Genomic DNA, 115,343 nt, shown 5'->3' on the forward strand with positions numbered 1-115,343 from the left:
AGACTGGGAATTTGTAAAAAAGGGAAACAAGAGAAATTATTGATTATATAAAGGAGCGACATATTTAAATGACTATAAATATAAAAAAGTGTACTCTTGAAGATTTACGCAAACTTCAAGAAATTAGTTATGAAACATTCAATGAGACATTTAAACATCAGAATTCACTCGAAAATATGAAAGCATATTTGGAAAGGGCGTTCAACCTAAAACAATTAGAAAAAGAATTATCTAATATTTCATCACAATTCTTTTTTATTTGTTTTAATAATGAAGTCGCTGGATATTTAAAGGTCAATACCAATAATGCTCAGTCTGAAGAAATGGGTGATGAATCACTTGAAGTCGAGAGGATTTATATAAAGAACAAATTCCAAAAACATGGGCTTGGCAAATATCTGCTAAATAAAGCTGTGGAAATTGCGATGGAACGTAATAAAAAGAAAATCTGGTTAGGCGTATGGGAAAAAAATAAAAATGCTATTGCTTTTTATAAGAAAATGGGGTTTATCCAAACTGGAGCTCACTCTTTTTATATGGGTGATGAAGAACAAATGGACTTTATCATGACTAAAACACTCATATAACTTTTTTGAAAGGTGGGTTATTATGTATATTCCAAAATATTTTAAGATCACAAACGTTGAAGAAATTTGGGATTTTGTTCAAAAAAACTCTTTTGGCACGATTATTACAACAGAACAAGGGAAACCAATTGCCACTCATTTGCCTTTGGGGTTAAATAAAAAAGGTGATGATTATTATATTACTGGACATATGGCTTACGGAAACCCCCAGTGGAGAACATTTGAAAACTGTGAAACCTGTGAAGATATGCTTGTTATGTTTCAGGGGCCGCACGCTTACATTTCTTCTTCTTGGTATGGGCATGAAGAAGTTCCAACATGGAATTATCAAGCCGTCCATATATATGGTAAAGGAAGCATTTTAGAGAAAGATGAATTAATAGAAGAATTAACAATAGTACTGGAAAAATATGAGAGAAATCGAAAAAATCCAGTTTTATGGGATAAACTTTCTCCTAATCTTTTAGAAAGAGAATTGAAAGGTATAGTTGGATTTAAGATTAAGGTGGGAGAAATTCAGGCTGCATATAAATTGAGTCAGAACCGCAATGAAACGGATTATATTAACATCATTAATAAATTACAAAACGAAGGAAATCCAAATTCTAATCAAATGGCAGAACTGATGAGAAGGAGATTTAAGAATCACATATAAGCCTATGTTCTTCAACTAAAGCACTCGTTAACTTAAGTACATTTCTTCACAAATTTTTTATGAAAAGTCGCTATTATTACAGAAGATGCCAAAAGTAATCAGCTTCGTTTAAGCGCCTTTAAAGATGTCATGCAAGAAGAGGGAATAATTGTACCCAGCGATTATGTAGTGAAAAAGCAGTTGCGATTGGAAATGCACACGGTATGTACAATGGAGATCCTACTGTGGTTAACAATGCCGTTGGAAATGCTCCTTATTCAGATTACTTTACAGATCATCAAGATGTGATTGATGCCGCATACGAAAACGCTAAACATCCTAATAATAAAAGGAAAATAATCGTAAGAAACGAAGAAGTTTAAGGTGAGCTTGCTGATATATGAGCTTTCTTCTATTACATTCATTAAAGGGGGATTATAAAATGTCTGATTTGTATTCTCGTCTTTCCAAAAATGATGCCGCTGTTCTTTTAGTGGACCACCAAACAGGTCTTATTTCCAGCCTAGTGCGTGACTATGGTATTGATGAATTCAAGAACAATGTTATGGCTCTGGCTAATACCGCTAATTTTTTTGATTTACCAGTTATTTTAACAACAAGCTTTGAAAACGGACCGAACGGCCCACTAATGCATGAATTGGTTGAGCTCTTTCCTGGTGCGCCCAAAATAGCTCGTCCTGGACAAATTAATGCATGGGACAATGAAGAATTTGTTAAAGCCATTGAAGAAACAGGTAAAAAGCAACTAATAATTGCAGGGGTTGTTACTGATGTTTGTGTTACGTTCCCAGCACTATCTGCTGTAAACGCAGGATATGAGGTATTTGTTGTAACTGATGCATCAGGGACTTTTAGTAAACAAGTTGCAGATGCTGCTCTTATGCGTATGGCTCATGGAGGGGTCCAACTAATGAACTGGTTTAGCGTTGCAGCAGAATTACAGCGTGACTGGCGAAATGATGTTGAAGGCTTTGGATCTTTACTTGCTAAACATCTTCCTAGTTATCAAAATATCATGGAAAGCTATATGAGAGCTCAAAGAGAGCTTAGCAAGTAAAATTACTTAATTAATAGTAGTACTGTTTCATTTTTTCTTTTGTATTTCTATACTTATTTTTTTATGTGATTCCGTCTAACTGTGGCTTTGAGATAAAGTTCTATAATATAAGACATCACAACAAACGTTTGGTGATGTCTTATTTGTTTTATGTGATTACTGTATAGAAATTAATATTTTACATAAATGATTGTCAATTATTTATGAAGTATATCTTTCTACCATTTTAGGTTTCTCATCTTTCATGTACAAAATGTAAATAGGATCATGAGTGAGATCTATTGGCTGACCCGGGATTTTTTCAATGCGCATCGCACCTTTTGTTTTCACCATCGTATAGTAAGGATTGAGGGGAATTTCTTCAACTGGGAGCGTTTTGACGAATTGAAAACCCAGGGAATGCAAGTATTCTTGACTTTTTTCAGACCCTGCTAGATAATCTTCTTTCGAAACTATCTGAAGAGCACCACTAGGATCGGCACCTACCAAAGGATCAATCACATGAGGAGCAAGAAGTTCTGGCTCAAATATATAATTGAAAATTTAACTATTTTTTAAGTACTATGAAAAACCCCCTCGTTTTATATACGAGAGGGTTTTTCATAGTGTCCACTTTGTATGTGTGAATATTAATTTACTTTTTTTATAAATCCTTTGTAATGACGTTTTACAAGCTGACTTTCTAATGTTTTCATTGTTTCTAATGCTACCCCTACAATGATGAGTAAGCTTGTGCCACCAATTTGAGCGGAAGGCGGTAAAGTAGCAACCTTCGTGAATACAAGTGGTAAAATTGAGATAGCACCTAAGAAGATGGCACCGATAAATGTTAAGCGATACAAAATTTTTGTTACATATTGTTCCGTTAATTTCCCTGGTCGGATACCTGGAACATATCCGTTTTGCTTTTTTAAGTTTTCTGCCATTTGTTCAGGATTTACTTGGATAAATGAATAGAAATATGTGAAAGCAATAATAAGACCTACATAAAGTGTCATACCGACTGGATGTGCAAAATCTAGATTTGTACTTAACCATTTAGAAACACTTGAGTTCGGGAAAAGCTGTGCAATTGTCCGCGGCGTCATAAGAAATGCGGAAGCAAAGATTACCGGAATTACACCCGCACTATTTACTTTAAGTGGTAAATGAGTATTTTTTGCTCCTTGGTATTGATTGTTTCCTGTTGCAGCTTTTGCATATTGAATCGGTATTTTTCGAACCGCTTGTTGGATATAAATAACACCGATAACGATTGCTAAAATAACTAATCCAATCAAGATGATTTTTACGATATGCATAAAGAGTTGATCTCCAGCATTTTGGAATTGTTGTAAATAAATTTGATTTACGACATTCGGAATTGCCGCAACAAGCCCTGCAAAGATAAGCATTGAAATTCCATTCCCTACGCCATTTGCAGTAATTTGTTCACCTAACCAAAGTAAAAATGCAGTACCAGCAGTTAGTACTGTAGCGATAAATAAATAAGTAGTCCATCCTGGATTAGAAATTAATTGCCCGCCTGCTATATTGTTAAAGCCGATAGACATCCCTATGGCTTGAATGAATGCGAGAATGATTGTAAAGTATCGGGTAAATTGAGCTGACTTTTTGCGGCCCATTTCTCCTTGCTTTGCCCACTCTGTAAATTTTGGTACAACATCCATCTGTAACAACTGTACAATGATGGAAGCCGTAATGTATGGTGTAATACCTACAGCAAAGATTGAGAAGTTTTGCAATGCTCCTCCGCCAAATACATTAAGCATACCTAAAACATTGGCTTGATCTTGTACTTTTAATACCTCTGCATTAGTATGAGGAACTGGTATAAACGTACCAATTCGAAAAACAATTAACATCGCAAGTGTAAAAAGGATTTTCCTTCTTATCTCAGCTGCTCTCATAAAATTTGAAATCGTACGAAACATCATGTCGCCTCCTGTATTTTTTATCAGCTACCTAAAAGGAAAAACTGAATATTATATCCTGATGAATAAACCACAAACCTCCTTCCGTGTAGAATTCATTTGACAAATGGATTTTCATACATTTTGTAGTTTTGTCACGGATATAAGAAATACAAGTATGTATATGAGCGATAGATGGATAATCGCAATCATTCAATAACCATAATATACCTAATAAATAAAAGAATGTACATAGATAAGACTGAAAAGAATGAAAAAACACATGAGAAGGATTAGGATTTGCCTGTTTTTCATAAATATTGCTTATACGAAATTTTAATTGCTATAATTTTTTTAATAATGAAAAGGAGGTGAGTAGATTCCATGATATATGTAATAAGTAAATGTGTAGAAATACATCTGAATCGTTCTCACTCATATGGATGCTGTAATAGTTTGTTTTCTAAAATATAATCCTGAGATTCATATATTTCCACATCGTTTATGTAAAAAATAAAATGAGGTGGATCGTATGATGAAATTGAGTTCTATGCTGAAGATAGTAGAAACTGTTGATGATAAATGGAGAAGTTCGTTAGCAGAGCAAATTCTCGAAAGTTGGGAATATGACAAGAAGTCATTATATTATTTTCGTTCAAGTGCAAATTTCATATTTGTATTCAAAAAGGATGGAGAATGGCATTTTCTTAGATTTATAGAAAAACAGGAAAGAAATATAGATGCACTTAAAGATGAAATAGATATTTTGTTTTATTTATCTCGCCATTCCATACGTGTTGCAGAACCAGTTCAATCAAAAAATAAACGTTATATTGAAGCGGTTGAGACTGAATTAGGAATTTTTTATGCAGTTGTTTTTAAAGGACTTGACGGTAAGCAATACGAGGTTGAGCAATTAAGAGAAGAGCAATTTTTATTATGGGGAAGAACTTTAGGTAAGCTTCATCAAGTTTTGAAAAAAATGCCCAAAGATTTTCATCAAAATCGTGCAACCTGGAAAGATCATCTTAATTTTGTAACAAAGACATTGCCTGAAAGTGAGTGGGCTGCCTATAAAGAATTAGAGAAAATTTCTACTTGGGCGAGTAATTTATCTATTACCAGTGATAACTTTGGAATCGTACATTATGATTTTGAATTAGATAATCTCTGTATAAATAAAGACGAAGTTGGAATTATTGATTTTGATGATTGTGCTAACTATTGGTACGTTGCGGATATTGCATATGCTTTACGAGACATATTTCATGAGGGAGTAGATATGGATCATCCATTCTATCAAGTATTTCTCAAAGGGTATACACTTGAAACAACAGTTGATAAAGATATTTTAAGGGATTTACCATTGTTTATGAGGATGCATCAATTAATTATATTTGCGAAAATGCTACGAACGGTTGATATTCCAGAATCAAAGAATCATCCAGAATGGTTACAGAATTTACGAAAAAAACTTATGAAGCAGTTCATTGAAGACACTCGTGAAAGGTTGGAAAAACTACATTCCTAAACTGTAGTAAAAAGCATACTGCATCTGTTAGTATGCTTTTGCTTTGTATTGATTTATAAGTGTTTTTTATTATAGGGAAGATATGGACAATCAATCCTTTATGGTTATGGAGGCGAAATAAAAATCAAAAAACGAAGGGAGATTAGTATCAAAAAATACTAGTATCCCTTCGTTTTTGTGACTAAAAATAAAACTGATGTAAATGTAGTTTTCCTATATTATTTGTTTGGCATTGCAGATATATATTTTTTAACTACTTCATAAACATATTCTTGATTTGCCGATGCTGTATTTGGATTGTATTTACCATTATTTGTTTTATTATTAGATAGTACTCGAATGCCTAAGAATGGTACGTCATAAGCTTTTGCGATTTGTGCTGCGGCAGCACCTTCCATTTCTTCTACAGATGTACCGTACTTAGTATGGAACCATTTAATGCGATCAACTTCATTATTCCAAAGATCTGCTGAGCCTATAGTACCTTCAACTACTTTACCCTTCGTGTACTTATCTTTTACTGCATTAGCAGCTTCAAGCAAATCTTTATCGCCTTCGTAGTAGCGGGCCTTTTCGGCATTCGGGTCTTCTCCTGCACTTCCTTCAGAAGCCATTAAGTCCATAGATATCCATTTTGTTGGATCCATTCCTTGATTTTCATCCATATTTGCTGTTTTTAATGAACCTATGTTTGTAACTCTTTTTCCTAATACAATATCAAATACGTTTAAATTCGGATCATGTCCACCTGATGTCCCTTGATTGATGATTGCGATAGGTTTATATTTTTCGATTGCAATTGCTGTAGCTGCTGCTGTATTTTCCATTCCTTTACCTGTTTTCGCAACGATTACAGGATAGTTATCTACTGTTCCTTTATAAAATACAAAAGTTCCTGATTTTTCTTCTTTCACATCTTTTCACCTTTTTGCAAATTTTTCAGCCTCTATTGGCATTGGCCCTTGGATTAAAATAGGCTTTTGAATTGTTTTCGATTTCGCTTCGTTTTGTGAAGATGAACTACATCCTGCAAGTGCAGATAAGGCTAGTACACTAGTAGTCATTAAGACAGCACATTTTTTAACGATTTTGTTCTTCATAAATAATCTCTCCCTTTTTCTTGTTGTGTTGTATACTCGGCGTTTTAATCAAAGAAAAAAGTTCTAGAAAATGTAGAATGATTTCTACTTTCTAGAACTACGGAAGTCAAAGTATAGTTAATTCAGCAAAAATAGACTAATGCTAAATTATCAAACGGAAGCGGCTAAATACGCCGAACAACCGAGCACTTTAACCCGTAGTCCAGTTCTTTTATTGGGAACTAGGTAGAAACGCTCGGACCATATTACCGAGTATATACGAGTGATGGTATTTAAGATGATTATATTGATAATATAGCAAACTTATAATGGATATCCAACAGAAAAGTGAACTTTGTTTTTTATAATTTGTTTTAATGTTCGGTTTTATCGAGGTGAGAATGAAAGATAGGCCTGATTTTTAGGGATTCAAAACTAAAATAGCGGTATCAAATTTTTAATACAGTACCATTAAAGTATATATCTGGGAATTTTGTACCGGTACAGTTTGATTTAATTCACATTGTTTGTAAGCCACTTGACCTTTAGAATGAGCATATAGTGAAGAAGGCTATTAGTAATAATTCTATTTTAATCAATGCACCTTTTAAAGGATACTCTCGCTGTTTCTAGATAATTATCAAGTTTTAAAAAGATATATTTATATTACAAGAAAATAGTAGAGGAAGTGTTTTATATGACAGAATTTCAAAAAATGTTCTTTTCAAGATTGAACCTTGAAAAACAAAACACTATCGCATTTGAAGACTTAAATAAAATAATTAGAACGATGGCTTATGAAATACCTTTTGAAAATTTGGATATTGTGACTGGGACTACAAAAGAAATTTCTAAAGGAAATCTACAAGAAAAAATATTAATGAGTTCACGTGGTGGACTTTGTTATGAGTTGAATTCAATTATGTATTATTTTTTAAAAGATTGTGGTTTCGATGTTCAATTAGTATTAGGTACTGTTTATGATAGAGAAACAGAAGTTTGGGCCCTTGAGGAAGGACACGTTACAATCATTTTAAATTATAATCATGCAGTATATCTAATTGAGGTAGGGCTTGCTTCAGTGGTGCCTTTGATGCTTGTTCCATTTACTGGTGAGGTTGTTAAGTCGATAAATGGTGAATATCGTATTAGAAGAGAAAATTCAGATAAAGGGTCTTACGTTTTAGAGAGGCGAGATGTTAATCTATTACCTAAATCAAAAGAGCAGATAGAATGGAAATTATGTCATGCTTTTCATACAGATGTTATTGATGAAATAATCTTAAATCGAGTGCAAAAGAAAGTGATAGAAGATGAAAATTCCCGCTTTAATAAAGGACCAATTGTTGTGAAACTTATGGATTCTGGGTACGTTTCTTTAACGAAAGAAAGCCTAACTCAAACAATAAATGGTCAAAAAGATAAAAAGTTACTTACAGAACAACAATATACAGAGATATTAGAGGATAAATTTAATATTAAAATGTAAAAACAATGTAATTTATATTTCATTTTGAGAACAAAGAAATGCTTAAGTTGATGGTATGACGCTATTAAAGCGTAGTTTTTCGATTTACCGCCGATATCGCTTATAGTAATATTGTACTATAAAAACAACAATGAATTAAAAAAGAAGGAGCTATCAATGACAATTATCGCTAAATTAAACCTTAATAAGTATACAAATATGGTGGTAGTCAACCAACCAGAAGATTACGACGTTTTTACTGAACAAGCAACTACGCTTTCTAAAGATCATGATGCTATTTTCATTTTTGTAGAAACAATTGATGAGATGATTAAGCACACACAACTTATTCTTACTAAACAACTATTACTTGAAAAAGGCTATTTATTTTTTGCTTATCCGAAAAAAGGAAATACTCGTTATGAAACTTTTGTTCACAGAGATGAAATATTTCCAGCAATGAACGTTGGAGAAGATGGATATGTGGGTAATAGTGATATCAAATTTGCACGGATGGTAAGTATGGATGATATCTTTACTGTCGTTGGTTTGAAACGTGAAAAAAAGAAAGTTAAGAAAACATCTGCGGCTAGTCAATGTGTTGCTGATTATGTAGAGAATATTAAAGATGTAGAAGCATTATTAACCAATCATCCAAATGAACTTCAGTTTTATCAAAGTTTAACACCAGGATATCAAAAAGATTGGGCACGCCACATATTCTCAGCAAAACAGCAACAGACACGTGACAAGCGTGTACAGCAAATGATTGAAATCCTTTCACAAGGTTATAAATCAATTGATTTATTCCGTAGAAAGAAGAAATAAAGAAAACTTAATAGTAGAACGTGGACAGTTTAAAATTAGGGACTGAATGTTAAATACTAAGATATAAAAAACACATTCTTGATTTCATGCTATAAATAGGGAATCAAGAATGTGTTTTTTTGTGAACTTCAGTTTTTTATATCAAAGTACATAATGATGACACAATTAATAGAATGAAAAAGTTGAAAAAACATCTCCTTCCAGTATACTGAATATGGTTCAAGATTTATAAGAGTTGCTTTTTATAGCACATAAAATGTGTAGAGCTCTTGTGCAGTAAATAGAATTTAAAAGAATGAATAAGAAAAGGTGTTTGAAATGAAATCGTATATTGTAGTTGGAGCTGGAATTTTAGGAGCGTCTACTGCTTATCATCTCGCTAAAGAGGGAGCTAATGTTACTATAGTTGATCGCCAGGATTTAGGGCAAGCAACGGATGCAGCAGCAGGCATTGTATGTCCATGGCTTTCGCAACGACGTAATCAAGCTTGGTATAAAATCGCAAAAGGTGGAGCCCGCTATTACGCTTCTTTAATTAAGCAATTAGAAGAAGATGGCGAAACAGATACAGGTTATAACCGAGTAGGTGCTATTAGCTTACATACAGATGATAAAAAGTTAGATCAAATGGAGCAGCGAGCATATAAAAGGCGCGAGGATGCACCAGAAATTGGTGAAATTACTCGTCTATCGCCAGAGGAAACAAAAGAATTATTCCCGCCGTTATCGGAGAAATATGGAGCTGTACATATAAGTGGTGCCGCTCGTGTAAATGGAAGAGCACTGCGTCAATCTCTTGTAAATGCTGCAAAAAAACATGGTGCTACTTATATAAAAGGAGATGCTGTTTTAATTCATGAAAACAATTATGTTAAAGGTGTTCATGTGAATGGTGAAATATTAACGGCAGATCAAGTAATTGTCACTGCAGGAGCGTGGGCAAATGAATTGTTAAAACCACTTGGTGTTAACTTTCTTGTGACTTTCCAAAAAGCACAGATTGTTCATTTACATATGCCAAACACGGATACTGAAAATTGGCCAGTTGTAATGCCGCCAAATGATCAGTACATTTTAACTTTTGAAGATGGCCGTATAGTTGTAGGAGCAACGCATGAAAATGATACTGGTCTTGATTATCGTGTTACAGCCGGTGGTTTACATGAAGTCTTTGATAAAGCATTGTTTGTGGCACCAGGGTTAGAAAATAGTACGATGTTAGAAACAAGAGTTGGTTTTAGACCATTCACACCAGGTTTCCTTCCAGTTATCGGTCCACTACCTAATTTTAAAGGTATACTCGTTGCGAATGGTTTAGGTGCTTCTGGATTAACAGCAGGTCCATACTTAGGTTCTGAACTTGCGAAACTTGCTTTAGGACAGCCAATAGAATTAGATTTAAGTCATTATGATGTAGCCGGTGCAATTGAATAGTTATTACAAAAAAAGATTAGGAGCAATTACCTAATCTTTTTTGTTTCTTTTTTCATTACCCGAAGTAAATTTTATGTGTGCAGAGGGAATTTTGAGTATTTTAGAGAAAAGCTATATGAATTGTAAGTTTGAAATTTAGGAGATTAAGGAGTTGCCTTAGGTGGATAATATTGAAATAAGAAGACCCATTCTCAGTGATTATGAAGAGTTAAAACAACTTTTTCATACAGTTATTATCGATACGTTTGCTAGAGAAGGTTTATCAGATTGGGCTGATGACATAGAAAATGAAATTGAAGCTAAAAAGCAGTACTTAAAATGTGACTTTGATAGCGATGGGGAAAATCGATATTTTTTAATCGCTGTAGATAAACGTTGTAATAAAATTATCGGTACAATTGAGTTTGGGCCATCTAGCAAACTGATTCATGAGTGTACAGATGGCGTATTAAAAGACTTGTATGAGGTGGGGACTGTATTTGTACTGCCGAATTATCAAAGACGCGGCATAGGAAATTTGCTTTTAAATGTGGTACTCCTTACCTTATTAGGGAGAGGGATTACAGAATTCTGTTTGGATAGTGGGTATACGAACGCACAGAAGATATGGAAGAACAAATTTGGAGAGCCTAACTTTTTGCTACAGGATTATTGGGGCGAGGCGTGTGATCATATGATTTGGAAAAAACGTATCAATGATATACCTATAATATTTAGTAGATAGCAAAAAACGGTATTTTCACTCAGCACGAATAGCTTTTCTTACATACATGTGCTATTATTTACCTTTACAATAAAAGAGGACGTGAAGCAACTTGATTAAAATTGATTTACCTACAGTTGATGTTTCAATCACAGAAAGAAAACAAGTAATAAAAGGCGATGAGCCAAGAATCACTCCAATTCATGGATTCATTGATTTCCACCTGTTCCCAAGAGATAAAAGCGGCATTTTTATGTTTTATAACATTAATGACGAACTTCTTTTTGTTGGGAAAGCACGTAAAATAAGACAGCGTATTAAAAAGCATTTTGAAGACAACGTTTCACCAATTAAAGCACATCGTGATGAAGTATACCGCATTGATGTATGTATTGTAGAAGATGCAATGGAAAGAGAAATTTACGAAACATATATTATTAACGAGTTTCAAGCGAAGTACAATGTGGATAAGGTATTTTATAAATAAAATAAGAGCAATTTAAAACATGATCTTAGTACTATATTAAGGTCATGTTTTTTTATTTAATAAAAAATATCGGATCCCCTTAGACTATTCGACAAAATATAACAATACAAAAGATTGTTTTTTGCTATGATAAGTAAAAAATTTATATATTGTGTTATTGGGGGATGAAAAGGATGTTGAAAAAATTTACTACATGTATTTTAGGTGGCGCTTTAGTATTCAATTTATCTGGTTGCGGAAGTACATCTGACAAAACTTCTTCAGAATCTAAAGAAACTACTTCTAAACAAGAAGAAAAGAAAGTGCAAACAACTGAAGAGACGAAAACGAAAGAGAATACAAAGCCGAAAAATACAGAGCAAACAAAAGAGAAATCAAAAATAAAAGAAAAAGAGTATACTTTAAACAAGAATTTTCAAACACCTAAATTTGATGTAACTGTAAAAAGAGTTGTAGAAAGAGATAAGGTTGGTAAAGAAAGTATAGGGATCCAAGAACCTGAAAATGGACATGTCTTTATTGTTTTAGAAGCGGAAGGAAAAAACATTACAAACGAACCGATGAAATTAGCCGTTTTACCATCAGTTGATTTAGTGGATGAAAATGATAATGCTTACCAAAGTGATGTGTGGGCAACTAGTAGTTATGAGGTTGAAAAAGGTGAGACCTCTACTATTACTAAGGAATTAAAACCTGGGGATGTCAAGAGAGAAAATAAAGTTTATGTGATTAATAAAGAAAAATTTGATACAGGAAAATGGTATGTACTTGTGAATCATGAGTATAAAGAACAAATTAAATAGTGTTTATATGTTAAGAGGAGATGTCTCCTCTTTTTTTGGTGTCTAAAAAATCTTTTAACCTTTGAATTCCTAGCTCTTTCCTTCATAACAACTAAAAACAAACATATACTGGTACAAGCAAACAAGAAAGGAGATCACCATGAACTGGTTAGAAGCTTTTATATTAGGAATTATCCAAGGGCTAACCGAATTTTTACCTATAAGCAGCACGGGTCATTTGTATTTAGGAAGACATTTATTTAACTTAGATGAAGCAGGTCTTTTCTTGGACACGATGCTTCATATCGGTACCCTGCTAGCAGTGTTTATTTATTATAAAAAAGAGTTTATTTATTTAATTAAAAATCCATTTTCAAAGCTTACGTTTTTACTCATTGTTGGAACAATCCCCGCTGTTATAATCGGTCTATTATTTAAAGATTTCTTTGAAGAGATTTCAAAGACAGGTGTCACAATCGGATGGGAGTTTTTAGTGACAGGTTTGTTTTTATATATGGCAGAGAAGCAAAAAAATGGACGTAAGAAAATGGATGACATTACATATCAAGATGCTTTCATTATTGGTTCGTTTCAAGCATTTGCTATTTTTCCAGCAATCTCTCGTTCTGGTATGACAATTGTCGCTGCGCTTTGGAGAAAATTAGATCGTGAAACAGCAGCATATTTTTCATTTTTGTTATCTACACCTGCTATCGTAGGCGCTATCGTTTTACAATCTGTGGACGTGTTTCAAGGGAAAGCTGAAACGATTTCAAGCACGTCGTTAATCGTTGGTACTTTATCCGCAGCATTTTTCGGATATATTGCAGTATCTTGGATGATTCAATACTTAAAACAGCATTCTCTTAAAGTGTTCGCGTATTATGTATGGGCTTTAGGTGTTTTAATTTTAACTTTACAGTTCACTGACGTATTTTAAGTTAGGTCTTGTTTGATGGAACATTATTAGCATTTTTATCGAAATTGCATGCGAATTATTTGTTCACGAAGTACTTATAATGAAAGGAGAAGATGAATACATGTTGATAAAAAAATCCTGTTGCGCAATGTTATAGCAGGATTTTTTATTTTATGATTCTATTAATATGCCAGGGGAATACAAAAGAAAATGAAAAATTATATTTTAGTGTCATGAAAGTAGCGGAAATATCTTTTGGGAGGTAAAAAATGTTAGGAAAAGCAATCGTTATTGGCGGAAGTATAGCTGGGAAACTAGCAGCAAAAGCTCTATCAGATTTTTTTCAAGAAGTAGTTATTTTAGAAGCAGGCGAAGAGTGGAATGAAAAAAGTCCTCGAAAAAAAGTGCCACAAAGTTATCATCCTCATGTGTTATTAAAAGGTGGTGAAGTAGCAATTGAGAAATTATTCCCTGCAATTATGACCCAATTAAAAGAAGATGGGGGTATCGTAAATAATTTTACTGGAGATTTGAGATGGCATCATTTTGGTTTATGGAAACAACCATTTATTGGAGAATTGAATGCGATTCAACAGAGTCGTCCTATGCTTGAGTGGCATATACAAAAAAGAATGCGTCAAGTAAATAATATTACAACGAAATATGAAACAATGGTGGAACAATTGTTAATTGATACGCACCGTAACAAAATCTCTGGTGTGAAAACAAAGTGTTTAAAAACAGGAATGAAAAAAGATCTTCACGCAGACCTAGTTGTTGATACGAGCGGATTTGGTTCAAAAAATATAGAGTGGTTAAAAACACATGGCATAGAAGTAAAAGAAGAAAAAGTATGGATTCAATTGTTTTACGCAACTAGGGTATTCCGTCTAAAACAGAATGAACGTCCTGATTGGTGTAATTTACTTATTTCTCCTAGCTTTCCTGAAAATCCTTATGGTGCCTTTATTCAAACAATTGAAGACAATCGATATTTCGTAACTTTTAGCGGATACGCCAATGAGAATGCACCAAAAACAGATGAAGAGTTCCTTGCATTTGCTCATAAGTTACCTGCACCAGATGTCATTCATTTCTTTGAACAAGCAGAACCGATTACAGATATAAAAATACATAAAATTCCATATCAAGTACGTCGCCGATTCGATTTAGTGAAAAATATGCCAGAAGGGTTCTTAGTAATGGGAGATGCTCATTGTCGTTTTGATCCGGTTTTTGGACAAGGGATTTCTGTTGCTGCTATGGAGGCTGAAGAATTACACATGTGTTTAAAGAATCGAAAAAGGTTAGAAAAAGGGTTTACTCGTAACTTTTATAAACGGATTTCGAAAATTATTGCAACGCCGTGGGAAATGGTTACTACAGAAGCATTTCGTCATCCTAAGATAAAAGGAGAGAAGTCTTTTATACAACCACTTCAACAATGGTATACGAAGAAAATATACCAGCTTTCTGCGAATAATCCAGACATTTATATTCGTTTAGTCAAGGTAATGAATCTTATGCGTAGTCCTCTACATCTTTTTCACCCTAAGGTATGGTTTGCTATTCTTACAACTCGACAAAAATAAAGAAGGTTAATGCTATTACTTTATAGTAGGGAATTAACTACTAAATGGCGAATTTATAATAGTTAATTGAATAAAAAAGGAATGAATTATGAATGGAAATATACATAGAAAAATTAAAGGAACAAGATGCAGAAGAATTGTTTGCTTTTGAGTGTTATAATAGAGCCTTTTTTGAAAAGATGGTACCAAATCGTGGAGAGGACTACTATGTTTATGAAACATTTCAGCACAAACATGATGAATTGTTAAAAGAACAAAAAGAGGGCATTTCCTACTTTTATCTCATCAGGAATATGGAAAAAACAATTGTAGGTCGAATAAATTTAGTAGATATAGAGAAAGATAGACAGTTAGGATATCTTGGTTATCGTGTAGGAAAAAATTTTGTTGGAAAAGGAATCGCAACTAAGGCTGTCCAATTACTCCTAATTCAAGCAGCAAAAAATCAAATTACTGAAATTCATGCAAAGACAACAAATAATAACATTGCTTCACAAATAGTATTGAAAAAAAGCGGCTTTTCACAAACCGCAATTGATAAAAAAGTTATAGAATTAAATGATCAAAAGGTTAATTTCATTCATTACGTTTGGAAACATACTAAAATATTACAAAAGAAATTTTAAAACAAAAGGGGATCAATGCAATGAAGGACTTACGTTATCCAATTGGGAAGTTTACTTATGAAGGAAATATTACGGAGGAAATGATAGAAAAGTGGATTCAAGAAATTGAAAATCTCCCTAAAGAACTGACAAAAGCAATTAAAGATTTAGATAAAGATCAGCTAGATACACCGTATCGAAAGGGTGGGTGGACAGTACGGCAAGTTGTTCATCATGTGGTTGATAGTCATATGAATAGCTATATTCGTTTTAAGTTAGCTCTTACAGAAAATAACCCAACAATTAAGCCATATATGGAAGAGAAATGGGCAGAACTCCCTGATTCAAAATTACCTGTAGATGTTTCTCTTGTATTATTAGATTCCTTACATAAAAGATGGGTAAATTTATTAAATTCTTTAGAACAGGAAGATCTTGAAAAAACTTTTAATCATCCAGAATCAGGTGAAACAAAACTAGAGGTTGCAATTGGATTATATGCTTGGCACGGGCGTCATCACACTGCACATATTACTTCTTTACGGGAAAAATCAGGGTGGTAAGTACCATGGAAGTCATATTAGAAAGAGCAATCGAGTTTGATGCAGAATCTATTTTTAATATTCAAGTACAAGCATTTAAACCGTTATTAGAAAAATATAAGGACTATAAAACGAATCCTGCTAATGAAACGATTGATAAAGTAATTACAAGAATAAATCATCCTAATGGTAGATTTTATAAAATATTAGCTAATCATACTCTTGTCGGAGCTATTTGTGTATTTTGGAAAGAGAAGACGACACAGTTTTGGATTAGCCCTATGTTTATTCTGCCTAATTATCAAGGGAAAGGGATCGCTCAGAAAACACTCACTTTAATAGAGAAGATGTTTCCACAAGCAACGAGTTGGGAATTAGCTACAATCTTAGAAGAAGAACGTAATTGTTATCTATATGAAAAAGTAGGTTACATTCAGACAGGGTTAAGAAAGAAATTGAATGATCATACAACACTTGTTTACTATAAAAAGATATTATAAAAATAGATTTTAAAAGGATAGATAAAGCAGAGTATATCTGTTTTATCTATCCTTTTATTTTGGCCTTATATAAACGTTTTTGTATTTTTAAAAGGAATCAGTGCATGTTGTTCCAAAATATACGGGGTTAATACTTTTATTTATGCATAAAAATACAAAAAATTATTTCGTTGTGTATTTTACTAATGCTTTTTGAACGCTTAAAATACTGTCATCACTTTTAAATTCTTTTGTGATTGGTTCATGCATACTAGATAGCCAAATTTTAAGTTCTGCATCTAAATCAAAATGACCTGCTGTTTCGATACTAAACTGTGTGATACTTTTATATGGAATAGAATGATATTCTGTTTTCTTACCAGTTACTCCTTGTTTATCTACTAAAATCATTCGTCGATTTGTAAACACAATTAAATCTCGAATCAATTTATACGCATACTCAACTTGTTCATCATCAAGCATAATCTTTTGTAAGTCACGCTCTACATTTTCTGTACTCGTATCAGATGCATTTCCTAAAATACCGCTAAATAAACCCATTTGAAATTCCTCCTTCTTTATGATCTTTGGAATGAGTTTCTTTTATTGTAGCACGTTATAGACTAAGAGATTCTTACAATGCAGCAATAGTTTTTTTAAGTGAATACAACGAATTTATTGGTATTTCATCATAATATCTTGTGCTAAAATATAAGTGTTTATAAAATTAAGAAACAAACGCAGAGGGAGTATACATGAAAAATATCGGTTTAGTATTAGAAGGCGGAGGCATGAAAGGATTATATACAGCTGGTGTACTCGAGTACTTTATGGAAAATGATTTATTTTTCCCATATGTAGTTGGAGTATCAGCAGGAGCATGCATGGGGGCAACTTATGTATCTCGCCAAAAGGGAAGAAATAAAAAAGTAAATACAGAGTTAGTTTCTGATCATCGTTACATATCTTATCGAAATTTCATACGAAAACGAGAATTGTTTGGGATGGATTTTCTTTTTGATGAAGTGCCTACTAAAATTGTACCGTTTGATTTTCAAACTTTTTTACATACAAATGAGCAATTTGTTATCGGAACAACGGATTGTGAGACAGGAGGAGCTGTCTATTATAATAAGCAAGAGCACGGGAATGATATATTAAAAATTATTCGTGCATCAAGTTCTGTACCATTTATTGCTCCAGCTGTAGACTATGATGGTAAAAAGCTTTTGGATGGGGGAATTATTGATCCTATTCCTGTTCGAAAGGCGCAAATAGACGGATATCAAAAGAATGTTGTTATTATGACGAAACCGGAAGGGTATGTGAAAAAGCGTAATAAGTTTTCATCTATGGCGAAATATTTATATAGACGATACCCGAAAGTCTCTGAACTGTTAGTAGAACATTATCGGTTCTATAATGAAACCATTTCCTATATGTCTTCAGATCCACAAAACGAGAATTTCTTTGTCATTCAACCAAGTGTACAACTTCCTGTTAGTGGGATTGAAAGAAATAAGGATAAGCTTGTTAATTTATATAATCTTGGATATCAGGATGCAAAGGATCAGTATGAGCGGTTATTAGAATGGATAGAGAAATGAACAAAAAAACACACAGACTATATTGTTTGTGTGTTTTTTTGTTCATAAATTATACAACATTAGTACCATGTCTATATAGGGATTTATTTATAAAGAAAGAAGTATTAATTATATAATGCGATATTGGAGGGAAGAGGAATGAAGTCAATACTAAGTTCTAAGATAGCAGAACTTACAGATCAATTGATTAACGGAGATATACGAGCTTATCACACATTTTTAAATGAACTCAAAACAAATAGGACGCCATTTATAGAAACTTGTCCAATGAATAGTCAGTATCATCTTATTACTTACATATGGCTAGGCGATCAAGACACAGAAAATGTTTATGTATTTGGTAGTTATCCTGGTTGGGACCTTGATGCCAATCAACTCGAACAGCTTTTAGATACGAATGTTTGGTACAAAACATTTAGAACGAATAAAAAGTTTATTTCTACCTATCACTTTTCAGTTAATGATTATTTTGAAAACAATTGGGTAGCGCGTAGTAAACAGTATCAATTAGATCCATTTAACAGTCATATATTCGGAGGAGGAACAGATAAAGCAGCTATTTTAGAAATAGGAATGGAAACGCAGTACGATAAAAGATTCCCTAAAAATTATTATCCTCAGGGAAAAGTTGAAACATATTCTTTTTACAGTTTTATTTTAGGCAATACACAAAAAATCCATATTTACACACCTCATCGTTATTCTCTTACATCAAGCCTTCAAGATCTTATCATCACATTTGATGGAAACTCATTTATGCAAAATCTTTCAGCGCCAGCAACACTTGATCATTTCATTCATAATCAAGAAATACCTTCGTGTATTATTGTTGGAATTGAGCACGTAGATCGATTGCAGGAACTTACTTATAACGATAAAATGAACACGTTTTTAATAGAAGAGCTACTTCCTTGGATTCAAGCGAAATATTATGTGTATAAGGATCCTTCGCACATAACAATTGCAGGATTAAGCCTCGGTGGCCTAGCGGCATTTTATGCAGCACTTAAGAATCCTCATATTTTCGGGAATGTACTATCATTGTCAGGTTCTGTATATTGGAAAAAGGATGGTCACGAAGAAGAAATCCCTTGGATGGAGAAACAATTTTTATCAATTAGTAATACGCTGAGATTACGTATGTATATGGCGGCTGGAACACTTGAGAACGAACCGCTTTTAAAAGCTAATAGAAGCCTATCTAAGACACTTAGAGAAAAAGAATACCAAATTATCTATAGTGAGTTTCAAGGCGGTCACGACGAAATCTGGTGGCGAGAGCAACTTGCTGAGGGGATAGTATCGTTAAAACATTCAAGGACGTTATCTTAAAAAGAAAGGGAGAGGGAAAATATGAATGAATTGGGATTGTTGCTAATGTCTAAAAATCGCTTTTGAATGTATTAAATGAATATATAGTCTTAATATAGGTGGAAAATAGAGAAGAGGCGCTATATTTATCAATGCAATGTACATGTAAAAATACAAAAAATAATTATAAGTAATCATAGATTACTAAGATTAAGAATCAAAGCAAACAAATAAGATTGTATAGAAAACCCTAAATTTAACCATATTTAATAAACGGGATATAAATATGAAAAACTGTAGAAATACTGGAGAAAAACTTACATGTACGAATTTTAAATAGTTTTAATAACAAAATGAAAATTATTTAATTGATCGTGTCGTAATTTTATGGCCATCTGGAACATTTATAATTCAACTGATTTTTAACTTGAAAATTGCTGTGAGAAATTTCATCGTAAATTAGCAATGAAAACTGAGGAATTTTAAAAGAAAAATATTTAAAGCGAATTTCATTAAAAATCTCCGTTTCATCTCAATTTGTATAGTTTACTTGCATTTAGAGACAGAGAAATACTATTTTTCTATAACTACCTATAATATATATTATGTTAACTGTAAAAATGAAAGTAACTTATCTTTATTGTATTTACCCCTCTTTTTGTCTGGCGACACAAACTTGGGGACTTTTATGTATATGATACTTCAACTAAATTAGTACCCAAGTTTGTGCTGTCCTATAATTTGTTATTGGTAAGTATGCCGGTATCATTTCACCAACCCCTAAGTTCTTATTATCTATAGTCCAAGAAATCTTTTTCCAGTCTAGAATACCTTCTTCTGTTTTTTTTTAGGATTATTATATAAATATGTATCAGATAATTCAGCGAGAAAAACAAATAAACCACCTGATGTAGCTTTGAAAGAAAGATTGATCAAAAGTGAGCTACAAACGTTGATTTTACAATAGTAGAAACCCACTCATTTTGAAAAAAGGTTGATCAAAATGAGTGGGTTAACTTTTTACACACGATTAATTTCTATAAAAAAGATTGATCATTTTAGTCTTCGATTTTTAGAAAATTCTCATGGTTGTATCGTATAAAATCACTTATTCTCTTAATAGTAAGACGAGCTGTTTCATTAAACTTGATATGCAAAGGATTAATTGATTCAGAGAGTTCCCTAGTACTGTCAAGATTCTCACGTGTAACAGCAAACTTTTCTAAAGTATTGGGACAATTATATTTTTTAAGAACTAATTCAGTTTCTTCTAGGAGCAGATACATGGGCTCTTCCCCAAAATACTGTAATCCAGTTTTGATTGCTGACCAAATTTTAGGTTGGGCCCTAAAATAGGCACTCCACCAATAGAACTCACACTTTGATTCAATTGCATGATCATAATATACATGAAATACAAACAACGCTTTCTGTCCAGCGGTTAGCTCTTTATAAAAAAGTTCTTTTGAAATGTAACTATTTTCTGGTTGTTTAGCCATTCTTTTTTTATACTCCAGAATCAACGGTTTAAAACAAGCATTAAGCAAGGCTTCATCAGCTAAGGAATCGAACTCCTGTCTTTTCATTTGTACTATCATTCAATCACTCCCTATTGAATATTATACAATGATTGAAATAAATGATTACATAATATTCTAGAATAAATTCCACTGTTGCTTAATGATGCAAATCGATTGTTTTTTCTCAACATGAACCGTCTTTTTCATATAAGTCCCAACTAAATTGCTACGATTGTTGCAATATCAATGATTCATTGATTGGTAGTTTTGTGTCGCCAAACATCTTTTGATCGTTACCTAATAAAAAAGATTAGTGTCAGAACGCAACACACTAATCTTTGAAAGGATTTTAATTTGAATGAATTTGTTCAAATTGATTTTTGAATTCTAAATCGTTTTTTAACCAACTTTTAAATGTCGATTTGCTAATGCTGAGGTATTCGCAAGACTTATTTATAGATTTGTACTTCTGATATTGTATAAGAAAATCATTTTTTCTTTGAGCGACAGCCGATTTTGTTCTCTTTAATTTTCTATCATGTAATTGTTCCGAATCTGAGGTTTCCATTTGAAATATATCATATTTTCTTTGCAAAAATAATTCTTTATCTTTATAGATCCAATCAGAGAAAAGTTTAATTGTTTTTCGCCCGCTGAGAATTACACGATAATGAGTTTTTTTATTTATGAAGTTTGGTTTGAAGTTTCGCTCTTGTAAGATTTGGATTAAGGAATGCATAAAGCTATATGATCCCCCGACAAAACTTACTGTATACGTTGGGTAATTTACATAGCCATCTCCATCAAAATATCCTCTAACGAAATGATGTAGATGCTCTTGTGGGACAAATGTGAATTGTACGTTGTTTGATTTACAAGGCGTGATTCCATGTAAGTTCATTAAATCGCTTTTCATTATTTTGCTATTTAAATTTAACATGTAAACACCAGTTTTTTTGTTTTGATACAGTGGCTGGTCTGAATTGAGTTCTATTTTTATATCTTCTAAGATACTGGATTCTTTTTGAGAAATACTTACAGTTTGGTTATCCTTTAAAATGACACCATCTGCAATGAAGAAACCTAAAATGTACGCCATGTTGTTAGACCAATACTTAAAGTAATCTTCCTTTACATTATATTTGCGTTTCCAGCTCCCTCTTGCTCGCTTTTCAACATTGTTATCTGTTAAAACCATCCGAACATATCTAGGTGAGACATTAGCTAATTTTGCGATATTTGACGTGCTCTCCCCTTTTAAATAAAGCTTAATCATTTCATCTTTTTCCAGTGTACATTTAGACTTCTTTTTGCTCCTGTCAACCATTTTGATTCTCTCTTTTCAATAGATTTAAATTAGGTGTGCACCTTCTTCTATATCATATAAAAGAACTGATGTTCTGTCTATTTTAACTAGTGGAATTGGAGTAACATTTTTATTCACTGTAGATCTTCATACCCTCCCTCTTTTCTGCTGCTATCTGCTCTATTTTTGTAGTAACTATATAGCGTATTTCCTCGAGTTCTCTTCTGAGAATTATTTTTAGATCATTTAATTTATAGAATTTTTAAATTAAACAGAAATATCCCCTTTTTCTTCTTGATTTGTATAAAATATATCCTTTAGTATAGATGTATAAATCTAATTGTATCTATTTTGTTTACATGAATCCTAGATGATTAGATTTATGTAATAAAGGTTATAAAAATTTAGGAGGGGTATGTGTGTTTTCGAAATGGAAAAAAGGTTTCGTAACTACTTTATTCGCATTAACAACGTTTTCGACAATGGCATCTGCTGAAGAATTACCTGCTGATCAACAAAAATGGCAGAAATGGGTTAGTGAACATGCAGCTAAATTACAGGAACCAACTACTGCTAGTTCTAATGAGGATTTATCTTTTTTAAAGAAAAACTTACAAGACAAACGTATTGTCTTATTAGGTGAATCTACTCATGGTTCAACCGAAATGAATCAATCTAAGGTTCGGATGATTAAGTATTTGCATGAAGAAATGGGTTATGATGTGATTGCATTTGAATCAGGCTTTGCAGAAGCGAATGCTGTGTATCAAAATATAGATGATTTAACAGCTGAACAAGCTATGAAGAAAGCTATTTCTGGAGTATGGCATACAGAAGATGTGGAAGAATTATTTCAATACATAAAAGAACAAAAAGAAAAAGGAACGCCCCTTATTTTAACGGGATTCGATATACAAATACCGTGGAATGCCTCTACTGCTACATTTACAACAACTGCAAATGAATGGATTAGTAAATTGAATCCTGAAATAGGGAAACTTCTCGTAGAAGCGGAAGATGAAATAGTAAAATACCGTTCCGTTTCTTCTTATGAAGAATTCCAAACGATGCAGTCTTCTCTTTTGCTTAAATACGAAAAAGTAAAAGAATTCATTCAACAGCATTCAAATGATTTAAAACAAGTAGCGCCTAAAGCATCCTATGATGTAAAACTTCTAGAAAAATCAGTCAGTATTCGAATTGATACGCTGAAAACGCATATTCCAAATGAAGTAAAACCGAGATTTGGAATCCCATTTGATTACGCTAACTATAATAATTATTCGTTATACTCACGTGATCAAAAAATGGCGCAAAATTTAGCGTGGCTTAGTGAGCTGCAATTTAAAGGTGAAAAAACAATAGTTTGGGGGCATAATTATCATATTCGAAATCAAAATTCTAAAATGATTCAAGATTGGACTGAAACCTACAAATATGGATTCGTAGGACCAAACATGATGGATTATCTGCCAAAGCGTATAAAAGACCAAATGTATACTATAGGTTTGTTTGCATATAGCGGAAGTAGCCTAGACTCTACAGATAATAAAACTATTATCTATGTAAAGGAAAAACATGAAGCCAATAGCATTGAGCAAATTTTAAAAGCTGCGCACCATCCGCAAGTATTTGTAAATTTAAAAGGTGAGGAAAATCGCCCTGAAACTTCTTGGATGTATACGCCGATTATAGGACAGTATTGGGGAGCAACAGATGAAATTATGATACCTAATCAACAATATGATGGGATTCTCTGGTTAGAGCATATCACGCCTTCTCAGATTAAATAAAACGAAAAGCGCACCATATATTTCATTGGTGCGCTTTTTATGTATACCTCTTTATAAAAGATATAGTGATTTTCTATAAAGCTCTTCTCTCCTTTAATGTCTAAGGAAAGACCCTTTATATAGGTGTTTAAGAATCTTATGTATTATACAAATCAGATGGGATTATTCCTTTTTCTCCTCATTTGTATTTCCGTAAGCAAATACCTCAAAAACGAATTCACATAGACCAACAACTACTTCCCCAATTACTTCGTGCATTTTCCCACACTCCTCTTTTTGTAAATCTATCTTAAGTATATAAGCAGGATGTTTTTAAGTGCTATTGGAGAAGGTGACATGAACATTACAAATTTGTAATGTTTCGTTTCATTCTGCTGCTTTTTAATTCTCTTTCGAATTAAAGTGGCGTGTACTATATATTGTTTATACGTGAGTTGTCTAACCTGTTAAATTCTTTGCAGTCATATTCTACTAATGTATTATTTATAATGACACATTTATGTTCTAATACATGAGGTTCATTGAGCATTTTAGGTAGAAAGTGAGGTATCATCTTCCCTACCCCATAATTGTATTCACTAAGTATCCATGATACGTCTTTCCAGTCTAAAATTCCTTCGGTTGTCTTTTTAGGAGTCTCATAGTAAAAATTATTAAACACATCTACTACATACGCATACATGCCACCTGAATATGTATGATCTACTTCCCATGTAATGATACCTTTGAAATGAATTTGATTGTTTTTAACGTCAATATCCGTTTCTTCTTTTATTTCGCGAATTGCGCTTTCTAATGGCGTTTCTCCGCTCTCTATTTTACCACCCACACCATTCCATAATCCCTTAACAGGATCGTATTCTCTGTTTAACATGAGTATCTCTTCATTTCTTCTAATAAAACATAAAGTGTGTTTGTACAAGTTTTCCCCTCTCCTTTATAAATCTAAATTTAATTCTAACAAATAAAACTATATTTTTTTATTTTCATTTAAAGATAAATTTTAACATCTACATTTCTATATTTTTAGTAATTATCCTAACGTTTCCGTCGATTCTTCCCCGCGTTTTAATTTGCTAGCTTCTTACTTCTTTTTCGAATTTATCCAAACCACTTCTTTTATTGTCTATAACATAAAAATAAAGAGTATCTCAAATAGAAATACTTTTTATTTTTATGTTAGTTTCATTTGTTTTCTGGAAATAGCTTATTGAACAATGAATGAGGAACCGTTTTTTTAATTAACAATTCGTAAACTTCAGCACCAACATCATGTAGAGTTACATAGGCAAAGAAATCTTCTGTTGTATCCAACAACGAAAATGTGTTTTTAAGTCTATTCATTACATTGATTCCTATTAAAACCAGCTGCTCTTCAAAAAACGATTTATGAAATGCTATCTTTCTTTCAACATTAAGTATTGGATGCTCCGTATTTATACAATAGTATGCATTTGAGATTTCTTCTAATTGTGGGGTGGTTAATTCATTGAAAAAGGTAAACGGAAATGATGAATCATGGTACCGAATTCCATATAAGCTATTAAGCTCTTTTTCTGATTCATCAGAATACCATTTGTCAACTATCTTTCGGTATGCCTGTTCGGTATTTATTGATATACCAAAATAGCCTCCCTCAGTATCGACATACAATGCGAGTACAAATACATCTTTATTATTTTCGGAATGAGAAAATTTTTCTATGACATTAGAACATGTCTCAAAAAATAAATCTTCAACATACTTAAAATCAGCTAAAAATATATCTTTTTCATTTGAGATATCTTCAAAATATTCAATAGTTTTTTCAGGAGTATAAACAATAAAACCTTTTTGAGTTGACTCCCAATCTCCATTAATGACTTGTTTAAGAAATGTGTTATAATCCATGGTTTTACCCCTTTTTCCATTTGTTTTTATGTACTATTTGTTTGTAATAACGACAAGAAAATATATAAGACGTTTTTAATATTAATGCAAAGCAATCATTACTTATATAATCGTATAGTCATCAAAATATTGATCGATACTTTGTAGCTTTTCTACTTTAAAATTTATAATAGCAAAAGAACTCTCTTCTAGATGTAACTTTTCATCTAATGTAATAATGTTGTCGTCTTTATCGATCAATATAAACGAATAAACACCCTCTAGAGTAGCTGTTACCTTTCCTAACGCTTTTTTATCCAACCAAATAGACAATCCTGCGAACAAAGAAGCAGTAACAATCACTTTATTCTCTATTAATTCAATTTTAGTATAGTCTGGACTATCAATATCGGATAATTCAACGTAATTACATGCCGATTTCCCGTATTCTTTTTTAAAATAGTCAATGAAACTACTAATAAACATTTCTTTGTTATTCAAATTTTCTAGTATTTCTCCACTTTCATTCAGGATAAGTTCCTCTAGTCTTTCGTCTGTAAATATTTCGCTATATACTTGCATAGTTCTCCTCTCTAATCCCCTATTTTCCTGTACAAAATAATTAAAAGGTTACGATTTGCTTTTTTATTTCATCACTATGTTGAGTCGATTGCTCTAATTTATTTTCAGTGAGGTATTCTTGGTTATCAAGTATCTTTCATCTTATACTGATTTCATCTTGAAATTATAGCCTTATTACTTGTGAATAATTGTTCCATTAAAAATATATGGTACAGTTTCTTTTCTTTGCAATAGACCTTTTACATGTTCCGGCAGTCGTAAATATGTTTCTGCAGTTTGTAATTCCATCCATTTAACTTCCTCGATTTCTTCGGGTCTTGATATATGTATTTCTCCACCAACAATTTTCCCTACAAAGTTGATAAATATAGCGTGGTGCCCTTTTTCTTCAAAAAACGCTTCACTTATTGCGAAAATCCCCTTTACCTCTATATCTAACCCTGTTTCTTCTTTTACTTCGTGAATTGCTGCTTCTTCTAGAGTGTTTCTCCAGCCTCGACTGCACCACCCGGTAAAGTAAAATAAGAACCATTTTCTCCTATATTTTTAACCATCAATACTTTTTCTCGAAACTCATCATAAAATAATACGTATGTTACAGCTACTTTTTTCATAGGAACCTCTTTTGTTGATTTCTAATATACAGTTCTCTATAAAATGAGGTATCCCTTGTTATTAAATTTAAAATACTATTATCAAGAATAATAACGAATATATCTTTATTAGTATTTAGTGAGACGTATTCTACGTGTAAATTATAACTCATAAAATAACCGGGAATGAAAAATTTAAATCCATCTAAAAAGAGCCTTCATGTTTGGGGCTCTTTTTAGATGGATTAAGCTACTTTTCGATATAGCTTTTGTGTTGCTTTCTTTTTCTCTTTGCTCGGTGGTCGAATGAAAATAGCGATAATAAAGGATACAATACATAGTATACCGATTGTAATGAAAGTTGGCTGAAATCCACCTAATAGCGCTCCAATGAACGAACCAGCAAGTGCCCCGAAGCCAAATCCCTGATATACGATCCCGTAATTTGTACTATGATTCTTTAAACCAAAGAAATCACCCACGATTGCTGGAAATATGGTAATGTTGCCTCCGAAACAAAATGCAACACTTGCAACACAAGTAAAATAAATAGCATAGTTTAAACTCATAAAGCTGAGTGTGAAAACAGATAAGCCAATTATAATAAAGGTTGCTGAGACAATCTTTAATCGACCTATTTTATCTGATAATGTTCCGAGAACAATTCGGCCTGCAGTATTAAAAATTGCAATCATTGCAACGGCATTAGCTGCAGTTGCTGCACTAAGCCCTACGAGTTGAACTCCGATATCTTTCACCATACCGATTAAATATAGACCACTCATGCATGATGTAAATAGCATAAAAAACAATAAATAAACTTGTTTTGTGCGCAACATTTCTTTCGGTGAGTAGTTATTACTTAATGTTTCAGATACTGTTTCATTTGTCACAGCTTCGCGCAAGAAGTAAGATCCCGCAAGGACTAAAATTAATACAATGATGCCCCAATATAAAAAAGCTTCCGAAACACCAACTGTATCAATGAACCTTCCATTCACGTATTTAAAAATTAAGCTGCCCATTCCATATGCTGAGACTGATATACCAGAAATTAAGCCTTTCCGATTTGGAAACCACTTAATTAAATTTGATAATGATGTGATATATGCTGTACCATCTGCATACCCTACCACGACACCAGCTAGTAAATAAAGTAGTGGTAATGAGGAAACTTGTGAGCTAAGTATTAATCCAATCCCAAGAATAATTCCTGACGTTGCGATAAGTTTACGAAGTCCCATTTTTTGTTGTAATTTACCTGCAAATAAAGTTGAAAATGATAAAGAAAAGCTCGTAATTGAGAAAGTTATCGCCACAGCATGAAGTTCCCAGCCAAATTTACTTACTAAAGGTTGATTAAACAAACTCCATGTATAAATCGTTCCAAGACCAATTTGCACAATGATTGTGCCTAGGACAATAAGCCATGGATTTACAGATGCTTGTTTCATGCGAACTGTCCCTCTCTTATCATGACATGATTTATCACAATTTAGTATGTCCATGGTGAAATACAAGATACGAATTTAAAAATGGAAATTAAATTTGTATCTTGTATAAAATAAACAAAAAGACGCTTCATTAAGAAACGCCTTTTTGTCGACTAGAGTATATACGGGTTTATTGTAAAAAAGCTGTGTTAAGATAAGACATTTTCAGATGCTTATATACATATGGTACCAAATGCTATCTTTATTTTTATGGGGCTTGAGATGTATTTTTCTTTCATAAGAAAGTCGTATAATTAATATTCGATTTCCTCATAATCTTTTGGCTGGGGAACAGTTTGCATATTTGCCGCATCTTTTGGATCACTATATATAGCATTTTGTTCGGTACTCATATCTTTTACATTTTGTTTATTATTTTTGTTCGGCTGCTTTTTCATTCAGGCTCACTCCTTTTTTATAAAAGTAGTTATGCCCTAATTGAGTCATTTTTACTGACACAAAATGTATCAGCGACTAAATTGCTAAATTCTCGTAAATAATACAGATAATTGTCTCCTCCATAGTTATATTTTTTGTTATACATTTTGGCAACGACAATATTATACTCGGGAATAACTAAAATCGTGGGTCCTGTATTCCCTAATATTTGATACGAACCTTTAGGAACTCTTTCGCCAAGTTCGCTTTGTAAAGCTGGTATGTTTTGTACAAACCAAAAGCACCCGTTTTGTGGTAAGTCTGTGTTTTCGTATTTTGGACTTTGAAGGCTTGTTGCAATTTTAATGACCTCTTTCGGTACAATTTGTTTTCCGTTTATATACCCTTCATTTAAATGCAAACTCCCCCAATAGACGAATTCTCTGGCAGAAACAAAAAGATTTTTTTCTGTTCCATCATCTAACATCCCAGTACTACAAATTGCTTCTTCGTAGGGATTTACTATTACTTTTACCAAATTCTCATCATGCTTTTTTCTCCATCCGGTTTCTTTAAAGCCTGCAGGTATAAAGATACGTTCTTTTAATAATGCAGGAAAGCTTTTATTGTATAGCTGATAAATAAGGTGTGTCATCATACGTACGTTAATATCTCTATATGCCCACCCTTTTCCAGGCTCGAATTCTCGATAAATGGTCCCGTCTTCTTTTTCATTTAAACCATGTGAATGAGTTACTAGATGTCTTAAGGTTGTCTTACCAAGCAAATTTTTATCATAGTTTTTAAAATAATCTGCTGCATAATCATCCAAGTGCTTTATTTTCCCTTCATATAGTGCATAAGCAACTGCTAAACCTAAATAACTCTTTCTAGCTGAAGCAACATTAAATTGTGAAGAGGCAGTTACCTTTTGGCTATTCGGAGAGTTCGAATGGTTGCCGCTATAGTATTCTAGTACTATTCTATTATCTTTCATAATACAAAGTGCTGCTGCAGAACTATCATTCCGTTCTTTTATATCTTCTACCCATGAAACTAATTTCTGATATGTATCCAATGTATGATTCACCTCGATATGAACTCTATATCGAATATTAAATTCGTTGGAAACAGAAATTACCCTTTAATTTTTCTATTCTATAAAACGAAAGAAAAGTGCTTTTGTAGTCCAATCATGTATATGCACTTTTCTTTCATCCAAAATTCACCCATGTTTCAAACTTAAATGAACCACCAGCTCCAGCAACCAAAGCAACCAAAGCAGCCGAAACATCTGAAACATCCACCGCAACGTCCGCATCCGCCACAACGCCCGCAACCACCGCAGCGTCCACAACCGCCGAATTGTTGACGAGCATCTTCTTGAACATAATAATATGGATATTGATTTTGTTGATCCCAATACACAACATTTCCAGCTTGATAATCATTTAAGTTCAAGGATTGCAGTTCTTGTTGAAATTCATTCATTTGTATGACCTCCGTTTATAAGTTAAAGCTTCTATCCAGCATAATTCATCGATGTTTTTCAATATTCTTTTGCTTGTTTAAGCTACGTAATAAACAGCGCTAAATATAGAAATATAGACTAATTGCAATACGTACAACAACAAAATATGAGCTTTTACTGGGTGATGTACCTTGTTCGGTTGCCTATTTTTAGATAGCTTATATATTGGGTTCGTCTTTATAAATGAAATGATGAAAGAAATTTTACAAATATGAAATTAAGATGAGGATCTTATATTCTTTGTAGGAGCATGATCAGAAGTGTACTTCTTTTGTCCAATCAAGGTGAATCAATTATTTTATTTGAGGATGACGACTCTCTTTAATGGTTATTAAGAATAAGTTGGGTACTATGCAGTATTATTAACACTTAAGTACCCAGTAAATGCTTTATAAATTGCTAATCCAACAATTTGATAAATCTCCTTTTTGTACCTTTTCTATTAATCTTTGAACAGAGGGTTCGGGCATTATTTTATATGTAATTAGATTTTCATTATTAGGGATAATCCAATGAAATTCCAAATGAGGTTCTTTAGAAATCGGTGTTATATCACTGTACAAGTCTTTACTATAAACTTCGAAAACATGGTTAATTTCATAATGAAGATTCTCACTATCTTGCCACTCGTTTTCAATCACTCCTAGAAAGCGCTTAACTTCACAATCTATACCTATTTCTTCTTTCAGTTCGCGAATTAATGCGTATTCTGCAGGTTCTCCTAATTCTACATGGCCACCTGGTAGAAAAGAATGATGCCCTTTGTAATTTGCTATTAAAAGTTTGTTATTTTTTATAATAATCCCTCTTACAATATGATGGAATTTTGTTTTCATTAGGTTCCTCCTCTTTATGTAGTAACTGCTTTATAGTATTTATTTTTTGTTCTTCTATAACGATCGTGAATAGATTTTGATTACATTTGTCCGAAATACCCATTTAGTAGTGGAATAATGTAAATCATCGGTGTTTCGTAGGGATGAATGCGTTTAATAACTGCCAGTGCCTCTTTTACTATTTCTCGTTTACACCTTATTTCCACTTTACATATTTATCTAAATTGCATACTTTGTTTCCACACCTTTTCTTCATTAAAATTAAATAAGTAAACGATAAACTTCTTCTCCATCATAAACATGACCAAGATCTACAAAACCATAGCTTTCATATAATTTTTTTGCTCGGGTGTTTTCTTTGTGAACAGTTAGACGAACTTCTTTACACTGAGAGAAATGATGGGTAATCCATTTAATCATTTCTATTAAAGTAGATTTTCCGTATCCTTTTCCTTGATATTTTTCATCAATCAAAAAACCATTAATCCAATACATATCTTCTGTATTTCTATCAAAGGCATGCATAATAAACCCAACCATAATTTCATTATCATATATAGCAAATGGTATATATTCTACGTTATCGCCATCTGGTTTTACATATATTTTCGCAAGCGATACAGCCACAGGTGGCACAAACTGTTTTTGCTTGTTGGATACTTGCAAATTTAGTGCTTCTTCCCAGTTTTCTCTTGTTACGATTTTTAATTGTATGTTTGCCATATGTAGCTCCTTTGGAATAACAGATTATGAAATCGTTGAAAAGTACTTATATGAATTGAATTTACAAAAATAATTGGTACGAAAAAACCTCATTCATTTTTATTCTTTTTTTATATTCGTTTCATTCCATTAATCTCCTTTTTCTCATATAGATTTTAAAACATCGAATGTGATTTATTTACATTGTTTGTTCTTTTAATACATATGTTTTGATCTTTTTCACTTTTTATATGTGCGAGTATAACGCCAAATAATGTTATGCCACCACCAAGTATAGATAACACAGTTGGAACTTCCCCTAACCATATCCAACTAAGAAAGCATGCAAACGCTGGCGTTAAATAAAGTGAGCTCGTTGCTTCAGAGGCCCCAGCATGAGAAGTTATATAAGCTAAAGCGATATAAGGAAGTACCGTTGGAAAAAGACCTAAATACACAGCACTAAAAGTAACTTCTATAGGAGCTTTTACTATTTCAGAGCCGAGCCCTGGTAAAAAGATTAGCATGAATAAAGTCCCTGCCCATATCGTATATACAGTAAACGGTAAGCTTCCATACTTTTTGAGGAATGGTTTTTGAAAGACAAAGAATAGACTTTCTGAAAATGCAGCAAGCAGTATAAGTAGTATGCCAGTCTATCCATCCCTATAATTTGAATTTTTCACGAAAAAATATACAAGCAAGAATTGCAGTAAAGATAGGGGTAGTAACTGATACAATCAAACTTGCGGGGCCAGCGCTCACACTTTGCTCTCCATAATTTAAGGCGATATGATAAACAGTAAAACCTAAGCCGCCTAGTATGAATATTACTGGTATGTCTTTTAATTCTGGTAGACGCATTTTACTTATGATTGCCAAAATAAATAAAGCGAATGAAGCGATTAGTAAACGTAGTAGTGTAAGGTGTTCCGGTGTATACGCTTCAAGACCAACACGAATTCCAGGAAATGCAGAACCCCAAAGAACAATCGTAATGCAGTGCGCGAATAAAATACGGAAATTCCATTTACTATTTTTCATATCATTCATTCCTTTCATATAGAAAAGCCAACCACTTTTCTCTTTCCAATTATTTCTTTTCATAATATTCAATCGTTGATAAAATGTCTTCAACCACTTCTTTAATAAAAAACCAACCACTTTACAGTTCATTAGTGGAAAAAAGGGAGCTTTTTATGAGTACGTATGATCAAAAGTTGAAAAAACAACCTCCTAAGTACCAACAGATTATGGATTATATGAAAGAAAAGATTACAAATGGCGAATGGCCCATAGGTAGCAAAATCCCAAGCCAACGAAAATTGGCACAGATATTTGATGTAAATCGAAGTACGGTAATTACTGCATTAGAAGAATTAACGGCAGATGGTTTAATCAAAGGAAAGATGGGTATGGGTACAATTGTGGTCAATAATACATGGACCCTATTAGCTACTGACCCACCGCCTAATTGGGATGAGTATGTAAAAGCAGGTTTACATAAACCAAGTAAAGGAATGGTTCAAGAAATTAATAAAGCGGAATCAAATGAAAAATTCATTCATCTTAGTAAAGGTGAACTTGCTTCTGATATTTTCCCATTAGAAACAATGCAATCAGTCATGCAAGAAGTATCTAAAAATCTCACTGTTTTTGGATATGAAGAACCAAAGGGTTTTCTACCTCTACGTGAAGCCATCAGTAATTATGTAAGTTCATTTGGCATTCATGTTTCGCCACCTTCAATATTAATCGTCTCTGGAGCCTTACAAGCATTACAGTTAATATCTGTTGGTCTTCTATATAAGGGATCCACAGTTATACTCGAACAGCCTTCTTACCTCTATTCGCTTCATGTATTCCAATCAGCAGGAATGCGGTTATCAGGAGTGTCCTTGGATTGCCCAAAAGCTATACCAAGTGAATTATTTAGAAGGAATAAATTTACTAGTGAAAAAACAATTTTATATTCTATTCCTAGTTTTCATAATCCAACAGGAACTTTAATGTCAGAAATGCGGCGAAAAGAACTTTTGAAAGTGTGTGAGAAAGAACGACTTCCTGTTATTGAAGATGATATTTACCGAGAATTATGGATTGATGAACCACCTCCTTTCCCGTTAAAAGCAATGGATAAACACGGACATGTATTATACATCGGTAGTTTATCTAAGACACTAAGTCCAGGTTTAAGGATTGGATGGATTATCGGTCCAGAACCTGTAATTGAACGATTATCAGATATAAAAATGCAAACGGATTATGGCTCTAGTTCTTTATCACAAAGAGTTGCTGCTGAATGGTTATCTAGCGGCTTATATGAGAGACATGTAGAATCTGTGAGAAAACAGCTACAGGAGCGCAGACACGTGATGCTTCAAGCATTGAATATATACTGTAAGAATATTGCAGAATGGAATGTTCCTAGTGGTGGATTTTTTATATGGTTAAAAATAAAACCGAAAATCTCAATGAAAAAACTATACACAAAGGCGTTATCTAAAGGAATACTCCTTAACCCAGGACGTATTTATGGAGAAGAGTCTGATCAGCACATTCGACTTTCGTATGGCTATGCATCTGTGGAAGATCTTACAAAAGGAATCTATCAATTAAGTGAAATTATTCGAGAATTAATGGAATCATAGGAAAATCCTCTTCCTTATAGGAAGAGGATTTCGGATGCATAAATATCGTTTTTCATATCAGTAATCTATTATTGAACTTCAAGAATTCATTTGGCCTTTGTGCCAGATGCGAAATCAGTATAATAAATTTCATATGGAGCATTTCCAGTTACAACGAATGCACCTTTTCCTTTAACATGTTTTCCAGCTTGAACTGTTTCAGTTAAAGAGTCAATTATTAACGTATTTTCTTTGAAAGATTTTTAAGTTACACTATCTTATTTGCTATAAATTATTTTATCCAAAACCCCTTTTATAAAATCTGTTTTCCCCTCACAATAACGATCAATATCATATCGATAGTTTTCAGCTAATCTATATTTCAATTCTTCATATTCTTTCCGCGCGTTCTCATTAGTTGATAAATAATCCCGTAGAGCGATATGCTCTAAATAGCCTTTACTATCCTTTGGACAAACATAGAGATGATACCTCATGAAATCATCTTTATAGGTTCTTTGGAAAGCTTCACGTCCTTCAATTCCTAAATTACCTTGATGTTGAAAGCCTATCTTCTCTAACCTTTGTATAATATTAGGCAAAATATCATAACTATCTATAACTACGTCAATATCAATAATTGGCTTTGCTGCTAAGCCTTCAACAGAGGTACTTCCTACATGCTCAATTCGTAAAATTAAATCACCTATATAACTTTCAATCATCATTTTAATTTTCTTGAATTCCGTTTTCCATTTAGTATTATACGGCATGATTTCTATCGTTCTCGTTTTTTCAGTCACTACCGTTTCCTCCTTATCATCCTTTCATTTCTTTCCCTAATACAGTAAAAAGAATCCATCGGGATAAAAGACCGCTCAAAATGGATTCTAGCATTATCATTTTAGCGACATAGCAAGCCGCATCACCAGGCGTATAGGAAGTGAAGGGTTTGACATTTGATTTAGGTCTCCAACAAAAAATAAATCCTTCAAAGGATAATAAAACGCAAATGATCCTGTTGTGCCGGAGTGTCCTATCAACTCACCTTTTCCCATAAAAAGTGTTGTAAGACCATTTAATGGGATTCGCATATATCCACTACTATATTGAATTGGAAACATTGAACTTTGTAATTTGTTATATATTTTTAGTTCATGAAAAATACTTTTATTAAAAAGCTTTCCTCCAAAGAAAGCTTTGATAAATATCATTAATTCACGAGTTGTAGAAATACCACCACCGCTAGCGCGACTGCTTTTAATGAATTTCGGACGGGAAAGAGCAGTATCTTTATAAAAAAAATTAGGAACGAAATCGTGTTCATTTTCTAATAGATGAGTATTTTTGAGCTCTAAGGGGACAAAAATCAACTTGTTATATACATCTTCTAATGTTGAATTCGTAATTGTTTCAATTACTTTTCCAAGCATGTCGAAGTTTATATCTGCATAATAAGCTCTTTTTATCGTGCCAGGTGCAAAGTGTGGTTTCAACTTCTTAGTCAATGTTATCATTTTATCAAAATCAATGTACATATCTTTATGGATGACACTTTTTTTAACACTATTACTGCTTTCTTCAAATGCATCCGGTAATCCGCTTGTTTGAAATAATAAATTAAAGAGTGTAAGATTTGAAGAATATTCGTGACCTTTATAAATATGGAGATTATTCAAAGTCTCCTTTTTAAAATATTTCGTTACTTCGTCATCAAGTGACAGCTTGCCTTTCTCTCTTAAAATAAATATACAAGTGGTTGTAAATAATTTTGTGATGCTTGCCATAAGAAATGGTGTATCTATATTTTCCCCTCCATACCCGGTACTATATAAAAAATCTCCACTTGTGTTTTCGACAAGTAGAACACACTCATGTATTTGTTTTGAACTTTTCGTTCTCCTGAAAACTTTTTCGATTTTTCTTTCCATACGCACCCTTCCGTCATTGTATTTTTGCCGTTGATTTTATCTTTTTGTTACTAGTTTCCATCATTAACAAGTTTTATTCGCAGAAATGAATTAATATTACTTCTTTCGTAAATCTTCGGTTCCAAACTAAGCATGATTTAACGTAACCTATTTTAATCGTCAAAATGAATTTTTTGAAATTAGATTCTGCAAACGATCCGGATAATTGGTAAACATGCCATCTACACCCCATTCAAGTAATTTTTTCATATCTTCCTTCTTATCCACTGTAAATGGGTGAACTTTTAAGCCTTGTGCTTGTATTTTTTGAACAACGGTAGCATCCATAGATGTAAAATTCATCCCCAAGCCCACACAATAAGTTTTGTACTTCTTCAAGTCTTCATTGGTTAATCTCGTTGCTGTTTTGTGTGTTAATAATTGCACTAGAGGAATGCTAGGATTTAGACTATGAATCTTTTTTAAACTTTCTTTACTAAATGATTGGATGATTACCTTTTCCTTTACAACAGTCGGATCAATTAGTTGGGATTGGCTAAGTGTTTCTAACAGCCTTTCTTCCATTCTGGGATAGTCCTCTGGTGATTTTGTTTCGATATAATAACGAGCGTCATGGCCAAACGTTTCAATAATCTCTTCAAGCGTTGGTACTTTTATACCGTTAAATTCTTCTTTTGCTAGATTGGGATGTTCTGTATTAAAAGAGCTACCCGCATCAAGTCTTTTTATTTCTTCTAATGTATGATCTTTAACGAATCCTGATCCATTTGTTGTTCGATTTAATGTTTCATCATGCATAGCAATTAAGTGCCCGTCCTTTGTCATTTGAAGATCTATTTCTATATAATCACCTTTTAATTGTTGACCTAATTTGTAGGATGGTATTGTATGTTCTGGAGCATATGCGGATGCTCCTCTATGAGCAATTGTTATTACTTTATCTGGTTGGTTTTTAGCTTTTATATACTTGTTCTCGTTTGTTTGCTGTAAAACAGCAATGCTTATTCCTATCAAGATGCAAATAGTTGTGGTAATAAGTGCTTTTTTCATTGTGATATTTTAACTCCTAACCTTGGACTCTATTTATATATATTACACGATAAATTTTAAGCACGTATAAACATGTTATTAAAGCTTTGTAATAAAAGCATCTGGTCTACATAATAAATAACCATGCCCTAAGGATTGAATATACCTGAAAGCATGGTCACTTTACTATGATTTACGATTCAATATTTGTAGGTACGTCCTTTATACCTTTTTTAATCGGTAAGCAAGCACCTATTAGTGCGATTATAGCACATCCAATAAACATAATAGGTAATCCGTATACAGCAAGTAAAGATAACGTACCAAAAATAATTAGATCCAGTATAGAATCAAGTACTGATAACAATGAAATTGTTGTTGCACGTACATGTGATGGAATTATATCATTACTTAGCTGTGAATAAATTGGATATCTTATTGCTCTTACAAATCGTAAGATAATAAACGCTCCTAAAACAATCCATAATGTATTTCCAAAGCATGCTGCTAATAGTAAACCTCCGACAGCTAATGCACCTGAAAAATTCAATAAAAATATACGAGAGAATTTTCGGGTTAACCATCCTATAGAAATGGATGCAAAATATCCGCCTATTGCAGCAATTGCATATAATATACCAATTGCAAATACAGGAACTCCTGCATTTTTCAATAGTAGTTGATCATAGTTGTCAAACACTGCACTCGCTGGAATAAATACAAGTGATATATTTAAGAACATGATGAGTAATTGAGGTGCTTTTCGAATCACTTGTATTCCTTCGAGTACTTGTGAATACGATGACCCACTATATTTAAATCCTGCCTTTGGATTTTTTATAAATAAAAGTAAAATCAATTCTACGAAATGGAACAGTAGCCCAAGTATAATTAAAATTAGAAATTGCTCTTCCTTCAAATCTCTCGCAAAATAAGATCCGAAAATAACAGCGATCAACATTGAAATAAAGCTCGCTGATTGAATCTTACCCATTGCTTTATCCATAAGATGTTGTTCATTTGTTTCTTTTAAAGATTCATAGATTAAGGTTTCATCAGCACCTGAGAAGAAAGTGACTGATAAACCATTTAATAAGCTATATAAACAAAATAACCATATGTTATCAGCAAAGATTAAAATTGAAATGCTTGCAATTTTTATAAAAGCCCCCGTTATAAAAGAGAGTTTTAAACCAAATCGATCTGCAAACACCCCTGCGGGTACTTCTCCGATTAGAACAGCTCCACTCCAGCACATTAATACAATAAAAATATTGGAAGGAGTTAATCCTCTTTCTACATAAAATAATGTCATAACTGCTTGTAAAAAGCTAATTGTTCCAAAAAAATGAACCCAAAATAAAATATAAATATTATGTTTTGCTAGCGTATATTTCTTCAAACGTTCTCCTACTTTCTGTATGTAGTTATTTGCTTTTTAATCGGAAGTAGGAGTGTTAAGTTAGCTTAAATGCTATTCACTCCTCTTCCTTCATTTGAGAATGTTTTTAAAGTTTTTAACATGCTAATTCCCCCTTACGTTTAATTAAGTGTATCGTAACAAAAATTCTTAATATTCACAAAGATATTTTATAAACTGGATAAGATTGTCGAAATGGAAAAAGTGGTATATAATAAGCAGTAACATTACTAGTAATTATTTTAGGTATTCCTAGAATAAAGGAGCGATACATATGAAAATTACTATTTATTTCGGAAGTCATGAAGATCAAGATGTACGTACAATGGATTGTCATTTAGATGTAGACGATGCAGAAGAACTTGTCTCTGTTTCATAATATAAATTACGAATAAAGTGGGTTGAAACATCTTCCTTATCACGTTCAAGACACCTTTTAAAAGGTGTCTTTTTTATTGTTTTCTGGTGAAAATCTCTTTACTTTATAGCGATTAAATAGTAAAATATAAATATACGAACAAACGTTCTTTTTTATTTCAATCGTACTTGAAGGGATGATTTTTACAATGGCTCAAAACAAGCGCAGAGGAAGAAAAAAGCATACACCTACTATCTCAAATACAGGCTTTATCGGTTCTGTGTTTATTGATACATTGGAACTACAAAAAAAATCCTATTATTTTGCCCGTAAAAAGTTACAAATTGTCCATCATGTATTAGATGGTCTTGCAGGAGCAACAAGTTCATTGTTTAAAGAGCATAATATTTCCGCCTATATGTCTTGTGTGTATTTACATAAACAAAAGAAAATTGGTTTCGTGCTTTCAACAAAGCTTTTTGAACAAGCTGATGGTGTTGCTTATTTTAAAAATTACTTAATTGAAAAGAATTTTTATGATAATGAAGATGCTGAATTTCAAGAGGTATTTAATACAGGCTTTATCGGTGTTGTATTTGCTGATCTATCAAGCATTGATCGATTTAACTTTGAGTTTGAAATGAGCATGCTATCAAAATTAATGAAAGATATGATCATTCCTGTTAAAGAACTCTTTTTACGCCATAATACTCCTGCTTATATCTCTACCTCACATTTAGAGGACCAAAATAAATTAGGGTTTGTTTTATCTGTAAAACCTTATGATGAACGTGCAGAAGCAGATTTATATTTTGAAACATATTTAAAAGAACGTGGCTTATACATTGGTGACGAAGAAGACGATATTGATAAGATTGTTATTCGAAAAAAAGTTGAATTGATATAGAAGAAATGCAGGATCCATTACAATCCTGCATTTTTTATTTGAAAGTCTCGTTTTCTAAAATAACAACGGAATCGTTAGTCATTCTACCAGTTTCTTTTGTATAACTAACAAGTCGTTGTATATTATCGCAACACAATTTCGCTCCCCATACGAGTAATGGTACACCGATAAAATCAATATGTAACCTTCTTGAAAACAAGCCTCCAAATGTCATTGGAAGTGGAACTGTTGGCGATGTGTTTGAAAAGATAATTTTTTCATTGTTTTGATATTGATGTTGAAGAATCTCTCCTAAGTTCTTCATAGCTGGAACGACCAACTTTTCTGTTCCATGCCCTATTGTGTAGACCGGGTTCCCCTCCTCGTCTCGCCCGCGAAAAATGATTTTTCCCATGTCTGAAGTCTTGAGTTTATTGAAATAATCCACATTTAAAATTTCCTCTTTTGTCAATTTTCGATCGGTTGGAAGTTTATTTAAATGGTATGCTGCAGCAAGTGAAGTTGTATGTGTTCCGCCAAAATCAGTGTAAATAAAAATCATAATCTCATTCCTTTGTCATTTACGTTCAATAATTATTAGTATCGCCATTTCATAATTTACTAATCAATAGGCACTTTGATTTTATAACTTACTTGTTTTAATTTGTAATTTTCCCTTGTGATAAAACTACGATAAGAATAACGATGATAATATTCTTATTCCCCACTCAATCTAGATAGGATATAATTATATATTACTGAAAGGATGGTGTATTTCCTTTGAATATTCTTGAAACAGAGCGGCTTACCCTTCGTCTACAAACAACCGATGATGCGGCGTTTATCCTTGAGCTTTTGAATGATCCCTCTTGGTTGCAGTTTATAGGCGATCGTGGTGTGAAAACGCTGGAAGACGCAAAGGCTTATATTTTGAATGGACCGATTCGTATGTATGAACAATTTGGTTTTTGTCTTTTTTTAGTAGAACGAAAGGAAGATCATGTTCCAATTGGAATCTGTGGTCTAGTAAAAAGAGATTCCTTAGAGGATGTGGATATTGGGTTTGCCTTTCTTCCAAAGTATTGGGATAAAGGGTATGCCTATGAAGCAGCTTCTGAGGTGATGACATATGGAAAAGATAAGCTGGGGCTAAATCGTATTGTAGGGATTACTACTCCAGATAATCATGCTTCAGCTAAACTTCTTAAAAAAGTAGGATTGCAGTTTGAACGATTGATTCGATTGCCTAATGACACTGAAGAACTTAATTTGTTTGTATTTGATAAACGACAAGAAAGCCACATAAATAAATAGTAACTCATGTAAAAAGACCCTCCATTCGGGAGAGTCTTTTTCTTATTTGCTAATCTTATGTAGACTACCTGTAAGTATGATCATTTTATAGCCTGAACTGATACTGGTTTCCACCCCTTGTTTTCCACCCAATCAATATATACTTTATATTTTTTATTGCTTTGCTTATCTCGCACATTTCCATATGCTTTATTCGTTCCATTATTTCCAATAAAATCATAAATGAGTTGTGACTCAGGAACATTAACAGCGTAAGAAATTGCCTTTTTCATCTCATTCCAATCTGTCGTTCCCTCTTTAAATTGCATGGCAGGCTTTGTCCCTTGTTCTGTACCAATTGGTTCCCATTGCTTATTTTGTTCTGTTTGATCTGTATTTTTGTCCAGTTGATTTTTATTTGTTACTTCTTTATTGGCCTTCTGTTCTTCCATTCTATAATTCTTTTGTTCTTCTTGTTTTTTTACTTGATTTTCATTGTTCTGTTTTTCTGTTTCCTTTATTTTTAAGCTTTCTGTTTCTTGATTTTGTTGCTCTGTTAATTTTTGTTTTTCAACTTCTTTGTTTATTTGTTCTTTTGATGCATCTTTTTCGGATTGTTTTGTTTTTTGTTCCTCTATTTTTTTGTTTTTCGCCTCTTCAGATGCTTGTTGGGCTACTTTCTTTTCTTCTGGACGCTCTTTTCCTTTTGTTTGATCAGTAAAAAATAACTGATAAGATACCATGCTAACCGCCAATAATACTAAACTTAATCCAATATTCACAACGCCTCGCTGTCGACGATTTTGTTGTTTTTCTCGAAACCTACTTTCATTTCCCATTCCTGAAACCTCCATATAACTGTTACAGTGAAACTGTATGTTGTTTTCTTTACTTTAGACTCTAGTAAGTTTATTTTCATATTTTTGATGCCGATAAACTTTAAAATTCCATATGTATAGTCGTTCCTCTTTCCCCCTCATCACTTACATAAACCTCTATTGTAAATACGTTTTTTAATTAGTACATTATTAAACATGCTTTTCTATATTACATTTTAATATTCAGAATTTCAATAATAAATTAATGTTAAGCTAGAATGTTTTTACTATTTTTATAAAAACATTTAACAATTGAATATAAAAAGACGTGCATTTTAGTACGCACATCTTTTTATATTTTTACACTCTTACTAACTTCAATATGAAAAAAATTAAATTTCTTTAGAATCCAATGACCGTCCTGAATATAATTTCGTTTTCGATGGTAATAAATTAAATGCACATAACACGATGGTTATTAATAACATTACAAATGCTCCTACAATAACCACTACTTGTATGGAAATGAAGTGAGTAGCAACTCCAAAAACTATAGTTGTAAGAATGGTTAGAATCGCAATAAGTAATTCATACATACTTCCGACTCTCCCCATCATATCTACAGGTATATTATTTTGATAAAATGTATAAAATCCCGTATTTGCAAAGGCCATGGAAAAGGAAAGGATAAAGAAACCGATAGCTGCCATTAAGAAATGATTTGAGAAAGCATACACGATATATCCAATCGAGATGCATAATGCTCCGATACCAATTAAAAATGAAATAGCTAATTTATTTGTAAAAACGGTGTTTACTAGAGCTCCGGCTACAAAGCCAATACCAGCAATACTTACTAGAAATCCATAGTGACTATCTGATAATGAAAGAATTTCTTTAGAAAAAGATAATTCAAGTGAATCCATCGCTGCAGCTAATACCATCATTCCATGAAATAAAAAGTAGATTAATACAATGTATACGTGTTGCCTACTAAAATTTAAAACAGTATGCCAATCTTTTTTTAATAATGTAAGAGACAATTTACTATTGGATACATCAAAAAAGTTTTCCTTCTCTAGGTTAGGCATAAGTAATGTAATTAAACCTGATACAAATACAGCGATAGCATTCATATATATCGTAAATCCTGGTGTGCTGGTCATTAAAAGCATCCCCGCTATTGCAGGTCCAATGAGAGATGCTCCAGAGACTATTAAACTACGAAGTGAATTAAAACGTTGCCTTTGCTCTGGTGGAATCAATTTTGTCATATATGTCATAGCTGTTGGCTCATATATCGCACTAGCCATACTTATAAAGAAAACTATCACATAAATGAGCCAAATAGATGGAAGTAAGGGTAATACAGCAATGAATACTGCACGATATATATCAAGATGAATCATTAATTTACGTTTATTTAAACGATCTATCATGCTACCTGCCCACCCATTTGTAAATAACTTAGCCAATGGCTTAATGACGTATAATGCAGCTACCGCTAATGGCGAACCTCCCATGTTATAAACAACAATATTTAGAGCGATTAAATAAACCCATGCACCAAGATTTGCAATGCCGATCCCAGACAATAAAAGTGTTGGATATTTCCACGATTCTAATATTTTTTTCATCTCATTACCACCCTGCTAATAAAATATTTTTAACGTTTTTTTATTTGTCCAATAAAAAAATCCCACCCCCAAGACGTTAAAGTCTTGGGGGCGAGATTTATCATCGCGGTGCCACCCCAGTTTATTAATATGTCACCATATTAATCTTATCAGGTACGGCATTCTGAAATGCTTATACCTTAGCTCTATAACGGGAGCTCCCGCCACACCATCCCCTTTTTTCATAGGTTCCGATGTGATGCTCAGAGGCTTGGTTCAATAAGGAATTCTTGCTCCTTTTCAGCTAACGGAGCTCTCTGTGAAGAATTTACTTTATTTACTCTTCTCTTCATCGCATGTAATTTTTTAACATATTAACATAATTTCTCATCGCTGTAAATGCAAAATAATGAAAATAATCAGATTATTGGTTTTGTAATACTTTTGCCTTACGAGTAACACGACAAACAGATCGCATTAATTTTTTATAAACAAATGGAAAAATTGTAAAAAATATATCCATCGTTTTTCTTAATGGCATTGGACAAAAAATTAAGTTATTTCTTTCAATACCTTTGTAATGAAAAATACAAAATAATAACTATACAAAGAATTGATATTCACGGAAACAGGCTGTTTACATAGGTTTGTTAATTTGGATTATTTTATTTTTTATATAAATACGGTGCGTGAAATTGCCTGTTTTGCACAAACTTTAATTCGTGTTTTTTATTCTCTTTACATATATTTATGAAGAGAATGGAGGGATATGAATGAGAATTGCGTACACAGAAACTGATGTGAACTTGTTAGCTCGTCTAATGAGAGCAGAAGCAGAAGGCGAAGGACAACAAGGGATGTTGGAAATGTCGGTGTGAACAGAGTAATGTGCAATTGCTTAGACTTTAAAGGAATTACAAATATTGAGCAAATGGTGTATCAACAACAAGGTGGAAGTTATTCATTCGAAGCCGTGACAAAAGGATATTTTTATCAACGTGCAAGAGAAATTGACAAAGAGCTAGCAAGAAAATGTCTGGAATATTGGAGAGGGCATCCCGCAACCAATTCCCTTTGGTTTTTTAATCCCGCAGGAAATTGTCCGCCCGTTTGGTGGAATCAGACATTAGCAGGACAATACAAGGAGCATTGTTTCTATCAACCAACGCAAGCAGATTGTCCAAAAGTATATGCTGGAAAATAAGTGTTTATTTTATTAGTGTTTCAAAGATTTACTACAAATAATGAGGCTTATAGAAATGAATATAACTTTAAAACATTTTTAACTTCCTCTTCTCTTTCAAAAGTTAGCCAAAAGAAAAAGCCTTGCTAGCAAGGCTTTTTCTTTTGGACATTCCATAATTAATTTCTAAATGGACCTAGGAGTTATTTGTATTTTCCGGAAAAGAATGATCATTCAGAACTTCCTCAATTAATCCATGATTCATGTTTTTTCCGTAAAATATTTCATCCATTTCTGTTTTTAACTTTTGAGTAATTTCCTCTTGTTCTTTTACCGATAATTTTTCTTGTGTATATCCAAATAGATAGTTGTTCAAATCAAATTCTTTTAGTTTACATTTTGTATGAAAGATATGTTCTTGATAAACATTGACATCAATCATATCGTAGAGGCTTTTCACGTTATTTGGAATGTAATTTTGTATAGAACTTATTTCGTGATCGATAAATAATTTGTTACCTGTTATATCTCTTGTAAAGCCCCTAACACGATAATCAATTGTCATAATATCTGTATCAAATGAGTGAATTAGATAATTTAACGCTTTAAGAGGTGAGATTTCACCGCATGTAGCCACATCAATATCAGCTCTAAAAGTGCTAATACCTTCGTCTGGGTGATATTCAGGATACGTATGAACCGTTATATGACTTTTATCTAACTGCATGACAACGGAATCTGGAAGAGGTCCAGGAGATTCGGTGAATGATTCAGTTGGCACTTCTACCACTGGGCCTTCTGATACTAATATAGTTACGCTTGCGCCTTGTGGTACATAGTCTTGTTTAGCGATATTTAATACATGCGCTCCTATAATATCCGAGACATTTTTCAAAATCTTAGTTAATCTGTCTGCATTATATTGTTCATCTATGTATTCTATATAAGCTTCTCGTTCCTCTTTTGTTTTTGTATAGCAAATATCATACATGTTAAAACTTAATGATTTTGTAAGGTTATTAAATCCATGTAATTGAATCCGTTGCTCTGGTGTTAGTTTCATGATAAAATTCCCCATTCTGCTGTTGAATAATATTTGATAAATCCTTTACGCAATATAATTCCATACTACAACTTTTTCATGCATGCTCTTTTGAATTAGAATTACTTGAAATATATTAGTTATTTCTAATTCACGACTGACAATTAATTGAATTGAATATTTTTTATTGTAAAAATACGGTAAATGAAATTTAGAATAACAACAATATAGAATTTGAATCAAGAAACCATTGTGACTAGATTAACCAAAAATGAAAAGATGTACGAGTTTATGTTAACCTGTACATCTTTTCATTTTCTTTGTGATCAAGACTAATTAGATACTGTGTCAACCTGTATAATTAGTCTCAATTTAAACTTTATTTGTTTAAATCTTTTTTTGTTACTTCACTTCTAATATTCACATCTTTTGAGAATTCAGTATCGTTTTTTAGATTATTCAGATGTTGATCTTTACGCTTGCGATTATCATTCCGATTCGTCATCATTTATCCCCCTCTTATTAACGTTCGTACCTATTTTGTACAGAAGGAACTATTTCATACAGATTATTTCGTAAATATAGTCTCATATTATTGAGAATTTTAGTTAGATTTTATTATCTTATAAAATAAATTAAGTTGTTATCTACTGTCTTCGGCATTAGGAATGATTCATAAAAAGTATATGTTTTGTTCATTGTTTTAATCTCTTTCGTCTAATGCACTATGAATCGATTGATGAGGTCTATAACCATTTTCCACTTTTTATGAAATTTCTTTTTGGCAAAACACTTGCTTGTTGGTGCATACTATGATTATTGGAGGTGACAATCATGGGACACAATCAAAACCCGTTTACAACAAAGAAGCGTAATGCCAACGGACAATACGATAAAGAAGCACATAGCATCGACAGCCATGGTAATTTTGTACCTAACACACCAACGAATGACGCTGTTCTTCGCGCTGAAAGACCGAAGAACAAATAAAAAACCCCTGGATTTCTCCTGTTTTTTTATTTCTAATTAATTTTCATTGATATCGTTTGTCAAAAATAACGAGTGTATGATTATCTCTCTTCCATTGGCGGTTACTGCTTGAGTACCAATTACTGATGGAAGAAGCGATTTTTATGACTAGAAACAGAATAAAATTAATTCAAGAAGCTTACACGCTAGATGTAAGCTTCTTTCAGCCTGCGCAATGAAGATTCGAATTTCATCCCATTTAACACAATGTATTCAATATCTTTCCAAACTATTTGGACATGATAAAGAATGAGGTGACTGTAATGAAAAATGAAATATCAAAGTTAGTACCAGAAGCAGTTAGCAAGTTAATTCAGAAAGAAGTTAAAGATAGAAACCAACGCATTATTGACTTAATTATCGATGATGCAACTGCATATGGATTTGATTCGGAGCAAGTGGTCCCTTGTATCATGGCTGCTTATTATGCTCATCAGTCCGCGCATTATCCTAGTGAAATGGAAGATGAGTGGATCGGAATCTTAGTCTTCTACACAGCTATACGTTCAGCAATGAAGCTTTTATCTTACGGTAAATTTAAAGCAAAGCGATCAGAGAGTGGATGGATGACGTATACAGATCATTGAACAAATCTTATTTTGGAGTAAGAGATTTCTATTAACGAACCGCGGAAATCTCTTACTTATTGACAAATAAATACGAGGTTATATTTAAGTAATTTAATCTAATGTTTCTTCTGCTAACGAAATAATCTTTTCAATATATGGAGATTTTCCATTTGTATACGACACTCGATCAAATGGGTACTTCATGGCAAGCTCTTGTTTTAATTGTTTATATTCCATACGTGCCCATTCATGATTTCTCATAAAATCACGGAATAATAAATTGTTCTTCCACTCTTCACCACCATACGTATAGACGTGTAAATGATGTGTACCTGCTCTCCATTTCCCTTTTCTAAAAAAACGTCTCTGTGGAAAATGTTTATGAAATACATATTCATATCCTATTGTTTGCATTGGTTCTATCCAATCATCAACTACTTTTAAATCTTTAACACCTATCATCATATCAATGAGCGGTTTCGCGTCTAATCCTTCTACTGACGTACTTCCAATATGTTCAATCTCTAAGATGTCCTTTTCTAGTAATGCGATAAATTTCTCTTTCTCTTTCAAAAATTCTGTATGCCAATTTAAATTATACGGTTCAATGATTATTTCTTTATCCATCTCTTCCTCCTTTTATACTCGTAATCTAAGTTTATAAGCTATCTTTTTTATTAATCAAAATAGGACATTCTGCATCACTCTCGAATATATCAATGTTTAATTTAATTATATAAAATAAGAGGCGTAAAATGAACGAAATTCCGATAACAATTCATTTAGATGATGCCCCTTTTCAATTAAAGGAATATCAAGGTTTCGATTGGCTTGTAAGACTTGGTAGAGTAGTTGCAGTGTTCGATCAGCGAGATTCAGCGAATATTTACTTCGGTATTGAAAAAAAAATCAACGCTATACGCAAGTGAAAGAGTTTTATTTAGCATAGGGATTTACTCGTAACAAACATTCTCATTGTAGTAAAATAATTAATAATGAAGAAGTTACATTTTTTCTGTATAATACTTATTAGTATTGAAAACTACAATAATGAGGCATGCTAGATGAATTTTATGTACATCAATCAAAACGTATTAAATAATTTGCTTTACATTTTAAGTAGCGTCTTTGTTTTTTATTTTATATATGATAACGGGATGTTTTTCAAAAAATACAAAAAAACCCTTATTGTAATCTGCACGAGTATACCGTTAATTTTATGTATGAAATACCCTATATATATTGATGAAAATTGCGTTCATGATTTAAGACAAATTCCATTTTTCATAGGTACACTTTATGGTGGATTACCGGTTGGAATCGCTTTATTAACTATCATGTTATTAATTCGGTTTGTTTTTTATGGTGTGAACTTTTTAACAGTTATTGTTTATATTGCAATGCTAATTTTTACTGCTCTTGCCTCTTCTAAATTTAATCAATTAAATAGAAGAAAAAAACTCATTATGTCAATATTTTTACCTTTTTCTCTTGCTTTACTTACAACATTTATCGCTGTAATTTTATCGGATTTTCCAATTACACAGCCATATATTACTTATTTTATTATACTGCCCCCTATTATCATGTTATTTGTTGTATATATGAATGAAGTTTTAAGAGATGCCTTTATGATGAGATCTAAATTAGTAAAAATGGAGAAAATGGAGATTGTGAGTCAACTTGCTGCAAGTATTTCGCATGAAGTTAGAAATCCTCTTACTGTAGTAAAAGGATTTACTCAGCTCCTGAAAACACCAGATTTATCACAAGAGTCGCGAGAACAGTATATTGAACATATTCTGGGAGAGTTAAACCGTGCACAAGTTATCATTGATGATTACTTAACATTCGCTAAGCCTGCATCACAAAAAGTTGATAACATTATAATAGATCAAGAATTAAAAAGAGTAATAAGTATGATGATGCCATTATGTAATATGAATTCTATAAATGTTTCTGAAGAATTAGTAACAGGATCCATTATTGGGAATACACAGCATTTTCAACAATGCTTTTTAAACTTGATAAAAAATAGCATTGAAGCAATGCCAAATGGCGGGAAACTTCGTGTTCAATCATCGGTTTTTGAAAACAAAGTTACGATTGTTATTAAGGATAGTGGAATTGGTATGACGCCAGAACAAATAAATCGATTTGGCGAACCATATTTTAGCACAAAAACAAAAGGAACAGGTTTAGGTACGATGGTTGCAGTAAAAATCATTGAAACGATGAACGGTACTTTAGATATAAAGAGTATTGTTAATAAAGGAACGACTTTAACGATTACATTTCCACAAAATAATGAGGTTGCTTAATAAAATAACATCTTGATTTAAAAGGAGCTCCTATGCTCCTTTTTATTTTCCCTTATATAAAAAGCTATGCTTTTATAAGATTTTGCATAAATTAGTTATATAAAAACCTTAATATTCATCCATCTTTATGAGTGTGGAAAAAGTCTCATCTCGGTATGAATAAAAACAAACTGCTGAATCATTTCATTTAAACATTTCGCTGCTTTTGTAGGAATTTGATGCTTTGCATTATCAATAAATTTTAATTCATTACATGGTAATTTTCCATGCAGTAATTTCGCATGGCTATAAAATACCTTATCTTTCTTACCATAAACTAACAAAACCGGAAGCTGAATATTTCTAAGCTGATTCGTACAATTATAGTGCAAACTATAACGATAATATTGCCAAATATTTTTGGCATTCCCTTTTCGTGCTTCTTTAAACATCTTTTTGAACAATTTATGTGTATTTGAATTGCCCCATGAAATAGACCATGCTAAAAATGAAATCGCTCCCACTTTCGCAAGTTTCACGCCAAGTGAAATCTTATTCTTTAGATATCCATCCCTCACTTCTGACATCCCCCCAATTAGAATACCCCCTAACGCTCTTTCAGCAAAAGCCAATAAAAATTCTAATGCGACAGAGCTTCCAGTCGAATATCCACATACAAATGCTTTTTTGATCTCCAAATGATCCAACAAACATCTAATGTCTTCAGCAATCAGTGGATAGGTTATCGGTTGTTTTGAATACTGACTCCTTCCATGCCCTCTAATATCAAAAGTAATCACTTTAAAATTTTGGGATAATTCCTCTATTTGGTACTCAAAATTCTCACAAGTAAGTACAGGAGGATGGATAAAAACAATAGGAACCCCTTTTCCTTTAACGATATAATACAGACTACTACCGTCCACATCCAACATTGGCATATATGTAATCACCTCAACAATCTAAAATCATCCCAACTCATTTTTAGAAAAATATCTCTAAAAATGATGCATACTAAAAATTAATTTTAGTACATGAGTATTCTCCTTTTGTTATTAATTCCTTTCTAATTTACTAGCCGTAAGCTGTCGATGATATTCTGTTATACATTCCTGATAACGTTGAAACTGATTTTTATTTTAAAAAATGAATTTAGTTGTCCGTCAAGTTTTTATTTTTTCATTTATTTAGACAGAAAAATAAATAACTTCTTACAGTACACTTGATGATGTGCTTTTTCACTCATTTCCGTTATTATGTGGCACTTCTTTTTTTCTATTCTGGCAACTATTTAGAATAAATTACATAGAAAATGAATATCACTCCTTTTAATCTTATTTGGCATATACTTCATCTCATTGAGTAAGAATCAATCATCGGTACACAAAAAAATTCAAAACTCTAGAAAATTTCTATTGAAAAAAGGAGCATGATAGCTCCTTTTTCATGTTGAATCTCGTATTGATACTAAAGAAGTATCTTTAATAGTTTTTCTGATTACATGATTCTGCGACGAATGATTAAAAAATCGTTTGTTTTTTAATACCCTCCGCCCCAGCAGCTGCATCCAACAATAATTAATAAAATAAATAAAACAACTAATAAAGCAAATCCTCCGCCAAAACCGCAAGAACCAACATGACTCATATTTTCTCCTCCTTTTAGTAATAAAACTAATGGGTAATTAATCGTTTATTAACGGGTTCGTATTATACAGTATGTATCTATGTAAATTTGGAGCATGTCTTGGATAAATTAAAAAAAGCACTCCGCGAGTGCCTAAATTTTATCTGAATAACATCGAGAAACTTACAATGGATACCAAAACCCTTTGAAAACGTTGAATTTCAAATAAATGGCAAGTGATAAAATTATAATACCAATAATGAGTCCTATATAGTCCTCTTGTTTTGCCTTTGTTGTAAAATACCATGTTCGTTTCTCTTTTTTTCCGAATCCTCGTAAATCCATCGCATTTGAAACGGTATCGATTCGCTCTAAAGATTGAATAACAAGTGGCCCAAAAATGAGTACCCGGTTTTTAATACGTTCCAAAAAATTCGCCTCTCCTCTTTCAAATGGTACACCTCTTGCTTCTTGAGCCTGTTTAATCAATTTGTATTCCGCTTGTATATTCGGTATGTAACGGAGTGCAATGTTTATTGCATAGGCAATCTTATACGGTAAACCAATTTTATATAAGCTGCTAGCAAACTCACTTGGATGTGTCGTGTATATAAAAATAAGTGTAAATGGTAATAACGTAAAATACTTTAACGAAAGCGTAAGAGCATAAAAAAGCGTTTCGAATGTAATGGTAGCGTATCCAATATGCAAGAATGCTGTACTTGTACCAGTCAACTCAGATCCATGGGTTGGTGTAATCAATAAAATCATAACCGAATTTAGCATACTAAATGTGAAAATGACACTAAATATAATGACAACTTTTTTCAAAGGGATTTTAGCAATCACTAACCCTAAACAACCAATGAAAAATAAGCATAATAAAATACGAAAATCAAAAAATATAAATGTAAGAGTCATCCAAATTATAAATAACAACAATTTAATTGCGCCGTCCATACGATGAAAATATGTATGATTATCTATATAAAATAAATCTGATTTACTCATAATCTCCCCTCCTTTTTGCCTCCATATACATTTGTACAAAAACTTCTGGAAAGGGGATTTTGCTCAATTTTGCTAATGTTGTTAACGAACTTTCCTGTAAGTTAGCTTGTTGTAATACTTGGCTATTTGCTAATACGATTGGAACTGTATCATCGGCAAGTATTTTTCCTTGATGAAGAACAACTGCACGGTCTGCATATTCTAAAGCTAGGTTCATATCATGTGTAATAAAGATAAATGATATTCCTTTTGCCGCTAATACACTTATACAAGACATAAATTGTTCATAATGAAAATAATCTTGTCCTGCTGTTGGCTCGTCTAAGATGATGAGCTTCGGATTCGTTGTTAAAACTGATGCAATGGTAAGCCTCTTTTTTTGCCCGTAGCTTAACGCTTGAATCGGCCAATTTCGAAATGGATATAACCCACAAATTTGCAACGCATCTTCCACTCGTTTATGTATTTCTGCCTTAGAAACCTTCTGTAATTTTAATGAAAAAGCAACTTCATCCCAAACAGTAGATTGTGTAATCATATGATTAGGATTTTGCATGACGTAAGATATCACTTCTCCACGTTTCCGAATAGACCATGAAGTTATATTATCATTATCAAGTACAATTTTCCCTTCCTGTGCTGTGTTCATTCCAGTTAATAAATGTGCAAATGTAGATTTGCCTGCACCATTATGACCTAATAATGCTAATATTTCTCCTCTTCGTATAGAGAGTGTTATGTCCTTTAATGTGAAATTTTTGTGGGAATATGAAAATGAGAGATTTTCTATTTGACATAAGACTTCTTTTTTACATTGTTTTTTAGAAGCAGTAGAACTCATCATCCATTGCTTTATCGTTTTATTTAACTCCTCATTATTTAAAGTTTCAATTGGATAAATTTCTTCATCTAAAATATTCATTTTTAGATTTTTTAACACTTCAATATATATAGGTTCTCTTAACCCTATACTTTGTAAAATGTTTGCTTGTAAAATCTTTTTTGGTGAATCGATTGCTACAATATTCCCTTCATCTATTAATATAATTTTATCTAAGTCTAATTTTAATATCTCTTCTATTCTATGCTCAATAATAACGATTGTTTTATTTAATTGTTGATGTACCTTTTGAATAAGTTCTACTGCTTTTAAACTACTTATTGGGTCTAGATTTGCTAATGGCTCATCAAATAGTAATATGTCAGCATCCGTCGTTAGTAGCCCAGCAAGAGAGACAGTTTGTTTTTGACCACCAGATAATTCATGTGGGCTTCGTGAGTGAAATCTATGCATCTGTACTTTCTGTAAAGAGTCCATAACAACCGCCTTCATTTCCTCCTGTTCTACGCAATCATTTTCTAACGAAAATGCAACATCTTCCCCTACAGTTAACCCAATAAACTGGGAATCTTGATCTTGCAAAATAGTTCCTACAAGCTTACTTTGCTCAAAAATACTACTTTTTCGTGGATCCTTACCACATATTGAAATGTTCCCAGTACTTGATCCCTCATATGAAAAAGGGATCAGCCCATTTATACAATGGGCCAATGTAGATTTTCCTGATCCACTTCGACCAGCAATCAATACTTTTTCACCTGGATAAATATGAAGTGTGATATTCTTTAAAGTAGGTTCTGTCACTTGTTGATATTGAAATGTAAATTGTTCAAAGGAAATAATCGGCTTCATTGTGCTATCCCTACTTTTCAATTTTTAAATGTGTATGTTTTTTATTTGCTTTCGCTAATCCAAGTGTAATTGGTAAACCAAGGATTAAGAAAACAAGGACATCTGCAATCGTTGCACCAAGTACTTGAATAATAATTTTATCTAAAGGCTCTCCCATCACGATAATATCGAAAGCGCCGGCAAATATAATTCCAATAACAATCCCAAGTAAACCTGTTACAGCAAAATATGAAATATCTCGATTACCGAATGTTCCATTTTCCACACTGAAACTTGCTCGTTTTTGTACAAGTCCCATCGTAAATCCAATAATGCCTGAGCTAAGTACCCATCCCCACCATATTCCCCATCCAGCGATAGTATCTGTCACTGTATGACCGATAAGACCAATCAAAAGTCCTGCAAATGGTCCGAAAATCGCACCAAAAATTGTTAATATGGCCAGAGCTGGTTTTATAAATGTATTTGGGGCAATTGAAAGTCCCCATAGACCTAATACCCCATATATTGCAGAACCAATTCCAATTGCTACGACTAATTTTGTAGATAATTTGTTCATATGAATTCCCCCTCATTCTAGTTAGCTTATATTAGTCCTATATGTAAAAGAAAATGGAATTATTCATCTTCACTTCCTTTCTCCCCAATAAAAAATGACCTCTTATAGAAGAGGTCATTTGCGTATGGATATATGATCCTCTTATCTTTCAAAAGACAATATGTCTTTTGTGGAATTAGCACCTTCCTATTTCTATGAATAAATAGGGGTTGCTGAGGTTTCATAGGGCCGTTCCCTCCACCTCTCTGGATAAGTATTCGTTTGTAATTTGTATTATTGCACTAACGTGAATTAATTTCAATATTATTCTCACTATTTTTATTTTTATATAAAATGACAAATAAATCATTGTATTCTTATCGGAATTATGGAATAATTAATAACAAAACAGGTTAACAGGGGGAATGAGACATGAAAGTAATTGGGTTAATTGGTGGATTAAGCTGGGAATCAACATCTCTTTATTATAAACATATTAATACACTAACTTTATCTCAGTATAATCATAATGCAAAGCTTGTTCTATATAGCATGGATTTTGGCGAAGTGACGAATTTACTACAAAATCAACAATATGAAGAAGTGCAAAACCAACTCGTTCAAGTAGCTAAAAAAGTAGAACACTCCGGTGCAGATTGTATACTTATGTGTTCAAATACAGTACACCAATTTGCGGAAGAAGTAGAAAAAGCAATCTCTATCCCACTTCTTCATATTGGCGATGTAAGCGCTGAAGAAATTGTTGAACATGATGTGAAGCGGATTGGTTTGCTTGGAACAAAACAAACAATGGAACAAGATTTTTATAAAACGAGACTAGCTAATTATGGTATTGAAACAATTATTCCCAAAGAAGATGAACGAAATTTCATTCATCATGTCATTCTCCAAGAGTTAAGTAAAGGTATTATTTTAAAGCAATCCAAAGACCGTTTCTTACAAATTGTTCAAAATCTCATTAAAAACGGGGCAGAAGGAATTTTATTAGGATGCACAGAAATACCGTTACTCATTTCACAACAAGATCTTTCTATCCCTGTATTTGATACTGCTTTTTTACATGCCAAAATTGCAGTGCAATTCGCTGGCTAATCAAGAAAAGAAGCTATCTTACAAGATAATAAGATAGCTTCTTTTCTTTGCTGCTACTCTATATGAAATGGAAATTAATCTCTATTACCAAGACCCTGTTATAGATGGCATAGCTGAATGAGAAGTACCCTGCTCACTTTGAAACATAGGTAAATAAATAGTAACGGATGTTCCTACTCCTACCTCACTCATGATACTAATTCTTCCTTGATGACTTTCAATGATTTTATAACTGAGCATGAGTCCAATGCCAGTTCCTTTTTCCTTTGTACTATAAAAAGGTTCACCAAGCCTTTTTATTCTTTCTTCAGGAATTCCTACGCCCTCATCAACTATATTAATAATAACCTCTTCACGTTCTAATTTTTTCACAGAAATAGAGATTTGCCCTCCATCTGGCATTGCTTCAATTGAGTTTTGTAAAATATTAATAAAAACTTGTTTTAATTGATTTTCACAGCAATCAATTATTAATTCTTTTGATTCTATATGGAGATTAATTTGAATATTTGTCATGATTGCCTTTGTATTAATTAATGAAACGACATTTCTTAATATCAAACAAATATTTTTCTTTTCAGTTGGAATGACATCAGTCTTTGCGATTGATAAAAACTCATGAAGGATAGATTCAATTCGCTCAATTTCTGACAGCATAAGATCGAAGTATTTATCCTGATCTTCTTGATTAATTTGAAATAGTTGAATAAATCCTTTAATCACTGTCAGTGGATTTCGAACTTCATGAGCTACCCCAGCAGCTAACTGTCCAATTGCTGCAAGTGTATCTGATTTATTCAATAACTCTTCAGTCTTTTTCCGCTCAGTAATATCTCGAACAATTATCATAATCTTATCTTGTAAAAGTGGTAAACACCTAGCTTCAAAGAAACTAATACTTCCTTTAAGCGTTAACGGATATTCAACAATAACTGTAGATTCTTTTTGCCTTACTTGGTGAATCGCTCCTCGAAATTGCTGTGCTACAGGTGATGGTAAGACTTCATAAAACTTTTTCCCCATAAACGATTCTGCAGGTACGTAAAACTTAGCTGGTGAACCAGCTTTATAATCTATAATTGTTCCATCAGCTTCGGTTAAAAAACACAAATCAGGTAATGCTTTAAAAATAAGCTCTAGCTCAGATGTTTGTTGCTTTAATTGTTCTTCAATTCCTTTTCGATGCGTAATATCAACTCCAACTGCCCAGTAACTATAACCAGGTACTGGAAAATGTTCTGAGATGTTTGACCACATGATTGTCTTTATTTCTCCATTTTTGCATGTTAAATTCATTTCCCAATCTCGAAAACTTTTTCCACGCATCGAAAATTTCTTTTGAATGTGTCTGCGATAACTTTCATCAGGATATAGCAATTCAAGTGCTTTTGGATTTTCAATGATTTCTTCTGCAGCATAACCTGTTACAAGCTCACATTCTCGGTTCCATAATATAAAATTCCCATCTTTATCAAGAGCATCAACCATAATGGGCATATTTTGCAAGATTGTATGTAACTGTTCTTCTTTTTTAGAAAGTAAATGTATGTTTTTTGTTTGATTTTGAAGTTTATTCATTGCATTATCTACAATGAGATTTGAAAGCATTTCGAAGTATTTTTGACAAGTACGGATATCTTTTTTTATTGAACAAGCAACAAATGACCCAAGATGTTGCTCATGTAAAAAAAACGGAATTTCAATCTTTATAAGTTCTATATGTTCTTCTCGATTCATACCAAATGAAAAAATACATTCCATATTTTGATCAAGAAGTTGATGTGAAATGTTTGTTAATTTATAAAATTGTTCTGCCATGGTTTCTATTGTGTTCACGTCAATGAGTTCCAATAGCCGAGCATTCATTCTCTTTCCACCTCTATATGTAAAATTAATACCATTTTTTATTCACGCTTCTTCATTATACGAATAATGTTCTCGTAGGTATATAGCAAGAGCATAATTATTCAAATAAATTTTATTTTTCAATAAAAAACATTCCCAACGTTCTATAATTCTCTTTATATCAATGTATTGAAATTTAAATATTCACAAAATATTCATAAATATATTGAAAAACATATACATTTTTTCCAATATATTCTATAAAATAAAAAGTAATAAGGCTTCTATGAATCTCATAGAATACCTTACCCCTAATAAAAATAAAAAAGAATCCAACAAGGATTCTTTTTTATTTTTTGACCATGACATATTGATAAAGAGCATGTGCCACTCCATGTTCTTCATTCGTCAGTGTTTCATAATCACAAATCTGCTTCATTTCGTCTACTGCATTTCCCATTGCGATAGATATATTTGCCTTTTTCATCATAGAAATATCATTTAGACCATCACCTATTGCAACAGTATTTTCTACTGGAATATTAAGATATTCCGCTAAGGTATATAAACCATTACCCTTTTGAGCGTCACAATGATTAATCTCTACATTATGCCAATATGAAGCAGTAATTGCTAGCTCAGTATGATGTTGAAAGTGCATTTTTAACTTTGTTAATTTCTCAATATCATAGGAAAATGGTAAAAGTTTATGCACATAAATCTCTCCTTCTAATATTGATTTACAACTTTCTATTATATGAAACGCTGTATGCTCAAGGTACAACGCTGCAATAGTTTCAAGCTCTTCTTGATCAATATCTTTATTTGACCTTTTTATCCATTCTATTTCATGATTCACACTTTCTTCACCGTATGCCGGAACGTATACTCCCCTGTCTGTATACAGTTGATAATACATACGATTTTGTTCAAGATACTCGACAATTTCGAGTGCCTTTGTATTTTGAATTGGGTATCGCTTCATCATTTGTTGATCTGTATAAATAAGAGCACCGTTTTCTGCGATAATAGGACATTGTAAATTAGCTTCTAGTAGCAAATGTTCAATATCTACGATAGAACGTCCTGTACAAATCACCACTACATGTCCCTGCTCCTGACATTTCCGAATTGCTTCTGCATTTTCTTTACTAATTATTTTATTTCCTGAAAGAAGAGTTCCATCTAAGTCAATTGCGATTAGTTTCATTGTTTCGTCACCACTTTCTATAAATAAACATACTCGGATAAAGTTTTACTTATTGTGATTTTACAGACAGTTGATTCCTCCACTTGCTTTCACTATAATTTAAGGTGGAAGATTTTCTGTTCGTAAATAGCGGAATAAATATACAAACTAGGTATCGTTTCCATATTTACTTTGCCAAGCACAACTTAGTTATAATTTATGAAAAGCGTTTCAGGTCAAGGAATATTTTTTAAGTCGTTTAAAAAGTTTATAGAGAACAGTAAGATAAATATAAAAAGCAAGTAAAAATCCCTACTTAAACAGGAATTTTCACTTGCTTTTAAATATGCTTATTTCATTAAAAGAATAGGCAGTTGTTTTAACGTTTGTTCATTCTCTAATATACAGTTTTCTAGATGAAAGGATGGAGAAAGCACCAGTCTTTTAAAATTGCTAATAAACGTAGTTAATGCAATTTCAGCTTCTAAACGAGCAAGTGGCGCACCTAAACAAAAGTGTGGCCCTTTCCCAAACGTTAAATGTTTTTCATTTCCAGGTCGGTGTAAATCAAAGCGATCTGCTTGCAGGAATTTATTTTCATCTAAATTGGCAGCACTGATCCATGTAACAATCATTTGTCCTTTTTTCATTTTTGGTCCAAATATTGTTGTATCTTCCGTTATAGTACGAGCTAACGTGACAGGGAAACGATAGCGTAGTACCTCTTCTATCGCTTGAGGAATCAGCCCTAAATTGTTACTTAACTCATTGTATACATGGGGTGCATCTACTAAAAAGCAATAAAAGCTATTAATAATGAGGTTTGTAGTCGTTTCATTCCCTGCGGCTAAAAGTCCTAATGCAAATGTAACAATTTCATCGTCAGTCAACCTTTCTCCCTCATACTCTGCTCTGATTAAGTCTGAAATAATATCTTCTTTCAAATGGTATCTTTTTTCCTGAACAATCGGCAAAAGATAGGCTTTAAAATCATGTAAAGCAACTTCTTTCTGTGTATCTAAATCGCTAAATTGTTCTTTGCTATATGGCATGAACAAAATATCTGACCACATCTTAATTTTTTTCCTGTCTGTTGTTGGAACACCTAATAAATCAGAAATAACGGTTACAGGTAGAGGTGCAGCAAACTGCTCTACAATATCAATTTCATTATAATTATTCATATCTTGCACCAGTTCATTTGCAATTGCTTGTATTCGTGGTTTCCAATGCTGAAGACTTCTTGGGGTAAATGCTTTTGAAACAATTGAGCGGACATTTCGATGCTCTGGAGGATCAGAAGAATTTAAATTCACTCTTGTTTCTAAAGGTGGGACAGAAAATTGACGACGATCTCTTCTACTTGAAAATAAGCGATAATCAGATAAAACACGATTCACATCATCATATAAAAAGACGTTCCATACATCTTGCTCTGGATCATAGTAGACTGGATGATTTTCCCTCATATGTTTATACCACTCATAAGGATTCCATAGCTCTTCTTTTGTTTTGAGCTTTGAAATTTCATGAACCAAAATCACATTTTCAGGCGAATTCATAGTACTTTCCTCCCTTTTCTTTTAAAATAAAAAATAATAGGTAGTCAGTGCAAAGGTGTATAGGCTAACATATGTTATTTTAACATATGTTAAAGAAATATTTATGGATATAAACTTGAGAAAAAATTAGGAGGATACATATGTATGTTGATATTTTGCTACTCGCAGAATTAACTTCTGGACCAAAGTATGGTTATGAAATAAAGAAAAATATTCAAAATCGTCTTGGAGAAAATTTTGAATTGAATCATAACATGCTCTACCCTGCTCTTCGTCGTTTTGAAGATATGGGAGCAATTACAAAAGAGATTCATCAACAAATAGGCAAACCAAACCGTAACATTTACAAATTAACTCCTACAGGTGAAGAAATCTTTTACGAAATGATGCGAGAGTTTCCAGAGAAACTAGCTGCTAATGAGGCTGAATTTCTTGTACGTGTTGCACTATTTGAGAAACTGGATTACGAAGCTCGTAAAGAGGTTTTAACGACTCGTCAAAATGTGTTACATACACAATTAACCTCTATTCAATCTTTAGCTGAAACATCACTTTTTATTTCTGAGGTCGTAAAGCATAGAAAATCATGTATTGAACATGAGTTAGCTTGGATTACATCTCTTATGAAAAAAATATAAAAAATAACAAAAAAAGAAAAAAACTATGAATGAAAATGAGATTTATTATCAATACTATAATTAATAAAAGGGCAACCAGATGCGGTTACCCTTTCTCGTTTAAGCTTCCGGAATGAATGTTTTGCAATCAGTTTCTTCCGTTTTCGATGCTTTGTTACCTTTATGACTCACTACATAAATTGCATCTGCATTACATTTGTTTCCGTTACCCCAATATTTACAGTTGTTTACTTCACATAAAACATCTTGTGCCATAAGTATCACACCTCCTTATTCTTTTATCATTAACAAATTTGTGAGGTATGATACCATTTGGTGATCCGTTTTTTACTTTTGACGTACTTTTTTGCTTAGGGCAATCTTTCTTAAAGCTCCTATATCTCCACTTACAATCACATGAATATTGTTAGAAATAGTCTGAATGTCCAAGTCCCACCACTTCATCTCTAACAATTCACTTATTACATCATTTGAAAATCGCTTTTTTATCTCAATAGCAGGATTACCACCAGCAATTGTATATGGTGGAACGTCTTTTGTTATAACAGCTTTAGCAGCAATAATTGCTCCGTCCCCTATCTTAACTCCAGGCATAATCGTCGCATCCATTCCAATCCATACATCATTTCCGATTACCGTATCTCCTTTAAACGGTAAATCAGAAAGCGTAGGTGTGAATTTCTCCCAGCCATGACCGAAAATATTAAATGGATAAGCTGAAAACCCATCCATTCTATGGTTTGCGCCATTCATAATAAATGTAACTCCAGGTGCTATGCAACAGAATTTTCCCATAACCAATCGATCTCCAAAAAATTCATAGTGGTATAGCACTTGATCTTCGAATGTTTCTTCATTTTTCGAATCATAATAAGAATAATCTCCAACAATAATATTTGGTTTGGTTATTGTATTTTTAATAAAATGAACACTCTTGTTTCCTTCGATAGGATACTTCACATTCGGATTAGGATTCATGCTGGACAGCACCACCTTCATTTGAAGTTTCTACTATTGGTTTCAAATTGTATATTGGCAAAATAAATAAGGAACCAATAATAAATAATAATGCTGTTCCTTCATACATTGTACTAAGTGAAAATACTTCTTTTAATGAACCGGCAATACTCATCGTTAATACCATCGAACCCGTAAATAAAGGGCTCAAAATCCCATTTACGCGTCCAATAAAGTCTGTATCCGAATTTTGAATAATGAGTGTGTTTATCCCGATTTGGATACAAGGAAGAGCGAGACCACTGAAAAACTGAGCGATAAGTGTGATCCATAAATTTGTCGAAAATCCAATGATACCAATACCAATTGCCTGTGCAACCATCCCTAAAATTAACATCTTTTGCGGAGCGATATTTTTCGCAAATACCATTGCTAAAGCTCCACCAATAATCATCCCAGCACCATTTACAGTTAATAGCCATTGTAAGCTTTCTTTTGATAGACCTAATTGCTCTGTCACGATAAAAATACCTAGTGGCTGAATGAGACCAATTCCTAATCCTGCTGCCATAAAACAAATACCAAGTAATGTTAATGCTTTCTTTGCTTTTACATATTTAATTCCATCCACCATTTCTTGCAGTATGCTCACTTTTTTCTTTTCTTCCTGTTCTTCAGCATCTTTTGGCAGAAATAACAAAACTAACGCCGCAAGTAAAAAAGCAATACCTGTCACAATAATAGAAGTGTAAATTCCGAAGGCTTGAAATATAAATGTTCCAAGTATAGGACCTAATACCATAAAAATTGCAAAAATGGTTTGATATAAAGACATCGCCAATTGTACTTCTTCTGTAGATAGATGTTGTTTAAATAATTTCATACCTGAAGGCTGTGAAAACTGCGAAAGAATTGCAGAGATAAGCGTAACAAAAAACACAACTTTCCATGTACCAAACATAAGTGCGAAAAGTACTGCAAATACAGATAATGAACTTAAAGTTTCGCACCAAATCATCGTTCTTTTTGGTTTCCACCTATCCGCGAATGTGCCTCCTATAAATGAAAAAATAAAAATTGGGGCAAATTCCGCAACTGAAATCATAGAAATGGCAAACGCATCGCCATTTGTCATTTCCATTACAAAAAGCAGTACCGCAAAGTTTCGGATCCAAATCCCTACCTGGAGAAATAATGCCGAAGCAATAATTGCTTGCACAAATCGATTTTTTAATACTACAGACATATTACTCTTTTGTTTCACTTCTACATTCATTGACATAAAAAAGCCCCCTATTCCGCATTCTAAATAGGAGGCAGCACAATCATATCATAAAAGACAGGTCTATTCGCAGTGCGAAAATACATCCCTTTTACATATAAAAATGTACATACTAATCCTATTCAGAAGAATATTTCGTTCTATAACGAAGATTTCTTAAAAAATAGAATTAGTTGATCATTGGGATGTCTTCACCCTTCCGTTTCAATTTAAAATCACACATACATACTCTATGTAAACCACCAAACATGTATGCGTGTCTCAATTTATTTATTCTAGAAAGACAATGGTAATTCCTCTAAAGAACGCATTAAATAATTACCTTGCCACTTCACTTTTTCACGCTCACCTTTTATTTGTATGTTCGGCATATGGGTTAGCAATGTGGAAATTGCAATTTTTGCTTCTAGCCGGGCAAGTGGTGCTCCTAAACAAAAATGACTCCCCAGTCCAAAAGCAATGTGCCTGTTATTTTTCCTTGTAATATCAAAAACCTCTGGATTTATAAAAACATTCTCATCGCGATTCGCTGAAGCTAATGAAATAGTCACCATATCCCCTTTTTGAATTTCTTGACCATGTATCATAAAAGGTTCAGCTGCCCAGCGTGCTGTCGTAACTTCAACAGGGGAATAATAACGTAATCCTTCTTCAATCGCCGAATCAATAAGCTCTGGTTGTTCTTCTAATAACTGTAGTTGACTTGGATTCTCCAGTAAAGCCAAAACTGTATTGGTAATTAGATTCACAGTCGTTTCATGCCCAGCTACAATTAGTAACATAATCATTGAATAAAGTTCTCGGGCACTTAACTTACTACCTTCACTTTCAGCTTGGATTAATGCACTAACCAAATCTTCTTTTGGATTTTTCCGCTTTATATCAACCAAGTATTGGAGATATGTAATGAATTCTGCTAGTTTCATTTCAGTTTCCTTTATTTCTTCAGGGGTTTCGGGTGAATCAATTACCGCATGAGACCACAATCTAAATTTTTCTTGATCCTCTTTTGGAATCCCTAGCATTTCACTGATTACATTGATTGGCAATGGAAATGCATAGTCATTAACAAGGTTTAAAGAGCGTTTCTGTTCGGCATGATCTAATAAAGTATCCGCAATATGCTGAATACGTTCATCTAATTGTGAAATCATCTTAGGAGTAAATGCTTTCTGAACTAATGAGCGTAATCGATTATGATCAGGCGGATCCGAATTTAACATATGAGTCGTTAAATAATCTCCATTGTCTACAGAAAGAAATGGATTAACCTCTACTTTTTCAAATACATTTTCAGGGTTTTTCTTTAAACGAGAATCTTTTAAAAACGCTAATGCATCTTCATATCTTGTAATGAGCCATTCTGTCCCAAGTTCACTCTGATTTACGAACAAAATAGGTTGTGATTTACGTGATTCCTTATAAATCTCATAAGCATCTTCTTTAAACTCTGCAGAAGCTAAATAAATACCATTTTCTATTTTGTAGCCCACCATGTTTTTGAAAGACATCGTACTCCCTCGCTCTCTTCTATTTGTGAAACTCACTCCAACATATGAATTATAACTTATAAAAAGAGGGAATTTTGTTAATTTTTCGTTATAAGCTTACTTTATATATTGAAAAATAATTCTTTTCAAAAAACAAGCGATAAGAAGATGAGTTCTTCTTATTGCTTGTTTTTTCACTAAGAAAAGCACATAAAATTACTAATTTGCTGGTATCGATAACTAACTTTACGGCGACGGCCACCTTGCCATGTATAGCCCGAAACTCCATTCCGTCTTACTTCCGTTGGAAAAAACCATAAATCTCTTCCAAACGGACCTGGGCGATGTAAACGTAAGTATCCCCATCTCCCTAAACAATTGCACATCCATGATTTTATATTACCGCTTTGTACAGGAGATGCGAATGTTGATGGTACGGCAGGCGCTTGTGATGGAGGGGGTCCCGTTGGAGCATCCTCAGCATCATCTGGTCGATATTCTTCAAGTTCGACATCTCTCATTTCATCAGATGCTTCATAGCTAGGAATTTGTGGGTTATAATATGCTGTTTGATTATAATCTGCATACGGAAAATACGTTGGTTGATTATACATAGAAAAAATCACCTCTTATGATTTATTACTCTATCCATTCATATGTTGTATCGCTTTTATATGAAGCTTATTTATATAGCCCAAAATAGAAGTTGAGGGATTCTGTATTGAAATTACTGTAAAACAATAAAAGGGGTCTCATTTCTTTCTCTGAACAAAAAGCCCAATTTCTCAACTTTAATGCTGAGAGATTGGGCTTTTTATAATGGACACTGCAAAGCAATCCTTTCTTAATGGTTCCTCTTCAGCTTGACGCTATAATAGCGCATCGCTTTCAAAGTACCTTCCATTTTAAATACACCTTGCCCAATTAACGTACGCAAGCGATATTCAAGAAAAACATCTCCAACTGACTGTTCCAAATTCCCAAGAACTTCACCAATTAGTCTTGGAGCCTTATAAAAGTCTCCTTCTATTCTTTCTTTCTCCAAATTCTTTGCACATTCAATGATGAAAGAATCGAAATAATCTTCTTGTACAGATTGGACTTGGTTTTCATTCCAAATTCGTAATAAATCCGTAGTCTCAGAGAGTAATTCCCATTCTCGCTCAAGAGTTTTCCGTGCCTCATTAGTCAGTAATGTATCTTTACCGTACTTTTCATAAATATCTGCTAGTTTCTCTGGAGATAACTCCCCTGTCGCGCGTATATCATAACCTTCTGGGAACAGTTCTCTATATGTTTCAGATGTGTTAATTACACGAATATTGTCTCGATCTTGTAAATGTGCAAGTACAAAACAAAGCCCCACATGTTCATGTGCATTATTAGCTTTCCAAATTGTGATTGGTATATCTTGAGGAATAGACTGTAATTCCTCCATCGATTGTCTAAATGTTGATAAATATTCTTCTTCAAAATAAAGATCATAAGAGTTTAAATTTCTAGATAGCCATTGCTGACGAGCTACTTGTCCAGCTTCTAACTCCAATTGATGAATTGGACCGATAGAAAATGCATCTGAGAAGAGAATAACATAGTCTTCTGTTAAATTAGCTTGTTTCAGCATGTACTTAATACACCCAGCTGGTGAGTCACCAAATGCTATATGTACATGTTTACTCTCTTTGATATGTAACCTAGGTTTTTGTGATTCAATGAGTTGTTTTGGGATTTCTGTTAAAATTGCCATTCTATCTTCACTTGGCTCTGTTTCCATTAAATCAAGTTGAATTAAGATGAGGCGGAGTAATGATTTTGCTTCATCTTCTGGCATATTATCGATTACTTTACTTAAATTATCTATCATATATTTCCCTCTATTCATTTCTAAAATAATGTAGTTTATAGCGTAACATATAATGAGACACATGCTATTCTTTTCATCTAATAATTGCCAAGAAAAATGAAAATGATAAAAAAACACATAGCGGGACAAACAACATTGTATCCATTTTAGCAAAATATGTATCTTTTTTTCTTTTAAAAATACCAAAGTAGTTGAATTCTCCAACCACTCTTAATCCAAACACAATCATACAAATCCAAGAGCCGATTTGAACAATGATATGTGGAATAAAAGAGGAAATAACATTTGCCTGTAATAACAAAAGTAACGCCGCTACACATAGTAATAGTGCAACTAATAATGTCATACCCGTTCCAGGAGAAAAAGCTTTTTCTCCTGACTCAGTTGGAATCGCTGCCTTTATTCCTCGTTTTCCACCAAATGCCCAGTAAACATGCAATAAACTAATACTTACTAAGAGACATGCTGATATAGTGATGATAATAAGCAATATTAATCCCTCCGTCAATGTGCTTCTTTTAAAGTTAAGAATATTCAACAAAACAACAATGAACAATCTATTTCTAAATTGTTCACAATATCGTCATTTGTAATATTATTTAATTTTCATTTTTTATATTCCGAAACCGTATAAAAACAATAGAATATAAAGGCATTAAGTTTACTTGTAATTAATGGGCGGATTGCTCTAATTGAAAAAGGATGTGATTCCGGTGAAAAACATAGAGAAAAGCGATTTTCTATTCAAAACTGAACGAAAAATCGCTTTTCCAATTCTTTTACATACGTTTATTTCTGGTTATTCATTTCAAATACTTGCTGTACGTCTTTATCGCCGCGCCCAGATAAATTAACAATAATACTTTGATCATTTCGTAAAGTTGCTGCTAATTTCATAGCATAGGCCACTGCATGAGAACTTTCCAATGCAGGAATAATCCCTTCCACACGAGACAATTTATGAAATGCTTCTAATGCTTCATGATCATTAATCGCTACATATTCTGCACGTCCAGTTTCTTTATAATAACTATGCTCTGGTCCAACACCTTGGTAATCCAGTCCTGCCGCAATGGAGTGCGCCTCTGCAATTTCTCCATTTTCATCTTTCATCATATAACACTTAAATCCATGGATGATACCAGGTCCTCCTGCTGTAAGAGGTGCTGCATGCAACCCTGTTTCAATCCCTTTACCACCTGGTTCAACACCTACCATTTTTACTTCTTTATCATGATAAAATGGAGCAAATAACCCAATCGCATTACTTCCTCCACCTACACAAGCAACCAAATAGTCAGGTAGACGCTGTTCTTTTTCAATGTGTTGTGCTCTTGCTTCCCTTCCAATTACAGCTTGGAAATGACGAACGATTGTTGGATATGGATGTGGTCCCAGTGCAGAACCTAATAAATAAAATGTATTTTCATAGTTTTGAGCGTAATCTTCAAGTGCTGCATCTACCGCCTCCTTAAGAGTACGTCCTCCTTCTTGAACAGCAATTACTTTCGCCCCTAATAATTCCATACGAAATACATTTAATTGTTGACGTTCTGTATCCATTCCTCCCATATAAATCGTACAATCTATTCCAAACATAGCACAAGCAGTAGCTGTAGCCACTCCGTGCTGTCCTGCCCCAGTTTCTGCAATGATACGTTTTGCTCCCATTCTCTTTGCGAGCAAAATTTGTCCTAATACATTGTTAATTTTATGGGCTCCTGTATGATTAAGGTCTTCTCTTTTAAGATAGATTTTTGCACCACCGATTTCTTCACTCAAACGATTGGCATAATACAATGGATTTGGACGCCCTACATATTCTTTAAGATAGTATTCATATTCATTTATAAACTCTGGGTCATCTTTATATTGATGAAACGCGCTCTCCAAGTGAAGTAAAGCCTCTTGGAGTTGTTCTGGCACAAAACTACCCCCAAATTCGCCAAAATATCCATTTTCCGCTTGTAATAAATTCATGTTAATTCCTCCCTTTGGTTTTTAATTGTTGTATAAGAAAAAGCGTGTGAACGCAAAAAGCCCCCTACATGCATTAAAGCATGTAGAGGGCGATATATCCGATTATACCGTGGTGCCACCTCTTTTGATTCTTTGTCACATAGACTAAGAACCCTCTCGTTTTTGGATACAGAAAAACAAATTCGATATCCTCATCCTTGTAACGGCGGAACCCGGGTCGCATACTCCTAACGTTTCAGCGTACCTCTCCTAAGTCCATTCAGTATAATCTATCGTACTGGATTGCACCATCTCCAGCTCTCTGTAACGCATCAATTACACGTACTCTTCTTAGTCAACGATTTTTATTATTTAAATTTAATTATGATATTATCGAACTATTTTTATTTTGTCAATAACAATAGAAAGAAAATTCATTCTTTTGTGATTAGTTAATCGATTTGTTCATCTTATATTTCATAGTAATTTTAAATAATTAATATATTTATTCAACAATAGTAAAAAACACAATACCCTTTCATCGTACAAAAGGGCATTGTGTTTTTAAATCTTTGTTTAGGAATATCCTCTACACATTATAACGATTTCTTCTTCGTTCCATCCTTGTTTGGCCTTGTGTTGTTTCCATTTCATGATGTTGATGCTCTGTTTGCGCTGTATGATACGTCGGTACTCTTTCTTCACGGTTTGGTTCATACGTGCGTGTTTCTTTTGCTTTAGAAGATTTTCTACCGACTTTAAACATCTTAATTTTTAATCTTGGCAGGCTCGGAATACGAATTTTAAACTTAGGCTTGAATGATTTCTTCTTTTGTTTAAATAGATTTGTTTTTTCTTGTTTTTCATTACTATTCCCACGATGTAGTGCATTTGCAAGAAACCCACCAAATAAAAAGCCTGCTACCAGCAGTAATAGATACAAACGTTCTGTAGTCAATAAGTTCATAATACGTCCGAGAACAGCTAATGATTGGGCTTGTTTCATATCCCATAATAAACCACCCCATAATGCAAGTAACCCTAAAGTAATTGCATATGTACGGAATCGGAGTATAAGTGGAATAACGGCAATACATGCAGCGATTTTAGCATTTGCTAGTAACGAACTAGCTGTTGCGTATTGATTCCAAATCGCCAGCAAAAACGTAATAAATATAGTGTAAGCAAGCCAACTACATATTCGTGAATACATTCGTTTCGCATAGTAGCTTCCAAAACTTGTGAAAAACAACAGTCCTCCTAAATACAATGACAATTCAAGAGAAATTTGTTTCATAATACCTGCAATTGGAAATAGGAAGCTGAGTACCATTAAAAGCACATCAAGTTTCTTCATAACTCTCATCCCTTTCAGTTTTCTACCTTTCTTCTATATAACAAAGCAAATTTTGTTGTTTTTAGCATATTCCTCACTTCCACCAAATTATAAATAACATTCCTAAAAATCATCTTAATCCTACTAGTACCCAAAAGTAAACAAAAAAACAAAGCTATAATTGACAATAGAGATCTAGATTTGTATAAAGAAATGACAAATCCCGCTATTTGTAAATTAGCGGGATTTTGAAATTATCTTGCTGTATATTTAATATGATTATACTTTCCCTCACAACGCAGCTACTTCACACAATATAATTTACTATTTTTCACCTATCCCTAAAGCTCCACGTGCCATTTCCATATGTGCTTCTTCCTTTGTCTGTAGTGCAAATAATCCAATCATAACTGGATAAGCAGCGCCAAGTTCAATAATATGTTCAAGCATTCTCGGCCAAACTTTCCCTCCTGCTTTTTCATATTCGTTTAATAGTACTTTCAAATTCTCCTGTCCAAAGATTGTAAGATAAAGAGTGAAATCAGTAGCTGGATCTGTCACTTTCGCTTCTGTCCAATCCAAAAGTCCTGTTACTTTGTCATTTTTATCAACTAAAATATGCGGCGGATGTAAGTCACCATGAACAAATGAAGAGTGCTTTGGCCAATACGATTCATCTGCAAGCCATGTTTGCCAACGCTCCCATAGTTCATCTGAAACACCAAGTTTTGATTTTATTTGATGCATTCTATCTATTAACAATTGCTTTGCTTCAGCAGGTTGAAGAACTTCAATTCCCTTTTTAGTAGCCTCATTATAATCAATCGAATGCAAGGCGACAAGTGACTCTGCTAAAGATCGGATAAATGTCATAGATGGTGGATCATTTTGAATATGCCACACATAATTTTGTATTTCTAAATCAATCACTGCTGCAGGGTTACCCTTTACTAATGGATAAGCAATTAATTCTGGTGTGTTGATTTTCCAATTTGGTACTGCAACAGGTACATATTTTTGAACAAGCTCAAGTATTTTCCCTTCTAATGCCCCTCTTTCAATTACATCTGGTCTTCTTGGTTTCCGGAGAACCCATGAAACACCCTTTTCATCAGTAGCAAATACAACTTGAAAGTCCATTCCTGATTCATTTAATTCAGCGCTTTCTTTATTTAATTGTAAACCATTCTTTTCTGCAATCTTTAACATTGCTTCTATACTTTTCTGTTCATTTGTATTTGTCATAGATAGACACTCCTCTGCAATTTTTCATATAATTACAAAAAACACAGACTGGGTGCCCGTGTTTTTTGTAAACGAAATGAGCTCTTATAAATATACTGTCCTTATTTTTATTTCGCTCTTCCTTGCACCCACGTAGCAATATCATTTATAACATACTCAGGAATATTGGCTGGACTATAATATTCATCCGGTTTACTTAATTCCCCATCTCCTTCTGTAAAGAAGTGATTTAACTTTGGATAAAGTCGATAATCTACATTATCTCGCTCTTTTAATTGTTCTTTCCAAAGAGGAATTTCGATTTTTGATTGAACTTGATAGTCTCTTTCTCCTTGAATAATAAGAAGCGGTGTCTTTTGTTCTTTAGACATTTCTGCCGCCTTAATTTTACGGATAGAATCCCAAAATACAGGCGCTCCTAAATAAAAATCTTTTGGAGGGTTTTTTCCAGAAAAATTAGGGTCATTTAATAATTCATATTGCGCTTTATAAAATTTATATTCCTCAGCTGTCATTCTGCCGAGAGAATACAAGTAATCAAATTGATCTAAAACAACATCCTGGAATGTACGAGCTGGTCCTCCCATCACAATTGCCCCAGCAATATTTTGATTTTGGTCTTTTTCGATCATTTTCGGAACCATCATTCCGCCTTGACTATGGCCGAGAACATAAATTTGATTCTTGTCTATCATAGGATTATTTTGAAGAAAACGAGTCGCAAAAAGTGCATCATCTGTTGTTTCTTTATCAACTGTATAAAACGGACTAAATTGTGTTTTCAATCCATGTTCATATGTTCGTTTATTATAGCGAAGAACAGCAATTCCTTTCGAAGCAAGACCTTCAGCTAAATCGCGAAACGGTTTTAAAGCAAACGCAGTTTCATCTCGATCGCTTGCTCCAGATCCTTGCACAAGAATAACCGCTGGGAAAGGCCCCTCTCCCTTTGGAACAGACAGTGTTCCTGGTAATGGGAACGCGCCACTTCCGACTACTACTTCTTCTTCAGTAAACGAATCAGGATTACTATATGCCGGGCGCTGTGCAACAGAGTCGGATGACATACTAAGCTGGAAATCGTCTATTTTTCCAGATGGATCTAATCTAAACATGAAAGGTACAGTGAATTTTTCAAATACTAATCCAATTTCAATGTTTGTATGAACGGAATTCGTCTCTTTTTGCTTTACCTCTCCAATTCCAATAAAAGAACCTGCTTGTAACTGCAGGGGAAGTTCCTTCCAATAACTCTCCAGCCACTTTTCAGATATTATCTTCTGTAAAGGTCGAGAAGTTAAATCAAATGCAGATTTATAATTTTCAGTATGCATATAACGGATAAATGTAAGAGTAGTAGATATAACAGGATTTTCATCATCAGCATTGTTTATTTCTTTTATATTTGTGTTTGTTTCTTTGGATGTTGAGGTAAATTGATGGTTGAATGGATTATTATATGTATAAGGATAAAAACTTATTTTCAATGCATCTGTATTTCCCCTCTCATACAGACTTGGAGAAATTGCAAAATTTTTAGGTTGAATGGATTCTGCTGCGTATGAAACTGAGGGAATGCTTATTGCACAAATTGTACTAACGAGTAAAATCTTATTCGTTATTCGTTTTCTCGTTTTCATATTTATTGACTCCTTTCAAAGTTAAATTCTTTTAATACAACATTCCAAGCATTGTAAGGAAAATAAAAAACATCAAAGAGATTAATAAATTTCTTTACGCCCTCTAACAAAGAATGTGATATTATAAACAAACTTCAATAAAAACTACCTTCTTCCTCCTTTTTATTATGTAATTTTTTAATAATATATAAGCATCTAATTAGTGAAGTTGATTCTTCTAAAAACAGAGAAATAGAAATATTATTTTCGTACAAAAAAATGACTAAACTAAGTTAGTCATTTTCTATACTTTTTACACGCGTGATAAGAGACATATTTGTTTCTTATAAACTTATATCTTCTACTGGCCATTTTTCTAATGTGTAAGCCATCTCCCAAAATGAATATTCATATTGACTACTAATGACAAAATGCTGTTTCATGCGCTTACGATCAGTTTCTGTTACTGTTTCTGCAATGGCATCTAATCTGGCAATTTGCTCTTCTACTAAAGTACGGAACCAGTCAGAACCATATGCAGAAATCCACTCTTGGTAAATGGGTTCTTCCGGTTTACATTCCTTAAGTCGCTCACCAATTTCATAATAAAGCCAATAGCACGGCAAAATCGCTGCGATAACATCCCCAATATGTCCCTCGTATGCAGCGCGATACATATGTGATGTATACGCATAAGCCGTCGGTGCAGGAATGAACGATTCTTTTTCTTTTTCCGTAATTCCTAATTTTTTCGCAAAATTCTCATGCAGCGATAATTCAGCTTGGTATGTATTTTGTGCATGGTGCGCCATACGAGCTGTCGTTTCTAATTCAATCGCTTTTGCTGCTCCTAACGATTGGACTCTTGCAAAATGACTTAAATAATATGAATCTTGCAGAACGTAATAGCGAAAACTAGCTAAATCTAATGTTCCGTTCCCTAGTTTTGTCACAAATGGATGATTAAAACTTGCTTCCCAAATCGGATTAACTTCTTTACGTAATAACTGTGAAAATAACATGATAGACCCTCCAATAAACGTTTTAATAATAAAAAAATGAAACAAGTTTCTTAACGAATTGCTCGTTAGCTACTAGATTACTGAGACTCACTTCAAGTAGGTGCGCAAAATAAAAAAGCTTTCTTTACACACACGTAAAGAAAGCGGACTGGACATTATCAATATTTAAAAAAATATCATATTCTGTCACTTCCACTTCCCTACGCTGGTATTACCCAGATCAGGTCCTAAGGGTTTCAAAGATATTTTTTGATCTCAGCCTTTAAAAGGCCCCCCTAGTGGATAAATATATATAACTATTTAACTTTGATATTAATCATAACATATTCTAGAATACTATCAAATATTATTTGTAAATTCAATATCGCTAACATATAGGCACGAAAATGTTAGCAATCCTCTTCTACTAATCTCGCTATTTGCTCCTTCACATTCAAATTACAAACACCACCGTGATAACAAATCACCGTCTCAATATCAAATTCTAAAAATCTTCTAAGCGATTTTGTAGCTGTATCCATGTCTGGCGTTGTATGCGGAACAGGTCCTTTTAAGTTTCCACCAACGCATACTATCGCGTCGCCCGCAATTAATGTTTTATATTTTTCACTATATAAACTAATATGTCCCGGAGTATGCCCTGGTGTATGAATCACTTCAATGCCTCCGAAAAATGGTAGTCTTTCTCCGTCTTCTAATGTCCGATTTACTTTTGCCGTCGGAGGATTTTCATATAGAAATTGCATAACTTCTGGAAGTGCATCCCATTTGTCTTTACTCATTTTACTTGGATCCGTTTTCATTAAATGCACTTGTCCTTCAATATATGGCTTGTCTAATTCATGTGCGTATACTTCAATAGAATGGCCTGCCTTCTGCTGTATTTCAGGAAGACTTCCAATATGGTCTATATCTTGATGGGTTAAAATAACTGCTTGTAATTGTTCAAAAGGGACACCAATACCAATCATTGCATCACGAATCCCTTCTAATTGGCCTGGCATACCAGTATCGATTAATATAGCTTCTTTTTCATCCCAAAGTAACGTGGGATTTAATTCGAATTCTTGAATTTTTAATTTTAACACCGCTAAACCGTTTTCTATTTTCATATTACACGTCTCCCTCGATACATAAATTAGTGAAGGTATTTCACTTACTAAAATGTATCACGTTAAGGATATTTAATCAAACACTAAATTTATAATCATAACACAAAAATATTTATTTGTCAAATTTCTTTATTTGATCTACAACCAGAATTTTTCATCACACATCTTTCCGATACAAATTAATTAAATCTTTCAGAGCTGCCGCTGCTGCTGCTCTTGGGTTCGAGGCTCCCCCGATTGAAGTAACTCTTCCCATCGTATCAGTATGAAAAGTGATTCCTTTTTCCGTTCCATTTACATGAGCTAAAGGATGCTCTTTCCCTATTTCACGCGGACATACTTCAAGTTTAGGGTTCCCTGAATGGTCTCTATATGCCGCTCCAATTAGTTTTAGAGATTTACCTTGTGCTTTTGCTTTCTCTATATCTTGTTTCGTAATACCCTCTATCCCATTTACATTTACGTAATCAAGAGAGTATTCTGACTGAAATAAACTGTTCGCTAACAATAATAGTTTACAGGCACTGTCCATTCCACTTACGTCTAATGATGGGTTTGTTTCAGCGATTCCTTTTTGCTGCGCTTGATGCAGTGCTTCCTCAAATGTTACATCTTTTTCGTACATCTTTGTAAGAATATAATTTGTTGTTCCATTTAAAATACCTTCTATACTTTCAATTTGGCACCCTGCTAAACTAAATTGTCCAATATCTAATGTAGGGAGCGCAGCTGCAGTTGCACCACTATAACGAATACGTACGTTAGCTTTCGTTGCTTTTTGCTTTATTTCTTTCCATGCGCTAACGAGTGCACCTTTTGAAATAGCGACTACATCCATATGATTTTCAATCGCTGTTTCAATATATGTTCTTCCAGGTTCACCTGTTTGAAGATTAGTTGGTGTTGATTCTATTAATACATGACCAAAAGGCATTTTTTCACTTTTATCGAGTGGATAGTTTTTGAGATATCTCTCCAATGCATTAGAACCTGTACCATAAGTTAATAATTCTTTAATATGTAAACCTTTGGCGCTAAAGAGATTGACTGTACTTCCCATAACTCCAGTAAGGACAAGTTCGATACCGTACATCTCATTTATATATAAAGCTTTCTCAAATACCAATCTTACAAACTCTTTTCCAACAGTTCCATATCCAGATATTACTATGTTAACTCTCACATCATCACCTCAAACTATTGTGCTATTTTAATGTTAACTCCATTATACTCCGAAAATATGATGTGATTCACGAAAGAAAACTCCCTCAAAAAAATTTGAAGGAGCTGCTACATTTCAATATAAATATGAAGCCAGTTATTTCGGTAAATTGGATAGCTTTTCAGCAATCTTTCGGTAAAAAGCATTAATATCAGAGAACCCTAAGGAATCCGAGACACTTAATCCAACCATATCGAGGTGATCCCAGTTTTGTTTTGTCTCAATATGATTCCATTTCCCAAGTTCTGGCGCACTACTATTATTTATAACCACATCAGTTGATGGTCCTACCATAGAGTTTGTATTTACTACTCCGTCATTTTCCCACCAGGATGAATCAATGAATGTACGATTCTGTTCGTATCTTGCATATGACCCTAAGAAAATTGCATTTCCCATCAGTGCCTTATTCATGGTGATGTGCGGTAAATGAATTCCCGTTATAGGTGCTACTTGTGTTGCATGTCCACTGTAAGAAAAATAATATACATCTGGTTGCGCTTTTACCCAAGTGTTCAATTCCTTTGCTCCATCTGTACTTAAATCCCATTGGCTTATATCTTTTGTATCCTTCAAAATGGAACTATTTAAGACACGGTTTGAATATTGATAAAATGATTCCCCAGCTCTTTTTTTAATTCCCCATTGATCCAATTTAAAATCGTATAGTGATAGATTGTTATTTTCTCCAACTCCAGCAGTTGCGACGAGTAATTGCTTTACAGCTGGCAAGAGTAAACTTCCATCTGCAAGGGTTGTCCCATTGTGAGGAGTGGCTAATGTCGTTACACTATGAACGTATGATTTTCCTCCCTGAAACAACGGAGACATTTTCACATCAGCATGTTGTTTTACATATTCTCTCTCTTCTTGATTCCCTTCTTTTAACAATTGGACTAGCGTACGTATTGTTTGTCCTCCCATACTATGTCCTACTAAATGAAGCTTATTTGTCTCACTCCAATTTTGAACAAACCCTGTATATGTTCTTCCATATCGATCGTGTCCATGTTTTTCGGCATGAGCTGCTCCATAATCTACTGTTCCACCATTGATTTGAGCGTATAACTCACAAGCACGATCCCAGTTACTTGATAACGGCCCAACAGCGGCAGTATGAACATTGTATCCATCTCTCTTTAAATTTTCTTGAATATCGTGAACACCACCCCAATACTTTACACCCAATAATTCATCTCTGCCCCATCCTGTAAAACCATGTACAAGAATAATCGGATTGTTATTTTTCTTCCCTTCTTCTGCTTGTATTGGCATCGGTAGCATTACACTCGAAGCGATACAACATAAAATTAATAATCCCCAAAGTAATCTTTTCATTTTACATCCCCTTTTCTTTTTCTCTACATCCCTAATAAAACGCTTTCAATTCTACCTCCTTCTTATGTGATAGAAAAAAGATCCACAAAGATATACCAACGCAATTTGCAATGGCTATATAATGTGGATCTCCAATTCTCTATCACATTTATTAACTTAAAAATAATGTAAACAATATTATTTGAATTGTCTATCTATTATGAAATATTACATAGTTGATAAAGTTTTGTTGACAATTCCCTTTCCCTTTTAACCTTCATCCTCAAAAGTAACAAATTTGACCGATATTAATTTATGAAAATCTTTGACTTGCCTTTTTATCTTTAAATATTCAGTTTTTAATGTATTATCTGTCGACATTTTAGGCTTTTCGTAACCCAATAATTTTTTGAAGTGAATAATCTGTAACTTTGTTTCATCCGCTTTTATCTTTCTATATACATCCTTTTTTGCAACAATAAGATACCATTGAGACTTATAATCACGAGAATTTCCAATCCAAGCATCGCTGTCATATGAAACAGGAATTTCTTTACTGTTTAAATCGATACTTGTAATATGTTTTTCCTCTTCATGTGTAAATAATAGCGAAGCTTCTTTTGGGATTTCCGGTAATTTTTTTATAGAAGTATAACCGGAGCGATTATTCATATCATTCTTCCGCAAAATTCGATCTTTTATCATAGCTTGCGCTGTTGTTTCATCTATAATAAGCACTTTATTTTCACCAAAAACGCCCGTTTTCACTTCAAATACTTCTTTTTCTTCTATATTTTCTTTGTAACGTTCAAAAATAGGTAAAGTAAATTGTTCGTCTCCAATCATTATCATCCCGTTCGCAGGCCGTTTATTTTCTTCAGAGGAAGAACAGGCACTTAGGCTTATGACAATCAGGACAATTAATATAAAAAAAGATATTGTTTTTCTCATTATGACTCCTTTCATTGTCTAAATTAATTTTCAAGTATACTCATTATGGTTATTTTCCATTTACCTTTGATACAATCAAAACTTAATAGTCATATTTTACTGATCCATAGTCCTATAAAGTTTTTGTAAGTAACGCCAACGAGTCATAAAAAAATACAAGATTTGTATACATACAAATGAAATTAAGATGATAATTGAACTATTTAAAATAGAAAAATCCACTAATTGTTGCAGTGCGGTATATGCAACTGCAGTATGAATTACCGCAACAACAATTGGTAAAAAGAACATGATTAACAACTGTCTTGTTACAACACCTTTTAGTTCTCGCTTACTTAATCCCATTTTTGAAATCATTTTATATTGTTGTTGATCCCGGTCTAAATCTGTATATAAACGGAAATAAATAAAGCTCGCTGCAAATGTAAAAAAGACAATTCCTACTAAAACACTCGCCATAAGTAACAATCCGTTTGTTTGTTTCGCTTGTAACCACTGCAATGCTAAAGCTTCAAAATAAAAGCTACGCTCTCCATTCTCTATACCCAATATGTTATTTAATTGATGTGAAATTTCCTTTGTTCTCATCCAATCATCTACAACAAATCCGTAAATACGCTCTTTAGAGAACGTGATATCCTCACGAGCAATGAATGGAACTTTATCATATACTTGGTCTTGTACTGCAATTAAAGTATTTCCTACTTCATGTGGTAGAACCAAGTTCTTTACAGCTTTCTTTACATGAAATGTTTTCATCCAATCCCCATGAATCACTTCAATTTCCTTTTTAAATTGATTATTTTCAAACTCTTGTTTTTGCGCTATCCACCCTGGAACTAGCAAAATTTCATCTTCTCTATCAAGCGTTTCTTTTTGGTAGCCAAGAGACTTCGCAAGATCATTATATTCACTTAATTTCATAACAGAAACATCGCTTTCTGTATATTTAGTAGAGGCAGAACCCAGTCGATAAGCAATATTTGCCTCATTAAGATATTTCTTAATTAAAGCAAGGTGCTCATTTTCCATCTTATTGTCTTCAAAACTCATATAGGTAAACGTATACGGATTGGTCATTCTTGACAGTTCTTTATTTCCAAGTGCAGCAGTAGTTCCAATTGCAGTGAACGCGACTGCCGAAATGATAGACACAATAAAAAACATCATTGCATTATCTTTCATTCGATATATTAACTCTGAAAACGTTAGTATATTTGTTTTCTTTAAAAATAAAGATTCCCGCTTTTTGGCAGCTTGCAATAGAAAAACACTGCATTGCGTATACAGAAAATATGTACCAATTATAACCAATAACACACCTAATCCTAATAACGGAAAAGAGATGATTCTTCTAAAGATAATATACAGTACGATTCCATATCCAGAACTGATACTAACAAATGATAGAAGCGATAAAATAATAGAAGCTTTCGGTTCAGGCTTTGGTTTTTCTTCTGCTTGAATAAGTTCCACAAGTTCAGTTACTTTAATCATCTTAAAAGTAACAAGTGATACAATTAAAAATAAGATAAGGAATGTAACAATAGTTAGTAGAATCGCTTGAATTGGAATATAAAAAGGTAGTCCCTTGTTAATCATTAAAATACTTGCACTAATAAGTAGTACCAACTTGGAAAATATAAGGCCAATCATAATGCCTATAAAGATTGAACCAAATCCAATTAACATATTTTCAATAAGCACTAACTTTTTCAACTGTCTTATAGACATTCCTTGCATCATTAAAATGCCAAACTCTTTTTTACGTGTTTTTAAAAATGAGCTTACTGAATATAAGATAAAGAAAAATGAAAACACAAAAATCAAGCTTTGTGAGATCCTAAATCCAATTGTACCAAGTTCACTTATCGTTTCACTTGTCGATTTTAACTCACCAGTTAAATCAGGGTGAAATAATAAAAGCGCATACGTAAAGAAAATCATAATAGAAAATGTACTACTTAAAAAATGAGCGGCGTACGTCCGTTTATTACGGAAAACATTATTAAATGCGAATTGACGAAAAGTCATGTCTTTTCCCTCCTAACAACGAGAGAACATCCATAATTTTTTGATAAAAAGCTTGTCTACTTTCACCGCAATAAATTTCATTATACAATTCACCGTCTTTAATAAAGATAACGCGACTACAATAACTTGCTGCATATGGATCATGAGTAACAAGCATCATGGTTGCACGTTCTTTCTTATTCAGTTCTTCTAACATACTCATCACATCATTCGAAGACTTAGAATCTAAATTTCCCGTAGGTTCATCCGCTAATAACAATTGTGGTTTATGAATGATTGCACGAGCAATTGCGGTTCGCTGTGCTTGACCACCTGAAATTTCATATGTTCTTTTATGCAAAATATCCAGAATGCCTAACTTTTCTGCAACTTCTTCTACCCGCTTATTCATTTCCTTTACAGCCACTCCATCTAACGTCATTGGCAACACAATATTTTCTTTTACGGTAAGTGTACTGAGAAGATTAAAAGACTGAAAAACAAATCCTAGCTGTTGTCGACGGAATAATGCTAGTTTTTCAGATGACAGCTGAAAAGGATTCATCCCATTTATTAAAATGTTTCCTGATGTTGGTGAATCAATCGTAGATACCATATTTAACAATGTTGTTTTCCCACTACCAGACGGACCCATAATACCAACAAACTCACCTTCTTGAATAGATAAATCAATATCAGCAAGAGCTTTATAAGGAACTTTCCCCTTATATACTTTACTAATTCCTTTCGCCTGCAATATTTCCATACCACATTCTCCCTTCATTTATTCTGCTTAGTTTAAAGTGTAAAGGAGTTATCTTACATCTCATATTGATTCGTCTTTCATTCACCTTACAACTTTGTAAGATTTCTAAAAAAGCTGATGAAAAAGTCTATTTCATCAGCTTTTTTATGAAGTGTAAAAAATAATTCTTACAGTTGTACCTTTTCCAACTTCAGAATGTATTTCTACTTGATGACCTAACTGTTTCGCAATTTCATATACGAGGTATAAACCCATCCCAGTAGATTCTTTGAAATCTCTACCATTTTCTCCTGTAAAGAAAGGTTGAAACACACGTGGCATATCTTGTTTTGGTATGCCTACTCCAAAATCTCTTACTTCTAAGGTGACGGTCTTATCTACACTATATGCTTTTATTATAATTTTTTCTCTACTACCGGCTGAATACTTAATTGCATTAGATAAAATTTGACCAACTAAAAATCGAAGCCACTTCACGTCACTTTCTACAACGATGTCTTTTTCTATTTTGACTTCTGGATATACAAAATTCCGAATAAAAAAGCGCTTATGTTCATGTATTGCTTCGTTTACTAAATTATATAATTGCACTCTTTCTACGTAGAAATCTTGTGTGAAAGTTTCTAGCCGCGCAACATATAAAGCCATTTCTAACCCTTTTTTTAGTTTATCTGCTTCTTCGTTAATACTAACAAATCGAGGGTCAACTTCATCTTGTGTCATTAATTCAATAACAGATAAAGGTGTTTTCATTTGGTGAATCCATTGATTCATAAAAGTTAAATGTTCCTCATTTTTACGTTCCTGCACTTGTAATTGATTCTGATAATGACGATATTGTACTTCTAATAACTCATGCAATGCAGTTGACAAAGGGGAGAAGTCAGATTTTTGTACAGATTCATCTAATGATTGCATCGGATTTGCTAACCTTTCATAAAAAGACTTATGAGTAAAATAGCGATATAATAAATAAGCAAGTAAAAAACATACTCCTAAAAACATTGCATAAAGCGCGGTGGTTACATGGCGATAGCCATCAAACCAATACACAAGAAAAATAGCGATGAGCTGGAAAGCTGTAAAACATAGAAGCGGGATATGTTCTCGTAGAAACAGTTTTATCATTTTCTCCCACCATTTTCCCATGTAATATGTAAACGATAGCCAACACTCCGAATTGTTTCAATCGCCTCTCGAATTCCTAATGCTTGGAGTTTTTTACGAACACGCGTTGTGTTGACGCTTAACGTATTATCATCAACGTAAGATTCACTATCCCAAAGCTTATTTAATAATACTTCCCTACTTACAACACGCGGATAATTTTTCATTAGCATCTCTAACAAAATCGCTTCATTTCTTGTTACATCAACTTCTTGACTGCGCAATTGTAATACTAAGCGCTCTGGAAATAAAGTAAATCCTTGCTGCTCAATCATTCGCTCTTCTATTTTTGGTGCATAATCTCCATATGCACGTCTTAGTTGACTACGAATTTTCGCCATTACAACTTCATAATGAAACGGCTTTGGTATATAATCATCCCCGCCATTTTCTAAAGCCATGACTTGATCCATCGTACCTTCACGAGCTGAAATAAATAAAATGGGACACGTAGAAACAGCACGAATTTGCCTACACCAATAATAGCCATCAAAACTTGGTAAATTAATATCTAATAACACCAAGTCTGGTTTTGCTTGTAAAAAAACATCTAATACGCGTTGAAAATCGACGATAACAATTCCTTGATACCCATATTTTTCGATGTAAGAAGATAATAATTCTGCGATTTTAGGATCATCTTCCACAATCATAATTTTAACCATTTTTTCATTCCTTTCTTATAATCTCTACGTAAGCATATACTACCATATTTTTTCGTACTTATTTTTAAGAATTCATTGCATGACTATTTAAATACTTCATTTCTTCACCTATATGACAGGTGTCATTTCCTTTAACTGACACCTGTGCATATAAAAAATTCCTTTTTAAAGATACAATAATGACAAAATTATAAGAAAAGAGGAAAACAATGAGAAATAACAACAAAAGAATTCGTTTGCTTGATATATTAAGGGGTTTCGCTGTGTTAGGAACACTCGGTACAAACATTTGGATTTTTGCATATCTAGGAGATCTTTCTTATATTTTTACGTTTGATCATGCAATTTGGTGGGCGTCACTTAATGATTTCATTCGGCTTTTCTTCTTATTTTTAGTAAACGGGAAACTTCTTGGTTTATTAACAATCATGTTTGGTGTAGGACTTGAATTGAAATATCAACAATCTTTACGAAAAGGCAATACATGGCCTGGTGTTTACCTATGGACTTCTTTTCTACTTTTATTAGAAGGTTTCATTCATTTCACTCTTGTTATGGAATATGATATTTTAATGAGCTATGGAATAACCGCAATGATTGTTGCTTTTATGATTAAACGTGGTGATAAATGGATTCATCGAGCTATGAAGATAATAGGTATCTTTCATGGAACTGTTATGCTTTTGATTCTTGCTATATTTATGTATTTAAAATTTACAGGAATCAACATTTCATTAGGTAGCGCTAATGAAGTTGTAGCACTTTATAGCAATGGAACTTGGTTCGAACAAATTCACTATCGACTAACAAACTTTATTTTGAATCGAATAGAAGTCATTTTTGTTATCCCAATGAATATTTTTCTTTTCTTATTAGGAATACGTCTTATGCGTGCTGGAGCCTTTTCCCCTGATGAAAATGGGAAAAGAATTCGTACAAAAATGCTAAAAATCGGAATTGTGATTGGTGTCCCTCTCAATCTGTTAATCTTTATTCCAGGCGGTATCTTTGATTTACCAGTTCGCTATTTATTTGCACCTTTCTTTTCTATTTTGTATATTGCATTGATTGCTAAAATGATAGAAGGATTTGAAGACTTTTGGCTATGGCAGCGCCTTGAAAACGTAGGAAAAATGTCTCTTAGCTGTTATGTTCTTCAAAACATCCTCTCTTCTATACTCTTTTACGGTTGGGGCTTCGGCTTTGGCGGGAAAGTGACTTCATTATCGATTGTCTTTATTTGGCTCTGCATCTGCCTATTTGAAATTTACTTTGCAACATTTTGGCTAGCTAGATTTAAATTTGGTCCAATGGAGGCCGCTCGAAGATACACAGCTGGTTTAATGAAGGATTCTTAGTGGGATTTCACTAAGAATTCTCCTTTCACGTTCTTGTGAGCTTTAACCTAAAATAGGACTTATTACAAGGCCTTATTCCCTCTTTGTAGGAGGATAGTGGAATGTTAAAAAAAATTTATCCACACGATCAAATCGAAAAGTACTTATACTTAGATGTTATTTTTATTGTCCTTTTAATTTACAATGTAATTCGAGCAGAAACGAGCGTTAACTTATTCTTAAAAATTGTTCTTTTACTGCTCGTTTTATTATCTTTTTATTTCGAATTGTGGTATAGAGATTGGCGCCTTCTCCTTTCCAGTTTATGTAGCTGCGTATTATTTGCACTACTTGCAATACTCATCGAATCATGGCTACTTTTATATGGTTTTATCATCGGAAATTTATTAGGAAGAGCCCAATCTAAATTGTATATCGGCATCGGTACAGTCGGTATCGCAATGATGTTTTTTCTAGTTAGTTGGTATACCTTTGGTCACCCTTTTTACATATTAAAAACTTCATTTCTTCTTGCTTTTATTCTTCAACTTGTACAGCCAATTGTTATCCATATTCGTGAAAAAGCGAAGTCTTTACAAAAAGAGCTGAGCGTCGCAAACTCTCAAATTGAAAGATATATTCAAGAAGAAGAAAGACACCGCATCGCAAGAGACCTTCATGATACACTCGGACAAACATTAACAATGATTAAACTGAAAAGTGAACTGACAATACGATTAATAGAAAAGGATCCACTACAAGCAAAACAAGAATTAAATGATATTTTAGATACATCACGTTTTGCATTAAAACAAGTACGTGAACTTGTTACTGATATGAAATACATATCAATAGAAAGTGAATTAGCTCATGTACAAGAGCTATTACATACAGCCGGCATCCAGTTCACTATGAAAACAGCTGGAAATGCACCTTTGCTTTCAAATGTTGCAGAAACAATGATTGCTCTCTCTATAAGAGAAGCCGTCACAAACCTTTTAAGACATAGTCAAGCAAAACAATGCACAATTATTCAAGAAACAGACGGAAAATGGCATCAAATCAAAATAAGTGATGACGGAATTGGTTTCCAACATGATTCGCTTGGTTTTGGGATTCAATCCATTCAAGAGCGAATGAAGATATTGCAAGGCAACGTAGATATACATACATTACGAAACAACGGGACAACAATTCTATTAAAAATACCGATTTCAGCAAATATAAGAAAAATAAATTAGCTTTGTAAATTGAGAAAAGAAAGGCGGAAGTGAAATGATTCGTATCGTAATTGCGGAAGATCAAAAGATGCTTCGCGGAGCACTCGTTTCTTTATTAAAGCTAGAAGATGATATCGAAGTAATCGCAGAAGTTTCAAATGGACAAGATGCCTGGGATATTATTTTGGGTCAACAACCTGATGTATGCCTTCTTGATATTGAAATCCCAGACATTACTGGACTAGAAATTGCCGACAAATTAAGAACTATAAGGCACCCTTGTAAAATAATGATCGTTACAACTTTTGCTCGTCCAGGATATTTACAAAAAGCGATGGACGCAAAAGTAGAAGCATATTTATTAAAGGACGAACCGATTGACTTTCTTATTGAATCTATTCGTAAAGTAATGAACGGAGAACGTCTAGTGAGTACAGACTTAGCTGCTACATTGTTTTTAAAAGAAGATAACCCACTAACTGACCGTGAAGCAGAAATACTCCGTATGGTTAAAAACGGAATGACAACGAGAGAAATCGGCAGAACATTGTATTTAACAAACGGGACTGTTAGAAACTATCTATCATCCGCTATGCAAAAACTTGAAGCGGAATCAAGGTTTCAAGCTATCCGTATTGCTGATGAAAAAGGATGGATATGATGTAAGATGTAGTGTAGAAAAAGGGATGCTTTTACATCCCCTTTCCTCTCTTTTAAAATATAGTATAAAATGTTTTGTATGTTATTAATCACCTCATACATAGTTTAATACCATAATTTTCACTTAAGGTAGTCCCTATCCTAATTACTCACAAAAATCTAATAATGAAACAACTTTTTCAACGCCTATTGCATCTATAAGTAGTGGTATTCGTGGACCGCTTGGATGATTAATAACAAGTCTATAAATGATTCTAAAAAGTAATTTTTGATTCTCTTTCATTATCTTTTTATTTTCATTCTGACAAATTGCATATATTTGTTCCATTAAATTTGAACTATCTGCATTCATACGAACCAGTTCACAAACTTCTAAAATCCATTTTCTCTGTTCATCTTCTAATGTTTCGTAAAACTCCCAATTTTTCCCTTGATTTGCTTCGATTAGTTTTTGAGGCTGTAAATTTCGAATCCAGTGTTCTACACGGTTACTTATTTTCATGATGTCAATCAAGTTATAGTCTTCATCCGTTTTTACTAATACTTCCTGTAAAATTTGATTATCAAAATTCACTAATGGTAAGATACCTGCTACTTGATTAAACTTTGGTAGTTTAACTTTTTCAGTATTCGTTCTTGAAAGTTTCAATGCATTACATAGATCTTCATTATTTAACATTTTGTTTTGATAGCTTTCCTTATATCTTTCATACTCTGTATAATTCCGAATTACATCTTCATCCATACCAATATGAAACGCTGCATTTGGTTTATATTTTGAAAACATAAATAGAATGACCTCTGGTAAATATACATTTAATAACTCACTCGGGGTAATAATGTTCCCAGCGGAACTGGACATTTTTTGATTATCCCCTTTTATTCTAATGAAATCGTAGGCAACATAATTCGGTGCCTCATAATGAAAAATTTTACTAGCTATCTCCTTTGAAACATTGTAGCTACCCGTTTCAGCTGAATGATCTCTACCTCCCGGCTCAAAAATCACATCTTCCACCATCCACCTCATCGGCCAATCAATTTTCCATTTTAATTTTAGAAGATTCGTTTGCATTACTGCTAATGTATTTTGCTTTCCACATTCACACTCATATCGGATTGTTTCCGATATTTCATCAAAATTTGTTATTTTCGTTGAATCTTTCTCGCATCGCTCGCAATATAGGGTAATTGGATAAAAATTCTCTCGCTCTTCTTCAGTTGGTTCACTCGTTTTAAATTTTATTAATACATCATAGATTTCTTTTCTTCGTTTTAATGCCTGGAGTATATGTTGATTATATCGACCCGTTCTATATTCTTGATGCTGATAAATAAACTCTACTTCAATACCAAAAGTTTCTAATGATTTTTCAAATTCTTTTTCAAAATGCTCTGCATATGATTTGTGGCAACCATACGGATCTGGAATATCACAGTATGGCATGCCTATATATTCCTCGAATGATGGATCAATATTTTTAGGAACTTTTCTAAAGCGGTCATAATCATCCCATGAAAATATAAATCTTGTTTTTTTTCCTAAATCTTGAAGTGCTCTTACAACAAAGTAAGTGGTTATAACTTCTCGAAAGTTTCCTATATGAACAGATCCAGAAGGACTAATTCCAGATGCGCATACAAACATTTCTTTATTTGGGTGTTTTCGAATCAGTTCATGCGCTATTTGATACGCCCAATGCATATAATTCACCTCGGTATAAATTTTTTTGTTTATTAATTTCTTTTTAAATACAATAAAAAAACTCCCACCCCCAAGATTATTCATCTTGAGGACGAGAGTTGTTCACTTCGTGGTACCACCTCAGTTTATTAATATGTCACCATATTAATCTCTTCAGGTACGGCAATTATTTGCTTATACCCTATCTCTATAACGGGAGAACCCGTCGCATCATCCCTAAATAAATTAGTTCCATGCGCAGCTCCAAGTCTTTTTTCATTAAGATTCTTACTCCTCCTTCTCAGCTACCGGAGTTCTCTGTATGCAATCATTCTTAACTACTCTTCTCTTCATTGCTATTTTTGTTATAAGTTATTTTCCATATAATAATTTATAATGTTATGATTGTCAATTTTTTCCGCAATAAAAGGTTTTGTCACCATTTTCATCGAATTTTTATAAGTTAGCCTTTTAGAAAGGAGAAAAATACATTGTTAGGAAAATTAGAATTAGTTATTGATGCTAAAACGAGTTTAGGAGAAGGTCCTTGTTGGGATGAACAGAAACACCTGCTATACTGGGTTGATATTCTAGAAAAAAAGTTGTTTATATATAATCCTATTACAAATATAAATCGTGAAATTTCATTTGACCAACAAATTGGATGCATCATTCCAGATACATCTGGCGGAGTTATATTAGCTATGGAGCGTGGTTTCCATTCTCTTAATCTTGAAACAGAGGAACTAATGCTTATTCATGACCCGGAACCTCATCTGCCAGAAAATCGCTTTAACGATGGGAAGTGTGATCCGGCTGGTCGCTTTTGGGCTGGAACTACAGATTTATATGGTATTAATGGAGCTGGTTCTCTCTACTGTTTAGATGCTGATTTTAGTGTGAAAAAGAAATTGAAACACGTCAACACATCCAATGGCTTAGCTTGGTCACCTGACCATCGATACCTTTACTTCATTGACACACCTACTAAAAAGGTCACTCGCTTTGATTATGATATACATACTGGAACAATTAGTACTCCAATAGATATTATTACTATTCCTAATGATGAAGGGCTACCAGATGGCATGACAATTGATGAAGAAGGCTTTTTATGGATTGCACATTGGGGCGGTGCCAAAATTACAAGATGGAATCCAACTACTGGCGAAAAGGTTTTAACCGTTCCTATTCCAGCACTGAATGTAACTTCCTGTACATTTGGAGGACCAGATTTAACAGAATTATATATAACTACTGCCAGAACAAGAATGAATCCGGATCAATTAGAAGTTTATCCGTATGCTGGTGGTGTATTCCGAATAAAAACACAAATTAAAGGTTGTCAAACCTATCCGTTTAATTATAAGAAATCGCAGGTGAAAAAATGAATCAAATAGCGTACATTAGACAAGAAGAAAAAAAGTATCATGACCTTTGTTATGAACAATATAAATTGTTCGAGGCTGGCTCTTGGCTTTACAAACCAGTAAAAACAGTAATGGATATGATGAGTTATTTTGAAAACAAAGCTCAAGTGAAAGTACTCGATCTCGGTTCTGGCGTCGGAAGAAATAGTATTCCAATCGCACAAAATATAATCGATAATGGCGGGAAAGTTACATGTGTCGATTTACTAGACTCTGCATTAACAAAGTTAAAAGAAAATAGTAAAGAACACCATGTACTTGACGCAATCGAAATAATAAAAGCAGAAATTGAAAATTATGATATTCAGCCTGAAAGTTATGATTACATTGTTGCAGTGTCGAGCTTAGAACATGTCCAGTCAAAAGAAGCCTTTGAAAAAGTACTTCTATCAATGAAAAATGGGACGAAACATAACGGCATCAATTGTCTCATTGTAAATTCTAATGTTCAAGAAATTGATTTAACTACGAATGAAGAACTTGAGGCGCTAATAGAAATAAATCTTTCTACTGAAATCATGCTGGATACACTTAAAAATATGTATAAGAGATGGAAAGAAATCCATATAGAAGTTAAAAATTTAACATATAACATCATGCGTAACAATAAATCAATTCAGCTAAAAACAAATGCGGTAACTTTTGTTGTTCAAAACGTGTAACCTGCAAAATTAAAAAAGGCCTTCCACTTAATCCATATGTACAGTGGAAGGCCTTAAATATTCTTTCATATGTGTTAAAAAAAAGGACAATCTATTTCATCAGTAAATGCCCAAGGTTTATTTTCTACACGTTCAGTAGACTCTTTCTTTCTCATGGTTACATTTTGGGTTACATTTTTAAAAGGATTTACTTCAATTTTAAACATAGAAGTAGGTTCAATGTAAACGGAAAAAACATGGCTGCTTGGTAACGTTTTTGATACATCAATATCCCCTACTTGTTTAAATAGTTGCTGCACACCGTATAAAAAAAAGTTTGTTACATCAGATTGCTTATTAATCCAAGTAATCATTTCAGGAGATACAGATTTATTTAAATATATTTTTACCCGATCACCACATTTATACTTCTTACGCCGCATACTCACACCAACTAACTAATTGTTAGATTCGTAAACCCTAATTCTTTTTGTTTATATTCTCTATACCGTGGTGAACATGTGTAAACTAATAATCCGCGTGCATTTGTAAATAAAGGGTTTTCTACAAAAATTACATTTTTCAAACGGCCTTTTTGTTTTAAAATAAGTTCTAAGCTATTTTTGATGATAACCGCTCCACCCCCATAAATAAATACATATGGATCATCTTTCATATCATCAATTTTATTAATAATGTCCGTTGCAACTCGTGCAGCCAATCCTAGAAATGCTTGTTGTGACTCTTCTACTAGCATTGCATGTCTTGGGTGTTTCTCATTTAAATAAATTTGATTAAACTCTGTAATACTATCTATCGTTTTTGTGGGATGCTTCCGGTTCCATCTTGTAATAATCTGCAATAAAGTTTCTTTCACTCCATAGGACAATCCTTTACTTAATTGTGGTCTAAAATTCACTCCAAATGAAACTACTTCTTCAGTTGTACCAGCACCTATATCAAAAGATAATAATGTTTTGTCAACGAAATCAATCTCAGTTGTTTTATTTTTTTCACCTTCGACTTTATGTTTTAAGACATTACCATCTTCATCGTATACGATTCCCCAAGTTCCAGATGCTCCTTCAGGCAAACATTTACAGTACTCAATGGAGACATTTATCGTTACATCTCTTCCGTTTGGATAATGAAAAATAACTTTATGATTTCCCATATAACGTTTCGCATTTTCTGCCGCTACTTCTTGCGTAATAATTTGCATTGGAAGAGCAACTGATAAATCGTAGCGAATATTAATATGATCTAATTTTGGACTATGACGCATAGCACCAATTGCTAAACCTGATAAAATCGTTAGAACCATTAATTCGTCTGTAGATTTATCAGATTTCTTCTCTACTTCTGTCCCTTTCAACTGATCATTGATAACCTTTTGCCCAACAATGTAACGTACATTATTTAACATGAGAGATGGTGAATTTATAGTTACATCAATATGATTTTCCACTTCAGTTATCGGTACATCTTCTTCATCCAATAAACCTGTCGTCTCCCCAATATATAGTGAATATATACTTGGAATATAAATCGGATTTTGGCCTTTTACCATTAATTTTAAGCCATTATTTCCAGCGTCTGCACCCGCTTTTAAAAGTATGGACATATTTACCCCCCAATTTAATCTGACATCCCTTCCCAATATATGCGGTTCATCACTTTGACATTCAAACCAAATAAAAATCTTTTCATTTTTGTATTTTTATATTTGTCTCTAAAATGAGAAATCAATTGTAAAGTTTTTTAAGATTATCTATTTATGTAAAATATATTTGACATTAACCTCTACCATTTTTATACTATTAATTGTAAAAATTTTTTTACAATTAGTTGTAAAAGAGGAACTATATTGAATCAGAAGAAGTTTATTTTTCTAATTTCTCTACTATCATTATTTGGGGTATTCATACATGGGACATATAAATATGTAACTGGAGGAGCAATTTTAGGAGGGACTATCTTTGGTGGTTCTTTAATCCTTAGTTATTTAATAAATCATATTACATGGGGAGATCCAAACGGTGTGTCAGAAGAAAGTCAAGATGAAATGGGCCAACACATTGCATATAAAAGTTTCAAAATTGGGTATTTTGTATTAGTTGTTATTATGTTTATTTTATTAATTTGGTCAGAAGAATTTTCTGCCTTATACTCACTTGACAATGTTCAAAATCTTCCTTTGTTTATTGCACTTTGTTCTTCATTCATTGTCATTCCACTTGTAGAGTTCATTGTTTCAAAACGATATGTATAAAGAAATATATCATAAGAGAAGGCATTCCTTTACTTAGGAACGCCTTCTCTTTCTTTTTCATATTTTCTACAAACTCGTTCTAATTCTTCTAACATGTCATGAATTGATAATATTTCAAATAAAATAATAGCTTCACTTATTCACGAATTCCTTCATTTCTGTTTCGTTTTTACATCTTTACAAAATATTATTCCACCTATATCGTAACAAATAAAAAAGCTTACTGCATAAAATATTTTTGAAGTAAGCTTTTTCACTATAATTATTTACTTTTCTAATGGTAGATATAAAATCAGTTGCCTTCCAATTGGCCCCATTCTTCTTTGGCCTCTATCTTCAAAACCTACTTTGAAATACAACTTTTGAGCAGGAATATTCCGTTCGTTTACAGCTAGTACAATTTCATTTTTATCCGAAAAATAGGATGCAACAAAGTCATGCAACAATGCTAATCCTTTTTGGGCATACCCTTTTCCTTGTTTCTCATAATTGATAGAAAAGGAAATCAAAAGTAAAGCATTCGGATTATCTGTGTATTCAGCTACCCTTGCTCCTGATTGCAATGCAAAAACCCCAACTGGTATTTGGTTTGCCGTAATGACTACTACATTTCGTGTTGTATCTTTTTTTGCTTTTTCTAGTAAGTCACTTGGTTTTGCTGTAAACTGAATTTGTTCACCAGGTAAAGTAAATACTTCTATGATTTCTTTATATTTTTCATCATATGGAATTAGCTGAATCTCTTCTGTTTGTAAATTCACTTTCATTTCCCCCATCTCTTTTCGATTATTTCTAAGTGATTTGATAGAACTTTAGGAATTATCAAACCTTAATCCTATTATTATTATTAAAACATATACTCACCTTTAAATAAACTGAATATTAGTAGATAAAAAAACATCTCGTACTATATAGCACGAGATGTTTTTTTATCTGTTAAGATGATTATTCGATTGATCATTTTGTTCTTTTCTTAATTCATTCTCTTCACCTTTCGGTAATTGTTTATCATTCTCTTTAATCGGATTTGTTTCTTTATTTTCTATCATGTCATTTGGTACTTGCGGCATAACCCGTCCCACAATGGCAGCAAGCTCATCAAGAATTCCTTCTCCTGCTTTCCCATGTCTAATTTGATTACCCATTTGTTTTAATCGTTCATACGTATCAACATCGGCTACAACTACTGCATTTGCACCATTTGGATCATGTTTTAGACTTTCAGCAACAGCATATTTGATTGATTCTACTCGGGAGCGATCCAATTTCGCTTTTACATCTATCCCAACGACTGCGTATTTTCCTACAACTACTGCTGTAGCATCTCTTACGCCTGGTATACTAGCAGCTAAAGATGCTAGATGATCAGCTACCTTTTCATTTGGTCTGTTTTGATCTGCCCTATAATTAACGTTTCTCATAGAAATATTTCTTTGCTCTGGTTTTTCTTGAGCATTATCTTGCGTTCCAATGCTACACCCAGTAATAGCAAAACAAATCATAAGCATGTATATAAGAAGTTTCATTATTCTCACCACTTTATCATTGATGTTTAATCATAAACCTTTTCTACAGCCTGCATCTTTTGCACTTTTTCTTCTGTTCCGTCATTTGCATTAATAAAAATTTGATACGTATCTTTTCCTAATGTACCAACAAATTCATAACACAGTACTTCCTTATGCACATCATTTACAACAAGCGCCTTACGTTCTTCCATCACTTTTACATCTGGATTGATTTTCTTTCTTGCATCAGCAACTGTTAATTTTGCAGTTGGAATAGTCCGTTTTTGATACGATGCTAAATAATTCTTTGCTGAAAATCCAACAATTGATCCATCATCTAAAGCAATTTTCATTTGAATGGCTTCTGGGTAAATGCGCACATTATTTTCATTAACAACGTACGTAAACACACCAATATTATCGTATTGTGAACTATCATAAAGCTCCATATTGGTGAACTTATGGTCCTTTAAGAAAGTTAATCCTTTATTTCCTGCGTCATTCAAACTAATTTTTTGTTCCTTAATCTCACGGTTATTCATTACCCAAATTGGATATCCACCTTTTTCGGTAATATCCATATAAAATTCATTTTTTGTTGCAGGATCTTGAATTTTCACACTGTAAAAAGATTCTTTCGCACCTTTTCCACTTTTCTCAACTTCTACTTTTTCATTTCCTTTTAAATTTAAAAACGTTTTTGCGATTTTTGCCGCTTCATCTTTTGAAATTGCTTTACCCGTTGCTTCAAATCCACCTTTTTTAGCTTTTTGCATACTTGTAAAAGTCGGCCCAAAATTATTTGATGAATAGGATGCGACGTTCTTTTCAACCGTTTTGAGCCCATCAATAATCGTGTTATCTGCTGGATCTTTATTTGATGCAAGCGCAAGTTCTACATCCATCCAACGCAAATTATTTTTTAAAACAAGATGTTGTACTTTCCGAAGCTCGTCTTGAATATCACTTGCATTTGAATATAAATTTTGCAATGATTTGTATTCTTGATCATTTAAAGGCTCTTTCTCTAAATCACGAATTGCAGTGCGATAACTAAAATCGCCAATATTCGCTAGAAATTCCTCCGTTTTATTAAAGGGCATTAATGTTAAAGGAAGTTGTCCTACATCAGAACGAGCTTCCGATGTTAAACGCCATACATCCGCTAATGCCGGTGATAAAGATGTGCGCGAATTCATTGCGAGTGTCGTTCCAATTTTATCGTGCAGTAAGTCGACCTCATATGCTAAATCATGAAATGCACGCTGATAACTGTTTTCAGCTCGAATCAATACCGCATTTTTTTCTTGATGTTCTTTATACCCCCAATATCCTGTTCCAACTACGCCGATTGTTAGCAATACGATGATGATACCTCTTAACATTTCTTCACCTCCGCTCTATTTACAAAAAATATGTTTGCCGATTTTTTTAATTTGTGGTCGAGTCCAAATCCATTTACTTGTCGCGGTATCTGGATTGAAATAATACAGTGCATTTCCGGTAGGATCCCAGCCGTTAATCGCATCTAATACAGCTTTTTTTGCCGTTTCATTTGGTGTTAAGTAAATTTGTCCATCAGCAACTGCTGTAAATGCACGTGGTTCAAAGATTACCCCAGAAACTGTATTCGGGAATGATGCACTTGTCACGCGATTCAAAATAACTGCCGCAACTGCTACTTGGCCTAAATATGGTTCACCACGTGATTCGCCATAAACTGCATTCGCCATTAATTGAATATCATTTTGCGAGTAACCATTTGGTACATTTGTAGCTTTATTCTGGGTTGGTTTTTTACCTTGTCCACCCGTTTGTCCTTTATTAGCAGTCGATTTCTCATACTTTGTCGCTTTTACAAGCATCTGTTTCGTCTTAGCACCCGCTAAACCATCTACAGGTAAACCAAACTTTTGTTGAAAATTTCTTAGTGCCCAATATGTACCCCAGCCAAATACACCATCCACTTTTCCTTTATAAAATCCGTTATATTTCAAGCGAGACTGTAATTCAATAACATCCTCTCCAGAGGCACCTCTTTGAATCACTTGATTAGAAAAAGCTTGGACATTTCTCATTTGCCCACTACTAACAATTACAGATATACCGATTAATACAAACAAAATCAGTATTTTAAAAATAACTGTATGACGCATATGTTCCCTCCTTATTTGCAGTAATGATTTCATGGTTATGTTTTGTAAATAAAACGCTTTTATGTAAAAAAGACAAAAAAATCCACACTTATATGATTTAGACTGCATGTATACAATAAGGAAAACGAATAAAAGGAGTTTATTATGAAGCGTATTTTTGCATGTTTCGTATTAGGAATTGTATGTATTACAACATATTACAATACATATACCCATTCATCAGTTGTTCACGCACAACCACCATATGCAAAATGGGGGAAACTTGCAGTAGAAAAAACAAAAGAAAAGTATCCAAAAGCGCAAATTATTGATTACCTTCATATAGGAAGAAAACCGAAGACGGTGAACATAACAACTGAAAAATTCAAATTATGGCTGCGTGAAGGTGGAAAAGAGTATGGAGTTTTTGTTGATGTAGAGTTTGATACAAAAACGGAGAAGTTTTTGGAGATTACATTTCAAAAAAGCAGTAGATAAAGTTTAACTAACCAAGCCGATACAGCTTTTTATTTTCTCATCTATCTTCTGTTATTTCTTTGATTCTTAACCTTATAATCTTACTGTCAGCAAATAGCGGGATAAAAAAGAGGAAATCATTTCGATTCCCTCTTTTTATTACTATTTAATTTTTATTTTTATTTTACGACCTGCAAGGTTTTTACATAACCATCTCTTTTCTCAAGATTTTTTGGCCCTTTAGCTGTTAATACGTAGTCGGCAAACAAACGTGTTTGTTTGAGTGCCAAGAAGGTCTTCGCATACAGCAGATTGTCAATTCCTTCATGCTCTCTTTGGTTGGTTTACCATTGGCAATCGCCAAATATGGCATTGCACATTTTTATAAAATTGAAAACAACGATTCAATTGTTTGGAAGGCGTTAAAAATGATCCTTGTTAAACTTACGCATCCGTTAACTCAATAAGGAATTATCTATTTGCTGTTCTAAATTCAATAGAACCCACTCAATAATTAAAATTGCTGAATGAATACGTTCAGTCGTATTACCTAGGAATATTTTATTAAGCAAGTCATCTAAATGAGTGCGTCTATTAGATAATTCTTTAATATGTACCAAAACAGATCCAGAAGGAGGTATTGGTTTGTTGTTTATGGCCCATATGCCTTCTAACATTACCCAAGTTGATGTGTTCAATATATATGAAGCTTTTAATACATTATTTACTTTTAGGGCAGCATTAATCTTAATGAGTGAACTATTTAACCAATGAGAAATTCCTTTTATTTTATTTTCAAAGATACAATAATCATTATATTTTTGTTGAGCTATCCTCATTAATTGCTTCAGAACCCCTTTATTATCAAATAAAATTTTACCATCTAAAAAAGAGTATAGTTCCATTGGATTCTTATCAAAGTTTAATTGGACTTGATTAAAATCTGCATATTTATACTCAATTAAAATATCTCCTTTAATCTCAGAATGGAATTTTTTATTATATCCATTTTCTAAAAGAAAATATAAATCTAAATCGGAGTCAGGGTAAGCATCTCCTCTTGCAACAGAACCAATAAGCACTAATCCAATAATTTCATCTTTAACCATACAATCATTTAAGATTGTTCGGACTAATTTTTTATGGTGTTCATAATGAATGAATGAAAGGTTTTCTATCATTTTAACCCTCCGAATTTAATTTTGTTTAATAAGACGTTCGGCCCTCTCTTCTTAAACTATACTGATCGCATGTATAAACCTGATATGTCACAAGATGTTAAACGTAGTAACAGAACAGGTAGACTACACATAATATTTATTTTTGTTATATTTCATTTCCTTTCTTATTGTTATTTTATAATAAAAAAATATTACAAACTAATAAACAAAAATAAAATTCTATGATTCTGTATCATGCAAGAAACGATAGTAATCCAAACACTGTAGTGGTTTTTCTTCCTCTTCATCTGGAACATAGTATTCTCGATTGCTATATGGCAGCTCTAATTCACTCCATTTTTCCATATCATCTAGGCATTTTACAAAAGTCGTATATCCTTCTCCATCAGATGTAAATGAATTATAGCGCGCTTCACCTTGCAGGAGTGCACGATCAATTGCATTACGTAATTGCTGTAACGATTCTCGATTTGCAATAATGTACGCATCATCGTGCCACATTTGTTGACAATATAAATGCTGTGTTTGATTAAAAACTTCAACACGTTTTTCCAAAACGGCTCGAAATGCTTGAATCGCACTTTCGTGAGAAAAGGAATCAATCTTTACATCCATTTCATAGATTTGAGCAGGATTACCTAACATTTCTAAATATAACGTTAAATATGGTGTTATATTCACGAATAAAATTTGCTTTTCTATAAAGTAATATGTATGAACTTCTTCCCCATTCTTCTTATAACAAATATACTGAACATCATCTTTACACTGTTTTCGTTCTATTTGTTTAAAATCAAATTATTTTTTGTTCGCATTCTTTATGAAACACATCGTTTTTGAATCTAAAGCAATAAAAAAATATGGTGGATTCACTTCATACATTCCCCCTTTTATTATCATTTAACTTTACATCAATATAAAAAACAAGAGTTTACGAAAACTCTTGTACATGCTCTATAAATAATTTCAGCGGTACTAGTCCACGCTTGGGCATTTGACTGCTTATAACAGCAACAAGCTCTAGTTGTGGCACAATGATAATATATTGTCCACCATATCCCATAGCAAAATACATACAATACGGTATGTGAAATCTTACGTTATCTATCACCCACCAATGATAACCGTATGCTCCAACATGTTCATATGTTAAAAAAAGATTCTTACTTGATTGTTCAATCCAACTTGAAGATATAACCTTTTCTCCATGCCAGTATCCATTTTGTAAACATAATAGTCCTAATTTTAATAAATCGTCCGCTTTCATTTTCATGCCGAATCCACCAACATAAATACCTTGTGGGTCTTGTTGCCACTCATATTCGGTAATTTGTAAAGGGTTAAATAGATATTCCTTTGCAAATTGTTCTGTTGTCTTTCCGGTTGCAATTTGTAGTATATAACTTAATAAATGTGAAGAACCTGAATTATAATTCATTTTCGTACCCATCTCTTCTATTAAAGGCTTCTGCAAAATATATTTTATCCAATCATCTGATTCCACAAAATCGTTTGGAAATACCACTCCATTTCCAAACTCTTTCCAATCTTCACCGGTTGTCATTGTCAGCAAGTGATAAATGGTTAATTCCTTCTTTTCTTTGGGTACATTTGGAATCCACTTTACTATAGGCGTATGTATATCATTTATATAACCTTTGTCTATTGCTATACCGATTAACATCGATACGATACTTTTCGTGATAGAGTTAATTTTATATAAATTGTCTGCACATTCTTTTGTTTTATAATAATTTGTCGTTAATTCACCTTTTTGGTATACGAGAAATGCATTCACTTTCTTTTTCATAAACATATTTTCTAACTTGTAAAAATCCAATATATGTTCCTCCAAATGCGTACTTTTTCTTGTTATTCTTTATTATTCTACTCAAATCCAATAAATATTTCTATTTATATATGCCTTCTTAGAAAAAGTGAACCTTTAACCAGTGGAGATTTCCCTCACCTCTCGCCTCACCACTTTGTTGTTCCATTATCATGAATATACATCTTACTATTTGCCATTCTATAAATGGAGGTGAGTGAAATGAAAAAACAATACGCTAAGGAAGTAAATGTAGATAAAAATGACTATAATACTGTTGGACTTGATCAAGATGAACAAGCTATGAACGGCCTATATGGAATGCCTGAAACAAATATTGAAGATAGAGCTAGAAAAAATAAAAACGAATTATAAAAAAATCAGCATCTCTTAGGAGATGCTGATTTTTTTATAATTTTGTCCGCACATTCCAAAGTTCAGGGAAAAAGCGTTGATCAAGAACGCGTTTTAAATACGATACTCCAGACGATCCACCCGTTCCCATTTTATGACCAATAATACGCTCTACTGTTTTCATATGACGGAATCGCCACTGTTGGAGCCAATCTTCAATATCGATTAATTTCTCCGCAAGTTGATATAAATCCCAATATTTTTTCACATCAGCATACACTTCTAACCATGCTGCTTCAACTGTCGCATCTTCTTCATAGGGCTGTGTAATATCACGATTTAATACATCTTTGCTAATTGGGAACCCTTCCTTTACAAGCGCCTGAATCGCAACATCGTATAGACTTGGTGAATGAAGAGCTTTATGCAAGCGAGCATGTAACTCTGGATCTTTTTCATAAATTTTTAATGCGTGCGGTGTTTTATAACCAAGTGCATATTCAATCATACGGTATTGATACGATTGAAATCCAGATGCTTGACCGAGTGAATCTCGAAACTCAATATATTCTGATGGTGTAAGCGTCGCAAGAATATCCCAAGATTGGATAATTTGCGATTGAATTTTTGAAACGCGCGCAAGCATTTTAAAAGCTGGTGCCAATCTTTCATTTTGAATCGATTCAATCGCTGCGCTCAGTTCATGTAAAATTAGCTTCATCCACAGCTCACTTGCTTGATGAATAATAATAAACAGCATTTCATCATGATGGTCGGAAAGCCTTTTTTGACTCCCTAGTAGACTATCTAATTGTAAATACTCTCCATATGTCATATTCTCTTTAAAATCTGTGTGGATTCCTTTTTCCATAATTACTTTTTCGTTTTCTTTCATAAGCTGAACATCCCCTCTATGCATTATGACTATTCTATAGTGGTCTTATTACCGCACGAACTGGACTACCATCTGCATCTGTCAATGCAAGCGGCAAGGCAATCAGTTCATAATCTCCGTCTTGTACGTGATCTAATACAACGTTTTCTAAAATATGAATACCGTGCTTAAATAGTTGATGATGCGCTGCTAATTCTTTATCATCGAGCGGATCTACAGAAGGTACATCTACTCCGATTAATCGAATGCCTTTTTCCGAAAGAAACGGCGCAATATCGGCACGTAAATATGGTATTGTTTTAGGAAATTGTTGTGCATTTCCATGTGAAGAGGTCCGTAGCAACAATCTCTCTACACCATCTAACACAAATCCCTCTAATTCTTTTGCGCCAATACTTTCCATACCTGATACATCAATGATTCGAGCTTTCCCAACATAGACATTAATATCTAAATCTAGTACCCTTTTTCCGTTGTTATCAAAATGGAATGGTGCATCAATATGCGTTCCTGTATGAATGCTCATCATTAACTTTCCAACATTGACAGATCCACTTTGTTCTTTTGACCACGAAACTTCATATAAAAATGGTGTATCTCCTGGCCATGTCGCAATGTTATTATTTAATGGCTGTGAAATATCAATCCAATCAGATTCTTTCATCGCTTAAGCCACAACCTCTCGCTTATTTTCAAATTTTTTATATTCTTCATCCTTCATGATTTTCTTTAAAATTTGCACAGACTTCCAAACCTCTTCATAAGTGTTGTATAAAGCAACTGGCGCAAGGCGAACTCCATTCGGTGCCCGAAAATCAGGAATTACTCCATTTGCTTTTAAAGCTTTACATATACGTGCAGCCTCTGGATGTTCTAAATAAATATGTCCCCCGCGCTTATCATCTTCTAATGGATTTCCAATTGTAAAACCCATACCCTTCAATTCATGATTGATTAAATTTAGCATATAGCGGGTAATGTGTAATGACTTTTCTCGTAATCTTTCAATGCCGGCTTCTTTGAAAATCTCAAGTGAACCGATTAGTGGCGCTGTACTTAACACGTGAGGTGTACCAATTTGATATGCTCCAGCATGTTCAGCTGCTGTTAATGTATGTTCCATATCAAATTGCTTATCTTTTCTAGAACTAAACCAACCAGAAAGTCCTGGCAGACGCTCAAAATGTTTCTTGTTTACATATAACCCTGCAACACCACCAGGGCCTGCATTTAAATATTTATAATTACACCATACTGCAAAATCAACATCCCATCCCTTGAAATCATGCGGAATTGAACCGATGGAATGGCATAAATCAAAACCAATATGGATACCACGTTTATGTGCTTCAGCAGTTAATCGCTTCATATCTAAAATTTGCCCACTACGATATAACACAGCTGGTAATAAAATTAACGCAATATCATCCGTCATCGCATCAATAATATCTTCCTCTTGAAGTGTTCTACCATCTCGGCTCTTTACTCGTACAAGATGTTCATCTGGATCTAACCCTTTTAAACGGATTTGACTTTGCAAAGCATAAATATCTGACGGAAACGTTAGTTCATCCGCAAGAATCTTTGTACGAATTCCTTTCGGTTCATAAAACGTCGCAATAACTTGATGAATATTCGTTGTCGTGGAACCGGTTACAATTACTTCTTCCGGCAAAGCACCAACAAGTGGAGCTGTTAATTCACCTAATCGCTCTGAAAGAAAGAACCAAGGATGTTCTCCCTCTGTCCATCCATCAATACCATACTCTTTCCATGAATCTAGCATAATAAGTAAAGATTTCTCTGCTCTTTTCGAAAGTAACCCGAGTGAATTTCCATCTAAATATATTGTATCTACTTTTTTATAAAATTCTTTTTGAAAATCAGCAAGATCGTCGTGTTTATCACATTCCATTGCATACTCATAAGACGGTTCAAATGGTTTTTGATACATTCTTTCACCTTCTCTTAATTTTCTTTTTATTCTAACTAGTTGAAATATACCATTATAACTGACATAACGTCAATGATATTATGTCAGTTGACTTTTAGTATTCACTTCTACTAGAATAAAGTTATATTTTCAGATATTTCAGTATAAAGGAGGTATTATTTATGGAAAAAGGTCTTCTTTCAACAAGACAACAGCGATCTATAGAAACGAGAAATAAGTTATTAAAATCCGCACGCGATGTTTTTTTAGAAAACGGCTTTCACAAAACAACAATCTCTCAAATTATTAAACATGCTGAAACTGGTTATGGTACGGCATATGTTTATTTTAAAAATAAAGATGAGCTCCTTATTGTCCTTATGGAAGATGTTATGAATCGTTTTTATCAAATTGCCGAACGTTCTTTTTTTCCTAAAACAAAAAAAGAAGCTCACAGTATGATACAAAATCAAGTGCGAGCTTTTTTACAATTAGCTGATGAAGAAAGAAACATTCTACAAGTCGTTGAAGAAGCTATTGGTACATCAAAGGAAGTTCGCAAAAAATGGAATGAAATCCGCGAACGTTTTATTAGCCGAATTATACAAGATATTACCTATTCTCAAAATAATGGATTAGCTAGAAAGGAATTAAATAAAGCAATCGTGGCACGCAGTTGGTTTTATATGAACGAAATGTTTCAGTGGGAGATCGTCCGAAATGAGGCCGGTGTAAATCTAGAGGAAGTTGTTTGTACATTAACAGAGATGTATACGACAGGTTTATATAAAAATGAATAGCACACTCTCGTCTCTATAAAGAAAGTGTGCTGTTCAATCGTTTATAGGAATATTTCTTCTGGGTATGGCAATGCTAGCTTTGGTTTTTCATGTGATGAAAAATATTGAAGTTTTAATGATTCTCCATCTATTGCCCTCAATTCTCCTTCCATTACTTCGCATTCAAACACAACAACGATATATTCCACCTGATCTCCATTTGAGTAGGTATGGCGAAATTCTTCTCCTCCATATACGCCTTTTATCCCTTTTATTTGTACTCGTAAACCTGTTTCCTCCCACACTTCGCGAACAACTGCTTCTTCTGGTGTTTCACCAGGTTCAATTGCCCCTGCAGGAAGACTCCAAAATTTTCCGCCGGGATATTGGAATAAGATCTCTCCTAACTCATTTTTTATGACCGCCGCTACACTTGGCATGAAAATAAGGCTAGATCCTAATTTTTCACGGATTTTTTTGTAGTATGTAGAAATTGGCATGTTCATTCTCCTTATATATTTTCTATTTATACAAATCTTTGTAAGTAATTCTTTTTTTATGTATGAATTCCTTCCTTAATAATTTTTATAAACTACTATGTAATGATTTACTTCATTATTGTACAACGACATGATTCTCTAAACTATTATGACAAGAAAGTCTAAACTATGAACAACTTAACATATACTTTCGTTTGAAAATAATCTATTCTCATTCATATTGTTTTATTTCTGGCTAAGTAGTTTAGAGTTTCTTGTCCTTTTATTGAGATATGAAAGTACCAAAAATGTTTATGATAATGGCTATCTATCAATGTGTGTTCATAACATTTTAGTTTAGACTTAAAAAACTACATCTTATATAGAATGTAGTTTTTATGGATATTTTCAATTCTCATTTATTTTTTCAAGTATATTTTCTGGAATACCTTCTTTTTTGATAACTGAAATATCATGCATTCTTGTATCGCTTCCTTTTTTCACTACCTTAATATATGTGCCTATCGGGAATTTATTATCTGACCCAAAACCTAAGTCAATTTTATTTAAATCCTTATCATATCCAATTAAATCATACGAATAATTAATTACATCCTTAGGGGCTTTAGGGTTTCTTTTAGCTTCTCCTTTTACTACACCGTATACATCTGTCTCACTTGTAAAAGGACTATAACGATCCTATTGTTCACAGCCAACCAATCCAATACTAAATAGCATAACTAACATTAATATGAAAAATCTTTTTTTCACTCTTATTCAATCCCTCTGTAATTTATATTCCTATGAAAATATCGTACAGACGTACATATTTGTAAGATTATCCGAAGATTCATCTAAGATCGGTTCTTAGTTTGCAAATCCCTTACAAACATCAATCCACTTTAAATATTTTGAGTATCTTTCTAGTTCTTCTATTGTTAATTCAATAGCACTATTTCCACTACCACAAGCAGGAAAGACAGTTATAAATCTTTGTAGTGATACATCCAAATACACTTCTACATCTTCATTTACAGCAAATGGGCAAACACCACCTATTGCGTGACCAATTAACTCTTCTACTTTGTTTGCATCAATCATCTTTGCTTTAACACCAAATTGTTCCTTATATTTACGATTATCAATTTTAGCATCACCTGCGGTTACTATTACTAAAACACGATCTTCTATTTGAAAAGATAAAGTCTTTGCGATTCTTTGAGGTTCACATTGCAACGCTTTTGCTGCTAATTCAACTGTTGCACTAGATTCTGTTACCTCTATAATTCTATCTTCCATACCATATTGTTTGAAATAGGAAATGACTTTTTCTAATGACATTTTACGATCCTTCCTTTTCATAAAATTTTTATTTATATTCATGCACATACATGCTTACTATCATCACTAATATTTCATAATTAAATCTTCCATTGTTCGTTTAGCTCTACTATTATTGTTCACTTTTAGCAATCTTATAAACTTGCTAAAATAGCCCCCAAAATAGTGATGAGACCGCCAACAACCGTGATGATAGATATCTGTTCTTGTAATAAAAGAACTCCTAGTAACACTGTCCATACTGGAAGTAAGTTAATATAAGGTGCAGCATGTCCTGCTCCAACTATTTTTACCCCTTTATTCCATGCGAAATAGGCAATTACAGATGCAAAAGTACTAACATAAATAATACAAACCCATGCACTTTTGGTTATATGAATCATATTTGTCTGTACAGTGCCCATACAACTTATTGCACTAAAAATTGTCCCGTAAAACGCTGCTCCAGCAGTCATTACTAGAGGGTCTATATTTCCCCCATACTTTTTCCCGAATACTGTATATAAACCCCAGGCGACACATGATAAAAGTATCTCAGCATCCCCAACAATCGAGTCTTCAATTGGATTTGAAGATTTCCCTCGAATTAAAACCATGACACCAACTATAGAAACCAGTGCACCAATCCATGCCTTTGTTTTAATCTTTTCTTTAAGAATAAAAGGCGTGAAAAGTAAAATCATAATGGGAATCCCTGCTGAAATCATTCCTGCTCTGGATGCGCTAATGGTTTGGAGTCCTAAATAATTTAAAGTTGAAAAGGCATATACACCTAAAAAACCTTGTATACTAAATTCTTTCCAATTTTTAAAGAGAGGCAATCTTTGCTTATTGAGCATTAACAAGCAAATAAGAATCATTGTAGAAATTGCCCATCGAATGGTGTTAAGTAATATTGGTGGTAATGCAGGCCCTAAAAAACGCCCACAAATGTAGTTTCCTGCCCACAGGAATGTCGCAAATATTAGTAATAGAATTCCTTTTTTCATACTTGCATCCCTTTCCTACCTTGTAAACAAAGAAAATTCGGACTTTGTTATATGAGTTAATACTATTGCTTTGTTCTTCTAGTGAAAAATTTCAATAAATCTTTACAAGAAAATAAAGATTGATATTTATAAAATGATTCATATTGCCACTGATCACTATTTGAAAGTTTAAGAGTTTTACATTTGTTTTGATTAACAATTAAATCATTCTTTTTATTCATATATTCTTCTCCATCTAATGCAAGTGTTATAATTGAAAGCTAAATTATAATACTTGCTAAATATCCTTATAATCTAGAAGTTAATTTTAGTATGTGTTAGTAATTTAAGGAAAAACTTCGTTTTTAATCCGCTTATTGGGCCTGAACTTCAAATATAGAATCAATTTCCACTGTGATATTCATGGGTAGCTGATTAACTCCAACTACCGTCCGGGCATGTTGACCTTTCACTCCAAAAATATCCTGTAACAATTTTGAAGTAGTATTAATAACGATATGTTGTTGATCGAAGTGAGCTTCACTATTCACAAAGGCTTGCAGTTTAATTACATTTACAATACGGTCTAAATCACCAATATAGTCTTTGACTGCTGCTAGCGTATTGATTATACAAATTGTTGCTGCTTCTTGTGCTTCTTCTACGGTTCTTTCTCCACCGACTTTTCCTGTATAAGCGGGTGTACCATCAATAAAAGGAGCTTGTCCTGAAACAAAAAGGGAATTCCCTAATTATTTGACAGGTACGTACAATGCTTTAGCAGGCGAAGTTTTCGGTAAAATAATGCCAAGTTCTTCAATTCTTTGTTCTATTTTCATTTTCCATCCTCATTATCATTATATTTGAATGTTACCGATAGCATATACAACTGCTGTTCCAGCAATTTTTACTCTGTCTCCTTCATGTTTACAATATAGTGTTCCACCTCGGTCAGACAGTTGCCTTGCTACCATTTCATCTTTACCAAGACGTTGCGCCCAAAATGGGATGAAACTACAATGTGCTGAACCGCAAACTGAATCTTCATTTACATTTAGTTTTGGGAAAAAGACTCTGGAAACAAAATCATATTTAGCACTTCTGGCTGTAACTGATACGGCTAATCCTTCTGGTAACTCCTTCATTTTCGCAAAATCAGGAACTAGATTTCGAACATCCTCTTCATCTTCTAATACGAATATCAAATCTCTACCTAAGTAGCTTTCAACAGGTTTTATACCAATTGCTTCAACCATTTCATCTGTTAATGTAATTTTTTCAGGCATTCTGCTAGGGAAATCCAGCTCATAAATATCCTCTTTCTTTGTTACAACAAGCTCCCCGCTTTTTGTTAGAAATTTAATTTCTTCAATACCATTTTCATAATAATTTGCAATTACGTATGCTGCCGCTAAAGTTGCATGACCGCAAAGATCAATTTCTCCTCCAGGAGTAAACCATCTTAGTTTGTAGCCCTTCCCTTCTTTTACAGCATAAGCTGTTTCAGAAAGGTTATTTTCTATCGCAATTCTTTGCATCAACTCATTTGAAATCCACTCTTCCATGATACAGATTGCCGCAGGGTTTCCTTCAAATACGTTTTCTGCAAATGCGTCTACAACATAATATTTCATTGTATATACCTCCATATTGTCCTCTTTTATATTAAGATTAAATGATTGTGGTGTTATTATCTCAGCATCGGAACACCTTTAGGTGCCTCATTATGTTTCGAAAGTACGCGCCTTATTTCTTTGGGTAAAGGAATTGATTTTTGTGATTGAAAATTAAAATGAACTAAAATAACTTTACCTCTTGCAATCCAATTTTGATTTTTATCTTGTATAACATGTTCAACTTGAAAACTTGCATTACCAATTTCACTAATCCATGTATAAACAGTTATTTTTTGAGCATAAGCCGCCTCTCGAATAAAGTCGCATTGAGTTGAAGCAACAATTAAATTCCAGGATTCTATCTCTAGACTCGGATTAAAAATTTTAAAGAGTTCATTTCTTGCTTCTTCAAAGTACGTAAAATAATTTGCATTGTTTACATGTCCTAAAGAATCACATTCACTAAAACGTACAATAATATCTTGTTTAAACATAATATATCTCCTTATAAGCGTGGTAATCTAACAATCCCTGGCTACATAGAAAAATATTGAGTCAAAATTAAATATTTGCATGAATTTTAAAAATCGAGTATATTGCCTTTATACTATAAGACTCGTTTAGTTAACATTACTTAATAGGCTGTAAATATATAACGCTTTTGTGCTAAATGATTAAAACATCGTCACAGATGGGTATCTTTTTAAGCAAATACGTTTAACCTAATACTTATCAATAGAGCTATTACCTCCTTTCGTATTTTTAATTCTTCATTTCAAAAAATCCCTTGAACTACTTGTATCTTATATCGAAACCATATATAACACGCAACCACCTTCTATAACACTGAAAGGAGATTTAATATGCATTTTGAAATTCAACGTAACAGTGAAACTTCACTTTCCAAACAAATATATCTATCTATTGTCGATCAAATTCGTTCTGGCTTTCTACAAGAAGGAACACAATTACCTTCTATACGCACACTTACAAAACAATTGAAGGTGAGTCTAGTGACAGTAGCAAAAGCATATAAGAAACTCGAAGAAGATGGCTTTGTTACCTCCATTCAAGGAAAAGGATCCTTTGTTAATCCAGAAAGAAAAGAAGTTGTTAATCGGCAACCAAAAGTTTCTCCTTATAATTGGCAGCTATCAATTCAGGATTACTTACCTAGGTCTCAATTTTCTCGTTTTCATCATGTTCCAGAAATGATTCAATTATCATCTTCGATGATTGATCCAAGGCTATTTCCGAACCGTTTTTTAGAACAAGAAGTTCAAAAAATATTTGTTCATAATCCAAGAATTTTATCTCAATATGCAGAAGTTCAAGGAGATCTTGAACTCAGAGTTGAAATGGCTGCATATTTAAAAAGTATGGAAATTACTACAGTTCCAGAAAATATTTTAGTTACAAACGGTTCTCAACAAGGAATTGGTCTTATTGCTCGTACATTTATCGGGCCGGATGATGTGGTTATAATGGAGGCTCCTACTTACCCAGGAGCAATCGATGTTTTTCGTGGAAGAGGTGCACATTCCAATCGATAAAGATGGCATGAGGATAGATATCCTTCAGAGTTTATGCGATAAATATAAACCAAAGGTCATATATACAGTCCCCACTTTTCATAATCCAACAGGTATTGTCACGACCGCCAAAAAACGTAGACAAATTCTTAATATAGCTCAAAGTAGTAATAGCATAATTATAGAAGATGATCCATGGAGTGAAATTTACTTTAGTAAAAAACCACCCGCTCCTATAAAAAACTTAGATAATTCCGGTCATGTTATTTATTTGAAAGGATTAAGTAAAACATTTGCACCTGGTTGTAGAATTGGAGTTTTAGTTGCTTCTGGTTCCATATTTAATCGATTATTAGCAGCAAAAGCTAACGCAGACTTAGGCAGTCCTTTACTCACTCAAAAAATGATATTGCCGTTTATTAAATCAGAGAAATCAATGGAACATATAAAAAATTAAGAACCGCATTGAAATTACGAAGAGATCTAGTTTTAGATTTGTTGTCAAATCATGTTCCTTCTGAAGTTTCATGGTACATTCCTGAAGGAGGATTAAATCTTTGGATTAGTCTACCTGATTGGATAGATACAAATTCTATTCTTTTAGAAGCACAAAAGAAAAAAGTGACATTTTTGCCTGGTTCAGCTTGTTATCCTGTAGAACTAGAAAATCACCATATGAGATTAAGTTATTCTTACATGAGTGAGCAACAATTAAAAGATGGTGTTAAAATTTTATGTAGTATATTCCGTTCTTTCATTTCAGCGAAGAAATCTCACGACAATTCACCATTTTTTAACACCAAGTTAACATTATAAAATCCAAGTATTTTTAATTAACAGGAATATAATTTATCAATATATTTTGTAACAGGGACTTTTTATTAGTCCCTTTTGGTATATTAATTAAATATCATTAAAAGGTTAATGAACCAAAAAGATAGATAAGCCTGAGAAATAGCTTTATCTATCTTTTTTGGTAATTTAATTGAAAGTGTGTATATAAAATTACTACACCTATAACTAAAAGGACACGTCCAATGGATATTAATAATCTATTTGAGGGGATTTGAGTTGCTGTAATTAGTGAATTTAGTTGGGTTCTTTGTGTTCTATTATGTTTTAATATCTTCATAATTTGATATCTATCGGTATCGATTTATTTCTTTTGTTGTTTATTTCCTTTTACAAGTGTCTTTGAATTAGAAAGTAAAGTTCTATTTGCACGAATAACTCCTTCTGTTCTTATACGATGCTGGAATCCATATTCTGCTCACCAATATTTTTGAGTGAAAATCTGATTTATTACCTTTTGTTTAATCAAATCTGAGGAATATTTAATTTCTATAAATTCTTCACTTCCATCGGAATATTTTACCCACATATCGACAATAGAAGTCACTGATTTTCCATTTATACATGCAGTCATTACTAAAGGTTGTTCACAAAAATTTATAATTTTTGGGTTTGATTCTACCATTAACCAATGTTCGTATTCTAAATCACTGAATAAAAAAACTTCTCTTTGTAATTTAGAGCTATACGTTACCCACCTATTATTCCCGTACTTCTTACTAACATTAGTAACTAGCGGTTTATACATCAACTTCCCCCTTGTATTATTAATTCATCTAAAGGCCTGAATTTTAGGAATTTTATACTTTCGTGTCTTTAGTTTAAAAATTTTAGACATTCTTGTCCACTACAAAAAACAAAAAAGTACCTACAAAACAAGTTGTAAGTACAGCTAAATCAATATTTTTTTGCTTTAAATTTAGTTTAGAATTTCATGTCTTTTTACAATTATGCAATCTATTGAAATACTCACAACAAATAAGCCACCAAGGTTGTCTCAGTAGCTTATTTAGAAATCAACTAAAAAATCAAACTCGAATTAACTTTCCTGCATCAATTTTATATTGCAGTTCTGCTACATGATTGATAAAGGTTTGATCATGAGATACAAATACGATTGTTCCTTCATATGCGGCCATAAACCGTTCCAAAGCCTCAATCGCATAAATATCTAAAAAATTGGTCGGTTCGTCTAACAATAAAATGTTATATTCCCCTAAGAACAGCTGACAAAGCTGAAGACGAATTGCTTCTCCCCCGCTTAATGATTTCACACTCTTTATTATATCTGTGCCAACAAACTGCATCGAGTGTAAAACACTTCGTAAAAATCCATCATCATATTCCGAGCGATTTTTGACAAATTGTAATACCGTTTCGTCACTTGTAAATTGATAACTCATTTGAGTAAAATAACCAATTTTTGCTTTTGGCGAAATAGTTAAACCTGCACCTTGATTCGCAATGTGTTGAAGCAACGTACTTTTTCCACTACCATTTGCACCAGTAATCGCTATTTTTTTACCGAGAGGAAGTTGGAAACTCACTCCATTCAATAACACTTTGTCCTGTACTTGAAGAGTTAGTCGGTCTGCCATAATTGGGAACTTATTATGCAGTTCACTCGCCTTTGATTGGCGGAACACAATTTTCCGTTCCTCCTGTACAGCTTCAATTTTTTGCAGCCTTTCCATTCTTTGTTCAATCGCTTTTGCTGCGCGATATATTGCTTTTTGGCTCGTGCCTTTCGATTTCGATTCAAACATACGATTCGCTTTCGCCTTTGATTCTTTCTTTGACATATTTCCCGCTTGCGCGATTTTGTTAGCCTTTTTTATTTTTTCCTGCGCCGCTTTTTCAAGTCGATTTTTTTCTTTTATAAATTGCTCGTGAGCTTGCTTCTGTTGTTCTCGTTCTAACTGTTTCTGCATCGTATATTCACTATAATTCCCGGAATATACATGTACTTTACCTTCATCTACTTCCCAAATCGTTGTGACAAGTTCATCGAGAACAGCACGGTCATGACTAATCAAAACAAGCGCTCCATAATAATATCGCAGTTCATCAAGCAAAAATGAAATGCCCTCCTGATCCAAATGTGTTGTCGGTTCATCAATAAGCAATGCCTCGTGATAATGTGTAAACAGTTGTGCAAGCTTTAATCTTGTTTGCTCTCCACCACTTAACCCATTCGTATTTTTCGGAATAGCTAATCTTCCGAGTAACACTGCATCAGCTTCGCTAGTGGTAGGAGCTTCAAGTTGTTCAAAATAACCAGATTCTACATGAAACTTTACTACACCACTTGTGGGTTCAATTTTACCAGCAAGTAACTTTAATAACGTACTTTTTCCAACGCCGTTCTTTCCCACAATACCGATGCGGTCAAATTGATGTATAGCTAATCGTTCCATTTTCAATACTTCTTTATCTAAATATGTCACTTCGACATTCTCTAATTCAAAACATAATTTTTCCATGTTCGCTACCTCCGAAATTTTGTTATTTCGTATCGATAGCTAGGATCGATACGAGCTTCGCTTACTTAGCTCGTATCAATAGAAGAGTAACATCATCATATAAAGCCCCCCAATCATATAAAATGACAACAAAAAATCACAGACAATCTGACTGTGATTCAGAGTAAAGGGAATTTAATCCATCCTTTAAGAGGGAATCTAAATAAAAGTAACGATTACCAAATAAATTCCCTTTATTGTTAAACACAAAAAAGAAAATTTATATAAAAATAAAGAAAGGCAGAACCATCCACCTTTCTTCATCGTACATAATTGTATTGGAAATGAAGTTTATTAAAAAAGGACAGACTACTCCCGTTTACTCTGCATATACAAACAGAGTCTTTGAACGTATTCAATTACTGGTTCAAAGTTGGGAAACGTAATTTCATTGCGTGTGTCATTTTTTAATAATCCTCCTTAAAAACTTAATAGTATAATAATTATTATAGGGTTTCTTTTACAAATAGTCAAAGTAAACAATTTTTTGCCAACTAAAATGATAATGTTTTAAAGAAATATTACAATGACAAAAAACAGAATCTGTGTTAACACCTTCTGAACTAACTTATTGGATAACGGAAAAATTTCAAATTGATCGAGTATTATATGAGCGTACTGTAGCAATATGTAATGAGAAGCGCATTGCTTACTAGAAAATAAACGTTACCAACATATAATTGGTAACGTTTATCGCCCCTTAAGTTGCTAAACCTATACAACATACTTTTTTTGAATTATCCTCCAGCTATAAGCGGTGTATCTCATTACAATGATTGCTAATAAAAATATCACAATTCTTATAAACAAGCATCCCCTTTCCCTATTTATGATCATTTACTCACAATTCCCAAAATAAACTTATACTCATTTCGCTTCTTTTGTACTTTCTTAAACCCTTCTTTAGAATCTAAAATGAAACAAGTTTTTCGAAACCAAATCCGTACATATAGGGATTCAAAGTAGATAGGTTTCGCAACTCCTTTTTGCTCATACTCAGTTCCATCTACCCGCTCTGTTTCTGTTCGAACTAGCCATTTATTTCCGATACCAACTTCTATGTACTTCACGTATAACTCTCCTTCTTCATTGCTTTTAGGAAATTTTTTTAAACATTCTACTATTTCCTTGGTAAGCGCAAGTTTTGACATATTCCTCTTTGTTTCTGCTTTACTAAAGTTAGAGAAAGGGAAAAGTTTTATAATGCCGAATAATTCAAAAGTGAGTAAGTATTTCTTAAGAAAGGTATATGAGTTATGAATCATCAGTTTACTAGTCTATTAAGTGAAATGATTTTTATAGAAAGACAAAATAAACTTCTAAATCCAGATGTTGTTCTTTACCACCCTGGTCATTACGCTGAATTAAATGAGCAAATCATTACATTATTTCATCAAGAAGGCTTTAAGAAGCTCATGATTCCAAGTATATATAATAGATTTTTAAATGAAAATGAGTTTATCTTTCATAAAGAAATACTAGTAAAATCAGGAATTCCTGAGGAACTAGTATTTCCAATAACAGGAGAGGCTCATACAGCTAATGATGTTATTAAAAACGCCATGCTTCATCTTTCAAAAATAGCTATAAACCAAAATATTTTATTAGCAGGTAAAAGCTTTTTTATGAAAAGGTTCTTACTTATAGCTACTGCATTTGCTACTAGTGATATGGTGATAGATGTTCTTCCGTTACAAGATCATAGAAATATTACAAAAGATACATGGCACCTAACCGATATAGGTAGAAAAAGGATTTTGAATGAGTATCACATGATCTCCCAATTCCTTCAGCAAAATTACATTTGAAATACATCTTTGTTACCATAATTTATTTCCATATATGGCATCCTATTATTGTTTACTATTTCCCCGGTAAGCGCATATTCCGACAGAACGCGCACTAACATATAAAAGAAGCAGATTGATAGAAACCTGCTTCTTTTATAACTGAAATCGCTGCATTCGTTTATAAAATGTACTGCGCGGGACATCTAATAGTTTTGCTGCAAGTGATACATTTCCCTTTGTTTTTTGAAGTACTTCAATCATTCCGTCTCGCTGTATTTTTTCCCGGAAGGTTAGTGTATGCTTATGCTCAATCTCTTTTTTTTCTCTTAGTTCAAGACTCTTTTGATTTACATTCATTGTTTGTAACAAGAAAGAAATTTGCTTTTCACATATTTCCCGCCCTTGTGAAAGAATGTATATG

Annotated in this window: 113 protein-coding genes, 10 pseudogenes, 3 riboswitches and 3 other annotated features (2 of these 129 cut by a window edge); of the genes and pseudogenes, 41 read left to right on the plus strand and 82 right to left on the minus strand. The window is 33.2% G+C overall.

Annotated elements, in window-relative coordinates; translation table 11 throughout:
• The 5 genes and pseudogenes from KFD70_RS04930 to ycaC all read left to right on the plus strand — a co-directional run.
• Positions 1-43, plus strand: the 3' end of a protein-coding gene (locus KFD70_RS04930; protein WP_336451073.1) for a MarR family winged helix-turn-helix transcriptional regulator. Its footprint begins 410 nt before the window's first position; only the last 43 of its 453 coding nucleotides appear in the window; its start codon lies beyond the left edge, outside the window; it ends in the stop codon at positions 41-43.
• 25 nt (positions 44-68) lie between these two features.
• Entirely contained in the window at positions 69-587 is a 519-nt protein-coding gene (gene paiA, locus KFD70_RS04935; RefSeq protein WP_336451074.1) for a spermidine/spermine N(1)-acetyltransferase, read from the plus strand.
• A 22-nt stretch (positions 588-609) separates the two neighbouring features.
• Positions 610-1,242 (plus strand): FMN-binding negative transcriptional regulator, encoded by a 633-nt coding sequence (locus KFD70_RS04940; protein WP_336451075.1) that lies wholly within the window; start codon positions 610-612, stop codon positions 1,240-1,242.
• Between the two features lie 176 nt (positions 1,243-1,418).
• Positions 1,419-1,604, plus strand: a pseudogene (locus tag KFD70_RS04945) (hypothetical protein); the annotation flags it as partial.
• Positions 1,605-1,663: 59 nt separating this feature from the next.
• Positions 1,664-2,299, plus strand: coding sequence for an isochorismate family cysteine hydrolase YcaC (gene ycaC / locus KFD70_RS04950; protein WP_336451076.1), 636 nt, complete (start codon positions 1,664-1,666; stop codon positions 2,297-2,299).
• Between the two features lie 201 nt (positions 2,300-2,500).
• Here the strand turns inward: ycaC and KFD70_RS04955 are convergent, their stop codons facing one another.
• Both KFD70_RS04955 and secY read right to left on the minus strand, forming a co-directional pair.
• Complete coding sequence (locus KFD70_RS04955) at positions 2,501-2,788, minus strand: hypothetical protein (RefSeq protein WP_336451077.1); 288 nt, start codon at positions 2,786-2,788, stop codon at positions 2,501-2,503.
• Between the two features lie 140 nt (positions 2,789-2,928).
• Positions 2,929-4,233, minus strand: a complete 1,305-nt coding sequence (gene secY, locus KFD70_RS04960) for a preprotein translocase subunit SecY (RefSeq protein ID WP_336451078.1) — start codon at positions 4,231-4,233, stop codon at positions 2,929-2,931.
• A 511-nt stretch (positions 4,234-4,744) separates the two neighbouring features.
• Here secY and KFD70_RS04965 point away from each other — a divergent pair.
• Positions 4,745-5,743 carry a phosphotransferase enzyme family protein gene (locus KFD70_RS04965; protein WP_336451079.1) on the plus strand — a complete coding sequence of 333 codons (999 nt, stop codon included), beginning with the start codon at positions 4,745-4,747 and terminating at the stop codon, positions 5,741-5,743.
• Between the two features lie 218 nt (positions 5,744-5,961).
• Here KFD70_RS04965 and KFD70_RS04970 read toward each other — a convergent pair.
• Positions 5,962-6,843: pseudogene (locus KFD70_RS04970) on the minus strand (5'-methylthioadenosine/S-adenosylhomocysteine nucleosidase).
• 178 nt (positions 6,844-7,021) lie between these two features.
• A riboswitch (purine riboswitch) is annotated at positions 7,022-7,125 on the minus strand.
• A gap of 394 nt (positions 7,126-7,519) precedes the next feature.
• Between KFD70_RS04970 and KFD70_RS04975 the strand changes: the two are divergent.
• The 11 genes from KFD70_RS04975 (at position 7,520) to KFD70_RS05025 (ending at position 16,682) form a co-directional block, all read left to right on the plus strand.
• Positions 7,520-8,311, plus strand: coding sequence for an arylamine N-acetyltransferase family protein (locus KFD70_RS04975; protein ID WP_336451081.1), 792 nt, complete (start codon positions 7,520-7,522; stop codon positions 8,309-8,311).
• Between the two features lie 156 nt (positions 8,312-8,467).
• Complete coding sequence (locus KFD70_RS04980; protein WP_336451082.1) at positions 8,468-9,118, plus strand: YdeI/OmpD-associated family protein; 651 nt, start codon at positions 8,468-8,470, stop codon at positions 9,116-9,118.
• 318 nt (positions 9,119-9,436) lie between these two features.
• Positions 9,437-10,552 carry an NAD(P)/FAD-dependent oxidoreductase gene (locus KFD70_RS04985; RefSeq protein WP_336451083.1) on the plus strand — a complete coding sequence of 372 codons (1,116 nt, stop codon included), beginning with the start codon at positions 9,437-9,439 and terminating at the stop codon, positions 10,550-10,552.
• Between the two features lie 160 nt (positions 10,553-10,712).
• Positions 10,713-11,276 carry a GNAT family N-acetyltransferase gene (locus KFD70_RS04990; RefSeq protein ID WP_336451084.1) on the plus strand — a complete coding sequence of 188 codons (564 nt, stop codon included), beginning with the start codon at positions 10,713-10,715 and terminating at the stop codon, positions 11,274-11,276.
• Positions 11,277-11,367: 91 nt separating this feature from the next.
• On the plus strand, positions 11,368-11,742 hold the full coding sequence (locus KFD70_RS04995) for a nucleotide excision repair endonuclease (protein ID WP_336451085.1): 375 nt from the start codon (positions 11,368-11,370) through the stop codon (positions 11,740-11,742).
• Between the two features lie 173 nt (positions 11,743-11,915).
• Positions 11,916-12,545 (plus strand): hypothetical protein, encoded by a 630-nt coding sequence (locus KFD70_RS05000; protein WP_336451086.1) that lies wholly within the window; start codon positions 11,916-11,918, stop codon positions 12,543-12,545.
• Between the two features lie 139 nt (positions 12,546-12,684).
• Complete coding sequence (locus KFD70_RS05005) at positions 12,685-13,464, plus strand: undecaprenyl-diphosphate phosphatase (protein WP_336451087.1); 780 nt, start codon at positions 12,685-12,687, stop codon at positions 13,462-13,464.
• Between the two features lie 248 nt (positions 13,465-13,712).
• A complete protein-coding gene (locus KFD70_RS05010; RefSeq protein WP_336451088.1) occupies positions 13,713-15,035 on the plus strand; it encodes an NAD(P)/FAD-dependent oxidoreductase in 1,323 nt (440 codons plus the stop codon).
• Between the two features lie 92 nt (positions 15,036-15,127).
• Complete coding sequence (locus KFD70_RS05015; RefSeq protein ID WP_336451089.1) at positions 15,128-15,661, plus strand: GNAT family N-acetyltransferase; 534 nt, start codon at positions 15,128-15,130, stop codon at positions 15,659-15,661.
• Between the two features lie 20 nt (positions 15,662-15,681).
• On the plus strand, positions 15,682-16,203 hold the full coding sequence (locus tag KFD70_RS05020; protein ID WP_336451090.1) for a YfiT family bacillithiol transferase: 522 nt from the start codon (positions 15,682-15,684) through the stop codon (positions 16,201-16,203).
• Positions 16,204-16,208: 5 nt separating this feature from the next.
• Positions 16,209-16,682, plus strand: coding sequence for a GNAT family N-acetyltransferase (locus KFD70_RS05025; protein WP_336451091.1), 474 nt, complete (start codon positions 16,209-16,211; stop codon positions 16,680-16,682).
• 162 nt (positions 16,683-16,844) lie between these two features.
• Here KFD70_RS05025 and KFD70_RS05030 read toward each other — a convergent pair whose 3' ends face one another.
• Positions 16,845-17,222, minus strand: coding sequence for a PH domain-containing protein (locus KFD70_RS05030; RefSeq protein ID WP_336451092.1), 378 nt, complete (start codon positions 17,220-17,222; stop codon positions 16,845-16,847).
• Positions 17,223-17,416: 194 nt separating this feature from the next.
• On the opposite strand from KFD70_RS05030, the gene KFD70_RS05035 reads away from it, so the two are divergent.
• Positions 17,417-18,268: a patatin-like phospholipase family protein gene (locus KFD70_RS05035; RefSeq protein ID WP_336451093.1), complete on the plus strand. Its 852-nt coding sequence runs from the start codon at positions 17,417-17,419 to the stop codon at positions 18,266-18,268.
• A gap of 138 nt (positions 18,269-18,406) precedes the next feature.
• Entirely contained in the window at positions 18,407-19,600 is a 1,194-nt protein-coding gene (locus tag KFD70_RS05040; RefSeq protein WP_431612975.1) for an alpha/beta hydrolase, read from the plus strand.
• A 1,037-nt stretch (positions 19,601-20,637) separates the two neighbouring features.
• Here the strand turns inward: KFD70_RS05040 and KFD70_RS05045 are convergent.
• Together KFD70_RS05045 and KFD70_RS05050 are read right to left on the minus strand one after the other, a co-directional pair.
• Positions 20,638-21,177 carry a hypothetical protein gene (locus tag KFD70_RS05045; protein ID WP_336451094.1) on the minus strand — a complete coding sequence of 180 codons (540 nt, stop codon included), beginning with the start codon at positions 21,175-21,177 and terminating at the stop codon, positions 20,638-20,640.
• Positions 21,178-21,448: 271 nt separating this feature from the next.
• Entirely contained in the window at positions 21,449-22,426 is a 978-nt protein-coding gene (locus KFD70_RS05050) for an LAGLIDADG family homing endonuclease (protein WP_336451095.1), read from the minus strand.
• A 398-nt stretch (positions 22,427-22,824) separates the two neighbouring features.
• Here KFD70_RS05050 and KFD70_RS05055 point away from each other — a divergent pair, with 398 nt between their 5' ends.
• Complete coding sequence (locus KFD70_RS05055) at positions 22,825-24,198, plus strand: erythromycin esterase family protein (protein WP_336451096.1); 1,374 nt, start codon at positions 22,825-22,827, stop codon at positions 24,196-24,198.
• A 412-nt stretch (positions 24,199-24,610) separates the two neighbouring features.
• On the opposite strand, the gene KFD70_RS05060 is transcribed toward KFD70_RS05055, so the two are convergent.
• From KFD70_RS05060 to KFD70_RS05115, 12 genes and pseudogenes are all read right to left on the minus strand, one after another.
• Positions 24,611-25,120 (minus strand): NUDIX hydrolase, encoded by a 510-nt coding sequence (locus tag KFD70_RS05060; protein WP_336451097.1) that lies wholly within the window; start codon positions 25,118-25,120, stop codon positions 24,611-24,613.
• A gap of 263 nt (positions 25,121-25,383) precedes the next feature.
• Positions 25,384-26,088 carry a hypothetical protein gene (locus KFD70_RS05065; RefSeq protein WP_336451098.1) on the minus strand — a complete coding sequence of 235 codons (705 nt, stop codon included), beginning with the start codon at positions 26,086-26,088 and terminating at the stop codon, positions 25,384-25,386.
• 102 nt (positions 26,089-26,190) lie between these two features.
• Positions 26,191-26,649 (minus strand): hypothetical protein, encoded by a 459-nt coding sequence (locus KFD70_RS05070; RefSeq protein ID WP_336451099.1) that lies wholly within the window; start codon positions 26,647-26,649, stop codon positions 26,191-26,193.
• A gap of 174 nt (positions 26,650-26,823) precedes the next feature.
• Positions 26,824-27,263 (minus strand): annotated as a pseudogene (locus KFD70_RS05075) (NUDIX hydrolase).
• A gap of 224 nt (positions 27,264-27,487) precedes the next feature.
• On the minus strand, positions 27,488-28,696 hold the full coding sequence (locus tag KFD70_RS05080; protein WP_336451100.1) for an L-lactate MFS transporter: 1,209 nt from the start codon (positions 28,694-28,696) through the stop codon (positions 27,488-27,490).
• A gap of 293 nt (positions 28,697-28,989) precedes the next feature.
• Positions 28,990-29,133, minus strand: coding sequence for a hypothetical protein (locus KFD70_RS05085; protein WP_336451101.1), 144 nt, complete (start codon positions 29,131-29,133; stop codon positions 28,990-28,992).
• A 29-nt stretch (positions 29,134-29,162) separates the two neighbouring features.
• Positions 29,163-30,191 carry a serine hydrolase domain-containing protein gene (locus KFD70_RS05090; protein WP_336451102.1) on the minus strand — a complete coding sequence of 343 codons (1,029 nt, stop codon included), beginning with the start codon at positions 30,189-30,191 and terminating at the stop codon, positions 29,163-29,165.
• Between the two features lie 164 nt (positions 30,192-30,355).
• Positions 30,356-30,604, minus strand: a complete 249-nt coding sequence (locus tag KFD70_RS05095; protein ID WP_336451103.1) for a heterocycloanthracin/sonorensin family bacteriocin — start codon at positions 30,602-30,604, stop codon at positions 30,356-30,358.
• A gap of 429 nt (positions 30,605-31,033) precedes the next feature.
• A complete protein-coding gene (locus KFD70_RS05100; RefSeq protein ID WP_336451104.1) occupies positions 31,034-31,480 on the minus strand; it encodes an NUDIX domain-containing protein in 447 nt (148 codons plus the stop codon).
• Positions 31,481-31,560: 80 nt separating this feature from the next.
• Positions 31,561-31,692, minus strand: a pseudogene (locus tag KFD70_RS05105) (cytochrome C biogenesis protein); the annotation flags it as partial.
• Positions 31,693-31,741: 49 nt separating this feature from the next.
• Entirely contained in the window at positions 31,742-32,203 is a 462-nt protein-coding gene (locus tag KFD70_RS05110) for a GNAT family N-acetyltransferase (protein ID WP_336451105.1), read from the minus strand.
• A gap of 155 nt (positions 32,204-32,358) precedes the next feature.
• Positions 32,359-33,226 (minus strand): annotated as a pseudogene (locus KFD70_RS05115) (DMT family transporter).
• A 155-nt stretch (positions 33,227-33,381) separates the two neighbouring features.
• Between KFD70_RS05115 and KFD70_RS05120 the strand changes: the two are divergent.
• Positions 33,382-34,833, plus strand: coding sequence for an aminotransferase-like domain-containing protein (locus tag KFD70_RS05120; RefSeq protein WP_336451106.1), 1,452 nt, complete (start codon positions 33,382-33,384; stop codon positions 34,831-34,833).
• 257 nt (positions 34,834-35,090) lie between these two features.
• On the opposite strand, the gene KFD70_RS05125 is transcribed toward KFD70_RS05120, so the two are convergent.
• The 4 genes from KFD70_RS05125 to KFD70_RS05140 form a co-directional block, all read right to left on the minus strand.
• Entirely contained in the window at positions 35,091-35,615 is a 525-nt protein-coding gene (locus KFD70_RS05125; protein ID WP_336451107.1) for a GrpB family protein, read from the minus strand.
• Between the two features lie 96 nt (positions 35,616-35,711).
• Positions 35,712-36,743: a serine hydrolase domain-containing protein gene (locus KFD70_RS05130; RefSeq protein WP_336451108.1), complete on the minus strand. Its 1,032-nt coding sequence runs from the start codon at positions 36,741-36,743 to the stop codon at positions 35,712-35,714.
• Positions 36,744-36,902: 159 nt separating this feature from the next.
• Positions 36,903-37,793: a glycerophosphodiester phosphodiesterase gene (locus KFD70_RS05135; RefSeq protein ID WP_336451109.1), complete on the minus strand. Its 891-nt coding sequence runs from the start codon at positions 37,791-37,793 to the stop codon at positions 36,903-36,905.
• A gap of 172 nt (positions 37,794-37,965) precedes the next feature.
• Positions 37,966-39,174: an MFS transporter gene (locus tag KFD70_RS05140; RefSeq protein ID WP_336451110.1), complete on the minus strand. Its 1,209-nt coding sequence runs from the start codon at positions 39,172-39,174 to the stop codon at positions 37,966-37,968.
• A 572-nt stretch (positions 39,175-39,746) separates the two neighbouring features.
• On the opposite strand from KFD70_RS05140, the gene KFD70_RS05145 reads away from it, so the two are divergent.
• Complete coding sequence (locus KFD70_RS05145; protein ID WP_336451111.1) at positions 39,747-40,457, plus strand: hypothetical protein; 711 nt, start codon at positions 39,747-39,749, stop codon at positions 40,455-40,457.
• Positions 40,458-40,491: 34 nt separating this feature from the next.
• Here the strand turns inward: KFD70_RS05145 and KFD70_RS05150 are convergent, their stop codons facing one another.
• On the minus strand, positions 40,492-40,998 hold the full coding sequence (locus tag KFD70_RS05150; protein WP_336451112.1) for a DUF3189 family protein: 507 nt from the start codon (positions 40,996-40,998) through the stop codon (positions 40,492-40,494).
• Positions 40,999-41,216: 218 nt separating this feature from the next.
• Between KFD70_RS05150 and KFD70_RS05155 the strand changes: the two genes are divergently transcribed.
• Positions 41,217-41,750: a GNAT family N-acetyltransferase gene (locus KFD70_RS05155; RefSeq protein WP_336451113.1), complete on the plus strand. Its 534-nt coding sequence runs from the start codon at positions 41,217-41,219 to the stop codon at positions 41,748-41,750.
• A gap of 80 nt (positions 41,751-41,830) precedes the next feature.
• On the opposite strand, the gene KFD70_RS05160 is transcribed toward KFD70_RS05155, so the two are convergent.
• The 3 genes and pseudogenes from KFD70_RS05160 to KFD70_RS05170 form a co-directional block, all read right to left on the minus strand.
• Positions 41,831-42,568: a YrrS family protein gene (locus KFD70_RS05160; protein WP_336451114.1), complete on the minus strand. Its 738-nt coding sequence runs from the start codon at positions 42,566-42,568 to the stop codon at positions 41,831-41,833.
• A gap of 371 nt (positions 42,569-42,939) precedes the next feature.
• Positions 42,940-44,184, minus strand: a complete 1,245-nt coding sequence (locus KFD70_RS05165) for an MFS transporter (protein WP_336451115.1) — start codon at positions 44,182-44,184, stop codon at positions 42,940-42,942.
• A gap of 83 nt (positions 44,185-44,267) precedes the next feature.
• Positions 44,268-44,525 (minus strand) — a binding site (T-box leader).
• Positions 44,526-44,587: 62 nt separating this feature from the next.
• A pseudogene (locus KFD70_RS05170) lies at positions 44,588-44,719 on the minus strand (oxidoreductase); the annotation flags it as partial.
• Between the two features lie 217 nt (positions 44,720-44,936).
• Here KFD70_RS05170 and KFD70_RS05175 point away from each other — a divergent pair.
• A pseudogene (locus KFD70_RS05175) lies at positions 44,937-45,367 on the plus strand (cell wall hydrolase).
• A gap of 175 nt (positions 45,368-45,542) precedes the next feature.
• Here KFD70_RS05175 and speD read toward each other — a convergent pair.
• Both speD and KFD70_RS05185 read right to left on the minus strand, forming a co-directional pair.
• Positions 45,543-46,409 carry an adenosylmethionine decarboxylase gene (gene speD / locus KFD70_RS05180; RefSeq protein WP_336451116.1) on the minus strand — a complete coding sequence of 289 codons (867 nt, stop codon included), beginning with the start codon at positions 46,407-46,409 and terminating at the stop codon, positions 45,543-45,545.
• A gap of 358 nt (positions 46,410-46,767) precedes the next feature.
• Positions 46,768-46,893, minus strand: a complete 126-nt coding sequence (locus KFD70_RS05185) for a hypothetical protein (RefSeq protein WP_277818617.1) — start codon at positions 46,891-46,893, stop codon at positions 46,768-46,770.
• Between the two features lie 329 nt (positions 46,894-47,222).
• Here KFD70_RS05185 and KFD70_RS05190 point away from each other — a divergent pair, with 329 nt between their 5' ends.
• Positions 47,223-47,378 carry a hypothetical protein gene (locus KFD70_RS05190; protein WP_174099851.1) on the plus strand — a complete coding sequence of 52 codons (156 nt, stop codon included), beginning with the start codon at positions 47,223-47,225 and terminating at the stop codon, positions 47,376-47,378.
• A 302-nt stretch (positions 47,379-47,680) separates the two neighbouring features.
• Entirely contained in the window at positions 47,681-48,004 is a 324-nt protein-coding gene (locus KFD70_RS05195) for a hypothetical protein (protein ID WP_336451117.1), read from the plus strand.
• A gap of 93 nt (positions 48,005-48,097) precedes the next feature.
• Here KFD70_RS05195 and KFD70_RS05200 read toward each other — a convergent pair whose 3' ends face one another.
• The gene (locus KFD70_RS05200) at positions 48,098-48,613 is read right to left on the minus strand and encodes a GrpB family protein (RefSeq protein WP_336451118.1); all 516 of its coding nucleotides are present in this window, start codon (positions 48,611-48,613) and stop codon (positions 48,098-48,100) included.
• A 128-nt stretch (positions 48,614-48,741) separates the two neighbouring features.
• Here KFD70_RS05200 and KFD70_RS05205 point away from each other — a divergent pair, with 128 nt between their 5' ends.
• Positions 48,742-48,915 (plus strand): hypothetical protein, encoded by a 174-nt coding sequence (locus KFD70_RS05205; RefSeq protein ID WP_420792330.1) that lies wholly within the window; start codon positions 48,742-48,744, stop codon positions 48,913-48,915.
• A 135-nt stretch (positions 48,916-49,050) separates the two neighbouring features.
• On the plus strand, positions 49,051-50,307 hold the full coding sequence (locus tag KFD70_RS05210; protein ID WP_336451119.1) for an ATP-binding protein: 1,257 nt from the start codon (positions 49,051-49,053) through the stop codon (positions 50,305-50,307).
• 125 nt (positions 50,308-50,432) lie between these two features.
• On the opposite strand, the gene KFD70_RS05215 is transcribed toward KFD70_RS05210, so the two are convergent.
• From KFD70_RS05215 to KFD70_RS05235, 5 genes are all read right to left on the minus strand, one after another.
• Positions 50,433-51,227 (minus strand): alpha/beta fold hydrolase, encoded by a 795-nt coding sequence (locus KFD70_RS05215; protein WP_336451120.1) that lies wholly within the window; start codon positions 51,225-51,227, stop codon positions 50,433-50,435.
• Positions 51,228-51,825: 598 nt separating this feature from the next.
• Entirely contained in the window at positions 51,826-51,933 is a 108-nt protein-coding gene (locus KFD70_RS05220; RefSeq protein ID WP_336451121.1) for a YjcZ family sporulation protein, read from the minus strand.
• 162 nt (positions 51,934-52,095) lie between these two features.
• On the minus strand, positions 52,096-52,923 hold the full coding sequence (locus KFD70_RS05225) for an energy-coupling factor transporter transmembrane component T family protein (RefSeq protein WP_336451122.1): 828 nt from the start codon (positions 52,921-52,923) through the stop codon (positions 52,096-52,098).
• Positions 52,916-54,616: an ABC transporter ATP-binding protein gene (locus KFD70_RS05230; RefSeq protein ID WP_336451123.1), complete on the minus strand. Its 1,701-nt coding sequence runs from the start codon at positions 54,614-54,616 to the stop codon at positions 52,916-52,918. The genes KFD70_RS05225 and KFD70_RS05230 overlap by 8 nt, the downstream gene beginning before the upstream one ends.
• Positions 54,617-54,626: 10 nt before the next feature.
• A complete protein-coding gene (locus KFD70_RS05235; RefSeq protein ID WP_336451124.1) occupies positions 54,627-55,175 on the minus strand; it encodes an ECF-type riboflavin transporter substrate-binding protein in 549 nt (182 codons plus the stop codon).
• A 138-nt stretch (positions 55,176-55,313) separates the two neighbouring features.
• A riboswitch (SAM riboswitch) is annotated at positions 55,314-55,431 on the minus strand.
• A 155-nt stretch (positions 55,432-55,586) separates the two neighbouring features.
• On the opposite strand from KFD70_RS05235, the gene KFD70_RS05240 reads away from it, so the two are divergent.
• Positions 55,587-56,267 carry an aspartate/glutamate racemase family protein gene (locus KFD70_RS05240; RefSeq protein ID WP_336451125.1) on the plus strand — a complete coding sequence of 227 codons (681 nt, stop codon included), beginning with the start codon at positions 55,587-55,589 and terminating at the stop codon, positions 56,265-56,267.
• 84 nt (positions 56,268-56,351) lie between these two features.
• Here the strand turns inward: KFD70_RS05240 and KFD70_RS05245 are convergent, their stop codons facing one another.
• The 3 genes from KFD70_RS05245 to KFD70_RS05255 all read right to left on the minus strand — a co-directional run bounded on the left by KFD70_RS05245 (position 56,352) and on the right by KFD70_RS05255 (position 60,863).
• Positions 56,352-58,133: an ATP-binding protein gene (locus KFD70_RS05245; RefSeq protein WP_431612977.1), complete on the minus strand. Its 1,782-nt coding sequence runs from the start codon at positions 58,131-58,133 to the stop codon at positions 56,352-56,354.
• A gap of 328 nt (positions 58,134-58,461) precedes the next feature.
• Positions 58,462-59,322 (minus strand): Cof-type HAD-IIB family hydrolase, encoded by an 861-nt coding sequence (locus KFD70_RS05250; protein ID WP_336451127.1) that lies wholly within the window; start codon positions 59,320-59,322, stop codon positions 58,462-58,464.
• 329 nt (positions 59,323-59,651) lie between these two features.
• Complete coding sequence (locus KFD70_RS05255; protein ID WP_336451128.1) at positions 59,652-60,863, minus strand: cytochrome P450; 1,212 nt, start codon at positions 60,861-60,863, stop codon at positions 59,652-59,654.
• A gap of 140 nt (positions 60,864-61,003) precedes the next feature.
• On the opposite strand from KFD70_RS05255, the gene KFD70_RS05260 reads away from it, so the two are divergent.
• Entirely contained in the window at positions 61,004-61,501 is a 498-nt protein-coding gene (locus KFD70_RS05260) for a PadR family transcriptional regulator (RefSeq protein WP_336451129.1), read from the plus strand.
• Positions 61,502-61,600: 99 nt separating this feature from the next.
• Here KFD70_RS05260 and KFD70_RS05265 read toward each other — a convergent pair whose 3' ends face one another.
• From KFD70_RS05265 to KFD70_RS05360, 20 genes are all read right to left on the minus strand, one after another.
• Positions 61,601-61,756, minus strand: a complete 156-nt coding sequence (locus KFD70_RS05265; RefSeq protein WP_174099877.1) for a DUF1540 domain-containing protein — start codon at positions 61,754-61,756, stop codon at positions 61,601-61,603.
• 72 nt (positions 61,757-61,828) lie between these two features.
• Positions 61,829-62,479 carry a Vat family streptogramin A O-acetyltransferase gene (locus KFD70_RS05270; RefSeq protein ID WP_336451130.1) on the minus strand — a complete coding sequence of 217 codons (651 nt, stop codon included), beginning with the start codon at positions 62,477-62,479 and terminating at the stop codon, positions 61,829-61,831.
• Positions 62,469-63,740 carry an MFS transporter gene (locus KFD70_RS05275; protein WP_336451131.1) on the minus strand — a complete coding sequence of 424 codons (1,272 nt, stop codon included), beginning with the start codon at positions 63,738-63,740 and terminating at the stop codon, positions 62,469-62,471. Before KFD70_RS05275 ends, KFD70_RS05270 begins: the two co-directional genes overlap by 11 nt.
• Positions 63,741-64,015: 275 nt before the next feature.
• Positions 64,016-65,251 carry a cytochrome P450 family protein gene (locus tag KFD70_RS05280; RefSeq protein ID WP_336451132.1) on the minus strand — a complete coding sequence of 412 codons (1,236 nt, stop codon included), beginning with the start codon at positions 65,249-65,251 and terminating at the stop codon, positions 64,016-64,018.
• Between the two features lie 176 nt (positions 65,252-65,427).
• The gene (locus tag KFD70_RS05285) at positions 65,428-65,844 is read right to left on the minus strand and encodes a hypothetical protein (RefSeq protein ID WP_336451133.1); all 417 of its coding nucleotides are present in this window, start codon (positions 65,842-65,844) and stop codon (positions 65,428-65,430) included.
• 230 nt (positions 65,845-66,074) lie between these two features.
• Positions 66,075-67,094: a DUF1835 domain-containing protein gene (locus KFD70_RS05290; protein WP_336451134.1), complete on the minus strand. Its 1,020-nt coding sequence runs from the start codon at positions 67,092-67,094 to the stop codon at positions 66,075-66,077.
• Positions 67,095-67,167: 73 nt separating this feature from the next.
• Positions 67,168-67,584, minus strand: a complete 417-nt coding sequence (locus KFD70_RS05295) for a DUF3995 domain-containing protein (RefSeq protein ID WP_336451135.1) — start codon at positions 67,582-67,584, stop codon at positions 67,168-67,170.
• Positions 67,585-67,883: 299 nt separating this feature from the next.
• The gene (gene trpB / locus KFD70_RS05300) at positions 67,884-69,074 is read right to left on the minus strand and encodes a tryptophan synthase subunit beta (RefSeq protein WP_336451136.1); all 1,191 of its coding nucleotides are present in this window, start codon (positions 69,072-69,074) and stop codon (positions 67,884-67,886) included.
• 82 nt (positions 69,075-69,156) lie between these two features.
• Positions 69,157-69,421 (minus strand) — a binding site (T-box leader).
• Positions 69,422-69,642: 221 nt separating this feature from the next.
• On the minus strand, positions 69,643-70,410 hold the full coding sequence (locus KFD70_RS05305; RefSeq protein ID WP_336451137.1) for a DUF3959 family protein: 768 nt from the start codon (positions 70,408-70,410) through the stop codon (positions 69,643-69,645).
• A 303-nt stretch (positions 70,411-70,713) separates the two neighbouring features.
• Positions 70,714-71,634 carry a macrolide 2'-phosphotransferase gene (locus KFD70_RS05310; protein WP_336451138.1) on the minus strand — a complete coding sequence of 307 codons (921 nt, stop codon included), beginning with the start codon at positions 71,632-71,634 and terminating at the stop codon, positions 70,714-70,716.
• 107 nt (positions 71,635-71,741) lie between these two features.
• On the minus strand, positions 71,742-73,274 hold the full coding sequence (locus KFD70_RS05315) for an alpha/beta hydrolase (RefSeq protein WP_336451139.1): 1,533 nt from the start codon (positions 73,272-73,274) through the stop codon (positions 71,742-71,744).
• 323 nt (positions 73,275-73,597) lie between these two features.
• The gene (tenA, locus tag KFD70_RS05320) at positions 73,598-74,275 is read right to left on the minus strand and encodes a thiaminase II (RefSeq protein ID WP_336451140.1); all 678 of its coding nucleotides are present in this window, start codon (positions 74,273-74,275) and stop codon (positions 73,598-73,600) included.
• Between the two features lie 180 nt (positions 74,276-74,455).
• Positions 74,456-74,562: riboswitch (TPP riboswitch) on the minus strand.
• 102 nt (positions 74,563-74,664) lie between these two features.
• Positions 74,665-75,387 carry an MBL fold metallo-hydrolase gene (locus tag KFD70_RS05325; RefSeq protein ID WP_336451141.1) on the minus strand — a complete coding sequence of 241 codons (723 nt, stop codon included), beginning with the start codon at positions 75,385-75,387 and terminating at the stop codon, positions 74,665-74,667.
• A 157-nt stretch (positions 75,388-75,544) separates the two neighbouring features.
• Complete coding sequence (locus KFD70_RS05330) at positions 75,545-76,570, minus strand: homoserine dehydrogenase (RefSeq protein WP_336451142.1); 1,026 nt, start codon at positions 76,568-76,570, stop codon at positions 75,545-75,547.
• Between the two features lie 135 nt (positions 76,571-76,705).
• Entirely contained in the window at positions 76,706-77,893 is a 1,188-nt protein-coding gene (locus KFD70_RS05335; protein WP_336451401.1) for an esterase/lipase family protein, read from the minus strand.
• A gap of 303 nt (positions 77,894-78,196) precedes the next feature.
• Positions 78,197-78,877, minus strand: coding sequence for a lipoprotein BA_5634 family protein (locus KFD70_RS05340; protein ID WP_336451143.1), 681 nt, complete (start codon positions 78,875-78,877; stop codon positions 78,197-78,199).
• 96 nt (positions 78,878-78,973) lie between these two features.
• The gene (locus KFD70_RS05345) at positions 78,974-80,911 is read right to left on the minus strand and encodes an ABC transporter permease (RefSeq protein WP_336451144.1); all 1,938 of its coding nucleotides are present in this window, start codon (positions 80,909-80,911) and stop codon (positions 78,974-78,976) included.
• Positions 80,886-81,656 (minus strand): ABC transporter ATP-binding protein, encoded by a 771-nt coding sequence (locus tag KFD70_RS05350; RefSeq protein WP_174099893.1) that lies wholly within the window; start codon positions 81,654-81,656, stop codon positions 80,886-80,888. Before KFD70_RS05350 ends, KFD70_RS05345 begins: the two co-directional genes overlap by 26 nt.
• A 144-nt stretch (positions 81,657-81,800) precedes the next feature.
• Positions 81,801-82,784, minus strand: a complete 984-nt coding sequence (locus KFD70_RS05355) for a sensor histidine kinase (protein ID WP_336451145.1) — start codon at positions 82,782-82,784, stop codon at positions 81,801-81,803.
• Positions 82,781-83,488, minus strand: a complete 708-nt coding sequence (locus tag KFD70_RS05360) for a response regulator transcription factor (protein WP_336451146.1) — start codon at positions 83,486-83,488, stop codon at positions 82,781-82,783. Before KFD70_RS05360 ends, KFD70_RS05355 begins: the two co-directional genes overlap by 4 nt.
• A 209-nt stretch (positions 83,489-83,697) precedes the next feature.
• On the opposite strand from KFD70_RS05360, the gene KFD70_RS05365 reads away from it, so the two are divergent.
• The 3 genes from KFD70_RS05365 (at position 83,698) to KFD70_RS05375 (ending at position 86,706) form a co-directional block, all read left to right on the plus strand.
• Positions 83,698-84,846 (plus strand): DUF418 domain-containing protein, encoded by a 1,149-nt coding sequence (locus tag KFD70_RS05365; RefSeq protein ID WP_336451147.1) that lies wholly within the window; start codon positions 83,698-83,700, stop codon positions 84,844-84,846.
• Between the two features lie 101 nt (positions 84,847-84,947).
• Positions 84,948-86,066 (plus strand): sensor histidine kinase, encoded by a 1,119-nt coding sequence (locus tag KFD70_RS05370; protein ID WP_336451148.1) that lies wholly within the window; start codon positions 84,948-84,950, stop codon positions 86,064-86,066.
• Between the two features lie 34 nt (positions 86,067-86,100).
• Positions 86,101-86,706, plus strand: a complete 606-nt coding sequence (locus tag KFD70_RS05375; protein ID WP_336451149.1) for a response regulator transcription factor — start codon at positions 86,101-86,103, stop codon at positions 86,704-86,706.
• Positions 86,707-86,850: 144 nt separating this feature from the next.
• Here the strand turns inward: KFD70_RS05375 and lysS are convergent, their stop codons facing one another.
• Positions 86,851-88,410: a lysine--tRNA ligase gene (gene lysS, locus KFD70_RS05380; RefSeq protein WP_336451150.1), complete on the minus strand. Its 1,560-nt coding sequence runs from the start codon at positions 88,408-88,410 to the stop codon at positions 86,851-86,853.
• Positions 88,411-88,494: 84 nt separating this feature from the next.
• Positions 88,495-88,752, minus strand: a binding site (T-box leader).
• Between the two features lie 128 nt (positions 88,753-88,880).
• Here lysS and KFD70_RS05385 point away from each other — a divergent pair.
• Both KFD70_RS05385 and KFD70_RS05390 read left to right on the plus strand, forming a co-directional pair.
• Positions 88,881-89,780 carry an SMP-30/gluconolactonase/LRE family protein gene (locus KFD70_RS05385; protein WP_336451151.1) on the plus strand — a complete coding sequence of 300 codons (900 nt, stop codon included), beginning with the start codon at positions 88,881-88,883 and terminating at the stop codon, positions 89,778-89,780.
• The gene (locus KFD70_RS05390; RefSeq protein WP_336451152.1) at positions 89,777-90,481 is read left to right on the plus strand and encodes a class I SAM-dependent methyltransferase; all 705 of its coding nucleotides are present in this window, start codon (positions 89,777-89,779) and stop codon (positions 90,479-90,481) included. Before KFD70_RS05385 ends, KFD70_RS05390 begins: the two co-directional genes overlap by 4 nt.
• 74 nt (positions 90,482-90,555) lie before the next feature.
• Here the strand turns inward: KFD70_RS05390 and KFD70_RS05395 are convergent, their stop codons facing one another.
• Entirely contained in the window at positions 90,556-90,903 is a 348-nt protein-coding gene (locus KFD70_RS05395) for a hypothetical protein (protein ID WP_336451153.1), read from the minus strand.
• Between the two features lie 11 nt (positions 90,904-90,914).
• Entirely contained in the window at positions 90,915-92,084 is a 1,170-nt protein-coding gene (locus KFD70_RS05400) for a ParM/StbA family protein (protein WP_336451154.1), read from the minus strand.
• Between the two features lie 243 nt (positions 92,085-92,327).
• Between KFD70_RS05400 and KFD70_RS05405 the strand changes: the two genes are divergently transcribed.
• Positions 92,328-92,732: a hypothetical protein gene (locus KFD70_RS05405; RefSeq protein WP_336451155.1), complete on the plus strand. Its 405-nt coding sequence runs from the start codon at positions 92,328-92,330 to the stop codon at positions 92,730-92,732.
• A 266-nt stretch (positions 92,733-92,998) separates the two neighbouring features.
• Here the strand turns inward: KFD70_RS05405 and KFD70_RS05410 are convergent, their stop codons facing one another.
• The 4 genes from KFD70_RS05410 to sleB all read right to left on the minus strand — a co-directional run bounded on the left by KFD70_RS05410 (position 92,999) and on the right by sleB (position 96,396).
• Entirely contained in the window at positions 92,999-93,508 is a 510-nt protein-coding gene (locus KFD70_RS05410) for a GNAT family N-acetyltransferase (RefSeq protein WP_336451156.1), read from the minus strand.
• A gap of 153 nt (positions 93,509-93,661) precedes the next feature.
• The gene (locus KFD70_RS05415; RefSeq protein ID WP_336451157.1) at positions 93,662-94,258 is read right to left on the minus strand and encodes a YhcN/YlaJ family sporulation lipoprotein; all 597 of its coding nucleotides are present in this window, start codon (positions 94,256-94,258) and stop codon (positions 93,662-93,664) included.
• A gap of 26 nt (positions 94,259-94,284) precedes the next feature.
• Complete coding sequence (gene ypeB, locus KFD70_RS05420) at positions 94,285-95,625, minus strand: germination protein YpeB (RefSeq protein ID WP_336451158.1); 1,341 nt, start codon at positions 95,623-95,625, stop codon at positions 94,285-94,287.
• A gap of 15 nt (positions 95,626-95,640) precedes the next feature.
• Entirely contained in the window at positions 95,641-96,396 is a 756-nt protein-coding gene (gene sleB / locus KFD70_RS05425; protein WP_336451159.1) for a spore cortex-lytic enzyme, read from the minus strand.
• A 144-nt stretch (positions 96,397-96,540) separates the two neighbouring features.
• On the opposite strand from sleB, the gene KFD70_RS05430 reads away from it, so the two are divergent.
• Positions 96,541-96,873, plus strand: coding sequence for a YqzG/YhdC family protein (locus tag KFD70_RS05430; RefSeq protein ID WP_336451160.1), 333 nt, complete (start codon positions 96,541-96,543; stop codon positions 96,871-96,873).
• Between the two features lie 434 nt (positions 96,874-97,307).
• Here the strand turns inward: KFD70_RS05430 and KFD70_RS05435 are convergent, their stop codons facing one another.
• The 3 genes from KFD70_RS05435 to KFD70_RS05445 all read right to left on the minus strand — a co-directional run bounded on the left by KFD70_RS05435 (position 97,308) and on the right by KFD70_RS05445 (position 99,873).
• The gene (locus tag KFD70_RS05435) at positions 97,308-98,033 is read right to left on the minus strand and encodes a nucleotidyltransferase domain-containing protein (RefSeq protein ID WP_336451161.1); all 726 of its coding nucleotides are present in this window, start codon (positions 98,031-98,033) and stop codon (positions 97,308-97,310) included.
• 219 nt (positions 98,034-98,252) lie between these two features.
• Positions 98,253-98,714 (minus strand): hypothetical protein, encoded by a 462-nt coding sequence (locus KFD70_RS05440; RefSeq protein ID WP_336451162.1) that lies wholly within the window; start codon positions 98,712-98,714, stop codon positions 98,253-98,255.
• Positions 98,715-98,964: 250 nt separating this feature from the next.
• Complete coding sequence (locus KFD70_RS05445) at positions 98,965-99,873, minus strand: serine hydrolase domain-containing protein (protein WP_336451163.1); 909 nt, start codon at positions 99,871-99,873, stop codon at positions 98,965-98,967.
• A gap of 210 nt (positions 99,874-100,083) precedes the next feature.
• Between KFD70_RS05445 and KFD70_RS05450 the strand changes: the two genes are divergently transcribed.
• Complete coding sequence (locus tag KFD70_RS05450) at positions 100,084-100,236, plus strand: DUF4021 domain-containing protein (protein WP_336451164.1); 153 nt, start codon at positions 100,084-100,086, stop codon at positions 100,234-100,236.
• A gap of 34 nt (positions 100,237-100,270) precedes the next feature.
• On the opposite strand, the gene kynA is transcribed toward KFD70_RS05450, so the two are convergent.
• The 3 genes from kynA to kynU are packed head-to-tail and all read right to left on the minus strand — an operon-like array spanning position 100,271 to position 103,064.
• A complete protein-coding gene (kynA, locus tag KFD70_RS05455; RefSeq protein WP_336451165.1) occupies positions 100,271-101,110 on the minus strand; it encodes a tryptophan 2,3-dioxygenase in 840 nt (279 codons plus the stop codon).
• A gap of 34 nt (positions 101,111-101,144) precedes the next feature.
• The gene (gene kynB, locus KFD70_RS05460) at positions 101,145-101,774 is read right to left on the minus strand and encodes an arylformamidase (RefSeq protein WP_336451166.1); all 630 of its coding nucleotides are present in this window, start codon (positions 101,772-101,774) and stop codon (positions 101,145-101,147) included.
• 3 nt (positions 101,775-101,777) lie between these two features.
• Positions 101,778-103,064 carry a kynureninase gene (gene kynU / locus KFD70_RS05465; protein WP_336451167.1) on the minus strand — a complete coding sequence of 429 codons (1,287 nt, stop codon included), beginning with the start codon at positions 103,062-103,064 and terminating at the stop codon, positions 101,778-101,780.
• A gap of 161 nt (positions 103,065-103,225) precedes the next feature.
• On the opposite strand from kynU, the gene KFD70_RS05470 reads away from it, so the two are divergent.
• The gene (locus KFD70_RS05470) at positions 103,226-103,843 is read left to right on the plus strand and encodes a TetR/AcrR family transcriptional regulator (RefSeq protein ID WP_336451168.1); all 618 of its coding nucleotides are present in this window, start codon (positions 103,226-103,228) and stop codon (positions 103,841-103,843) included.
• Positions 103,844-103,884: 41 nt separating this feature from the next.
• Here the strand turns inward: KFD70_RS05470 and KFD70_RS05475 are convergent, their stop codons facing one another.
• The 7 genes and pseudogenes from KFD70_RS05475 to KFD70_RS05505 all read right to left on the minus strand — a co-directional run bounded on the left by KFD70_RS05475 (position 103,885) and on the right by KFD70_RS05505 (position 108,720).
• Positions 103,885-104,322, minus strand: coding sequence for an NUDIX domain-containing protein (locus tag KFD70_RS05475; RefSeq protein ID WP_336451169.1), 438 nt, complete (start codon positions 104,320-104,322; stop codon positions 103,885-103,887).
• A gap of 387 nt (positions 104,323-104,709) precedes the next feature.
• Positions 104,710-104,976, minus strand: a pseudogene (locus KFD70_RS05480) (YxeA family protein); the annotation flags it as partial.
• A gap of 192 nt (positions 104,977-105,168) precedes the next feature.
• A complete protein-coding gene (locus KFD70_RS05485; protein ID WP_336451170.1) occupies positions 105,169-105,642 on the minus strand; it encodes a YbaK/EbsC family protein in 474 nt (157 codons plus the stop codon).
• Between the two features lie 134 nt (positions 105,643-105,776).
• Positions 105,777-106,631, minus strand: a complete 855-nt coding sequence (locus KFD70_RS05490; protein ID WP_336451171.1) for a DMT family transporter — start codon at positions 106,629-106,631, stop codon at positions 105,777-105,779.
• Positions 106,632-106,984: 353 nt separating this feature from the next.
• Positions 106,985-107,347 (minus strand): annotated as a pseudogene (locus tag KFD70_RS05495) (RidA family protein); the annotation flags it as partial.
• Positions 107,348-107,467: 120 nt separating this feature from the next.
• Positions 107,468-108,244: a PhzF family phenazine biosynthesis protein gene (locus KFD70_RS05500; protein ID WP_336451172.1), complete on the minus strand. Its 777-nt coding sequence runs from the start codon at positions 108,242-108,244 to the stop codon at positions 107,468-107,470.
• A gap of 56 nt (positions 108,245-108,300) precedes the next feature.
• Positions 108,301-108,720 carry an acyl-CoA thioesterase gene (locus tag KFD70_RS05505; RefSeq protein WP_336451173.1) on the minus strand — a complete coding sequence of 140 codons (420 nt, stop codon included), beginning with the start codon at positions 108,718-108,720 and terminating at the stop codon, positions 108,301-108,303.
• Between the two features lie 369 nt (positions 108,721-109,089).
• On the opposite strand from KFD70_RS05505, the pseudogene pdxR reads away from it, so the two are divergent.
• Positions 109,090-110,574: pseudogene (gene pdxR / locus KFD70_RS05510) on the plus strand (MocR-like pyridoxine biosynthesis transcription factor PdxR).
• 454 nt (positions 110,575-111,028) lie between these two features.
• On the opposite strand, the gene KFD70_RS05515 reads toward pdxR, so the two are convergent.
• From KFD70_RS05515 to KFD70_RS05530, 4 genes are all read right to left on the minus strand, one after another.
• Positions 111,029-111,358, minus strand: a complete 330-nt coding sequence (locus tag KFD70_RS05515; RefSeq protein ID WP_336451174.1) for a TnsA endonuclease N-terminal domain-containing protein — start codon at positions 111,356-111,358, stop codon at positions 111,029-111,031.
• Positions 111,359-111,638: 280 nt separating this feature from the next.
• The gene (locus KFD70_RS05520; RefSeq protein WP_336451175.1) at positions 111,639-113,093 is read right to left on the minus strand and encodes an Msr family ABC-F type ribosomal protection protein; all 1,455 of its coding nucleotides are present in this window, start codon (positions 113,091-113,093) and stop codon (positions 111,639-111,641) included.
• A gap of 398 nt (positions 113,094-113,491) precedes the next feature.
• Positions 113,492-113,536: an erythromycin resistance leader peptide gene (locus tag KFD70_RS05525; protein WP_135111488.1), complete on the minus strand. Its 45-nt coding sequence runs from the start codon at positions 113,534-113,536 to the stop codon at positions 113,492-113,494.
• 429 nt (positions 113,537-113,965) lie between these two features.
• On the minus strand, positions 113,966-114,202 hold the full coding sequence (locus KFD70_RS05530; protein ID WP_336451176.1) for a DUF3977 family protein: 237 nt from the start codon (positions 114,200-114,202) through the stop codon (positions 113,966-113,968).
• 186 nt (positions 114,203-114,388) lie between these two features.
• Here KFD70_RS05530 and KFD70_RS05535 point away from each other — a divergent pair, with 186 nt between their 5' ends.
• Positions 114,389-114,940, plus strand: a complete 552-nt coding sequence (locus KFD70_RS05535) for a hypothetical protein (protein ID WP_336451177.1) — start codon at positions 114,389-114,391, stop codon at positions 114,938-114,940.
• Positions 114,941-115,075: 135 nt separating this feature from the next.
• On the opposite strand, the gene KFD70_RS05540 is transcribed toward KFD70_RS05535, so the two are convergent.
• Positions 115,076-115,343: the final stretch of a sigma-54-dependent Fis family transcriptional regulator gene (locus KFD70_RS05540; RefSeq protein ID WP_336451178.1), read on the minus strand. 1,589 nt of this gene lie beyond the right edge of the window; 268 of the gene's 1,857 nt are visible here — the last part of the coding sequence; its start codon lies off the right edge, out of view — the gene reads right to left on this strand; it ends in the stop codon at positions 115,076-115,078.

The sequence above is a fragment of the Bacillus pfraonensis genome, from assembly GCF_050768835.1.
Classification (GTDB): domain Bacteria; phylum Bacillota; class Bacilli; order Bacillales; family Bacillaceae_G; genus Bacillus_A; species Bacillus_A pfraonensis.

Excerpts from the sequence above, each read along its gene's own strand:
- KFD70_RS04965 (WP_336451079.1), top strand. The coding sequence starts at position 4,745 with ATGATGAAATTGAGTTCTATGCTGAAGATAGTAGAAACTGTTGATGAT.
- KFD70_RS05245 (WP_431612977.1), bottom strand. The coding sequence starts at position 58,133 with ATGAATGCTCGGCTATTGGAACTCATTGACGTGAACACAATAGAAACC.
- KFD70_RS05225 (WP_336451122.1), bottom strand. The coding sequence starts at position 52,923 with ATGAGTAAATCAGATTTATTTTATATAGATAATCATACATATTTTCAT.
- KFD70_RS05520 (WP_336451175.1), bottom strand. The coding sequence starts at position 113,093 with ATGGAAAAATTATGTTTTGAATTAGAGAATGTCGAAGTGACATATTTA.
- kynA (WP_336451165.1), bottom strand. The coding sequence starts at position 101,110 with ATGAAAGAAAACGAAAAAGTAATTATGGAAAAAGGAATCCACACAGAT.
- KFD70_RS05110 (WP_336451105.1), bottom strand. The coding sequence starts at position 32,203 with ATGGCAAACATACAATTAAAAATCGTAACAAGAGAAAACTGGGAAGAA.
- KFD70_RS05235 (WP_336451124.1), bottom strand. The coding sequence starts at position 55,175 with ATGAACAAATTATCTACAAAATTAGTCGTAGCAATTGGAATTGGTTCT.
- KFD70_RS05015 (WP_336451089.1), top strand. The coding sequence starts at position 15,128 with ATGGAAATATACATAGAAAAATTAAAGGAACAAGATGCAGAAGAATTG.
- KFD70_RS05365 (WP_336451147.1), top strand. The coding sequence starts at position 83,698 with ATGAGAAATAACAACAAAAGAATTCGTTTGCTTGATATATTAAGGGGT.
- KFD70_RS05485 (WP_336451170.1), bottom strand. The coding sequence starts at position 105,642 with ATGTCATTAGAAAAAGTCATTTCCTATTTCAAACAATATGGTATGGAA.
- KFD70_RS05370 (WP_336451148.1), top strand. The coding sequence starts at position 84,948 with ATGTTAAAAAAAATTTATCCACACGATCAAATCGAAAAGTACTTATAC.
- KFD70_RS05120 (WP_336451106.1), top strand. The coding sequence starts at position 33,382 with ATGAGTACGTATGATCAAAAGTTGAAAAAACAACCTCCTAAGTACCAA.
- KFD70_RS05065 (WP_336451098.1), bottom strand. The coding sequence starts at position 26,088 with ATGGATTATAACACATTTCTTAAACAAGTCATTAATGGAGATTGGGAG.
- KFD70_RS05250 (WP_336451127.1), bottom strand. The coding sequence starts at position 59,322 with ATGAAACTAATCGCAATTGACTTAGATGGAACTCTTCTTTCAGGAAAT.
- KFD70_RS05160 (WP_336451114.1), bottom strand. The coding sequence starts at position 42,568 with ATGGGAAATGAAAGTAGGTTTCGAGAAAAACAACAAAATCGTCGACAG.
- KFD70_RS05240 (WP_336451125.1), top strand. The coding sequence starts at position 55,587 with ATGAAAGTAATTGGGTTAATTGGTGGATTAAGCTGGGAATCAACATCT.
- KFD70_RS05040 (WP_431612975.1), top strand. The coding sequence starts at position 18,407 with ATGAAGTCAATACTAAGTTCTAAGATAGCAGAACTTACAGATCAATTG.
- KFD70_RS05050 (WP_336451095.1), bottom strand. The coding sequence starts at position 22,426 with ATGGTTGACAGGAGCAAAAAGAAGTCTAAATGTACACTGGAAAAAGAT.
- KFD70_RS05080 (WP_336451100.1), bottom strand. The coding sequence starts at position 28,696 with ATGAAACAAGCATCTGTAAATCCATGGCTTATTGTCCTAGGCACAATC.
- KFD70_RS05515 (WP_336451174.1), bottom strand. The coding sequence starts at position 111,358 with ATGTATAAACCGCTAGTTACTAATGTTAGTAAGAAGTACGGGAATAAT.
- sleB (WP_336451159.1), bottom strand. The coding sequence starts at position 96,396 with ATGCGTCATACAGTTATTTTTAAAATACTGATTTTGTTTGTATTAATC.
- KFD70_RS05310 (WP_336451138.1), bottom strand. The coding sequence starts at position 71,634 with ATGACAAATACAAATGAACAGAAAAGTATAGAAGCAATGTTAAAGATT.
- KFD70_RS05335 (WP_336451401.1), bottom strand. The coding sequence starts at position 77,893 with ATGCTACCGATGCCAATACAAGCAGAAGAAGGGAAGAAAAATAACAAT.
- KFD70_RS05415 (WP_336451157.1), bottom strand. The coding sequence starts at position 94,258 with ATGAAACTTCTTATATACATGCTTATGATTTGTTTTGCTATTACTGGG.
- KFD70_RS05470 (WP_336451168.1), top strand. The coding sequence starts at position 103,226 with ATGGAAAAAGGTCTTCTTTCAACAAGACAACAGCGATCTATAGAAACG.
- paiA (WP_336451074.1), top strand. The coding sequence starts at position 69 with ATGACTATAAATATAAAAAAGTGTACTCTTGAAGATTTACGCAAACTT.
- KFD70_RS05280 (WP_336451132.1), bottom strand. The coding sequence starts at position 65,251 with ATGTCTTTCAAAAACATGGTGGGCTACAAAATAGAAAATGGTATTTAT.
- KFD70_RS05135 (WP_336451109.1), bottom strand. The coding sequence starts at position 37,793 with ATGAAAAAAGCACTTATTACCACAACTATTTGCATCTTGATAGGAATA.
- KFD70_RS05000 (WP_336451086.1), top strand. The coding sequence starts at position 11,916 with ATGTTGAAAAAATTTACTACATGTATTTTAGGTGGCGCTTTAGTATTC.
- KFD70_RS05255 (WP_336451128.1), bottom strand. The coding sequence starts at position 60,863 with ATGAATTCGCCTGAAAATGTGATTTTGGTTCATGAAATTTCAAAGCTC.
- KFD70_RS05390 (WP_336451152.1), top strand. The coding sequence starts at position 89,777 with ATGAATCAAATAGCGTACATTAGACAAGAAGAAAAAAAGTATCATGAC.
- KFD70_RS05185 (WP_277818617.1), bottom strand. The coding sequence starts at position 46,893 with ATGACGAATCGGAATGATAATCGCAAGCGTAAAGATCAACATCTGAAT.
- KFD70_RS05315 (WP_336451139.1), bottom strand. The coding sequence starts at position 73,274 with ATGAAAACGAGAAAACGAATAACGAATAAGATTTTACTCGTTAGTACA.
- KFD70_RS04980 (WP_336451082.1), top strand. The coding sequence starts at position 8,468 with ATGACAATTATCGCTAAATTAAACCTTAATAAGTATACAAATATGGTG.
- KFD70_RS05230 (WP_336451123.1), bottom strand. The coding sequence starts at position 54,616 with ATGAAGCCGATTATTTCCTTTGAACAATTTACATTTCAATATCAACAA.
- KFD70_RS05350 (WP_174099893.1), bottom strand. The coding sequence starts at position 81,656 with ATGGAAATATTGCAGGCGAAAGGAATTAGTAAAGTATATAAGGGGAAA.
- KFD70_RS05145 (WP_336451111.1), top strand. The coding sequence starts at position 39,747 with ATGATTTTTACAATGGCTCAAAACAAGCGCAGAGGAAGAAAAAAGCAT.
- KFD70_RS05100 (WP_336451104.1), bottom strand. The coding sequence starts at position 31,480 with ATGAAAACAAAATTCCATCATATTGTAAGAGGGATTATTATAAAAAAT.
- secY (WP_336451078.1), bottom strand. The coding sequence starts at position 4,233 with ATGTTTCGTACGATTTCAAATTTTATGAGAGCAGCTGAGATAAGAAGG.
- KFD70_RS05010 (WP_336451088.1), top strand. The coding sequence starts at position 13,713 with ATGTTAGGAAAAGCAATCGTTATTGGCGGAAGTATAGCTGGGAAACTA.
- KFD70_RS05535 (WP_336451177.1), top strand. The coding sequence starts at position 114,389 with ATGAATCATCAGTTTACTAGTCTATTAAGTGAAATGATTTTTATAGAA.
- KFD70_RS05165 (WP_336451115.1), bottom strand. The coding sequence starts at position 44,184 with ATGAAAAAAATATTAGAATCGTGGAAATATCCAACACTTTTATTGTCT.
- trpB (WP_336451136.1), bottom strand. The coding sequence starts at position 69,074 with ATGAATTTATTACAAGCGGAAAATGGATATTTTGGCGAATTTGGGGGT.
- KFD70_RS05275 (WP_336451131.1), bottom strand. The coding sequence starts at position 63,740 with ATGTCAATGAATGTAGAAGTGAAACAAAAGAGTAATATGTCTGTAGTA.
- KFD70_RS05045 (WP_336451094.1), bottom strand. The coding sequence starts at position 21,177 with ATGATAGTACAAATGAAAAGACAGGAGTTCGATTCCTTAGCTGATGAA.
- KFD70_RS05070 (WP_336451099.1), bottom strand. The coding sequence starts at position 26,649 with ATGCAAGTATATAGCGAAATATTTACAGACGAAAGACTAGAGGAACTT.
- kynU (WP_336451167.1), bottom strand. The coding sequence starts at position 103,064 with ATGTATCAAAAACCATTTGAACCGTCTTATGAGTATGCAATGGAATGT.
- ypeB (WP_336451158.1), bottom strand. The coding sequence starts at position 95,625 with ATGTTAAGAGGTATCATCATCGTATTGCTAACAATCGGCGTAGTTGGA.
- KFD70_RS05410 (WP_336451156.1), bottom strand. The coding sequence starts at position 93,508 with ATGGGGGAAATGAAAGTGAATTTACAAACAGAAGAGATTCAGCTAATT.
- KFD70_RS05190 (WP_174099851.1), top strand. The coding sequence starts at position 47,223 with ATGGGACACAATCAAAACCCGTTTACAACAAAGAAGCGTAATGCCAAC.
- KFD70_RS05375 (WP_336451149.1), top strand. The coding sequence starts at position 86,101 with ATGATTCGTATCGTAATTGCGGAAGATCAAAAGATGCTTCGCGGAGCA.
- KFD70_RS05345 (WP_336451144.1), bottom strand. The coding sequence starts at position 80,911 with ATGACTTTTCGTCAATTCGCATTTAATAATGTTTTCCGTAATAAACGG.
- KFD70_RS04975 (WP_336451081.1), top strand. The coding sequence starts at position 7,520 with ATGACAGAATTTCAAAAAATGTTCTTTTCAAGATTGAACCTTGAAAAA.
- KFD70_RS05210 (WP_336451119.1), top strand. The coding sequence starts at position 49,051 with ATGAATTTTATGTACATCAATCAAAACGTATTAAATAATTTGCTTTAC.
- KFD70_RS05020 (WP_336451090.1), top strand. The coding sequence starts at position 15,682 with ATGAAGGACTTACGTTATCCAATTGGGAAGTTTACTTATGAAGGAAAT.
- KFD70_RS05030 (WP_336451092.1), bottom strand. The coding sequence starts at position 17,222 with ATGGGTTTATTTAGCGGTATTTTAGGAAATGCATCTGATACGAGTACA.
- KFD70_RS05325 (WP_336451141.1), bottom strand. The coding sequence starts at position 75,387 with ATGAAAATAGAAAACGGTTTAGCGGTGTTAAAATTAAAAATTCAAGAA.
- KFD70_RS05195 (WP_336451117.1), top strand. The coding sequence starts at position 47,681 with ATGAAAAATGAAATATCAAAGTTAGTACCAGAAGCAGTTAGCAAGTTA.
- KFD70_RS05220 (WP_336451121.1), bottom strand. The coding sequence starts at position 51,933 with ATGAGTCATGTTGGTTCTTGCGGTTTTGGCGGAGGATTTGCTTTATTA.
- KFD70_RS05305 (WP_336451137.1), bottom strand. The coding sequence starts at position 70,410 with ATGAAGAAACTTGATGTGCTTTTAATGGTACTCAGCTTCCTATTTCCA.
- KFD70_RS05355 (WP_336451145.1), bottom strand. The coding sequence starts at position 82,784 with ATGATAAAACTGTTTCTACGAGAACATATCCCGCTTCTATGTTTTACA.
- KFD70_RS05360 (WP_336451146.1), bottom strand. The coding sequence starts at position 83,488 with ATGGTTAAAATTATGATTGTGGAAGATGATCCTAAAATCGCAGAATTA.
- KFD70_RS05200 (WP_336451118.1), bottom strand. The coding sequence starts at position 48,613 with ATGGATAAAGAAATAATCATTGAACCGTATAATTTAAATTGGCATACA.
- kynB (WP_336451166.1), bottom strand. The coding sequence starts at position 101,774 with ATGAAAGAATCTGATTGGATTGATATTTCACAGCCATTAAATAATAAC.
- KFD70_RS05270 (WP_336451130.1), bottom strand. The coding sequence starts at position 62,479 with ATGAATCCTAATCCGAATGTGAAGTATCCTATCGAAGGAAACAAGAGT.
- KFD70_RS05435 (WP_336451161.1), bottom strand. The coding sequence starts at position 98,033 with ATGATAGAAAACCTTTCATTCATTCATTATGAACACCATAAAAAATTA.
- KFD70_RS05150 (WP_336451112.1), bottom strand. The coding sequence starts at position 40,998 with ATGATTTTTATTTACACTGATTTTGGCGGAACACATACAACTTCACTT.
- KFD70_RS05505 (WP_336451173.1), bottom strand. The coding sequence starts at position 108,720 with ATGTTTAAACAAGATATTATTGTACGTTTTAGTGAATGTGATTCTTTA.
- speD (WP_336451116.1), bottom strand. The coding sequence starts at position 46,409 with ATGAAACTAACACCAGAGCAACGGATTCAATTACATGGATTTAATAAC.
- KFD70_RS05265 (WP_174099877.1), bottom strand. The coding sequence starts at position 61,756 with ATGGCACAAGATGTTTTATGTGAAGTAAACAACTGTAAATATTGGGGT.
- KFD70_RS04985 (WP_336451083.1), top strand. The coding sequence starts at position 9,437 with ATGAAATCGTATATTGTAGTTGGAGCTGGAATTTTAGGAGCGTCTACT.
- KFD70_RS05290 (WP_336451134.1), bottom strand. The coding sequence starts at position 67,094 with ATGATAGATAATTTAAGTAAAGTAATCGATAATATGCCAGAAGATGAA.
- KFD70_RS05085 (WP_336451101.1), bottom strand. The coding sequence starts at position 29,133 with ATGAAAAAGCAGCCGAACAAAAATAATAAACAAAATGTAAAAGATATG.
- KFD70_RS05260 (WP_336451129.1), top strand. The coding sequence starts at position 61,004 with ATGTATGTTGATATTTTGCTACTCGCAGAATTAACTTCTGGACCAAAG.
- KFD70_RS05430 (WP_336451160.1), top strand. The coding sequence starts at position 96,541 with ATGAAGCGTATTTTTGCATGTTTCGTATTAGGAATTGTATGTATTACA.
- KFD70_RS05005 (WP_336451087.1), top strand. The coding sequence starts at position 12,685 with ATGAACTGGTTAGAAGCTTTTATATTAGGAATTATCCAAGGGCTAACC.
- KFD70_RS05130 (WP_336451108.1), bottom strand. The coding sequence starts at position 36,743 with ATGGAAAGAAAAATCGAAAAAGTTTTCAGGAGAACGAAAAGTTCAAAA.
- KFD70_RS05400 (WP_336451154.1), bottom strand. The coding sequence starts at position 92,084 with ATGTCCATACTTTTAAAAGCGGGTGCAGACGCTGGAAATAATGGCTTA.
- KFD70_RS05475 (WP_336451169.1), bottom strand. The coding sequence starts at position 104,322 with ATGCCAATTTCTACATACTACAAAAAAATCCGTGAAAAATTAGGATCT.
- KFD70_RS05450 (WP_336451164.1), top strand. The coding sequence starts at position 100,084 with ATGAAAAAACAATACGCTAAGGAAGTAAATGTAGATAAAAATGACTAT.
- KFD70_RS05340 (WP_336451143.1), bottom strand. The coding sequence starts at position 78,877 with ATGAGAAAAACAATATCTTTTTTTATATTAATTGTCCTGATTGTCATA.
- KFD70_RS05095 (WP_336451103.1), bottom strand. The coding sequence starts at position 30,604 with ATGAATGAATTTCAACAAGAACTGCAATCCTTGAACTTAAATGATTAT.
- KFD70_RS05035 (WP_336451093.1), top strand. The coding sequence starts at position 17,417 with ATGAAAAATATCGGTTTAGTATTAGAAGGCGGAGGCATGAAAGGATTA.
- lysS (WP_336451150.1), bottom strand. The coding sequence starts at position 88,410 with ATGCATTGGGCGTATCAAATAGCGCATGAACTGATTCGAAAACACCCA.
- ycaC (WP_336451076.1), top strand. The coding sequence starts at position 1,664 with ATGTCTGATTTGTATTCTCGTCTTTCCAAAAATGATGCCGCTGTTCTT.
- KFD70_RS05285 (WP_336451133.1), bottom strand. The coding sequence starts at position 65,844 with ATGTATAATCAACCAACGTATTTTCCGTATGCAGATTATAATCAAACA.
- KFD70_RS04940 (WP_336451075.1), top strand. The coding sequence starts at position 610 with ATGTATATTCCAAAATATTTTAAGATCACAAACGTTGAAGAAATTTGG.
- KFD70_RS05490 (WP_336451171.1), bottom strand. The coding sequence starts at position 106,631 with ATGAAAAAAGGAATTCTATTACTAATATTTGCGACATTCCTGTGGGCA.
- KFD70_RS05205 (WP_420792330.1), top strand. The coding sequence starts at position 48,742 with ATGAACGAAATTCCGATAACAATTCATTTAGATGATGCCCCTTTTCAA.
- KFD70_RS05500 (WP_336451172.1), bottom strand. The coding sequence starts at position 108,244 with ATGAAATATTATGTTGTAGACGCATTTGCAGAAAACGTATTTGAAGGA.
- KFD70_RS05025 (WP_336451091.1), top strand. The coding sequence starts at position 16,209 with ATGGAAGTCATATTAGAAAGAGCAATCGAGTTTGATGCAGAATCTATT.
- KFD70_RS05215 (WP_336451120.1), bottom strand. The coding sequence starts at position 51,227 with ATGCCAATGTTGGATGTGGACGGTAGTAGTCTGTATTATATCGTTAAA.
- KFD70_RS05395 (WP_336451153.1), bottom strand. The coding sequence starts at position 90,903 with ATGCGGCGTAAGAAGTATAAATGTGGTGATCGGGTAAAAATATATTTA.
- tenA (WP_336451140.1), bottom strand. The coding sequence starts at position 74,275 with ATGTTATTTTCACAGTTATTACGTAAAGAAGTTAATCCGATTTGGGAA.